The 114,767-nt window shown below is 70.9% G+C and carries 102 protein-coding genes and 2 pseudogenes (1 of these 104 running past the window's edge); 55 read left to right on the top strand and 49 right to left on the bottom strand.

The genetic code is table 11. The annotated features are described in order from the left end of the window. Positions 1-1,505 carry the 5' portion of an MFS transporter gene (locus ACIBEI_RS39910; RefSeq protein WP_398895570.1) on the bottom strand. It extends 115 nt beyond the left edge of the window, so 1,505 of the gene's 1,620 nt are visible here — the first part of the coding sequence; the start codon lies at positions 1,503-1,505; its stop codon lies beyond the left edge, outside the window. A 152-nt stretch (positions 1,506-1,657) separates the two neighbouring features. Here ACIBEI_RS39910 and ACIBEI_RS39905 point away from each other — a divergent pair, with 152 nt between their 5' ends. Then, a complete protein-coding gene (locus tag ACIBEI_RS39905) occupies positions 1,658-2,281 on the top strand; it encodes a helix-turn-helix domain-containing protein (RefSeq protein ID WP_398895569.1) in 624 nt (207 codons plus the stop codon). 113 nt (positions 2,282-2,394) lie between these two features. Continuing rightward, complete coding sequence (locus ACIBEI_RS39900) at positions 2,395-3,261, top strand: class I SAM-dependent methyltransferase (RefSeq protein ID WP_398895567.1); 867 nt, start codon at positions 2,395-2,397, stop codon at positions 3,259-3,261. Positions 3,262-3,290: 29 nt separating this feature from the next. On the opposite strand, the gene ACIBEI_RS39895 is transcribed toward ACIBEI_RS39900, so the two are convergent. Beyond that, positions 3,291-4,094, bottom strand: a complete 804-nt coding sequence (locus ACIBEI_RS39895; protein ID WP_398895566.1) for a peptidyl-tRNA hydrolase — start codon at positions 4,092-4,094, stop codon at positions 3,291-3,293. A gap of 123 nt (positions 4,095-4,217) precedes the next feature. Here ACIBEI_RS39895 and ACIBEI_RS39890 point away from each other — a divergent pair, with 123 nt between their 5' ends. Together ACIBEI_RS39890 and ACIBEI_RS39885 are read left to right on the top strand one after the other, a co-directional pair. Then, a complete protein-coding gene (locus tag ACIBEI_RS39890) occupies positions 4,218-5,213 on the top strand; it encodes an ATP-binding cassette domain-containing protein (protein WP_398895564.1) in 996 nt (331 codons plus the stop codon). Beyond that, a complete protein-coding gene (locus ACIBEI_RS39885; RefSeq protein WP_398895562.1) occupies positions 5,210-5,878 on the top strand; it encodes an ABC transporter in 669 nt (222 codons plus the stop codon). Before ACIBEI_RS39890 ends, ACIBEI_RS39885 begins: the two co-directional genes overlap by 4 nt. Here ACIBEI_RS39885 and ACIBEI_RS39880 read toward each other — a convergent pair whose 3' ends face one another. From ACIBEI_RS39880 to zapE, 8 genes are all read right to left on the bottom strand, one after another. Continuing rightward, on the bottom strand, positions 5,879-6,061 hold the full coding sequence (locus ACIBEI_RS39880) for a hypothetical protein (protein ID WP_398895599.1): 183 nt from the start codon (positions 6,059-6,061) through the stop codon (positions 5,879-5,881). It abuts the gene before it with no gap. Between the two features lie 41 nt (positions 6,062-6,102). Next, the gene (locus tag ACIBEI_RS39875) at positions 6,103-6,963 is read right to left on the bottom strand and encodes an aldo/keto reductase (RefSeq protein WP_398895561.1); all 861 of its coding nucleotides are present in this window, start codon (positions 6,961-6,963) and stop codon (positions 6,103-6,105) included. 205 nt (positions 6,964-7,168) lie between these two features. After that, on the bottom strand, positions 7,169-8,572 hold the full coding sequence (locus ACIBEI_RS39870) for a PhoX family protein (protein WP_398895559.1): 1,404 nt from the start codon (positions 8,570-8,572) through the stop codon (positions 7,169-7,171). A 97-nt stretch (positions 8,573-8,669) separates the two neighbouring features. Beyond that, complete coding sequence (locus ACIBEI_RS39865) at positions 8,670-9,539, bottom strand: slipin family protein (RefSeq protein ID WP_398895558.1); 870 nt, start codon at positions 9,537-9,539, stop codon at positions 8,670-8,672. 170 nt (positions 9,540-9,709) lie between these two features. Then, positions 9,710-11,161, bottom strand: coding sequence for a SulP family inorganic anion transporter (locus ACIBEI_RS39860; RefSeq protein WP_398895557.1), 1,452 nt, complete (start codon positions 11,159-11,161; stop codon positions 9,710-9,712). Positions 11,162-11,211: 50 nt separating this feature from the next. Beyond that, positions 11,212-11,802, bottom strand: a complete 591-nt coding sequence (locus ACIBEI_RS39855) for a carbonic anhydrase (protein ID WP_398895556.1) — start codon at positions 11,800-11,802, stop codon at positions 11,212-11,214. A 154-nt stretch (positions 11,803-11,956) separates the two neighbouring features. After that, on the bottom strand, positions 11,957-12,331 hold the full coding sequence (locus ACIBEI_RS39850; protein WP_398895555.1) for a hypothetical protein: 375 nt from the start codon (positions 12,329-12,331) through the stop codon (positions 11,957-11,959). Between the two features lie 202 nt (positions 12,332-12,533). Further along, complete coding sequence (zapE, locus tag ACIBEI_RS39845; RefSeq protein WP_398895553.1) at positions 12,534-13,682, bottom strand: cell division protein ZapE; 1,149 nt, start codon at positions 13,680-13,682, stop codon at positions 12,534-12,536. Here zapE and ACIBEI_RS39840 point away from each other — a divergent pair. The 4 genes from ACIBEI_RS39840 to msrB all read left to right on the top strand — a co-directional run bounded on the left by ACIBEI_RS39840 (position 13,681) and on the right by msrB (position 17,100). Further along, on the top strand, positions 13,681-14,490 hold the full coding sequence (locus ACIBEI_RS39840) for a pyrimidine reductase family protein (RefSeq protein WP_398895551.1): 810 nt from the start codon (positions 13,681-13,683) through the stop codon (positions 14,488-14,490). The two genes, zapE and ACIBEI_RS39840, sit on opposite strands and share 2 nt — an antisense overlap. 134 nt (positions 14,491-14,624) lie before the next feature. After that, positions 14,625-15,098, top strand: a complete 474-nt coding sequence (locus tag ACIBEI_RS39835; protein ID WP_398895549.1) for an indole-3-glycerol phosphate synthase — start codon at positions 14,625-14,627, stop codon at positions 15,096-15,098. A 168-nt stretch (positions 15,099-15,266) separates the two neighbouring features. After that, positions 15,267-16,655, top strand: coding sequence for a UDP-N-acetylmuramate--L-alanine ligase (murC, locus tag ACIBEI_RS39830; RefSeq protein ID WP_398895548.1), 1,389 nt, complete (start codon positions 15,267-15,269; stop codon positions 16,653-16,655). 28 nt (positions 16,656-16,683) lie between these two features. Beyond that, positions 16,684-17,100 (top strand): peptide-methionine (R)-S-oxide reductase MsrB, encoded by a 417-nt coding sequence (gene msrB / locus ACIBEI_RS39825; RefSeq protein WP_398895546.1) that lies wholly within the window; start codon positions 16,684-16,686, stop codon positions 17,098-17,100. Here msrB and ACIBEI_RS39820 read toward each other — a convergent pair. The 4 genes from ACIBEI_RS39820 to ACIBEI_RS39805 are packed head-to-tail and all read right to left on the bottom strand — an operon-like array spanning position 17,051 to position 20,410. Next, positions 17,051-18,154, bottom strand: coding sequence for an LLM class flavin-dependent oxidoreductase (locus ACIBEI_RS39820; RefSeq protein WP_398895545.1), 1,104 nt, complete (start codon positions 18,152-18,154; stop codon positions 17,051-17,053). The genes msrB and ACIBEI_RS39820 overlap by 50 nt on opposite strands. Next, positions 18,151-18,468: a TIGR04076 family protein gene (locus ACIBEI_RS39815; RefSeq protein ID WP_266494202.1), complete on the bottom strand. Its 318-nt coding sequence runs from the start codon at positions 18,466-18,468 to the stop codon at positions 18,151-18,153. The genes ACIBEI_RS39820 and ACIBEI_RS39815 overlap by 4 nt, the downstream gene beginning before the upstream one ends. A 17-nt stretch (positions 18,469-18,485) precedes the next feature. Further along, on the bottom strand, positions 18,486-20,003 hold the full coding sequence (locus ACIBEI_RS39810; protein WP_398895542.1) for a sodium:solute symporter: 1,518 nt from the start codon (positions 20,001-20,003) through the stop codon (positions 18,486-18,488). After that, the gene (locus ACIBEI_RS39805; RefSeq protein WP_398895541.1) at positions 20,000-20,410 is read right to left on the bottom strand and encodes a DUF3311 domain-containing protein; all 411 of its coding nucleotides are present in this window, start codon (positions 20,408-20,410) and stop codon (positions 20,000-20,002) included. Before ACIBEI_RS39805 ends, ACIBEI_RS39810 begins: the two co-directional genes overlap by 4 nt. 180 nt (positions 20,411-20,590) lie before the next feature. On the opposite strand from ACIBEI_RS39805, the gene ACIBEI_RS39800 reads away from it, so the two are divergent. Together ACIBEI_RS39800 and ACIBEI_RS39795 are read left to right on the top strand one after the other, a co-directional pair. Then, the gene (locus ACIBEI_RS39800) at positions 20,591-21,127 is read left to right on the top strand and encodes a helix-turn-helix domain-containing protein (RefSeq protein WP_266494194.1); all 537 of its coding nucleotides are present in this window, start codon (positions 20,591-20,593) and stop codon (positions 21,125-21,127) included. A gap of 72 nt (positions 21,128-21,199) precedes the next feature. After that, entirely contained in the window at positions 21,200-21,655 is a 456-nt protein-coding gene (locus tag ACIBEI_RS39795) for an RpiB/LacA/LacB family sugar-phosphate isomerase (protein ID WP_398895540.1), read from the top strand. 68 nt (positions 21,656-21,723) lie between these two features. Here the strand turns inward: ACIBEI_RS39795 and ACIBEI_RS39790 are convergent, their stop codons facing one another. The 11 genes from ACIBEI_RS39790 to ACIBEI_RS39740 all read right to left on the bottom strand — a co-directional run bounded on the left by ACIBEI_RS39790 (position 21,724) and on the right by ACIBEI_RS39740 (position 35,205). Beyond that, positions 21,724-22,764 (bottom strand): YbhN family protein, encoded by a 1,041-nt coding sequence (locus ACIBEI_RS39790; RefSeq protein ID WP_398895538.1) that lies wholly within the window; start codon positions 22,762-22,764, stop codon positions 21,724-21,726. A gap of 403 nt (positions 22,765-23,167) precedes the next feature. Next, complete coding sequence (locus ACIBEI_RS39785) at positions 23,168-23,782, bottom strand: GTP-binding protein (RefSeq protein WP_398895536.1); 615 nt, start codon at positions 23,780-23,782, stop codon at positions 23,168-23,170. After that, positions 23,769-24,125 (bottom strand): DUF742 domain-containing protein, encoded by a 357-nt coding sequence (locus tag ACIBEI_RS39780; protein WP_398895534.1) that lies wholly within the window; start codon positions 24,123-24,125, stop codon positions 23,769-23,771. Before ACIBEI_RS39780 ends, ACIBEI_RS39785 begins: the two co-directional genes overlap by 14 nt. A gap of 1 nt (position 24,126) precedes the next feature. Then, positions 24,127-24,555 (bottom strand): roadblock/LC7 domain-containing protein, encoded by a 429-nt coding sequence (locus ACIBEI_RS39775; protein ID WP_269651805.1) that lies wholly within the window; start codon positions 24,553-24,555, stop codon positions 24,127-24,129. Between the two features lie 11 nt (positions 24,556-24,566). Next, positions 24,567-27,020: a nitrate- and nitrite sensing domain-containing protein gene (locus ACIBEI_RS39770; RefSeq protein ID WP_398895532.1), complete on the bottom strand. Its 2,454-nt coding sequence runs from the start codon at positions 27,018-27,020 to the stop codon at positions 24,567-24,569. Positions 27,021-27,346: 326 nt separating this feature from the next. After that, positions 27,347-28,369: a substrate-binding domain-containing protein gene (locus ACIBEI_RS39765; protein ID WP_398895530.1), complete on the bottom strand. Its 1,023-nt coding sequence runs from the start codon at positions 28,367-28,369 to the stop codon at positions 27,347-27,349. Between the two features lie 207 nt (positions 28,370-28,576). Next, the gene (locus tag ACIBEI_RS39760; RefSeq protein ID WP_398895598.1) at positions 28,577-29,539 is read right to left on the bottom strand and encodes an ROK family protein; all 963 of its coding nucleotides are present in this window, start codon (positions 29,537-29,539) and stop codon (positions 28,577-28,579) included. A gap of 92 nt (positions 29,540-29,631) precedes the next feature. Continuing rightward, positions 29,632-31,539, bottom strand: coding sequence for a dipeptide ABC transporter ATP-binding protein (locus tag ACIBEI_RS39755; protein ID WP_398895528.1), 1,908 nt, complete (start codon positions 31,537-31,539; stop codon positions 29,632-29,634). Next, positions 31,536-32,420: an ABC transporter permease gene (locus ACIBEI_RS39750; RefSeq protein WP_190226957.1), complete on the bottom strand. Its 885-nt coding sequence runs from the start codon at positions 32,418-32,420 to the stop codon at positions 31,536-31,538. Before ACIBEI_RS39750 ends, ACIBEI_RS39755 begins: the two co-directional genes overlap by 4 nt. Beyond that, positions 32,417-33,376 (bottom strand): ABC transporter permease, encoded by a 960-nt coding sequence (locus ACIBEI_RS39745; protein ID WP_398895526.1) that lies wholly within the window; start codon positions 33,374-33,376, stop codon positions 32,417-32,419. The genes ACIBEI_RS39750 and ACIBEI_RS39745 overlap by 4 nt, the downstream gene beginning before the upstream one ends. A gap of 35 nt (positions 33,377-33,411) precedes the next feature. Then, entirely contained in the window at positions 33,412-35,205 is a 1,794-nt protein-coding gene (locus ACIBEI_RS39740; protein WP_398895525.1) for a peptide ABC transporter substrate-binding protein, read from the bottom strand. A 241-nt stretch (positions 35,206-35,446) separates the two neighbouring features. Between ACIBEI_RS39740 and ACIBEI_RS39735 the strand changes: the two genes are divergently transcribed. Continuing rightward, positions 35,447-36,652, top strand: coding sequence for an ROK family protein (locus ACIBEI_RS39735; RefSeq protein WP_398895524.1), 1,206 nt, complete (start codon positions 35,447-35,449; stop codon positions 36,650-36,652). A gap of 160 nt (positions 36,653-36,812) precedes the next feature. After that, on the top strand, positions 36,813-38,342 hold the full coding sequence (locus ACIBEI_RS39730) for a M81 family metallopeptidase (RefSeq protein ID WP_398895522.1): 1,530 nt from the start codon (positions 36,813-36,815) through the stop codon (positions 38,340-38,342). Positions 38,343-38,452: 110 nt separating this feature from the next. On the opposite strand, the gene ACIBEI_RS39725 is transcribed toward ACIBEI_RS39730, so the two are convergent. From ACIBEI_RS39725 to ACIBEI_RS39715, 3 genes are all read right to left on the bottom strand, one after another. Continuing rightward, positions 38,453-39,268 (bottom strand): SAM-dependent methyltransferase, encoded by an 816-nt coding sequence (locus ACIBEI_RS39725; RefSeq protein ID WP_398895521.1) that lies wholly within the window; start codon positions 39,266-39,268, stop codon positions 38,453-38,455. Between the two features lie 121 nt (positions 39,269-39,389). Next, on the bottom strand, positions 39,390-39,602 hold the full coding sequence (locus ACIBEI_RS39720) for a DUF397 domain-containing protein (RefSeq protein WP_266507059.1): 213 nt from the start codon (positions 39,600-39,602) through the stop codon (positions 39,390-39,392). A 40-nt stretch (positions 39,603-39,642) separates the two neighbouring features. After that, complete coding sequence (locus tag ACIBEI_RS39715; protein WP_398895519.1) at positions 39,643-40,518, bottom strand: helix-turn-helix domain-containing protein; 876 nt, start codon at positions 40,516-40,518, stop codon at positions 39,643-39,645. A gap of 376 nt (positions 40,519-40,894) precedes the next feature. Between ACIBEI_RS39715 and ACIBEI_RS39710 the strand changes: the two genes are divergently transcribed. The 4 genes from ACIBEI_RS39710 (at position 40,895) to ACIBEI_RS39695 (ending at position 43,485) form a co-directional block, all read left to right on the top strand. Beyond that, the gene (locus ACIBEI_RS39710) at positions 40,895-41,452 is read left to right on the top strand and encodes an ATP-binding protein (protein WP_398895518.1); all 558 of its coding nucleotides are present in this window, start codon (positions 40,895-40,897) and stop codon (positions 41,450-41,452) included. After that, complete coding sequence (locus ACIBEI_RS39705; RefSeq protein ID WP_398895517.1) at positions 41,430-41,909, top strand: hypothetical protein; 480 nt, start codon at positions 41,430-41,432, stop codon at positions 41,907-41,909. The genes ACIBEI_RS39710 and ACIBEI_RS39705 overlap by 23 nt, the downstream gene beginning before the upstream one ends. Before the next feature lie 122 nt (positions 41,910-42,031). Beyond that, positions 42,032-42,799, top strand: a complete 768-nt coding sequence (locus tag ACIBEI_RS39700; RefSeq protein WP_398895515.1) for a hypothetical protein — start codon at positions 42,032-42,034, stop codon at positions 42,797-42,799. Continuing rightward, positions 42,763-43,485 (top strand): DUF1775 domain-containing protein, encoded by a 723-nt coding sequence (locus ACIBEI_RS39695; RefSeq protein WP_398895514.1) that lies wholly within the window; start codon positions 42,763-42,765, stop codon positions 43,483-43,485. The genes ACIBEI_RS39700 and ACIBEI_RS39695 overlap by 37 nt, the downstream gene beginning before the upstream one ends. 172 nt (positions 43,486-43,657) lie before the next feature. On the opposite strand, the gene ACIBEI_RS39690 is transcribed toward ACIBEI_RS39695, so the two are convergent. Both ACIBEI_RS39690 and ACIBEI_RS39685 read right to left on the bottom strand, forming a co-directional pair. After that, on the bottom strand, positions 43,658-44,110 hold the full coding sequence (locus tag ACIBEI_RS39690) for a MarR family winged helix-turn-helix transcriptional regulator (RefSeq protein WP_398895513.1): 453 nt from the start codon (positions 44,108-44,110) through the stop codon (positions 43,658-43,660). 133 nt (positions 44,111-44,243) lie between these two features. Beyond that, positions 44,244-45,305, bottom strand: a complete 1,062-nt coding sequence (locus ACIBEI_RS39685) for a zinc-binding dehydrogenase (RefSeq protein ID WP_398895511.1) — start codon at positions 45,303-45,305, stop codon at positions 44,244-44,246. Positions 45,306-45,446: 141 nt separating this feature from the next. On the opposite strand from ACIBEI_RS39685, the gene ACIBEI_RS39680 reads away from it, so the two are divergent. From ACIBEI_RS39680 to ACIBEI_RS39645, 8 genes are all read left to right on the top strand, one after another. Beyond that, positions 45,447-45,989: a MarR family winged helix-turn-helix transcriptional regulator gene (locus tag ACIBEI_RS39680; RefSeq protein ID WP_398895510.1), complete on the top strand. Its 543-nt coding sequence runs from the start codon at positions 45,447-45,449 to the stop codon at positions 45,987-45,989. Positions 45,990-46,238: 249 nt separating this feature from the next. Then, positions 46,239-46,940, top strand: a complete 702-nt coding sequence (locus ACIBEI_RS39675; protein ID WP_398895597.1) for a response regulator transcription factor — start codon at positions 46,239-46,241, stop codon at positions 46,938-46,940. Positions 46,941-47,384: 444 nt separating this feature from the next. After that, entirely contained in the window at positions 47,385-48,629 is a 1,245-nt protein-coding gene (locus ACIBEI_RS39670; RefSeq protein ID WP_398895508.1) for a cytochrome P450, read from the top strand. A 58-nt stretch (positions 48,630-48,687) separates the two neighbouring features. Further along, positions 48,688-48,885, top strand: a complete 198-nt coding sequence (locus ACIBEI_RS39665; protein ID WP_398895507.1) for a ferredoxin — start codon at positions 48,688-48,690, stop codon at positions 48,883-48,885. After that, on the top strand, positions 48,882-50,102 hold the full coding sequence (locus ACIBEI_RS39660; RefSeq protein WP_398895505.1) for an NAD(P)/FAD-dependent oxidoreductase: 1,221 nt from the start codon (positions 48,882-48,884) through the stop codon (positions 50,100-50,102). Before ACIBEI_RS39665 ends, ACIBEI_RS39660 begins: the two co-directional genes overlap by 4 nt. A 59-nt stretch (positions 50,103-50,161) precedes the next feature. Then, on the top strand, positions 50,162-51,001 hold the full coding sequence (locus tag ACIBEI_RS39655; protein ID WP_398895503.1) for an SDR family oxidoreductase: 840 nt from the start codon (positions 50,162-50,164) through the stop codon (positions 50,999-51,001). 49 nt (positions 51,002-51,050) lie between these two features. Then, positions 51,051-52,880, top strand: a complete 1,830-nt coding sequence (locus ACIBEI_RS39650; RefSeq protein ID WP_398895501.1) for a flavin-containing monooxygenase — start codon at positions 51,051-51,053, stop codon at positions 52,878-52,880. Between the two features lie 84 nt (positions 52,881-52,964). Further along, on the top strand, positions 52,965-54,596 hold the full coding sequence (locus tag ACIBEI_RS39645; RefSeq protein ID WP_398895499.1) for a hypothetical protein: 1,632 nt from the start codon (positions 52,965-52,967) through the stop codon (positions 54,594-54,596). 154 nt (positions 54,597-54,750) lie between these two features. Here the strand turns inward: ACIBEI_RS39645 and ACIBEI_RS39640 are convergent, their stop codons facing one another. Beyond that, on the bottom strand, positions 54,751-55,401 hold the full coding sequence (locus ACIBEI_RS39640; protein ID WP_398895498.1) for a TetR/AcrR family transcriptional regulator: 651 nt from the start codon (positions 55,399-55,401) through the stop codon (positions 54,751-54,753). 277 nt (positions 55,402-55,678) lie between these two features. Here ACIBEI_RS39640 and ACIBEI_RS39635 point away from each other — a divergent pair, with 277 nt between their 5' ends. Then, positions 55,679-57,421, top strand: a complete 1,743-nt coding sequence (locus ACIBEI_RS39635) for an ABC transporter ATP-binding protein (RefSeq protein WP_398895595.1) — start codon at positions 55,679-55,681, stop codon at positions 57,419-57,421. Positions 57,422-57,487: 66 nt separating this feature from the next. Here ACIBEI_RS39635 and ACIBEI_RS39630 read toward each other — a convergent pair whose 3' ends face one another. Then, positions 57,488-58,573: an ABC transporter substrate-binding protein gene (locus ACIBEI_RS39630; protein WP_398895496.1), complete on the bottom strand. Its 1,086-nt coding sequence runs from the start codon at positions 58,571-58,573 to the stop codon at positions 57,488-57,490. A gap of 495 nt (positions 58,574-59,068) precedes the next feature. On the opposite strand from ACIBEI_RS39630, the gene ACIBEI_RS39625 reads away from it, so the two are divergent. Then, a complete protein-coding gene (locus ACIBEI_RS39625) occupies positions 59,069-60,871 on the top strand; it encodes a S8 family peptidase (protein ID WP_398895494.1) in 1,803 nt (600 codons plus the stop codon). Positions 60,872-61,114: 243 nt separating this feature from the next. Then, positions 61,115-61,792: an AIM24 family protein gene (locus tag ACIBEI_RS39620; protein ID WP_269647942.1), complete on the top strand. Its 678-nt coding sequence runs from the start codon at positions 61,115-61,117 to the stop codon at positions 61,790-61,792. 89 nt (positions 61,793-61,881) lie between these two features. Here the strand turns inward: ACIBEI_RS39620 and ACIBEI_RS39615 are convergent, their stop codons facing one another. From ACIBEI_RS39615 to ACIBEI_RS39605, 3 genes are all read right to left on the bottom strand, one after another. Continuing rightward, complete coding sequence (locus ACIBEI_RS39615) at positions 61,882-63,354, bottom strand: hypothetical protein (RefSeq protein WP_398895493.1); 1,473 nt, start codon at positions 63,352-63,354, stop codon at positions 61,882-61,884. A 32-nt stretch (positions 63,355-63,386) separates the two neighbouring features. Then, positions 63,387-63,944: a hypothetical protein gene (locus ACIBEI_RS39610; protein ID WP_398895492.1), complete on the bottom strand. Its 558-nt coding sequence runs from the start codon at positions 63,942-63,944 to the stop codon at positions 63,387-63,389. Between the two features lie 108 nt (positions 63,945-64,052). Next, positions 64,053-65,384 (bottom strand): cytochrome P450, encoded by a 1,332-nt coding sequence (locus ACIBEI_RS39605; protein WP_398895490.1) that lies wholly within the window; start codon positions 65,382-65,384, stop codon positions 64,053-64,055. A 155-nt stretch (positions 65,385-65,539) separates the two neighbouring features. On the opposite strand from ACIBEI_RS39605, the gene ACIBEI_RS39600 reads away from it, so the two are divergent. The 5 genes from ACIBEI_RS39600 to ACIBEI_RS39580 all read left to right on the top strand — a co-directional run bounded on the left by ACIBEI_RS39600 (position 65,540) and on the right by ACIBEI_RS39580 (position 70,845). Beyond that, positions 65,540-66,529 (top strand): ABC transporter substrate-binding protein, encoded by a 990-nt coding sequence (locus ACIBEI_RS39600; RefSeq protein ID WP_398895489.1) that lies wholly within the window; start codon positions 65,540-65,542, stop codon positions 66,527-66,529. 5 nt (positions 66,530-66,534) lie between these two features. Beyond that, positions 66,535-67,323, top strand: a complete 789-nt coding sequence (locus ACIBEI_RS39595; RefSeq protein ID WP_398895488.1) for an ABC transporter permease — start codon at positions 66,535-66,537, stop codon at positions 67,321-67,323. Positions 67,324-67,579: 256 nt separating this feature from the next. Then, positions 67,580-68,371 (top strand): ABC transporter permease, encoded by a 792-nt coding sequence (locus ACIBEI_RS39590; RefSeq protein ID WP_398895486.1) that lies wholly within the window; start codon positions 67,580-67,582, stop codon positions 68,369-68,371. Continuing rightward, a complete protein-coding gene (gene mdlC / locus ACIBEI_RS39585) occupies positions 68,368-70,089 on the top strand; it encodes a benzoylformate decarboxylase (RefSeq protein ID WP_398895484.1) in 1,722 nt (573 codons plus the stop codon). The genes ACIBEI_RS39590 and mdlC overlap by 4 nt, the downstream gene beginning before the upstream one ends. A 9-nt stretch (positions 70,090-70,098) precedes the next feature. Next, positions 70,099-70,845 carry an ABC transporter ATP-binding protein gene (locus tag ACIBEI_RS39580; protein WP_398895483.1) on the top strand — a complete coding sequence of 249 codons (747 nt, stop codon included), beginning with the start codon at positions 70,099-70,101 and terminating at the stop codon, positions 70,843-70,845. 247 nt (positions 70,846-71,092) lie between these two features. Here ACIBEI_RS39580 and ACIBEI_RS39575 read toward each other — a convergent pair whose 3' ends face one another. Continuing rightward, entirely contained in the window at positions 71,093-72,355 is a 1,263-nt protein-coding gene (locus ACIBEI_RS39575; RefSeq protein ID WP_398895482.1) for an endonuclease/exonuclease/phosphatase family protein, read from the bottom strand. A 332-nt stretch (positions 72,356-72,687) separates the two neighbouring features. Here ACIBEI_RS39575 and cyc2 point away from each other — a divergent pair, with 332 nt between their 5' ends. Both cyc2 and ACIBEI_RS39565 read left to right on the top strand, forming a co-directional pair. Next, positions 72,688-74,874 (top strand): germacradienol/geosmin synthase Cyc2, encoded by a 2,187-nt coding sequence (gene cyc2 / locus ACIBEI_RS39570; RefSeq protein WP_398895480.1) that lies wholly within the window; start codon positions 72,688-72,690, stop codon positions 74,872-74,874. A gap of 83 nt (positions 74,875-74,957) precedes the next feature. Continuing rightward, positions 74,958-75,617 carry a PDZ domain-containing protein gene (locus tag ACIBEI_RS39565; RefSeq protein ID WP_398895478.1) on the top strand — a complete coding sequence of 220 codons (660 nt, stop codon included), beginning with the start codon at positions 74,958-74,960 and terminating at the stop codon, positions 75,615-75,617. Between the two features lie 86 nt (positions 75,618-75,703). Here the strand turns inward: ACIBEI_RS39565 and ACIBEI_RS39560 are convergent, their stop codons facing one another. Beyond that, on the bottom strand, positions 75,704-76,456 hold the full coding sequence (locus ACIBEI_RS39560; RefSeq protein ID WP_398895476.1) for a phosphodiesterase: 753 nt from the start codon (positions 76,454-76,456) through the stop codon (positions 75,704-75,706). 131 nt (positions 76,457-76,587) lie between these two features. Here ACIBEI_RS39560 and ACIBEI_RS39555 point away from each other — a divergent pair, with 131 nt between their 5' ends. The 3 genes from ACIBEI_RS39555 (at position 76,588) to ACIBEI_RS39545 (ending at position 79,427) form a co-directional block, all read left to right on the top strand. Continuing rightward, positions 76,588-77,211, top strand: a complete 624-nt coding sequence (locus ACIBEI_RS39555) for a LysE family translocator (RefSeq protein WP_398895475.1) — start codon at positions 76,588-76,590, stop codon at positions 77,209-77,211. 109 nt (positions 77,212-77,320) lie between these two features. Further along, positions 77,321-78,445 (top strand): aminopeptidase P family protein, encoded by a 1,125-nt coding sequence (locus ACIBEI_RS39550; protein WP_398895473.1) that lies wholly within the window; start codon positions 77,321-77,323, stop codon positions 78,443-78,445. A gap of 52 nt (positions 78,446-78,497) precedes the next feature. After that, complete coding sequence (locus tag ACIBEI_RS39545; RefSeq protein WP_398895471.1) at positions 78,498-79,427, top strand: aminoglycoside phosphotransferase family protein; 930 nt, start codon at positions 78,498-78,500, stop codon at positions 79,425-79,427. A gap of 115 nt (positions 79,428-79,542) precedes the next feature. Here the strand turns inward: ACIBEI_RS39545 and treZ are convergent, their stop codons facing one another. Beyond that, entirely contained in the window at positions 79,543-81,288 is a 1,746-nt protein-coding gene (gene treZ / locus ACIBEI_RS39540; protein WP_398895470.1) for a malto-oligosyltrehalose trehalohydrolase, read from the bottom strand. Positions 81,289-81,469: 181 nt separating this feature from the next. On the opposite strand from treZ, the gene ACIBEI_RS39535 reads away from it, so the two are divergent. The 3 genes from ACIBEI_RS39535 (at position 81,470) to ACIBEI_RS39525 (ending at position 84,109) form a co-directional block, all read left to right on the top strand. Then, entirely contained in the window at positions 81,470-82,027 is a 558-nt protein-coding gene (locus ACIBEI_RS39535) for an FHA domain-containing protein (protein WP_398895468.1), read from the top strand. 210 nt (positions 82,028-82,237) lie between these two features. Further along, entirely contained in the window at positions 82,238-83,641 is a 1,404-nt protein-coding gene (locus ACIBEI_RS39530) for a M14 family zinc carboxypeptidase (RefSeq protein ID WP_398895467.1), read from the top strand. A gap of 42 nt (positions 83,642-83,683) precedes the next feature. Continuing rightward, positions 83,684-84,109: an SSI family serine proteinase inhibitor gene (locus ACIBEI_RS39525; RefSeq protein ID WP_398895466.1), complete on the top strand. Its 426-nt coding sequence runs from the start codon at positions 83,684-83,686 to the stop codon at positions 84,107-84,109. A gap of 640 nt (positions 84,110-84,749) precedes the next feature. Here ACIBEI_RS39525 and ACIBEI_RS39520 read toward each other — a convergent pair. The 3 genes from ACIBEI_RS39520 to glgX all read right to left on the bottom strand — a co-directional run bounded on the left by ACIBEI_RS39520 (position 84,750) and on the right by glgX (position 90,864). Then, positions 84,750-86,000, bottom strand: coding sequence for a M14 family zinc carboxypeptidase (locus ACIBEI_RS39520; RefSeq protein WP_398895465.1), 1,251 nt, complete (start codon positions 85,998-86,000; stop codon positions 84,750-84,752). 181 nt (positions 86,001-86,181) lie between these two features. Then, positions 86,182-88,587 (bottom strand): malto-oligosyltrehalose synthase, encoded by a 2,406-nt coding sequence (treY, locus tag ACIBEI_RS39515; RefSeq protein WP_398895463.1) that lies wholly within the window; start codon positions 88,585-88,587, stop codon positions 86,182-86,184. 153 nt (positions 88,588-88,740) lie between these two features. Further along, a complete protein-coding gene (glgX, locus tag ACIBEI_RS39510; protein ID WP_398895461.1) occupies positions 88,741-90,864 on the bottom strand; it encodes a glycogen debranching protein GlgX in 2,124 nt (707 codons plus the stop codon). Positions 90,865-91,043: 179 nt separating this feature from the next. On the opposite strand from glgX, the gene ACIBEI_RS39505 reads away from it, so the two are divergent. From ACIBEI_RS39505 to ACIBEI_RS39490, 4 genes are all read left to right on the top strand, one after another. Continuing rightward, positions 91,044-91,847 (top strand): Tat pathway signal sequence domain protein, encoded by an 804-nt coding sequence (locus ACIBEI_RS39505; protein WP_398895459.1) that lies wholly within the window; start codon positions 91,044-91,046, stop codon positions 91,845-91,847. 93 nt (positions 91,848-91,940) lie between these two features. Continuing rightward, positions 91,941-93,257, top strand: a complete 1,317-nt coding sequence (locus ACIBEI_RS39500) for a copper amine oxidase (RefSeq protein WP_398895457.1) — start codon at positions 91,941-91,943, stop codon at positions 93,255-93,257. A 102-nt stretch (positions 93,258-93,359) separates the two neighbouring features. Beyond that, positions 93,360-94,592, top strand: coding sequence for an SAV2148 family HEPN domain-containing protein (locus ACIBEI_RS39495; RefSeq protein ID WP_398895456.1), 1,233 nt, complete (start codon positions 93,360-93,362; stop codon positions 94,590-94,592). Positions 94,593-94,766: 174 nt separating this feature from the next. Next, on the top strand, positions 94,767-95,510 hold the full coding sequence (locus tag ACIBEI_RS39490) for a 3'-5' exonuclease (protein ID WP_398895455.1): 744 nt from the start codon (positions 94,767-94,769) through the stop codon (positions 95,508-95,510). A gap of 13 nt (positions 95,511-95,523) precedes the next feature. Here ACIBEI_RS39490 and ACIBEI_RS39485 read toward each other — a convergent pair whose 3' ends face one another. After that, positions 95,524-96,510 carry a DMT family transporter gene (locus ACIBEI_RS39485; protein WP_398895453.1) on the bottom strand — a complete coding sequence of 329 codons (987 nt, stop codon included), beginning with the start codon at positions 96,508-96,510 and terminating at the stop codon, positions 95,524-95,526. A 149-nt stretch (positions 96,511-96,659) separates the two neighbouring features. On the opposite strand from ACIBEI_RS39485, the gene ACIBEI_RS39480 reads away from it, so the two are divergent. Beyond that, on the top strand, positions 96,660-97,562 hold the full coding sequence (locus tag ACIBEI_RS39480; protein WP_398895452.1) for a LysR family transcriptional regulator: 903 nt from the start codon (positions 96,660-96,662) through the stop codon (positions 97,560-97,562). A 168-nt stretch (positions 97,563-97,730) separates the two neighbouring features. On the opposite strand, the gene ACIBEI_RS39475 is transcribed toward ACIBEI_RS39480, so the two are convergent. Continuing rightward, positions 97,731-98,582 (bottom strand): phosphotransferase enzyme family protein, encoded by an 852-nt coding sequence (locus ACIBEI_RS39475; protein WP_398895451.1) that lies wholly within the window; start codon positions 98,580-98,582, stop codon positions 97,731-97,733. 235 nt (positions 98,583-98,817) lie between these two features. Here ACIBEI_RS39475 and ACIBEI_RS39470 point away from each other — a divergent pair, with 235 nt between their 5' ends. The 6 genes and pseudogenes from ACIBEI_RS39470 to ACIBEI_RS39445 all read left to right on the top strand — a co-directional run. Then, positions 98,818-99,777, top strand: a complete 960-nt coding sequence (locus ACIBEI_RS39470; protein WP_398895450.1) for a carbohydrate ABC transporter permease — start codon at positions 98,818-98,820, stop codon at positions 99,775-99,777. Further along, positions 99,774-100,607, top strand: coding sequence for a carbohydrate ABC transporter permease (locus ACIBEI_RS39465; RefSeq protein WP_398895449.1), 834 nt, complete (start codon positions 99,774-99,776; stop codon positions 100,605-100,607). Before ACIBEI_RS39470 ends, ACIBEI_RS39465 begins: the two co-directional genes overlap by 4 nt. Positions 100,608-100,612: 5 nt before the next feature. Then, on the top strand, positions 100,613-101,917 hold the full coding sequence (locus ACIBEI_RS39460; protein ID WP_398895448.1) for an ABC transporter substrate-binding protein: 1,305 nt from the start codon (positions 100,613-100,615) through the stop codon (positions 101,915-101,917). 438 nt (positions 101,918-102,355) lie between these two features. Further along, on the top strand, positions 102,356-103,138 hold the full coding sequence (gene erm, locus ACIBEI_RS39455) for an ErmE/ErmH/ErmO/ErmR family 23S rRNA (adenine(2058)-N(6))-methyltransferase (RefSeq protein WP_398895447.1): 783 nt from the start codon (positions 102,356-102,358) through the stop codon (positions 103,136-103,138). Positions 103,139-103,152: 14 nt separating this feature from the next. Further along, the gene (mgt, locus tag ACIBEI_RS39450; RefSeq protein ID WP_398895446.1) at positions 103,153-104,427 is read left to right on the top strand and encodes a macrolide-inactivating glycosyltransferase; all 1,275 of its coding nucleotides are present in this window, start codon (positions 103,153-103,155) and stop codon (positions 104,425-104,427) included. 331 nt (positions 104,428-104,758) lie between these two features. Further along, positions 104,759-105,823: pseudogene (locus tag ACIBEI_RS39445) on the top strand (CDP-alcohol phosphatidyltransferase family protein); the annotation flags it as partial. Here the strand turns inward: ACIBEI_RS39445 and ACIBEI_RS39440 are convergent. After that, a complete protein-coding gene (locus ACIBEI_RS39440) occupies positions 105,745-108,078 on the bottom strand; it encodes an MMPL family transporter (RefSeq protein ID WP_398895444.1) in 2,334 nt (777 codons plus the stop codon). The pseudogene ACIBEI_RS39445 and the gene ACIBEI_RS39440 overlap by 79 nt on opposite strands. 497 nt (positions 108,079-108,575) lie before the next feature. On the opposite strand from ACIBEI_RS39440, the gene ACIBEI_RS39435 reads away from it, so the two are divergent. Next, entirely contained in the window at positions 108,576-109,121 is a 546-nt protein-coding gene (locus ACIBEI_RS39435) for a DUF1697 domain-containing protein (protein ID WP_398895593.1), read from the top strand. Then, positions 109,114-109,497, top strand: a complete 384-nt coding sequence (locus tag ACIBEI_RS39430) for a DUF4440 domain-containing protein (protein ID WP_398895442.1) — start codon at positions 109,114-109,116, stop codon at positions 109,495-109,497. Before ACIBEI_RS39435 ends, ACIBEI_RS39430 begins: the two co-directional genes overlap by 8 nt. Here the strand turns inward: ACIBEI_RS39430 and ACIBEI_RS39425 are convergent. Further along, complete coding sequence (locus tag ACIBEI_RS39425) at positions 109,469-110,368, bottom strand: transglutaminase-like domain-containing protein (RefSeq protein WP_398895440.1); 900 nt, start codon at positions 110,366-110,368, stop codon at positions 109,469-109,471. The two genes, ACIBEI_RS39430 and ACIBEI_RS39425, sit on opposite strands and share 29 nt — an antisense overlap. Positions 110,369-110,432: 64 nt before the next feature. Continuing rightward, positions 110,433-111,302: an aldo/keto reductase gene (locus tag ACIBEI_RS39420; RefSeq protein WP_398895439.1), complete on the bottom strand. Its 870-nt coding sequence runs from the start codon at positions 111,300-111,302 to the stop codon at positions 110,433-110,435. 38 nt (positions 111,303-111,340) lie between these two features. Between ACIBEI_RS39420 and ACIBEI_RS39415 the strand changes: the two genes are divergently transcribed. Together ACIBEI_RS39415 and ACIBEI_RS39410 are read left to right on the top strand one after the other, a co-directional pair. Next, the gene (locus ACIBEI_RS39415; protein WP_398895438.1) at positions 111,341-112,378 is read left to right on the top strand and encodes a ketopantoate reductase family protein; all 1,038 of its coding nucleotides are present in this window, start codon (positions 111,341-111,343) and stop codon (positions 112,376-112,378) included. 100 nt (positions 112,379-112,478) lie between these two features. Further along, a complete protein-coding gene (locus ACIBEI_RS39410; protein ID WP_398895592.1) occupies positions 112,479-113,045 on the top strand; it encodes a TIGR03086 family metal-binding protein in 567 nt (188 codons plus the stop codon). Between the two features lie 101 nt (positions 113,046-113,146). Here ACIBEI_RS39410 and ACIBEI_RS39405 read toward each other — a convergent pair whose 3' ends face one another. From ACIBEI_RS39405 to ACIBEI_RS39395, 3 genes and pseudogenes are all read right to left on the bottom strand, one after another. Further along, positions 113,147-113,647, bottom strand: a complete 501-nt coding sequence (locus ACIBEI_RS39405; protein ID WP_398895436.1) for a hypothetical protein — start codon at positions 113,645-113,647, stop codon at positions 113,147-113,149. A 229-nt stretch (positions 113,648-113,876) separates the two neighbouring features. Continuing rightward, positions 113,877-114,614 (bottom strand): sirohydrochlorin chelatase, encoded by a 738-nt coding sequence (locus tag ACIBEI_RS39400; protein WP_398895434.1) that lies wholly within the window; start codon positions 114,612-114,614, stop codon positions 113,877-113,879. A gap of 6 nt (positions 114,615-114,620) precedes the next feature. Further along, positions 114,621-114,767 (bottom strand): annotated as a pseudogene (locus ACIBEI_RS39395) (ABC transporter permease); the annotation flags it as partial.

Genomic DNA, 114,767 nt, shown 5'->3' with positions numbered 1-114,767 from the left:
GCCCACATGGCGTTCTGCCAGCCGTCGACGAACGACTCCTGGGCGGCGCGGACCAGCGACCGCGCATGGGCGCCGGCCTGGGGCGCGGCGTCGAGCGCGTTGGCGACACCTTCGCGCGCGGTGTCGGCCGGGCCCTCGGGAACACCGGCGAGCCGGGAGTCGATGGCGTCGCGGTAGCCGGCGGACAGAAGCGCTCCGAGCAGGGCGACACCGAGCGCGGTGCCGAACTCGCGGGTGACGTCGTTGAGCGCGGACGCGACGCCTTGGCGCTCCCGGGGGAGGGCACTGGTGATGGCCTCGGTGGAGGGCGTCATCGACAGGCCCATGCCGATGCCCATGGCGAGCATCCCGGGAAGGACGGACGGATAGCCGCCGTCGACGGAGACGACGGCGGCCATGAGCGCCAGACCGGCACCGGCCAGGAGGATGCCGGTGGCCATGGTCGCCCGGGGGCCGACACGCACGGCCAGCCGCGGGGCGAGTCCGGAGGCCGTCATCATCGCCAGGGCCATGGGCATCAGCGCCAGGGTGGACAGCAGCCCCGACCAGCCGAGAACGGCCTGGAAGAACGGGAAGAGGACCACGAAGATGCCCGCCTGGACCCCGAAGACCACCAACAGCGTGATCGAACCCCCGGCCAGGCCGCGCTCACGGAACAGGCGTACGTCCAGAAGCGCGGCATCCCGACGGCGCAGTTCCCAGGTTACGAAGCCGATGGCGGCGATGACCCCGACGGTCAGGCCGGTCAGGGTCGCGGGGGCGGTCCAGCCCCGCTCGGGGCCTTCCTGGAGGACGAGGATGAGCCCGACCACCGCGACGACGGACGTCAGCGCGCCGACCGTGTCGAAGGCGTGCCCGGACCTCTCGCGGGAGTTGGGGACGGACCGCAGCGTCATGGCGAGGGCGACCACGACGAGCGCGATGGGCAGGACGAACAGCCACCGCCAGCTCACCGCGTCGACCAGGGCGGCCGAGAGGAACATGCCCAGGACGCCACCACCGCCGGCCACACCGGTCCACACCCCGATCGCCCGTCCCCGTTCCTCCTTGGGGAACGTCGAGGTGATGACGGCGAGCGTGATCGGCATGATCATCGCCGCGCCCACTCCGCCGAGCAGCCGAGCGGCGAGCATGACCTCGGTCGACGGGGCCAGACCCGCCACCGCACTGGCGACGCCGAACACGGTCAGGCCGGTGAGCAGCATGGGCTTGCGGCCGAAGCGGTCGCCGATCGCGCCCAGCGGCAGCAGGAGTGCGGCCAGGCTCAGCGTGTAGATGTTGATGATCCACAGGACCGTGCTCTGGGAGGCGTCGAAGGCGACGGCGAGGTCGGGCTGGGCGACGTTGAGCCCGGACACCGACGCGATGACGGCCATCAGCGCGACACAGACGGCGATCAGGATCGTGCGACGTTGACGAGCGTCGGGCACGCTCTCGCCGGGGGCTCCGGGCGTGCTTGCGCCGCTCGGGCCGGGGCTCGCTTCGGGAGCCTGGTTCGTACTCATGGATTCCTCGGGATTCTCAAGAGGCATGCGGATATCGGCGCCGGAGCGCCAAGGGGGATGGGTGACAGGGGTGGGCCCAGTCCTCGCGGACTGCGGGGCCGAACAGGAACGACGCTAGGCGCTTCTTGCCACGCTGGCATACGATGTTGCCTATGACGCAAGACAATGGCGAGCTGGACAGCCTGGTACGCAAACGCATCCGCGCCCTCCGTGTGGCCCAGGGCTGGTCCCTGGAGGAGCTGGCCACCCGCGCCCAGGTCAGCCAGTCCACGCTCAGCCGCATCGAGACCGGCCAGCGCCGCCTCGCCCTGGACCAGCTCGTCACCCTGGCCCGTGCCCTGGACACCTCCCTCGACCAGCTGGTCGAGACCGGTACGGACGACGTCATCTCCAACCCGATGATCGACGCGTCCCACGGGCTGATGCGCTGGCCCATCAAGGCGGAGCCCGGCATGACCGTCGTACGGCAGCGCATGACCGACCCGCCGCCCGACAATCCCGCGCGGATGCGCGCCCACCCGGGCCGCGAATGGCTCGTCGTCCTCTCCGGCACCGCGGTCCTGCTCCTGGGCAACCGGCGCCTGCGGATCGAGACCAACCAGGCGGCGGAGTTCACCACGATGCTTCCGCACGCCATCGGTGCCGAGGGCGGACCGTGCGAGATCCTCGGCATCTTCGACCGTGACGCCCGCCGGGGCCACCAGCGCCGCGAGGATGCGGGGAAGGCGAACCGCTCGTCTCAGACACCGTCTCAGCCACCGTCTGCGGCACCGTGACCGTTTGCGCGGCGCGCGCGACCGTTTGCGTGTTCCGCAGCTCAGCCGGTCATCGTCTTGCGCGTTCCGGAAGCCACCAGGCCGGACGCGAACGGCCCGCCTAGCTTGGCCGCATGAACCACGCCTCCCCGCACACAGCGAGCCATGTTCACGAGTACGAGTACGAGTACGAGCACGACGCAGGCGACCACTCGGAGATCCTCGACCTGGACGCGGACGTACTCGCCGAACACATCGCGTCCATCACCGCCTGGTTGCCCGTGGGGGCCGGCCCCCGCCACATCGTGGATCTGGGCTGCGGGACCGGAGCCGGCAGCCTCGCTCTGCTCGATCGCTTTCCCGGGGCGGAGGTGACGGCGGTCGACGTCTCAGCAGCCCATCTGCACCGCCTCCAGGAGAAGGCGGCCGGAGCGGCCGGCCGTCTGCGCGTCGTGCGGGCCGACCTCGACGCGCCGGAGTGGCCCGACCTCGGCACACCGGAGCTGGTCTGGGCATCGGCCTCCATGCACCACATGTCCGACCCCGACCGCACCCTGCGCCAGGTCCACGACCTGCTGGCACCGGGCGGGCTGTTCGCCCTCGTCGAGCTGGCCGGCTTCCCCCGGTTCCTGCCGGCCGACGCCCCGGAAGAGGCCCCCGGCCTTGAGGATCGCTGCCATGCCGCACTCGACCACCACCACGCCGAGCGCGTGCCCCACCGCGGCGCCGACTGGCGAACCAAGCTGACGGAAGCCCGGTTCACGGTTGAGGGCGAACGCACTGTCACGGTCGACATCGGCCCGCCCCACACCGACGCGGTGGGCCGCTACGCGCTCAGCAGTCTGCGCCGCCTGCGCGGCAGCGCCGCATCGGCCCTGACGGCCGAGGACCTGACCGCTCTCGACCGACTCCTCGACACCGACAGTGCGCACAGTGTCCTGCGCCGCACCGACCTCGGCGTGCGCACCGAGCGCGCGGTGTGGGCCGCGCGCCGCACCTGACCCTTACTGTCCGTGGGGACGCGAGTGTTCTAGTCGGCCGACCGGTGCACGTGGTCCGGCCGGAGGGCGTGGACGCGCTCGTACCCCTCGACGGCGACCGTCGTCCCCGGAGCGATCTCCGTGAAACCCGCGTCGCGCACCAACGGCAGTCCGCTCGTGGTGAGTTCGGTCCACCGGGCGGGGGCGGCGGTGCGGACCGTAAGGGGGAAGCCCGCCTCGCGCCAGGCCGTGCGGTCCTCGTCCGACAGCTCCCACCAGGCCAGTTGGGCGCCGTGGCCCGCCTGTGCCATCGACTTGCCGGCCGACATGTCCAGGTCCGGGTTCATCCAGAGCACGGGCGCCGCCGGGTCGGCGTCCCCCGGCGGCTCCGGGTCGTCCAGGTCCGTGCCGGAGACCTGGAGACGTGCCAGGTCCTTGGGCCAGCCGTCGAGCGGGACCGGCGGGAAGACCCGGACCTCGGCCGACTTGCCGGTGACAGTGATGCCGGGCAGCGCCTCGGCCCGCCGCCACTCGGCGCCGCGCGCCCGCCGGACGACCTTGCGGATCCGGGCGTCCTGCCAGTCCCGCATCGCCTGCGCCCACTCCCCGTCACCCAGCGACCGCTCGTCGCCGAGCATCACCAGGACGGCTCGGGCCGCGGTCTCCAGCGCGTCCGTACGCCCCGGCGGTTCGTTCCGCTCGATGCGGACGACCAGGGGCAGCACGTACTGCGGCGCCTCGTCGCGGGCGGTCCGCTCGTGCCGGAAGGGGCTGTCCTTCGGGGTGCCGTCCGGGGAGTCCTGAGGGGTGTCCCCCGCGTCGGCACCGGAGGCGGTCGTCTGGTCGCTGCTCACGCCCTCCAGTCTGCCAGGCGGAAGATCGGTTCCCTTGACCAGTTCTTCCGGCCGGTTCTTCCGGCCGGTTCCTCTGGCCGGTTCCTCTGCGCTCACGCGAACATCCGCGCGAGGATGGGGCGCATGAATCGCGAGTTGCTGCTGGAGGGCGTCGGCCGCCGGTACGGTTTCGGCGGCGCCCCATGGGTGCTGCGCGGCGTCGACCTCACGCTGGCCCCGGGCACCCTGACGCGGATCGAGGGGGCCAACGGCACGGGAAAGTCGACCCTGTTGCGGCTGCTCGCCGGGATCGACGCACCCACCGAGGGCCGTATCACGGGCCGCCCCCGCACCGCGTACGTCCCCGAACGCTTCCCGGCCGCCCTCCCCTTCACCGCGGCCGGCTATCTCATCCACCTCGGCAGCGTCCACGGCCTGTCCCGCGGGGAGGCCGCCGGGGCCGCCGTCGAGTGGCTGGAACGCCTGGGCGCCGCCGAGTACGCCCGTACGCCGATGTCGGAACTCTCCAAGGGCAGCAGCCAGAAGGTCGCGGTCGCCCAGGCCCTGCTCGCCGAACCGGAACTCCTCGTCCTCGACGAGGCCTGGACCGGCCTCGACACGGCCGCCCGTACGGAACTGGAGCGGGCGGTGCTGGAACGCAGGGCCGCGGGCGGCACGGTGGTGTTCGTCGACCACGACCCGCGACGGCTGGCGGGGGCACCGGACGTCACGTACGCGGTCGTGGACGGCAACGTCCGTACGGTCACGGGCAGTTCGATGCCGAGGGAAGAGTCGTACGTGGTGGTCGAGGTCGAGGGGCCGCCGGGCGCCGAGCCGCCCACCGAGGCGACGCGCCTGGCCGTCTCCGTCGAGGAGCCCGGCCCCGGCTCAGGCCCCGGTGCCGGCCGCGTGCCCGGAAGGCTCCGCCTCACGGTTCCCGAGACGCATTCCGACACCCTGCTCAGGACCCTGCTGACGGCCCACCCGCCGTGGCATGTGGTAAGCGTGGGGGAGGGGCCGCCCATGACCCGCGTACAGCCAACAGCCCTTGCCGAAGGGGCTGTTGATGCCGATCCAGGCGCCGGTGCCGGTGCCGGTGCCGGTGCCGGTGCCGAAGTCGACGCCGAGGTCCGCTCATGATCGCGCTCCTCCGCTATCAGGCCGCGCTCCTGCTCCGCTCCCAGCGCTGGCTGCCGCCGGTCATCCTGTACGCGGCCGTTCTGGGGATCGGCGTCCAGACGGGCCAGCCGGTGCTGGACTCGCTCGGTTACGCGGCCGCCGCGGTACTGCCCGTCGCGGCCTGGCTCGTACGCATCTGTGCCACCAACGAGCCGCCCGCCGCCCGGAGTTGTGTGAGTGCGGCGGCCGGGCCCGCGCGGGCGCATCTCGCCTGTCTGCTCGTCGCGTTCGGGGCGGCGGCGCTGCTCGGGGTGGTGGCGACGGTCGTCGTGACCGTGGTCAGCGATCCGGCGAGCACCGACCATCGGACGCCCGTACCCGTCGTACCGGCGGGCGGCGCCGGGCTGCTCGCCGCACTCGCCTGCGCCCTGCTCGGCACGGCCGTCGGAGCGCTCACGACCCGGCCACTGCTGCGGTCGACCGGACGCGCGGTTCCGGCGATGCTGCTCGCGGCGGTGCTGGCGCTGGTGGTGACGGGGTCACCGGCCCGCGTGGCGGTCAGCGACCTGGTGACGGGGTCGCAGGCAGGGGTCGTACCGGCGCCGGTGTTGCCGCTGTTCGCCGCCGGGGCGTTGGCTGTCGCGGCCGTCGCGGTGGCCTGCGCGCTCACCACCCGCCGGGGCTGATCAACCGGAGCAGGCCGTGCGCTGGGCCTCCTGCCACTCGCAGACGGGGCATAGTGTGATGCCCTTGTGCGACTCCGGGTACTCGGTGGGCTTCTGGCAGAGCACGCACTCGGCGACGGCCCCCCGGGGGAAAGGGGGGAGGTCGGTGGGTGATGTGCCGGCCGGTGGGGGCTGGTCGCGCAGTTCCCCGCGCCCCTGAGGGGCGCGGGGTAGGCGGGGGCCTCTCACGCCGCGTCCAGGCGTGCCTGCTCCTCCGCGGACAGCTTCAGTTCCGCGGCGGCGACCGAGTCGCGGATCGTCTCGGGGCGGGAGGAACCCGGGATCGGGATCACCACCGGCGCCTTCGCGAGCATCCAGGCCAGGCAGACCTGCTGGGGGCTCACGCCGTGGGTCCGGGCCACGTCGGCGAACGCGGCGTACCGCGAACCCAGCTCGCCGGCGTTCGAGATGCCGCCCAGCGGACTCCACGGCAGGAACGCGATGCCCAGTTCCGCGCAGAGTTCCAACTCGGGCTCGCTGGAACGGAAGGCGGGCGAGAACTGGTTCTGCACGCTCACCAGCCGGCCGCCGAGGATCTCGTTGGCCAGCCGGATCCGGTCGGGACTGGCGTTGGAGATGCCCGCGAAGCGGATCTTGCCCGCGTCGAGCAGATCGCGGATCGCCCCGACCGACTCCTCGTAGGGGACGCGCGGGTCCGGCCGGTGGAACTGGTAGAGCCCGATGGCCTCCACGCCGAGCCGTTCCAGCGACGCGTCGCAGGCCTTCTTCAGGTACTCCGGCGAGCCGTTCAACGTCCACGAGCCGTCGCCCGGGCGGAGGTGACCGCCCTTCGTGGCGATCAGTACGTCCGAGGTGTCGCCGCTGTACTCGGCCACCGCGCGGGCGATCAGGGACTCGTTGTGACCGACCTCGTCGGCGTCCCGGTGGTAGGCGTCCGCGGTGTCGATCAGCGTCACACCGGCCTCCAGCGCGGCGTGGACGGTCGCGACCGAACGCTGCTCGTCGGGGCGCCCCTCGATGGACATCGGCATACCGCCCAGACCGATCGCTCCGACCTGGACGTCACCGACGGTGCGTGTCTGCATGGAGGTTCCTCCTGGGGATTCGTTCGGTACGCCCCAGCCTCCACCGTGACCTTTTAACCGTCCAACAAGAGAATCCGATCGCTTTGAGCGGTGACGGTGATGAATCCGGAGTCGGAGCCGCCGGGGTGGGACCCGTTGCCCGCGTCCCACCCCACCCCACCCCTCCCCTCGGCCGAGGCTCGGCTCCTGCTCGGCCGGCGCGGAGCTACCTCCGCCAGGGCCCCGTCACCGCGAACGTCGTCCCGGGGGTGTAGCAGTTCACGTACATCGTCCTGCCGTCGGGCGAGAAGGTGACGCCCGCGAACTCGCCCCACTCGGGCTCCTCCGGCGTGCCGATGTTCTGCCGGTTGCGGGCCATCGCGTACACCTCGCCGCGTCGCGTCACGCCGTACACGTGCTGTACGCCCCCGCCGTCCTCGCAGACCATCAGGCCGCCGCTGGGGGCGAGGCAGATGTTGTCGGGGGATTCGCCGGGCAGCTGTACGTCCGTGTCGGGGCCGAAGACGATCACCAGGGTGAGCCGGCGGGCGTCGGGGTCGTACCGCCAGATCTGGCCGAAGTGGTCGGCGGCCGAACCCTCGCTGCTGTGCGCGAAGGACGAGACGAAGTAGACGGACTTCCCGCCCCAGTAGCAGCCCTCCAGCTTCTGGGCGTGGGTGATGCCCTTGGGGCCGAAGTCCTGGAAGCGGATGGCGGTTTGGGCGGCGAGCGGGTCCGGGACGTCCACCCACTCGATACGGTCGAAGCTCGCGCCCGTCTCCTGGATCGAGGAGAGGTCCGGTACACCAGGGACGCGCATAGCCTGGAGCCGGCCGCCCGCGCGGAGCGAACCGCGGCCGCCCTCGGGCTTGTTGGGCAGGAAACGGTAGAAGAGACCGAAGGGCCTCTCGAAGGCGTCCTCGGTCTCGTAGACGATGCCGCGCTTCGGGTCGACGGCGATCGCCTCGTGCTGGAAGCGGCCCATCGCGGTGAGCGGTACCGCGCCCGTGCGGTGCGGATGCGCCGGGTCGACCTCGAAGATGAAGCCGTGGTCCTTGGTGTAGCCGTTCGTGCCGGCCTTGTCCTCGGTCTCCTCGCAGGTGAGCCAGGTGCCCCAAGGGGTGGGCCCGCCCGCGCAGTTGACGGCGGTACCGGCGATCGCGACCCGCTCGTCGAGCACGTTTCCGCGCGAGTCGACCGTCAGCGACGTACAGCCGCCCTTGCCCATCGGGTCGTAGGTGAGGCCCTCGATCGTCGGGACGGGGATGCGGCCGGTGTTGCGGTTCTCGTGGTTGCGGACCAGGTGGACGACCGGGCCGTGTCTGTCGCCGGAGCCGGAGCCGGACCGCCCGGCGAACGCGGCCATGCCATCGTGGTTGCTCGGCACCCGGCCCTCGCCGGAGCGCAGTTGGTCGCCCTCGCGGGAGAGCACCCGGTAGCGGAAACCTTCGGGCAGGTCCAGCAGACCGTCCGGGTCGGGGATCAGGGGGCCGTATCCGGTGTGGCCCAACGCGGTGGCCGTGCCGGTGAAGAGCTCCGACATGGCTCCCGTGAACGCGATGCCCACTCCCAGGGCACCGGAGCGGGCGAGCACCTCGCGTCGTGTCGCGGGCGTGCGGGAAACAGACATGGGAACAAACCTTCCTGTTGGCGGACAGGAGAAAGTGACCCGCCTGTGTGTATCACGCAGCACCGGACACGTGAACCACGCGCGTAGCGTGGCGTTCTCACGCAGCGTCAGATGACCCGGATGGCGGGGGAGTTGGGCCCTGGCCCTCAGCTCGTTCGTCAGGTGCCGACGCCACCCGCGGAACGTCCGTCCCGTGCGCCTCGTTCGGCTGCTGTGCCCGCTCCAGGAACCGCAACAGCTCCACCGGGAAGGGCAGCACCAGCGTCGAGTTCTTCTCTGCGGCGACCGCCACCACGGTCTGCAGCAGCCGGAGTTGGAGCGCGGCGGGCTGCTCGGACATCACTCCGGCGGCCTCCGCCAGTTTCTTCGACGCCTGGAGTTCCGCGTCGGCGTTGATGATCCGCGCCCGGCGCTCACGGTCGGCCTCGGCCTGCCGGGCCATCGACCGTTTCATCGTCTCCGGCAGCGACACGTCCTTGATCTCGACGCGGTCGATGGACACGCCCCAGTCCACGGCCGGGCTGTCGATCATCAGCTCCAGGCCCTGGTTGAGCTTCTCGCGGTTCGACAGGAGGTCGTCGAGGTCGCTCTTGCCGATGATCGAGCGCAGTGACGTCTGCGCCATCTGCGAGACCGCGAAGCGGTAGTCCTCGACCCGGATGATCGCGTGCGCCGCGTCGACCACCTTGAAGTAGACCACCGCGTCCACGCGAACCGTGACGTTGTCCCGGGTGATGCCCTCCTGCGCGGGCACGGGCATCGTCACGATCTGCATGTTCACCTTGTGCAGCCGGTCGACCGCGGGGACCACCATCGTGAACCCCGGAGTGCGCGGCTCTCCGCGCAGCCGCCCGAGCCGGAGGACCACTCCGCGTTCGTACTGCTTGACGATCCGTGCCGCCGCCGCGACGTACACGACCCCGGCGGACGCGACCGTCACCGCCGCGACCAGGAGTTCTTCGACCATGACGACCCCTGCCCTCCGCGCCTCTGCCGATCGAGTCGCCGCTTATGTGGCTAATTCAACGATACGCCCGAGTTCCGGAAGCGGAACGGCCCGGGGCTCTGTCGAGCCCCGGGCCGTTCCTGCCTGCTCATGGAGGGTCTACCTCACGGAGGGTTTACTTCACGGAGGGTCTACGGCGTGGTGACCTTCACCGGCTCCGTGCCCGTCGCGCTGTGCCGCTCGGCCCAGGTCTCCAGGGCCGTCCGGCACGCGTGGTCCAGGTGGTGCAGCCCCGACAGGTCCAGCTCGACCGGCCGGTCCTGGGGCAGTGCCTCCAGGTTGTCGAGGATCTTCGGCAGCCGCAGGAAGGTGGCGTTGCCCGACAGGTAGGCCTGCACAGGGCCCGCTCCCTTGTCGATGACCTCCAGCTTGAGGTGCGAGGCTTCCCAGGCCGTCTTGGCGACCGCGAGGGCGAGCCCGATCAGGACACCCTCGAACATGCTGATCGCGACGATCGACACGGCCGTGACGATCAGGATCAGCGCCTCGCCCCGGTGCTCGCGCCACAGCGACACGATCCCGCGCAGCGGAATCAGCTTCCAGCCCGCGTGCACCAGGATGCCCGCGAGGGCCGGCAGCGGGATGTAGGCGAGCACGGCGGGCAGCAGCGCCGCGAACAGCAGCAGCCACACTCCGTGCATGACCCGGGACGCCTTCGTCCGCGCGCCCGCCTGCACGTTCGCCGCGCTGCGCACGATCACCGCGGTCATCGGCAGCGCGCCGAGCAGCCCGCAGACCGTGTTGCCCGCGCCCTGCGCCATCAGTTCCTTGTCGTACTCGGTACGCGGTCCGTCGTGCAGCCGGTCCACGGCGGCGGCGCTGAACAGCGACTCCGCCGAGGCGATCAGCACGAAGGCCACCACCGTGCCGAGCACGCCGAGACTCGCCAGCTCGCCGACGGTCTCGAAGCCCGGCAGCTGGATCGAGCCGAGCAGGCCCTTCACCTCGACGGTCGCCACGGGCAGGCCGAACGCCGGCGTCACGAGCGTGGCCAGCGCGACCGCGGCGAGCGCCCCCGGCACCGTACGCACCTTCTTCGGCAGGTGCTTCCACAGCACCAGCACGGCGACGGTGCCGGCCCCGAGTGCGATCGAGGCCAGTGCCTCGGCGGACCCGGCGGAGTCGGCGACCAGTCCCGGCAGTCCGGCCAGCTTGCCCAGACCCGAGGCGGGTGCCTGTGCGCCCGCCACCGAGTAGAGCTGCCCGGCGATCAGGACGAGCCCGATGCCGGCCAGCATGCCCTCGACGACGGCCACCGAGATGGCCCGGAAGTAGCGCCCCAACTTCAGGGCGCCCATGGCGAGTTGGATGAGACCCGTGGCCAGCACGATGACTCCGAGCACGGGCAGTCCGTACTCCTGCACCGCCTCGAAGACCAGCACGGTCAGACCCGCGGCCGGGCCCGAGACCTGCAGGCTGCTGCCGGGCAGCATGCCGGTGACGAGGCCGCCCACGATGCCGGTGACCAGGCCGAGTTCGGCGGGCACGCCCGACGCCACCGCCACGCCCACGCACAACGGCAGGGCGACGAGGAAGACGACGAGCGAGGCGGCGAAGTCCTGCCGCAGATGAGGGAACTTCATTCGGTTGCTTGTACTCGTTCGGTTGCCTGTGGGGGTGCCCATCGCGTTGCTCACAGCTCCTCGAAGGCGTCGGCGTGCACGTCGTGCGCCAGCACGGAGCCGGTGTGCACCTCGTAGAACCAGCCGTGCAGCCGGAGTTGACCACTCGTCAGACGCCGTGCCACGCACGGGTAGGAGCGCAGTCGCAGCAGCTGGGTGAGTATGTGGCTCTGCACGGCCTCGGCAACGGCCGGATCCTCGACGGCGCCTTCGGGCCGGGGAGTGGAGTGCGCGAGCCAGTCGCGTACGGCGGGTACGGCGGTCAGGTCGTCGCCGCGCACCAGCGCGCCGACGGCACCGCAGTGGGAGTGGCCGCAGACGACGATGTCCGCGACGCCGAGCACCTCCACGGCGTACTCGATGGTGGCCGCCTCGCTGGTGGGCTGCGAGGAGGTGTGCGGGGGGACGATGTTGCCCGCCGTGCGCAGTTCGAAGAGTTCACCGGGCCGGGCTCCGGTGATCAGGGCCGGGACGACCCGGGAGTCGGAGCAGGTGATGAACAGGACCTGCGGGGACTGGCCTTCGGCGAGACGGGCGAACTCCTCCGGGCGGTCCGCGGACTGCTTGCGGAAGGAGCGTGCGTGATCGATGAGGGGCTGCATGTGTCAGTTCCTCCTGGCGCGCCAGAGGGCGCGTCGGTGTACAAAACGGAGCGCATGCGGGTACGGCGACATGACCCCACGTCGACGCGCTCGGCGGACGTGGCGTGTGAGGGTGGGTCAGGTCGGAGTCGCTTCGTGCCCGGTGGGGGTCGGGTCAGCAGCGGAACACTTGAAGTGCCGCCGCGGAATGGGCTGTCGACGATCTCGTCGTGCGGTGGTGCGCCGCGGGAGCGGCGATGTGCGACGGGTCGTCGTGATAGGTCGCGGGGTCCTTGCAGAGCAGTGGACGCGCGGGTGACTGGGGGACGTGGTCCGCGACGCGGATCCGGTCACGGGTCCGCAGGGGACCCGTCGGGCTGCCCGGGTGCAGGCCCTCGCCACAGGTGACGAACTCGGCCTTGCTCTTGGGGCCCGTGACAGGTGTCGCGTGCGCGGAAGCGAACGCCGAAGCAGGCGCGGAGAGTTGCAGGGCGAGCAGGACGGCGGCGAGAACGGTGAACAGGGTCCGGGCCGTCGTACCTCGTAGCATGCGCCCCCTCTCGGCCGACTTCGGGTCAGGTGCTCTCACGTCAACATGAACGTTAACGGGTGAAGTTGTTTGCAGGGTTAACTTAACGTTTCACCCTGAAGAGAGCCTGAAGTGGGCCGAAGAGCATCGGAAGCAGGCCGGAAACCGGCTGATGAACGGCGGTTGGGGCGGTGGTTCGGGCGACGGTTCGGACGGCCCTTCGCTAGGCCCTTCGCGTCCCGACGAGGTCCTTCGCGTCCCGTGCCAGCGCCGTGAGCCGGGAGATCGCGCGGAAGTACTTCTTGCGGTAGCCGCCGTTCAGCATCTCCTCGCTGAACAGCCGGTCGAAGGGCATCCCCGAGGCGAGCACCGGCACCTCACGGTCGTACAGCCGGTCGGCGAGGACGACGAGCCGCAGCGCGGTCGACTGGTCCGGGACCGGCTGGACGTCCGTGAGACAGACCGCCGTGACCCCGTCGGTCAGCGCGCCGTACCGGCTGGGGTGGACCCGGGCCAGGTGGTCGAGCAGATGCGGGAAGTCGTCGAGCGAGGCGCCCGGCGTGGCGTACGCGGCCTTGGTGACCTGCTCGTCGGAGTACGGGGCCGGGGCCTCGGGCAGCCCGCGGTGGCGGTAGTCCTCGCCGTCGATGCGCAGTGACCGGAAGTGCGCCGACAGGCCCTGGATCTCGCGCAGGAAGTCGACCGACGCGAACCGGCCCTCGCCGAGCTTGCCCGGCAGCGTGTTGGAGGTGGCGGCGAGCGCCACACCCGCCTCGACCAGCCGGGCGAGCAGGCTGGACACGAGGACGGTGTCGCCGGGGTCGTCCAGCTCGAACTCGTCGATGCAGAGCAGCCGGTGACCGCTCAGCGTCTGCACGGTCTGCTGGAAGCCGAGGGCGCCGACCAGGTTCGTCAGCTCCACGAACGTGCCGAAGGCCTTGAGGGAGGGCTCGGCGGGGGTCGCGTGCCAGAGGGAGGCGAGGAGGTGTGTCTTGCCGACGCCGTAACCGCCGTCGAGGTAGACCCCGCGGGGGCCGGCCGGGGCCTTCGCGGCCTTCTTCCCGAAGCCGAGGAAGCCCCGCTTGCCGGAGCCGGCGGCCTGCGCTCCGCCGAGCCCCGCCGCGAAGGCGTCCAGCACGTGGACTGCCTCGGTCTGGCTGGGCTGGTTCGGGTCCGGAATGTACGTATCGAAGCGGACCGAGTCGAACCGGGGCGGCGGCACCATCTCGGCGACCAGCCGATCCGCGGGAACACGCGGCTCACGGGCGCAGAGGGACGACGGGGCCGCGTCGGCTATGGAACCGAGACCGGAGGCGCTGGTGGAGGTTGACACGGTTCCCCACTCTACGGGCCGTGCCAGACTGCAGGACATGCGACGCCTGTTCCCTGTGACCGACGAGACAGCAGCCCGGGACTCGGGTGGGGGCCCTGGTACGGAGGGGGCGGACCACGAGTGGGCACTGGAGGAGCTGGCGGCGGCGTACGCCTATCCGTCCGGCTGCGGTCCCGCGGGGCCGCAGCCGTGGCTGCGGGCCAACATGGTGTCCACGCTCGACGGGGCCGCCCAGCACGACGGGCGTTCGCAGCCCATTTCCAGCGCCGCCGACATGCGGATCTTCGGTACGTTGCGGGCGCTCGCGGACGCTGTGGTGGTCGGTGCGGAAACGGTACGCCAGGAGGGTTACCGTCCGGCACGCGCGCGGGAGGACTTCGCCGCGCTCCGCGAGGCGGCGGGGCAGGGCCCGGCCCCGGCGATCGCGGTGGTCAGCGCGAGCCTGGACCTGGACTTCTCGCTGCCGCTCTTCACCTCGCCCCTGGTCCCCACGCTCGTGCTCACGGGCGCCGCGGCCGCCCCCGACCGGGTCGCCGCCGCCGAGAAGGCCGGCGCACAGGTCGTGATCGCCGGGGACGGCATGGGCGTGGACCCCGCCCGGGCCGTACGCGCGCTCGCCGACCGGGGCCTGTACCGGCTCCTGACCGAGGGCGGGCCCCGGCTGCTCGGCCAGCTGGTCGCGGCCGGGGTACTCGACGAGCTCTGTCTGACGGTGTCCCCGATGCTCACGGCGGGCGACGCCCAACGCATCGCCGGCGGCCCTCCGGTGGCCGTGCCGAGGCGCTTCGAGCTGACCTCTCTGCTGGAGGAGGCCGGGTTCCTGTTCAGCCGTTACCGTCGGACCTGACCAAATAGACGGAATCATCCGTTCCGTTTGGCTTTCGCTGGGCACACTAAATCTCGCAGTCCCCGTGCGGTTACGGGGCAGGATGGTTTCCGCAGGGGCCTACGGACGGCCCACGGATGAGAAGGGCGCCTGTCGTGTTCACAAGCGTACTGATGATCGAGAAGGCCCTGACGTCCGCGGACGTGGAGTTCGTCACCAGCTTGCACGGTGACGAGGACGTCGCCTTCCATGTGCTGCTCCAGCCCCGCGGCGACCAGGCCGACCGGTTGCTGCGGGCCATCGACGACGTGGCGCTCGGCGAGCTGGACGAAGCGGCCCGCGAGAACGAGACGCCCGAGGGCGAGGAGGCCGTCGGCCAGGGGCAGAAGGCCCTGGAGGTGTCGCTGGTGGCCTTGCGGGCGGCGGGGAGCGCGGCGGAGGGGCGGCTGATCGAGGATCATCCGCTGGATGCGCTGAAGGTGCTTGTCGACGAGATCGACGCGGACGAGGTCATCGTGCTGACCGATCCTCATTACGTGGAGGAGTTCTTCCACCGGGACTGGGCCTCGCGGGCTCGGCACAAGGTGGGGGTGCCGGTGTTGAAGCTGTTCTCGCACAGCAAGTCGTGAGTGGGGCTGTGGGGGGCTGAGTTTCGGCTGCGGCTGCGGCTGCGGCTGCGGGTGCGGGTGCGTGGGGGCTGGTCGCGCAGTTCCCCGCGCCCCTGAGGGGGCGCGGGGTGCCGCAGCTAATAGGCTGGGCGCGCTCACCGTCCCACCCGAGTCCTGGGAGTAACACGTATGGCACCCGGTCTTCCCACCGCCATGGACCGACCGCACTTCATCGGCATCGGCGGTGCCGGGATGTCGGGGATCGCGAAGATCCTCGCGCAGCGCGGGGCGAAGGTCGCGGGCAGTGACGCGAAGGAGTCCGCGACCGCGGAGGCCCTGCGCGCGCTGGGGGCGACGGTGCACATCGGCCACGCGGCCGGACACCTCGCCGACGACGCGACCTGCGTGGTGGTCTCCTCCGCGATCCGCGCCGACAACCCGGAGCTGGCCCGCGCCGCCGAGCTGGGCATCCCGGTCGTCCACCGCTCGGACGCCCTCGCCCGCCTGATGGACGGCCTGCGGCCGATCGCGGTCGCGGGCACCCACGGCAAGACGACCACGACGTCGATGCTGGCGGTGTCCCTGTCGACCCTGGGCCTGAACCCGTCGTACGCGATCGGCGGCGACCTCGACGCCCCCGGCTCCAACGCCCTGCACGGCGAGGGCGAGATCTTCGTCGCCGAGGCCGACGAGTCGGACCGCAGCTTCCATAAGTACGCGCCCGAGGTGGCGATCGTGCTGAACGTGGAGCTGGACCACCACGCCAACTACGCGTCGATGGACGAGATCTACGAGTCCTTCGAGACGTTCGCGGACAAGATCGTGCCCGGCGGCACCCTGGTGATCACCGCGGACCACGAGGGCGCGCGCGAACTGACCCGGCGGCTGTCGGACGACGTCAAGGTGGTGACGTACGGCGATTCCGAGGACGCGGACGTACGTGTGCTGTCCGTGGTCGCCCAGGGCCTGAAGAGCGAGGTGACCGTCGAGCTGGACGGCTCGCCGCTCACCTTCACGGTCTCGGTCCCCGGCCGTCACTACGCGCACAACGCGGTGGCGGCGCTGGCGGCGGGCGCGGCCCTTGGCATCCCGGCGGCGGAGCTGGCCCCGGCCATCGCCTCGTACACGGGTGTGAAGCGGCGGCTCCAGCTGAAGGGCGAGGCGGCGGGCGTGCAGGTCATCGACTCGTACGCGCACCACCCGACGGAGATGACCGCGGACCTGGAGGCGATGCGGGCCGCTGCCGGCGACGCGCGCATCCTGGTCGTCTTCCAGCCGCACCTGTTCTCCCGCACCCAGGAGCTGGGCAAGGAGATGGGCGATTCCCTTTCCCTGGCGGACGCCTCGGTCGTGCTGGACATCTACCCGGCCCGCGAGGACCCGATCCCGGGTGTGACGAGCGAGCTGATCATCGAGGCGGCCCGGGCGGCGGGCGCGGACGTGACGCCGGCTAAGGACAAGGCGGACGTGCCCGCGCTGGTGGCGGGAATGGCGAAGCCCGGTGATCTCGTTCTCACCATGGGCGCGGGTGACGTGACGGACCTCGGACCCGAGATCCTGACCCGCCTGTCGAAGTAGCCGTACCTGTAGTGAGGGGTTGAGCTTCATGTCGTACGACATCGAAAAGCCGGACGAGCAGTGGCGCGCGGAGCTGAACCCGGCGGAATACGCGGTCCTGCGCCAGGCAGGCACGGAGCCGGCGTTCACCGGCGAGTACACCGACACCAAGACGAAGGGCGTGTACTCCTGCCGCGCCTGCGGCGCCGAACTCTTCACCTCCACCGAGAAGTTCGAGTCGCACTGCGGCTGGCCGTCCTTCTACGATCCGAAGGACTCCGACGCGGTCGAACTGATCGCCGACCGGTCGCACGGGATGGTGCGTACGGAGGTGCGGTGCGCCCGGTGCGGGTCGCACCTTGGGCACGTGTTCGAGGGGGAGGGCTATCCGACTCCGACGGACCAGCGGTACTGCATCAACAGTGTTTCGCTGCGGCTGACGCCTGAGGCGGGTGGAGCGGCGTAGCGTCGTTGCGGAGCTCGGGTTCGGGTTCGGGTTCGGGTTCGGTGTCGAGCAGCGGGAGCACCCGGGTTCCGAGCAGGTCGACGCCGCGGTCGTCGTTCAGGCCGTGCGGGGTGCCGAACTCCACCCTGCTCGCCCCGGCGTCGATCAGTCGCTGAGCCTGGGCCGCGATCTGTTCGGGGGTGCCGGAGAAGGCGAAGAGGTCGAGCAGGTCGTCGGGGATGAGCGCGCCCGCTTCGGACGCCCTGCCGCGGGCGAGGAGGTCCTTCACGCGGGCCAGCAGGTCCCCGGGCACGTCGATGGTGGGGTCGAGTTCGGCCACCACGGCCAGGTACATGGCGACTTCCGTGCGTGCCCTGCTCCGGGCGAGCGGTCCGTCCTCGTCGACCACGGTCACCGCCCCCACCACGATGCCGGGCTGCCCGGCCCCGGCAGAGTGGTCCGCGCTGTCGGGGTCGCTCACGCCCGCGGAGATGCGGCCGCGCATCACCTCCACCATCGCGGGATTCGCCGTTCCACCGATCTTGACCTCCTGGGCGATCCGGCCGGCCAGTGCTGCCGTCCGGGCTCCCCAGGTGCCGATCAGCAGGGGAATCCGCGGGCGAAAGGTCTCGTATGCCAGGCGCGTTCCCGGGGTGAGCTGGAACACCTCCCCCTGGAAGCCGTCCGGTGAGCCCGACAGCAGCGTCCGGATCAGTCCGGCGGCGTCCCGCAGATGGGCCAGCGGCCGTGGCTGGCTGAGGCCCACGTCCCCGAGCCAGGAGCCCCGGGCCAGTCCCAGGTACGCCCGGCCGGACGAGGCCAGGTCCAGTGCCGCGACCTGCCCCGCTATCTCGTACGGGTGCTGCGAGTAGGGATTCCAGCACGCGGCGCCGATGCGTACCCGGTGAGTGGCCCGCGCCATCTCCAGGAGGGGGAAGATCGGCGGCTGGTACATGAGATCCCCGAAGACCGACAGTACGTCGAAGCCGTACTCCTCGGCCTTCGAGGCGAGGCGGGCGTAGTCCGCAGGGCGCTTGTCGCTCTGGAACCCCAGCCCGATCTCGGTCCTGGTCACGTCAGATCCTCTGTGTTGAGACTGCACCGGCCCGTGCGGTCGATGCGCATGATCAGCCTTTCCTCGGGATCCGGGCAGCAGACCAGGGTGTCTCGCTCCAGCCAGTCGCTCTCGGGCAGCGCCCGCTGCTTGGCGGGCAGCAGGGGCAGTACCGCCTGGAGGGCGTAGAGGCAGAAGTGCCGTCCCTCGGGGATCCGCAGCTCCGCGCTGTTGACCAGGTCGAAGTAGTCGCCGACCGACATCCCGCAGACCGACCGGCCCTCGATGCGGTCCACGGTGACTCTCAGGTCGTAGAGCTCGGTCAGGTCCTTCATGGGCTTTCCTTCCTTCCCTAGTGGGCGGGCCGTACGACTTCGGCGGCGGGGGCGGCCGTCGGGGCCGTGAGGTCCAGGCCCACCGCGGTGGCCTGGGCCTTGGGCGCGGGCGTGAGTGCGCTCACCAGCACCAGCACCGCCGCGTTGATCGCCATGGCGATCAGACCGGGTTCCCATGTGGGCAGTTGCTCGGCCCAGAAGTCCTTGGCGAACGGTGCGAGCAGGGCGACGAACCCGGCGATGATGCCCAGCAGTACTCCCGCGGCCGACGTCCTGCGCCATACGAAGGCGAAGAAGACGCCCGGCGCCAGCATGCCGATCGCCGAGTAGGCGTAGAGCAGGATGTCCACCAGTGATTTGCTCTGCCCGAGCGTCAGCCATACCGCTACCGCGGCGAACACGGTCATGGACACGCGGCAGACCCACAGTGTGGTGCGGTCGGACAGATCCGGCCTGGCCAGTCCGACGACATTGCGGGCGAACAGCGATCCGCTGGTGAGGAGAAGGACGGATCCGGGTGCCAGGGCGAGCAGGAAGCCCGTACCCGCGACGAGGCCTATCACCCAGCTCGGGTACTCGTCGGAGACGAACTGCAGCAGCGCCGCGTTGAGGTTGCCGCCTTCCGGTTTCGTGCCGGCCACGAGGGCCGCGAAGCCCAGCAGGATGATGAAGAAGTAGGCGAGCGAGTACAGCGGCTGCCAGATCGCGTTGCGTCGGATCGCGCTGCCCGAGGCCGCCGAGTAGGACACCTGGAAGAGGTGCGGGAACACCCAGTTGCCCAGCGCCACGTTGAGTGCCGAGGTCATCAGCCACACGGTCGTCGTCGGGGACTCCGGATCGATCCCGGGGAAGCTTCCGATACCCGGATGCTGTTGTTCGGCGAGGCGGAAGATGTCGAGGAACGACGACGCTCCGACCTTGCCCGCCACGGTGACGGTCAGCAGCACCATGACGACGACCATGAGGACGTCCTTGACGCCGGCCGAGAAGGCGGCCGACCGCAGCCCCGCCAGGAACACGAAGGCCAGCATCAGCAGGGCACCGACCACGACGGCGACGTCCGGGGAGACCGCGCTTCCGATCGTCAGCCGCACGATCAGACTGAGGCTGACGAGCTGGATCTGTACGTACACGATGAGCGCCGCGATGCCCACCAGGGCCGTCACCGCGCCCAGCCAGGGGGCGTCGAAACGGGCGGTGAAGAAGTCCGCCTGGGTGATCAGCCCGTGCTTGCGGCCTGCCCTCCAGATCTTCGGCATCAGCCAGTAGCCGATGGCGTAGCTGAGGGAGACGGAGGTGAAGGCGAGGTAGGCCGGGGCCCCCAGCGCCCAGGCGTAGCCGGAGATGCCCAGGACGGCGAAGGTGGTGTAGATCTCTCCGGCGTTCATGAACCAGAACAGCACGACGCCGAAGCGGCGGCCGCCGACCGCCCAGTTGGACACGGTCGCAGCGGAGGCGGTGCCCGAGCGTCGCCCGAAGCCGATGGCACCGAGGGTGGTGCCCAGAACGATGACGATGGCGATGAGCAGGGTCATGACCGGTCACCGCCGGGCTTGTCGGCGCCGGGTTGCCCGGCCTCGGCGGTGCCCATGGCCTCGGCGGTGCCCATGGCCTCGGCGGTGCCCATGGCCTCGGCGGTGCCTCTGGCCTCGGCGGTGCCTCTGGCCTCGGCGGTGGCTGCGGTGGCTGCGATGAAAACGGCCTCCTCCGACGCCACCCCCGCCCGCTCGTCGAGGAGGTAGACGACGCCGATGACAGCCGAGGCGACCAGCACTCCGGCCATCTGCCACACCATGGGGAACGGGATGTCGAGCGGGGCGGCGCTCACCTCGTTGACCAGGGGAACAAAAGCGACCTGCCAGACGAAGGGCAGGATGAGGAGCCAGTAGTAGGGGCGGGATCTGCCGCTGGACCGTTGTCCGCGGGGCCGCGTCGATGCCATGGTCTCTCCCAGAGTTGGGGCACAGCCGGGGACATCACTACGATGTGCAGTACGAGTGCACAAGGTGCTGCGACCATAGGGTGGCTTGAAATGACCGTCAAGGCTGGTGCGGCGAATTTACCTGCCCGATGCGTTCGGCGGCGTGCTCGGTTTGTGCAGTGAGGTCGTACAAGGAGGATCATGATCGGGAGCCAGCTGCGTATGCTTCGGACGAAGCAGGGCCTGAGCCTGCGCGCGCTCGCCGCCGAGACGGGGCTGTCACCGACCCTGCTGAGCCAGGTGGAACGTGGCGTGACCGAACCCAGCCTGTCCACCCTGCGCCGGCTCGCCGCCGTGTTCGGGGAATCCGTGGCGTCCTTGTTCGACGACGCCACCGCGCCCGCCGTCTGGGTGAGCCGACCGGGCGAACGCACCATACTCAGCGGCCCACGCGGGCTGGTCGGCTACGAGCGTCTGACCCCGGGCAACGGGCAGCTGGAGGTGCTGCGCGCGGTACTGCCACCCGGCGCCGCCACCAGCGCGGAGCCCTGGGCGCACCCGTCCGTCGAGTGCGCCTTCGTCGTCGCGGGGGCGCTGACCGTGGAGATCACCGGACAGGTTCACCAGGTTGCCGCCGGGGAGTCGATCACCTTCGACTCCCGGCAGCCGCACCGCTATCTGAACGCGTCGCCCGATCCGGTCGAGTACATCGTCTCGATCAACCCTCCCTCTCCATGAGCGCCCTCATCGGCCGGGCGCGGGGCAACGGCGGCACCGCGTCGGCCCCATCCGCTGAGTAGGCTCGGCGGTATGCGGATCTCCGTCTCCTCAGACATGGACGAACCCGTGGCCCGAGCCCTGCTCGAAGAGTTGCGCGCGCGTGGTCACGAGGTGCTGGCGTACGGGGCGTTGAGCCCCGGGGACGATCCGCAGTGGGCGGTGTGCTCGGAGGCGGCGGCTCGGGAGGTCGCCGCCGGGGCGGCCGATCAGGCGGTCGTGTGCTGCTGGACCGGCACGGGGGCGTCGATCGCCGCGAACAAGGTGCCGGGGGTGCGGGCCGCGCTGTGCACGGACGCGTACACGGCTCAGGGCGCACGGCAGTGGAACGACGCCAATGTGCTGGCGCTCAGTCTGCGGCTGACGTCCGAGCCGCTGCTCAAGGAGATCCTCGACGCCTGGTTCGCCGCGGAGGCCAGCGAGGACGCCGAGGACCGGGGGAACGTGGCCCACATCGGGCGGCTGGACCTCGGCAACACCGTTCCGTAGCTGCTGTCCGTGTCCGTGCCCGTGTCCGGTGTCCGGTGTCCGGTGCCGGTGCCCGGTCTGGGCGTGGCTCACAGCACCTTCCGGTGTACCAGGATCGACAGGACCAGCGCGCCCGGCAGCAGGGGTACCCAGACCGTCAGGACGCGATAGCCGATGACGCTCGCCGTGGCGATGCCGATCGGTGCGCCGAACGCGACCATCGTGAACACCAGGGCCGCGTCGACCGGCCCGATGCCACCGGGCGCGGGTACGGCTCCGACCGCCGTACTGGCCAGGAGCAGTGCGAGGATCACCTGCGCCCAGGACAGCGGGAGCCCGAGCGAGAACCCGACCGTGGCGATCACGCTGCCCTGGAGCAGCGGCGTCGCGGCCGAACCGCCCCAGAGGGCGAGGATCCGGGCCGGCCGGGTGTGCAGCACCCGGACGTCGGTCAGGGCGGTGCGTACGCAGTCGAGGGCCGGGCGGCGCAGCGGACGCACGGTGGTCACGAGCAGGGCGGCCGTGCCGAACCCGAGGGTCACCGCTCCGGCGACCAGGAGCATCGTCCGTTCGTCCGGGACGAGTTCACCGAGGTGCAGCAACTCCGGGAAGGCCACCATGAAGACCAGCAGCACCAGCGTCTTCGCGATCGGCTTGACCAGCGAGTACAGGGCGAGCGAGGCGGTGGCCCTGGCGAGGGGGATGCCGCGGCCCTGAAGGAAGCGCAGGGTGACGGCGTGGGCGCCGATGCTCGCCGGGAGTACGTGGTTCGCGGTACCCGCGGCGACCTGGGAGGCGAGCAGCAGTCCCGGCGGCAGCCGGTCCGGTATGGCGCCCTGCCGCACACACGCGGCGGCCACCCATCCCAGGCAGGTGAACAGGGCCGCGGCCAGTAGCCACCAGGGGTCGGCGGAGGCCAGCCGGGCGGCGCCGTCACGGACGGCACGCCAGTCGAGTACCGCCCACGCCCCGATGAGGAGGAGCGGGAGCAGGCTCAGCGTCCAGCGGGTCAGGCGCGCGGCGGCGGAGAAGCGGGAGCGGGAGCCGGAGAGCGAGGGTGAGGGCGAAGGGGACGGGGTGGGCGTGGGGAGCGCCCGGGGGACGGTGGTGTCGAGCGGCAGCAGGGACACGGCGCACGTCGTCCTTCCGCGTCACGCCCGCGCGGGGAGCGGGGCGGACGGATACAGGGCAAGGCAGGAGGGGACGACCGAAACGTGCCCGCTCGGTGTGACGTCATGGTGTCCGGGAGCCGAAGGAGCGCGGGCGGGCGGGCGACGCGGGCCACCGTGCACGGAGTGAAGGCCGTACGGAGTGCGGCCGCGCGGAGTGCGTGCCGAGGGGTGACCTGCGGGGGTGCGGCCCGGTCACTGGTCCCGGCGCTCGTCCGTTCCCGCCGTGACGGCCTGGTGGCCGCGGCGGACGTGTACGCGCATCACGCGCTCCGCGCCGGCGTCGCGGGGCATTGGCATTCCTGATGGGTCATCAGGCCGGGCGGGGCGGCGCCCGGCCCCCGGTCGATCCCACCGAGGGCGCTCACACCCGCCCGCTCGGCCGTCCGCTTCCGTTGCTCTGTGCCGACGTGGCTATCAACTGGTCTATCAGCGCTATCAGTACGTCCCGGCACGACTCCCGGTCGCGGGCGTCGCAGAGGAGTACGTGGGTGTGTTCCGGGAGGGCCAGGGCGTCCCGGATCTCCTCGGCGGCGTACGGATGCTCGCCGTGGAAGCCGTTGACGCCCACGACGAACGGGATGTCGCGCCGCTCGAAGAAGTCGATGGCGGCGAAACTGGACTCAGGGCGGCGGACGTCGACGAGGACGACGGCCCCCAGGGCACCGATGGCCAGGTCGTTCCACATGAACCAGAACCGCTGCTGCCCCGGCGTGCCGAAGAGATACAGCACGAGTTCCTGGCTGAGCGTGATCCGGCCGAAGTCCAGGGCCACCGTCGTGGCGTGCTTCTCCGGGATGCCGTTGAGGTCGTCGATGCCCAGGCCGGCCGAGGTCAGCGGTTCCTCGGTGCGCAGCGGCACGATCTCGCTGACCGCGCCGACCATGGTGGTCTTGCCGACGCCGAATCCCCCGGCGATCAGGATCTTGACCGTGTCGGGTGCTGAGGTCCCCTGGATGACGGGGTCAGAGCCGGCCAAGGCCGTCCCTCACTTTCTGCAGCAGGTCCATGTCCGAGGTTCGGGAGATCTGGCGTGGGGCGTGGGCGACGATCCGGCCCGCCTCCAGCAGGTCGCAGAGCATGATGCACACCACGCTGACCGGCAGGTCGAGCTGGGCGGCGAGCTCCGCGACCACGACCGGCTTGGCGCACAGCCGCAGGATCCGCGCATGCTCGGGCTGCAGCCGCGCGGCCCGGTCGGGTGGCGGGTCCACCGTGGTGACCGACGTGATGAGGGTGAAGTCGGTGCGGCTGGGCCTGGTGCGGCCGCCGGTCAGCGTGAACGGCCGCACCAGACGGCCGCTCGCGTCGCCTCCGTTCACTTCACTCGCCGTTGTCGATGACGGCGACGCCCGCCCGCGGTGCCGCGCTGAGGTGCTCGCCGATCTTCTTCACCAGCATGTTCATCTGGTACGCGACCACGCCGACGTCCGCACCCTGGCTGGTGAGCACGGCCAGATGGGCGCCCGGCCCGGCCGTACTGAGTATCAGGTAACTGTTGGCCATCTCGATCAGCGCCTGCCTCACCGGACCGCCGCGGAAGTCCATGCTGACGCCCTTGCTGAGGCTCATCAGACCGGACGCGGTCGCCGCAAGACGCTCGGCGTCATCCCGTAGGAACCCCGTGGACCTGCTGACGACCAGTCCGTCCTCGGAGAGCACGACGGCGTGGTTCACCTCGGCGACCCGGTCCACCAGTCCGGTGAGCAGCTGGTCGAGCTGGCTGTGCGTGGCGGGGATGGGGCGTGTCATTTCTCTGTCCTTCATGAGCGGTCTGCGGGCGGAGTCGAGGTGACGGATGCGCCTTCGGGTGCTGGTTCTTCCCCTTGGTCGTACGCCGTATCCGTGTCGTTGTCACGCGCCTGGAGCGTTCCGCGCTGGAAACCGGAGAGGGAGGAGGCCGCGCGCTCCGCGGTGAAGTCCTCGAAGGGGTCGTCGGCCTCGGCGGACGCGACGGGCGGCGCGTCCTCCCGCAGCTCGGCGGCCAGGCTGGTCTGCGGCACCCGGCGCGGCAGCGGGGCGATGCCGCCGGACCCAGCCGCGGCCGAACCGGAGCGGACCGCACCGGCGGCGACCCGTGTCTCCGCCGTCTGCGGTGTCCGCGCCCGGGCGACGGGCTGCGCCTCCCGCGAGCGCTCATGGGTCTGCCGCTCCGCCGGACTCTTCGCGGCGACGCCCACCGGCTCCGCGACCGGCTCACCGGCCGGTTCCCCGCCCTGCTCCCGGGCGGCCGGCAGTACCCCGTCGGTGCTCTCCACGTCCGCGGAGGGTGATTCGAATTCGAGGGGCTCGCGCACCACGATCTCGTGCGGGATCAGCACGATCGCGGTGGTGCCCCCGTACGGCGAGGACCGAAGTGTGACCGTGATGCCGTGCCGGGTGGCCAGCCGGGCGATCACGAACATGCCGAGCCGCAGGTCGTCGGCGAGCGCCACCACGTCGAACTGCGGCGGCACCGCCAACTGGGTGTTGAACGAGGCGTAGTCCTCCTCGGACATGCCGAGACCGCGGTCCTCGATCTCGACGGCCAGCCCCTTGGCGACCATCCCGGCCCGCACGCCGACCGGGCTGGGCGCGGGGGAGTACGCGGTCGCGTTGTCGATGAGTTCGGCCAGCAGGTGGATGACGTCCGCCACCGCCGGCGGGGTCAGGAACACCTCCTCGTCGGTGTTCACCTCCACCCGCTGGTACTCGGCGACCTCACCGACGGCGCTGCGCAGGATGTCGATCAGCGCCACCGGTTCGGTCCAGCTGCGCCGCGGCTGCTCACCGCTGATGATGACGAGGTTCTCCTCGTAGCGGCGCAACTGGCTGGCGGTGGAGTCGAGTTCGTACAGGCCCTTGAGGATGTCCGGGTCCTGGTGGCGGCGCTCCAACGCGTCCAGCTTGGTGAGCTGGAGGTTGACCAGGTTCTGGCTCTGCCGGGCGATGCCCAGGATGACCTTCTGGAAGCCGCGCCTGGTGTCGGCGAGTTCCACCGCCGTGTGGACCGCCGTGCGCTGCGCGGCGTTGAACGCCTGGGCCACCTGCCCGAGTTCGTCCCGGCCGTAGTCCAGCGGGGGCGTGGCCGACTCCACGTCGACCTTCTCGCCGCGGTTGAGACGTGCCACCACGTCGGGCAGCCGCTCCTCGGCCAGGCTGAGGGTGGCGATACGCAGTCCGCGCAGCCGCCGGGAGAGGGAGCGGGTGATCCGCCAGGACATCAGGACGCACACCAGCAGGGCGACGAAGCCGCCGGTGCTCAGCGCGGCCGCCTTGATCAGCAGTTCATCGGCCCTGTCGTCACTGCGTTCGAGCAGCGCCGCCGTCTCCTGGCGGATCAGGGCGGTGTACTGGTCGCCGAGCTTGTCGAACGCGGGGCTCCACTGCTTCTGCGCGTCCGGCAGGGTGATCTTCCGGCCGTCGGTGAGGCCCTTCGCCCGGGCCGCGACGACCTGGTCCTCGACGCCCTCCAGGGCCTTCCACTCCGGGCCCTGGAGGATCCGCTCGGTCTGCGCCTTCACCGAGCCGCGCAGCGAGGGCACCAGCTGGTCCTCGACGAGCCAGCGCTTCGTGTTGACCAGCTGGACGTAGTGGTTCCACGCGTTCTCGTCGAGCTTCCCGGACGGCCAGGCCAGGTGCAGCTGGGCGTCCTCCTGGGAGACCAGCTCGGCCGAGTGCTCCAGGGCGACGAGCGGGCCTGCCTGCGAGGTGAGTTCGCCGTCGTCGACCTGGGAGAGCTCCTGGAAGGCGTGGATCTGGTCGTCGATGATCGAGGTGTACTGGTCCAGCGCCTGGTCGGGAGTGATGTCGGTGGGGTTGTCCACCTGGCCCCGGTAGTACTCCAGGCTGCCCACCGACGCGATGACCGAGTACATCCGGTCGCTGATCCGCTCGGGGGCCTTCTGGATCGCGTCGGACTGGCCGACGAGTGTCGCGACCGCCTTGTCGGTACGGGCCCGTTGCTCGTCCAGGGCGGTACGGGAGCTGTTGGGCGAGGCCAGCAGCACGGCCGACAGACTGCGTTCCCGCTGCAACGCGAGCGTCGCCTCGGTGCCCATGGCCCCGGTCGACTTGCTGAGCTCCGTCTGGTCCCGCAGCCGCAGACCCTCCGAGAACATCTGGATCGTCGTCACGCCCCACATGGCGGCGAGGGTGACGCTGGGAACCAGAGCCAGCAGGATCAGTGAGAGACGTATGGAGCCGAGACGGCGGCGGGAGCCTGTCCGTGGAGACATCGTCGTCCTAGAGCGATCAGCGGTGAGCGGAAGGGGTGTTGGCGGAAGTCGGGTGGTCAGCAGGGGTGAGAGAGGGGACGAGGGCGGCGGGTGGCCGCGTGTCCGGAACAGCACAGGGGATGCGCAGGATGCTATCCGTACAAGTGACCGTACGCACGGTGAGTACCCCAAACCTTGGCGACGCTGTTACCTGACGACGCGGGACCGGCCGGTCCCGCACACCCGGATCAGCCGGTCCCGCATGGCGGATCAGCCGGCCCCGCCCGGCGGTTCGACTGGTCCGGCACCGCGGGCGGCGCCGTTCGGCCGGTCGGCCGCGGGGTGTTTCACCGCGTTCCGTTGGCCGCGAACTTCGAGACCGCGGCGACGTTCTGCTTGGTGACGAACGCCGGTCCGGTGAGTACGGGCTCCTCGCCACCGCCGCTGAAGTTGCCATTCGTCTTGTACAGCCAGAACGCGTCCACGGCGAGGTAGCCCTGCAGATAGGGCTGTTGGTCCACGGCGAACTGCACGTCCCCGCTCCGCACGGCCTTCACCAGGTCCTTGTTGAGGTCGAAGGTGGCGACCTTGGCCTTGCTGCCCGCCTCCTTCACCGACTTCACCGCCGCGAGCGCGAACTCCGCGCCGTTCATGACGACTTCGTCGATGGTCCGGTCCTGCCGCAGGGCGGCCGCGACGGAGTCGGTCACCGCGTCCATGTCGGTGCCGTCCACGTAGTGCATCTCGGTCCGGCCGGCGAACGTCTTCTTCACTCCGGCGCAGCGGGCCTCCACGGCGACGTTGCCCCGCTCGTGGATGACGCACAGGGCGTGCTTGGCGCGCAGGGAGTCCAGCTTGTCGCCGACCGCCTGGCCCGCGACGCTCTCGTCCTGGCCGAAGTACTCCAGCAGGCCACCGGACTTCCAGGCGTCGATACCGGAGTTGAGGCCGACCACGGGGATGCCCGCCGCTCTGGCCGCGGCGACCGCGCTCTTCATCGCCTCCGGCTTGGCCAGGGTCACCGCTATGCCGTCGACCCGGTCGGCGATCGCGTCGCGCACCAGGTCGGCCTGGCCCTTGGAGTCGGGGTTGCTCTCGTACGTCAGGGCGATGCCGTCCTTGGCGGCGGCCGCCTGTGCGCCCTTCTTCACCAGCTCCCAGAAGGCGTCGTTGGGGGCGCCGTGGGTGATCAGGGCGACCTTGATCCCGCCGGCGTTCGACTTGCCCGCCGCGTCGGCGTCCGAGTCGGCGTCCGAGCCTCCGGAACCGGAGCAGCCGGACGCGAGCAGACAGACGGCCGCGACGGCGGCGGCCAGAGCGGTACCGCGCGCGGATCCTGAGGGGAAGGGACCTGAGGGAGTCGTGTTCATGGCGGGTATGGCACCTCGCTGTGCGGCCGGGCAAGCGGATGGAGAGCGTGAAGCCGGTGTGACCGTCGGCGGATCTTGTGTGCCGACTGTCGGACTTTTGCTGGCCGGAGCCAATCGTGTGTGACGCCTGGTAGTCAAGTGAGCGCCCAGATGGCCGGAGTTGTCTTCTTTGATCTTGAGGTGGAGTGAGAGTGGAGTGAGAAGCGGTCAACCACTCCGGAAAGTCGCCGACTTGGCGCCTTCGGCGCGGTGCTGGTGTGGAGCGAGGGGTTCCCGGGATTCCGTACGGGCGCGGGAGGCGGCCCCGACCGCCACGGCGGCGCTGCCGAGCCCGGCCCGTACGACCCGGAGCGGGTGGCCGCTGACGGGGGGTTCGGCGGTGAGCGCGGCCCGGATCGACGGCTCCAGGAGTGCCCAGGCGCCGCTGACCCCGCCGCCGATCACGAAGGTCGTGACGTCCAGCATGCCCGCGGTGATCAGGATCGCGCGGGCGACCGCGGCGCCGGCGGCCTCGTACACGGCGAGCGCGTCCGGGTCGCCGCGCCCCGCAGCCTCGGCGACGGCGCGGGCGCTGCGGTCGAGGCCGGTCCGTTCGCCGTACCGGGCGGTGATGGACCGGCCGGAGGCCAGGGTCTCCAGATGGCCGCGGCCGCCGCAGGTGCACGGGAGGTCCCCGAAGCCCGGGATGTGGCCCGCCTCGCCCGCCGCGCCGTGCGGCCCCTCGTACAGCGCGCCGTCCAGCCACAGCGCGCCGCCGACACCCGTGCCGAGCGTCATGCCGAGGACGTGCCGCTCGCCCGCGACCGAGCCCCGGGCGACCTCGCCGCGCAGGAACGCGTTGACGTCGTTGTCGAGGAAGACCGGAACGCCGAGCGCGGCCTCCATGGTCGCCGTCACCTCGAAGCCGGCCCAGGCGTGGAAGGAGTCGCTGGCCACGAGGACGCGTCCGGCGCGGGCGTCGACCAGACCCGCCGCGCCCACCCCGACGGCGAGCAGCCGGGCCGGTACGCGCGCCAGGAGCAGGCCCAGGGCGTCGAGCGCGGCGCCGACCATCGCCGTGCCGCCCTCCGCCGCCGGGGTGGGCACCTCGTGGCTGTCCACGACGGCGAGTTCGGGCGTGCAGAGCACGACCTGCGTGGTCGTGCCGCCGATGTCGACACCGGCGAACACCTCGGAGGCGGAGACCCGGGAGGAGGCGGGGACGGGAGCGGGGACGGGAGCGGGGACGGGAGCGGGGACGGTCGGACGCGGCTGGGGTGCGGTCACGCCCCGCCCTCCGTTCCGGCGGCGAGCGCGGCCTGTCGTTCGGTACGGCGCACGCGTTGGAGCACCGGGTCGGGTACGGGCACGGCGGCGATGAGCCGACGGGTGTAGTCCGTCTCCGGGTGGGTGAGGGTGGTCGCGGTGGCGCCCTCCTCCTCGACCCGGCCCGCCCGCATGACGACGACCCGCCGCGCGAACTGCTGGACGACCGCGAGGTCGTGCGAGACGAACAGGCAGGCGAAGCCCAGCTCGTCCTGGAGCTCGGCGATCACGTCGAGGACGGTCTGCTGCACGCTGACGTCGAGCGCGCTGGTCGGCTCGTCGGCGACCAGCAGCCGGGGGTCGAGGACCAGCGCCCGGGCGAGACTCACCCGCTGCCGTTGCCCGCCGGACAGCTCCCGCGGCCCGCGGCCCGCCAACTCCCTGGGCAGCCGCACGCGTTCGAGCACCTCCGCGACCCGCTCCCGGCGCTCGGCCGCCGACATCCCCCGGCGGTGCACCCGCAACGGCTCGGCGACGCACTCCGCCACACTCATCCGTGCGTCCAGCGAGGCCACCGGGTCCTGCAACACCACGCCGATGCCGGCGAGCAGGGCCCGGCGCGCACGCCCCCTGGCCCGTCGGAGATCGGCACCGAACAGCGACACCGAGCCGACGGAGGGCGCCACCAGCCCGAGCGCGACCCGGGCCGCCGTCGACTTGCCGGACCCGGACTCCCCGACGAGCCCGACGGTTTCCCCGGGCCGAACGGTCAGCGATACGTCGTGCAGTGCCTGCACGGCCCGAGGCCCACGCCCGAACCGTACGGAGACGCCGTGCAGTTGGACGACTGGGGGTCCGGTGGGGTCGTCGGGCTTGGTTGCGGGTTCCGGGCTGCCGCGATGGGACGTGCTGCCTGAGGGGAGGGGCGCCGCGCCGCCGCCGACTGCCTTGCCGTCGGCCGCGGCGACGCGTCGGATGTCGGTGAGCGGCTGCTCGGCCCCGCTGCCGCGTACGGCGCTGGCCGGCTCCCGCGCCGAGTCGGTCCCGGGTTCGGCGGAGGTCGGTTGTGGTGCGCCCGCACCGCCCACCCCCGCGACAGCCAACCGCGGCACAGCCGCCAGCAGCCGCTTCGTGTAGTCGTGCGTCGGCCGGAGCAGGACCTCCTCCACCGGGCCGGTCTCCACGATCTCGCCGTCCAGCATCACCGCGACCCGGTCCGCGAAGTCCGCGACGACGCCCATGTTGTGGGTGACGAGCAGGACGCCGGTGCCGGAGTCCGCCGCGAGTGCCCGGAGCAGGTCGAGGATCTCGGCCTGGACGGTGACGTCGAGCGCGGTGGTCGGCTCGTCGGCGATCAGGAGGCTCGGGGAGTTCGCGATCGCCATGGCGATGACGACCCGCTGCCGCTGTCCGCCGGAGAGTTGGAAGGGGTAGGAGGACGCTCGCTTCTCCGGATCCGGGATTCCTACCCGGCGCAGCAGTCCGACCGCCTCTCCGGCGGCTTCGCGTGCGGAGAGCGGCCGATGGTTCCGTACGACTTCCGCGATCTGTGTCCCGATCCGGGTGAGCGGATCGAGAGCGGTCGCGGGCTCCTGGAAGACCATCGACACCGTGCGCCCCCGCAAACCCATGAGATCGGTCTCGGCGGCGCCGACGACGTCCGTGCCGTCGACAGAGGCCCGGCCCGACGCCCGCGCGTTCCCCGGCAGCAACCCCATCGCGGCGAGCGCGACCGTCGACTTGCCGGACCCGGACTCGCCGACGAGCGCCAGCGTCTCCCCGGGCCGCACGTGCAGCGACACCCCGCGCACGGCGGGCACGTCACCCGTCTCCGTGGAGAAGGTCACCCCGAGGTCCTCGACCTCCAGGATGCCGCCCCTACGGCCCACACCGCTCATGTCGCTCGTACCCGTCGTCGTCCTCATGCCCGCCCCTTCACGTCGAACGCGTCCCGCAGCCCGTCCCCGACGGCGTTGAACGCGCACACGACGAGGATGATCGCGAGGCCCGGCGGCACGATGAGCCACCAGCGCCCGGAGTACGCGGCCGTCAGCCCGGCCGACAGCATTCCGCCCCAGTCGGTCGACGGCGGCTGGACACCGAGTCCGAGATACGAGACGTACGCGACGAGCAGGATCGCGTCGGCGACCTGGAACGTCGCCGCGACCACGATCGTCGAGACCGAGTTCGGCAGGATGTGGCGGAAGATCGCCCGGCCGTGCGTCCCGCCGATCGCGCGGAGCGTCAGCACATAGTCGCGGCTCTTCAGGGTGAGCGTCTCCGCCCGTACGAGCCGGGACGGGACGAGCCAGGACACGAACCCCAGGATGAGGATCAGCCCGAGGGAGTCCGGGGTCGTGATCGCCGAGACGACGAGCAGGATGAAGAGCGCCGGGATGGCGATCCCGGCGTCCACGACCCGCATCATGACCGCGTCGACCCAGCCGCCCGCGTACCCGGCGACCGCGCCCCACAGCGTCCCGATGACCGTCGCGAGGAGCCCGGCCGCGAGACCGACGAGCAGCGACACCTTCCCGCCGAACATCAGCCGCCCCAGCTCGTCGTGCCCGACCGCGTCGGTGCCGAGCCAGTGCGCGCCGCTCGGCGCGAGGTTCACCTGGGTGAGGTCGGTGTGGGTCTGGTCGGTCGAGTACACCAACGGGCCCACGAAGCAGAACAGCAGGAAGAGGACGACCACCAACAGCCCTGCCACCGCGAGCCTGTTGCGTGCGAACCGCCGCACGGAGAGGCGGTATCCGGTGGCCAACTCCCGCGTGGCCGCCTCGGTCTGGAGTACGGCACTCATGTACGGCCCGCCTTCACACGAGGGTCGATGATCCGCTGGACGACGTCGGCGAGCAGCGTGCCGACGACGGTCGCGACGGAGATGACGAGCACACAGCCGAGCAGCACCGGATAGTCCGAGGACTGTGCCGCGCTCCAGAACAGCAGCCCCATTCCCGGGTAGTTGAAGAGCTGCTCGACGACGAGCGCACCGCCGAAGAGCACGGGCACGTAGTAGCCGAGCATCGCGACGACGGGCGTGAGGGAGTTGCGGAAGACGTGCCGCCACAGGATCGCGCGCGGCCGCGAACCGCCGGCCCGCGCGGTCCGTACGTAGTCCTCCTGGAGGTTCTCCAACGTCGCCGCCCGCATGTACCGGCTGAACACGGCGACCATCGACGCGGCCCCCGCGACCACCGGCAGCACCAGGGCGCCCGGCTGTGCGAACACGTCCGCGAGCGTCTCGCCCTGCGGTGCCTGCGAGGGGAACCAGTTCAGCCACTGCGTGAACACGAGCACGAGCACAAGTCCCAGGAAGTACACGGGAGTCGCGTACGCCACGAAGCTCAGCGTGGTGACGACGTAGTCCACCGGCTTGTTGCGCCGCACGGCCTGCCACATGCCGAGCGGGATCGCCAGCAGCAGCCCGACGAGCGCGGACAGCACGGTCAGGACGAGCGTCTTGGGCAGCCGCTGCTCGATGAGCTGGAAGACCCCCTCGTTGAGCGTGTACGAGGTGCCGAGGTCGCCCTGGACCAGCGTGCGCAGGTAGTAGAGGTACTGGACGGGGAGCGAACGGTCCAGGCCCTGCTCGTGGTTGAAGGCCGCGATCTGCTGGGCCGTCGCCTGCGGGCCGAGGATCCCACGTGCGGGACCCCCGGGCAGCGCGTGCAGCAGGCAGAAGACCACGACCGTGACGATGAGGATCACCACGAGGGCCTGGAGGACCCGTCGGGTCAAGTAAGCGAAGGTATCCATGAGTTGGGTCCCAGGACCTCAGCCGGTCCAGGTCCTCACTTGGTCCACTTCCACTGCGCCGGGTGGAAGTTGGCGAGCGAGTCCTGGGAGAAGCCGCCGAGGCCGTTCTTGACGACGGAGATCTGGTAGTCCGGCGCCGGGAGCCAGATGACCGGCAGGTCCTTCGCGAGGGCCGCGCTGTAGTCCTGGACCTCCTGCGACGAACTGGACGTCGTGGACGCGGTGATCAGCTTGTCGACGTCGGGGTTCGAGTAGTTGCCGAAGTTCGAGCCGCCCTTGGTCTGGAAGAGCGAGTCGCCGGTCGGGAAGGCGTTGAAGTACCAGCTGCCCGCGGTGCCGAAGAACGACAGCTGCCACTTGCAGATCGGCTGGCCGGAGGTGCACTGCGGGGTCTGCGAGAGCACCGAGTTGACGGGCGCGGTCTTGATCGAGAACTTGATGCCGGTCTTCTCCAGCGAGGACTGGATCGAGCTCATCATGTTGTCGGTCACGGCCGAGCCGGACTGCGACAGCACCTGCATCTCGAACTTCGTTCCCTCGGTGACGCCTTCACCGCACTGCGCGTCCCCGGTCCCCGGGTCCGTACAGACCATGACCCCGTCCTTCTCCTGCCAACCATGGCTCGTCAGCAGGGACTTGGCCGCCGACGTCGAGAACGGGTACGGGTTGTCCTTCTGCACCTGCGAGACGAAGTCGGACGCCTGCGCCTGCGGGACCGGGCCGTAGCCGGGCACGGCCGTGCCGTTGAAGATGACCTTCGCCAGGCTCGTCTGGTCGATCGACCGCTGAACCGCCTGACGCGCGTACAGCTGCTTGAACACAGCGCCCATGGCAGGGTTGTTGAAGTTGTACGGCATGTACGTGATCGCCCAGCCGGACCACGGCTTGACCGTGTAGCCCTGCGCCGTGAACCGGTCCTTCTGGTCGAGGTCGGTCGCCTCGATGTAGCCGTAGTCGACGCTCCCGGAGCGCAGCGCGTTCTTCTCGGCGTCCGCCGTCGTGAAGGGGAGCAGGTTCACCGTCGCGATGTTCGCCTTCTCACCGCCGTCGTACTTCTTGTTGGCGGCGAGTACGACCTTGCCGGACGTGGCGAACGACTTGACCGCGTACGGGCCGCTGATGGTCTTCCACAGCGTGTCCTTGTCGTAGCGGGAGATGTTCTTCGCGGCCGAGTTCAGATACGTCCAGACTTTTTTCGCGCCGGCGGCGGTCCGGTCGGCGTCCGACACCTGCGCGGACGCGTCGGTCCTGTCCCACACGTGCTGCGGAAGCGGAGTGATCTCGCTGAACTGGTTGGCCAGCATCCACTGGGAGTTGTAGGCCTTGTCGAAGGTGATCGTGAAGTGACGGTCGTCGACGGTCTTGAACGAGGTCCAGTTGTCCGGTGCCTTGCCCGGGTTGTAGCCCGCCCACTCCGCCTTGTTCGCCTTGATGAGGTTGAACCAGAACTCGACGTCGCGCGAGGTGACCGGCTTGCCGTCGCTCCAACTGCGGTCGCCCAGCGTGAACTTGACGCTCTTGCCGTCGGCCGCGAAGTCGGCGGCCGTGGCGATGGACGCCTTCTTGTTCCAGGCGATCTTGCCGGTGGAACCGTCGTAGGCGACGAGCCGCTCCCACAGACTGTCGGCGATGGACCGGTTGTTGGTGTTGAGGTGCGCGGCCGTACCGATCGGCAGGATCCAGTTCGGCGTGAAGTTCGCGGGCAGCGCGTAGTCGATGGAGTCGGGGGACGCGGACGACGTGTCGTTCGTCCCGGAGCAACCCGCGAGCAGCAGTGTGCCCGCCGAGACGACGGCACAGGCGACGAGCGTCGTGCGAGCAGGGGACATGGCTCTCCTCAGGTGAACAGGGCTCAGGGTGCGCGAGGGCCGGACGCGGGGCCGGAGTTGAACGGCGGCGCTCGGCGGAGCCAGTCAACGACCGGAAGGTTCGAAGAAACAGGCGGCCCGCTGTAAAAAGTCTGTTACTGCTGTTCTGGAAAAAGTCGTGCGAGGGGCATACGGGCATACGCTCGTCGCCTCGACCTCCGGATTTCCCCGGCTTTCCCCAACCCTGGGAGTTACTTCGTCCATGTCTGAAAAAAGTGCGGGACACCGGAGGGGCGTCACGGGCGTCTCCTCGCTGGCCGAGCGCGTCCTCGAACTCCTCGCCTCCGGGCAGGCCTCGACCCGCACGGAACTCGCCGGTCTGCTCGGTGCCGCACCCTCGACGATCTCGCTCACGGTCGGCCAGCTGGTGGCGCATGGGCTGGTCGCCGAACAGGGCACGCGCTCCTCGACCGGCGGGCGCCCGCGCAAGGTGCTGCGCCTCGGCGGGAGCGAGGGGTTCGCTGTCGCGGCCGACCTCGGCGGACGGCACGCCCGCGTCGGGGTCGTCCTGCCCGGCGGCGGGTACACCGAGGTCTCCACCGTGCCCTTCGCGACGGCGGAGGGGCCCGAGACCGCGCTGCCCGCACTCGCCGAGACCCTGGAGACCCTCGCCGGGCGACGCGGCCGGGAACTCCTGCGCGGCGTCGGCCTCTGCCTCCCGGGCCCGGTCGACGTCGTACAGGGAGTCGTCACCCTCCCCTCGCGCATGCCCGGCTGGAACCGTTTCCCCGTCCGGGACTGGCTGGAGGAGCGGTTCGGCGTACCGGCCGCGATCGAGAACGACGCCAATTGCATGGCCGTGGGCGAGCACAGCGTCCAGCCCGCCGAGCGCCGCCAGTCGATCATGGTGAAGATGGGCTCGGCGATCGGCGCGGGGGTCATCGCCGACGGGAAGCTGTACCGCGGCGCGACCGGTGCCGCCGGCGAGATCACCCACGTACGGGTCGAGGCGGGCCACGACATCCCGTGCTCCTGCGGCAACACCGGCTGCCTGGAGACCGTCGCCTCGGGCGCCGCGCTCGTCCGGATCCTGCGCGAGCGCGGCCTGGACGTCGCGTCCATCGAGGACGTCGTACGCCTCGCCTCCGACGCCGACCCGGAGGCCACCCGCGCCGTCCGCCAGGCCGGCCGCTACCTCGGCATGGTCCTGTCCGCGAACGTCAACTTCTTCAACCCCGACGCCGTGTACCTCGGCGGCCTCCTCTCGACGCTCGAACCGTTCGTCGCCGCCGTCCGCAGCCAGCTGTACGAGGGATGCCACCCGCTGGTGACCAAGCACCTGGTGATCGAGCGGGCCGGCCTCGGTGCCGACGCGGGACTCGTCGGCGCGGGCCAGTTCGCCCTCCAACGGGCCCTGGCGAACGCCCTCCAGGCCGTCACCGGCGCCGTTGCGCCCGCCCATCACTGACCACCGACACCCACCCCCGTGCGAGTCGCTGACCCCCACCCCCGTGTGAGTCGCTCAACCCACCACCGCGCGAGCCACTGGCGACATCCACAACCGCGCGAGCCCCTGACGACACCCACAACCGCGCGAGCCACTCACGACAACCACCGTGCGAGGAGCCATGCCACAACCGCGTACCCCCGTCGCCCGTCCCGTGATCGCGATCGCCGGGCTCGGCATCGAGTCGTCGACGTTCTCGCCGGCCCGGACCGGGGCCCCCGCCTTCCACCCGCAGCGCGGCACGGACGTCCTGACGCGCTATCAGTTCCTCGCGCCCGGAACGCCGTTGAGGGATGCCGCCGAGTGGCGCGGCGCCCTGGTCGGCAAGGCGCTGCCCGGCGGTACGGTGACGGCGGCTGCGTACTCCGCACTCTCCGACGAACTCATCGCGAGACTCGGCGAGTTGGGGCACATCGATGGCCTCTGGTTCGACATCCACGGGGCCATGACGGTCGAGGGCCTCGACGACGCCGAGGCGGCCCTGCTCGCCCGCGTCCGGGAGACGGTCGGCCCGGACGTGATCGTGTCCACCTCCATGGACCTGCACGGCAACGTCTCGCGCGAACTCGCCCACCTGAGCGACCTGATCACCTGTTACCGCATGGCCCCGCACGAGGACGCCATGGACACGAAGGAGCGGGCGGCCCGCAACCTCGTGGACCTCCTGACGACCGGCGCGCCCCGCCCGGTCAAGGCCTGGATCCCGGTGCCCGTGCTGCTGGCGGGCGAACAGACCTCGACCCGTATCGAACCCGCGAAGAGCGTGTACGCGGCCGTCGACGAGGTGGAGGCCACGGAGGGCGTCACGGACGCCGCGATCTGGGTCGGCTACGCCTGGGCGGACGAGCCGCGCAACCGCGCGGCGGTCGCGGTCACGGGCCCGTCGCGGGACGCCGTCACGGCGGGCGCCGAACGCCTGGCGCGCGGCTTCTGGGAGGCCCGGCACGACTTCGCCTTCGTCGCCCCGACGGGCACGCTGGACGACTGCCTGGACGAGGCCCTGGCCGCCACCGAGGAGAACCGGCCCTACTTCATCAGCGACACCGGCGACAACCCGACGGCGGGCGGCGCGGGCGACGTCACCTGGGGGCTCGAACGGGTGCTGTCCAGGCCCGAGTTCAAGGCCCCGTCAGGACCGACGGTCGTCTACGCCTCGCTCCCCGGCCCCGCCGCCGTGCAGACGGCGGTCCGGGCGGGCGTCGGAGCGACCGTCACCGTCACGGCGGGCGCGGAGGTCGACGACCGCCACGCAGGCCCGCTCACCATGACCGGCACGGTCCACGCCATCCGCCACGGCGACCCGCACGCACAGGTGGAGGTGGTGCTGCGCGTCGGCAGTGTGCACGTGATCCTCACCGCGCTGCGCAAGCCCTACCACCACGAACACGACTTCACCGACCTGGAGTTGTCACCCCGCGAGGCCGACATCGTCCTCGTCAAGATCGGCTACCTGGAACCCGAACTCTTCACCATGGCCGCCGACTGGAAGATGGCCCTCACCCCGGGCGGAGTCGACCAGCACCTCCTCCGCCTGGACCACCACCGAATCCACCGCCCGATGTTCCCCTTCGACGGGGAGATGCCGGACCCGGACCTGACGGCCCGGATCATCCCCCCGTCGACCGAACCTCTGGGCACGCCGAACGAGTAACCCGCGCCCCGTCAGGGGCGCGGGGAACTGCGCGACAAGCCCCCACCGGGCCGCAGGGGCATCACAACCCCAGCGGCCCGCAGGCACATCACCTGGCACCCAGCGGAGCGTTACGGCTTACGGGCCACCGCTCCGTACATAGCGATGTCCTCGTCCCGGATCCCCTCACCACTCGTGGCGTCCGGGTGCCACTTGTGCACCTGCACGATGCCGGGTTCGACGAGTTCGAGGCCCTCGAAGAACTCGTCGGCCTCATCGATCGTGCGCAACCGCATGGGCATGTTGCGCGCCGCGTACTCGCGCGCGACCCGCCCCACGTCCTCGGGTGCGAACTCGGCGGTGCCGATGGACATCGCGAGGTAGCTCCCGGAGGGGAGGGGCTCCAGGAGGCGGCGCACGATGCCGACCGCGTCGTCCTCGTCCAGGACGAAGTGGACGATCGCGATCACGGTCAGCGCGACCGGCTTGTCCAGGTCGAGCGTCTCGCGGAACTCGGGGGAGTCGAGCACGGCCTCCGGGTGCTGGAAGTCGGCCTCGATGTACGCCGTCTTCCCCTCGGGCGTGCTGGCCAGCAGCCCCTGGGAGAGGGTGAGGACGATCGGGTCGTTGTCGACGTAGACGACCCGTGACTCGGGCGCCACCGACTGGGCGATCTCGTGGAGGTTCGGGGACGTGGGGATGCCGGTTCCGATGTCCAGGAACTGGCGAATCCCCGCCTCCTTCGCCAGCCACGCCACCGCGCGGTTCATCCAGTCGCGGTTGGCCTTCATGTGGATCGGCAGGGCGGGCCACTCCGACGCCATGGCGTCGCCCGCCTCCTTGTCGGCCGGGTAGTAGTCCTTACCGCCGAGGATGTAGTCGTAGATGCGCGCCGAGTGGGCGTTCTCGGTGTCGATGCGGTCGGCCGGCCATCCGTTTTCGGGCAAAGCCGCCCCTCCTGTCAAGTCGTCGGGTTCGAAGTCAACGCTCAGGGAAATCAAGGGTGTTGATCAAAGCAGGAGTGTTCAGGAAACCAGGGAAGTCTGTGCGCGGGAACAAGGGGGTGCCTCAGAGCAGGAAGTCGGCGACACCCGCCTTCACACCCGACAGGAAACTCGTCATCTCGCGGGGCGTGAAGACCAGCGCGGGGCCGTCGGGATCGGTCGACTGGCGCAGCGCGACCCGGCCGTCGCCGAGCTTCTTCGCCTCGACGCAGGCGCCGCCCGCGTCGTCGCTCCACGGCTTGTACCAGCCGCGTGTGCCGAGTTCCCGGGAGGGCATGCCGTTGTGTATGTGTCCGTCGCGTATGTGGTGGTGCACGTCAGAGCTCCTTGCGAATCGCACCGAGGAGAGCCTCGGTCTTTCTGGCGGGCGTCGCCTGCGCGCCCAGCCGGTCCAGAGCCTCGCGATAGACCAGGACGTCGTCGTCCTTGTCCAGATAGACAGCGCCCACCAGACCGTTCAGGTAGACGATGTCCGGCAGTTCGCGTGCCCGGAACCGGAAGAGATGGAAAGCCCCCGCCCGCATCGCCGGATGCGGCCCGTTCTTGAACGGCATGATCTGCAATGTCACTTGGGGTAGCGAGTTGACAGCGATCAGATGGTCGATCTGGGCGCGCATCACCTCGGATCCGCCGACCGGCCAGCGCAGCACGGTCTCGTCCATCACGATCCACACGCGCGGCGGCGAGGGCCGGGTCAGCAGCTCCTGGCGCCGCATCCGGAGCGCGACCCTGCGCTCCGTGGCCTCGGTCGCGGCGTGCGGATTCCCGGCACCCAGCAGGGCGCGGGCGTACTCCTCGGTCTGCAGCAGACCGTGCACGAACTGGGGCTCGTACGCGCGGATCTGCAGCGCCGCCTGTTCCAGGCTCAGATAGGCCGCGAACCAGTCCGGCAGCACGTCACGGTAGGTGTGCCACCAGCCGCGCTTGTTCGCCTCGCGGACCGATTTCAGGAAGGTGTCGATCTCCTGCTGGTCGGTCACGCCGTACACCTGGAGCAGTTTCTCGGCGTCCGGGAGCCTCAGCCGGGCCACCTTCGCCGCTTCCATCCGGCGGATCGTGGAGTGGCTGACCCCGATCGCCGCACCCGCCTGCTCGAACGTCAGTCCGGCACGGGTGCGCAGCTCCTCCAGTTGCCTGCCGAGGATCATGCGCAGGACGGAGGGCGCGCCGCCCCAGTCGGTTTCCGCGGTCACGCCTTACCCCCTCACAGCGGGTTCGAGGTCGCAGTCTGTCACGATCATCCGTTCGACGGGGGAAGCATGCACCGTGCGAATTGCAATTTTCAACTTGTCGGTTGCGAGGTGTTGATGGCAGGTGTCACAGTGGGGCGTACCGTCCTGGTCCGGTGAACGGCGAGACGACGCAGCCAAGTTGGGGGAGAACGGGCTGCGATTCGTCACCGTGCGCAACGGGTTGTACGCGCCTCGCGGCGGAACCGGATCAAGCGGTACCGGCACTGGCGCGACCCCCGGTGCGAAGGCAGACGAAAGGCGAACGGCGATGGCTCCGCCCTCCCTCCCCAAGCCATTGGGCCGACTGCCCGCGAGCGAACACCCCCACAGAGCGGGCGTGTTCGGACTCTCCCCGACCCCCGCCTCGGTCGGTGTGGCCCGCAGGAACGTGCGCGAACTGCTGAGCGAATGGGGCACGAGCCCCGAAACTTGCGACAACGCTGTCCTGGTGACCTCCGAGCTGGTCACCAACGCGCTCACACACACGGCGAGCGAGTGGATCGTCTGCAGACTGCGCACCGCGGGCGGGCGGCTCCACATTGAGATCGAGGACCAGAACCGCGGCCTGACGCTCCCCGCACAGCGCAGTGCGGGACCCGACGACCAGGGCGGCCGCGGACTGATGCTCGTCGGCATGGTCAGCAGCGACTGGGGCGTCAGGGACAGCGCGAACGGTTCCGGACGCGTCGTCTGGGCCGTCCTGCCCTCCCAGCCGGTGCCGTCACCGCCGGCGTCCTCCCCGCCGGTGGCGTTGCGGTCGGTGCCGCCGCAGCCGACATCGTCGGAGTCACGAGAACCCGCCTCCACCGGACGCGCGCCCACCACGCACCTCACCCGGCCCAACCCCCACTCGGCCGAAGGACATCTGCCTCATGGAACTGCAGCACGCCCCTGAACCGCGGCCTCGCACGTACGGCTCGCGGCTGCGCCCCTCCGCCACTTTCCCGTCCGGGGATCCCGGCCGCCTGGTCATCCCCGCCCAGCTGCGCGCCGGGCTGGGCTGCGACGCCGTGACCACGTCCCGGGGACACGGCGAACGCATCATGAACTCCCTGCCCCGCGTGGGCTGTGTCTTCGCCGACGACTTCGAGGGCGAGGAGCGCTGGTGGTGGATCGTTCCCTCCGGGTCCCACATCGGCGTCAGCTGGCCGTCCACCACGACGTACACCATCGGCGCGCACCTGGCCGACCCGTCCTGGACACGGGCCCGCCGCGGCCCCTGGGCAGACCGGCCCCGACTGATCCACAGCCCCGCGGGAGGCTCGCCCTACACCCCGCCGATACCCCTGTACTTCCTCACCTGCCGCCTCGCGGGCAGCGTCCCGAGCTGGTCCCTGGGCGCGGCGGACTGAACCGCTCCCGCCAGCCCGAGTGCCAGTGAGTTCCTCCTCGTGCCACCCCGGGTGAACGGCCCCCTCACCTCTGACGTAGACGTATGCGACAAGGTGAACGCGGCGGAGGATGATGGGCGACCGTGCCAGGTGACCATGTGACGCAGTGCGACGGCCGGGGCCAGAGCTCCCGGCCGAGTCGCGCGGGCGCCCGGGTCCGCGCCGGGACGTTCGCACTCGTCGGCAGTGTGCTCGCCGCCGTCGGCCATCACGCGGTCGAGGGCGGGCAGGTGCCGTGGCGGCTCGTGACCGCCTTCGCCGTCGCGCAGTTCGCCGTCGTACGGCCCATCGCCCGCCGCCGCCCCGGACTGCTCGCGGTCGTCGGATGCACCCTGGCGGCACAGGCCGCGATGCATCTCGCGCTCACGGCGGTCGGCGGCCACCGCGCCGGCACGGGACACATGGCCCACGCCGGGCACGACGCCATGACGACGGGCGCCGGCGGACAACCCTGGCGGCACGCCTCCGAAACGGCCATGACGACCGCGCACGTCGTCGCCGCCCTCGTCGTCGCCTGGCTGCTCCACCGGGCCGACACCGCGGTCACGGCGGCCCTGGCCACCGGCCGTACGCTGCGCGCCGCCGCGGCGGCGGTCATGGCCCGGTTCCTGCCGGGCGCGGCCGTCGCCACAGTCCACCGGCCGCCGCCCGTACCGCTCGCCCGCTCCTTCGAACTCCCGGCAGGAGCACGGACCCAGACCCTGGAACACGCGCTGGTGCGCCGGGGACCCCCGGGACGGACACCCGTCCCCGTCGTCCCCCTCACCCGGGCCCGGCCTCGGCCCGCCCGGTTCCACCAGCAAGGAGTTCCACCATGTCCCTGTCCATCAACGGGCGTCGTGTCGCACTGACCGGCGCCGCCGCGCTCACGGCCGTCCTCGCGCTGGCCGGTCCCGCATCGGCGCACACGGAGGTCGAGGCCGACAAGGCGCAGGCCCTCGCCGAGAACGTCACCCTCACGGTCGTCTGCGAGGCGGAGTCCGCCTCCGCGGGCTTCCGCGAGGTGCGCGTCGTGCTGCCCGAGGGGATCGCACCGGCCGACGTCACGCTTGTCGAGGCCCCCAAGGGCTGGCAGTTGAAGACCACCGACGACGGTTACGTGGTGGGCGGCACCCCTCTCAAGACCGGCGTCGACGCCGAGTACAAGGTGAAGATCCGCCAGCTCCCGGACGCCAAGGAAGTGGCGTTCAAGACCATCGACACCTACAGCGACGGGGAGGTCTCGCGCTGGATCGAGCTGCCCAAGGGCGGTGAGGAGCCCGAACAGCCCGCCCCGCTCCTGAAGTTGAAGGCGGCCGCACCGGGCGCGAAGCCGATCGCTCCCAGCCCGACCGCGAGCCCGACGCCCAGCCCGACCCCGTCGGTCACCGCGACGCCTTCCGAGTCGGAGGCCACGGCGGCCGCGGCCGACACGAAGAAGGACGACGACGGATCCTCCACGGGTCTCGTCGTCGGCGGAGTCGTCGCCGCGCTGCTGGTCCTGGGTGCCGGAGCGTGGTGGCTGACCAGGCGCCGCGCCTCCGCCGCCGGGAACTGACCCCCACCCGGCCCGTGGGACCGCACGGACCCACGGGCCGGATGAGCACGCGCACGGCGAGAAGGCGGTACCGCCGGTGCCCGGCCCGTCCTCCGAGCGCACGACGGGGCACGCCCCGGTCGACATCGAGGCGTACGGGGAAAGAGGCGTACGGGAAAAAGGGGGCCCGCGGTCAGGGGCGGGGCCAGGGACGCTCGTCGAGGTTCTCGATGTCCGTGTTGAACCGCTTGAGGTACGCGGCGAAGGTCGCGACCTCCTCGGGGTCCCAGTCGGCCATCACCTTCTCCAGCCCCTGGATGGCCTCCGCGCGATGCGTGTCGAGGCGGTGCTCACCCTCCTCGGTGATGCGGAACTTGCGGGCCATGCCCCCGTCGGGATCCGGAATGCGCTCGACGAGACCGCCGCGCAGCATCGCGGCGGTCTGCCGGTTGAGCGTGGAGGCGTCGAGACCGAAGGCGTCGCTGAGCTGCCCGATGGACATCGGGCCCTCCATGCGGATCCGGCTCAGCAGGATGTAGGCGCTGCGCTCCAGACGGCCGCCGGTCCGGGCCCGGGGCGAGTTCAGATAGAGGTGCCGCCCGAGCAGCATCGCCTCGAACTCGATCAAGTGCGTGGGCTTGTCCATGCCGCCGGTCCTTCCCCAGATCTCGACTCGCGCCCCGAAACCTGAGCCTGGGCCTGATGTCAGGGCAGGAGCCATGACATCAAATATGCACCACGCACCTAATGTGTACGATGCATACCCCCGGGTCCGCCGCTCAGACCTGGTCGTCGAAGGCGTCCTGGCCGTCGAAGGTGACGACGATCTTCTCGGCGGCGCCGGGTGTGAGGGCCAGCCCGAAGGCGTGCTCGACATCGGTGAAGGGCACCCGGTGGCTGATGAGCCGGGCGAAACGCTCGTGGTGCTCGACGAGCTCCGGGGTGACCTCGAAGATCTCGGTGGGGTACCCCTGGGAGGCGATGAGGGTGAGTTCGCTGCGGAGCATGCCGCCGAGATCGATGGCGTCGGACTTCTTCTGGACGGCGACCATGACGAGCTTGGCGCCCCATCTGGCGTTGTCGACGGTGGCCTGGAAGACGGCGGGGGCGCCGGCCGCGTCGATGTAGATGTCGGTGCCCGGGCGGGGCTGGCCCAGGGCGTTGGCGGCCTGGCCGTGCAGATCCGTGAGGACGGCGGTGAGGTCGTCGGTGGCCGAGTTGACGACCGCGTCGGCGCCGACGGCGAGCGCGGTCTCCAGTCGCTCGGGGAGGACGTCGACGACCACGACGTGCTGGACGCCGCGGAGCTTCAGCCAGATCGTGGCGCCCAGACCGATGGGCCCGGCGCCGAAGACGACCACCTTGTCGGTCGGCCCGGCCTCGGAACGGTTGACGCAGTGACGGGCGACGGCCATGGGCTCGTTCAGGGCGGCGACGTCGAAGGGCACGGTGTCGGGGAAGACGCTGAGGTTGGCGCCCGGTTCGGCGTTCTCGATGAGCAGGTACTCGCTCATGGCGCCGTGTGCCCCGCCGCAGCCGATGATGCCGGAGGGCACGCCCTGCGGGTTGACGACGACACGATCGCCCACCTTCAGACCGGTGACCTCGGCGCCGGTCTCCACGATCTCTCCGGCGGGTTCGTGGCCCAGGGGGAGCGGCACCATGGAGCCGCCGGGGCCCATGGGGGTGCCGCCGAGGTGCAGGAAGAACGTGTCGGTGCCGCAGATGCCGCAGGCGCGGATCCTGAGCAGGGCGTCCTTGGGGCCGGGGACGGGGCGCTCGACCTCGACGACCTCGATCTCGCCGACGGGGCCGGTGTGGACGGACTTCATGGTGGCCATGGTGGTGCTCTCTTCCTCGGTGGTGCGGTGGCTCGCACCCGGACGGCGACTTACTTGAGTTAGTCAAGCACATATGACTTACTTGAGTAAAGCAATCTAATCTGAATTTACTTGAGTCAGGCAAGTAGCTAAAGTGGGTGCATGCCCACGCCGACACCCGCACACGACCCCGACCCCCTGTCCCGAGCGGCGCCCGCCCCCGGCTCCACAGAGGTGGTCGAGATCGAGCGAGCCCTGAACCGCATCGTCTATCTGACCGGTCGGGTGAGGCAGCACGACCGCCTCATGGCCCTGGCCGGGGTGTCGCTGGACCGGGCGGCGGTGGCGCTGCTGCGGCAGATCGCCGAATCCGAGCCCATGCGCCCCGGCGAGCTGGCGGCGCGGCTGGCGGTGGAGGCGTCGCACGTCACCCGGCAGGTGCAGCAGCTGGAGAAGGGGGGTTACGTGACCCGGGTCCCGGATCCGGACGACCGCCGCGCCCAGCGCATCGAACTCACCCCTGTCGGCCAGGAGGCGATCGACCGTATCCGCATCGCGAGTTGCCGGGGCATGGAGCTCGCGCTGTCCCACTGGTCGCCGGAGGAACTGCGGCAACTCTCCACGCTGTTCCACCGGATGGTCGACGACTTCCTGCACACCGAGGTCACGCTTGAGGGCGAGGAGTCCTCGCCGCGCCAGGCCTGACCGGGGTGGTCGGGTCCGGTCGACGGTGTGGTCGGCGCGCGCCCTCGTCGCCGGAGTCCCGGGGTGCGAGGGTTTCCTCCGGTGCCGTTCGGCGCGACCGCCGTTCGTGCGCGACGCGTGAGCCCGGCACGAGGTGGTGTCGCCGCCGCCCGCCTCCTACTCAAAAACGAGGTGCATGCGATGGACGGGACGGACGGGACGGACGGGGTGGACCGGGTGCTCGGAATGGACGGCGTCGGCGTCGGCGGGGTGCGCGGGAGCGGCGCGGAGGTGCCCGCGCCCGCACGTGGGAACGGGCAGCACGTCCTGGTCGTCGTCCACGACTCCGCGATCGCCGAACTGCTCACGACCACGCTGGAGTTGGCGGACTACCGGGTGACCGCCGCCCGCACCGGCGCCCAGGGCATGGCGCGGCTCGCCGAGAACCGTTTCGACCTCGTCGTCATGGATGTCTCGGTCCCGGACATCGAGGAGCTGGGTGAGGGACGCCGCTTCCGTCCGGCCGACCGGCCTCCGGTACTTTTCCTCGCGGAGTACGAGAAGTTGAGCCTCCTCGTCCCCGAACTCGGCCTGGGTGAATCGGACTACGTCACCGTGCCGTTCCGGATCTCCGAAGTCCTCACCAGGGCCCACGTGTTACTGCGCGGCCGAGGTTCGGTGCGCCAGGGGCCGTGCTATGGCGACCTCGTCCTCGACGACGCCACCTGTCAGGCCCGGCGCGGCCGACGGGCCCTCGACCTCACCCCGGCGGAGTACCGGTTGCTGCGTCATCTGCTCGTCAACGCCGAGCGGGTGCTGTCGAAGGAACAGATCTGCCGGCATGTCTGGGGCGAGACCCGGGCCGGCAACGCGATCGAGAAACTCGTCTCCCGCCTCCGCCACAAGGTGGACCAGGAGCAGCCCCCGCTGATCCACACACGCCGGGGTTTCGGCTACCGACTCGGACGCTGAACCCGGCTCGGGCCCGTCCCCGGCGTCTCGCGTCCCCGGCGCCCCGCGCCTCCCGAATCTCGCGGGCCCCCGGCTCCCCGCGCCCGGAGCCCTTCGACTCCCGGCGCCCTGCGCCTCCCGAATCCCGTGGGCCCTCGGCTCCCCACACCTCCAAATCTCCAACTCCCTTACTCCCACACCCTTTTAGCCCTCCAGCTCGGCGGCCGTGCGTCTCCCGTACCGGCCGCTTCGTCGTGTCCGCGAGGCGCGGTCGAGGCGTGAGGTGGCGCGAAAGTGTGCCCAGGTGGCCGACCTCCTACGGGTCCAATCTGTGATCTGGGTCACGTCAGCTTAATGTCAGGCAACTGGCCGGAATCCGTCAGTCCGCTCCGCTTGCATGAGGTCTCAGAGGTCGCCAACCCTTCCCCGTTCTCCGCCCCGGCGGAGCCCCCACCGAGGAGTCAGATGGCCGAGACACTGGCCGGAGCCGCGTCCGACGCAGCCGAGGCGATGCCCGAGTTCCCGATGCCGAGGGCGGAAGGCTGTCCGTTCGCCCCGCCGCCGGCCGTGGAGGAGCTGCGCGAGCAGAACCCGATCAGCAAGGTCAGGATCTGGGACGGCAGTACGCCCTGGATGATCACCGGGCACGCCCTGCAGAGGGCCCTGCTGACCGACCCCCGGGTCAGCGCCAACGACAAGAGCCCCGGCAGCTTCCCGTTCGTGACGGAGTACCGGCAGCAGATCGCCAAGTACACCCCGGAGCTGATCGTCAACACGGACGCCCCCGAGCACACCCGGCTGCGCCGGATGGTCAACGGGCCGTTCATCATCAAGCGGATCGAGGCCATGCGGGCCCCGATCCAGAAGATCGTCGACGGTCTGATCGACGACATGCTGGCCGGGCCGAACCCTGCCGACCTCCTGACGGCGCTCGCGCTGCCCGTGCCCTCGCTGGTGATCAGCGAACTGCTCGGAGTGCCGTACGCGGACCACGAGTTCTTCCAGGAGAACAGCAGCCTCGCCCTCGACCGTGCAGCCGCGCCCGAGGACTCGCGGGCGGCGAGCACCGCGCTCTCCGCCTACCTCGACGACCTGCTCGGCAAGAAGCTCGCCGACCCCGGTGACGACGTGCTGTCCGAGATGGCGGGGCGCGTCGAGGCCGGCGAGATGAGCCGGAGCGAGGCCGTCCACATGGGCGTGGCGATGCTCATCGCCGGCCACGAGACCACCGCGACGATGATCAGCCTCGGCACGCTGGTCCTGCTGGAGAACCCGGAGCAACTCGCCCTGGTGCGCGACTCCGAGGACCCCAAGGTCGTCGCCGGCGCGGTGGAGGAGCTGCTGCGCTATCTGAGCATCGTCCAGGTCGGTCTGCGCCGCGTCGCCACCGAGGACATCGAGATCGGCGGGCAGGTCATCCGCGCGGGCGACGGCCTGATCATGGATCTGCACGCCGCCAACTGGGACCCGGAGACGTTCCCGGACGCCGGCCAGGTGGACGTCACCCGGCCCGCGCGCCAGCACAACGCGTTCGGCTACGGCCCCCACCAGTGCCTGGGCCAGTCCCTCGCCCGCCTGGAGCTCCAGGTCGTCTACGGCACCCTCTACCGGCGCGTCCCCACGCTGCGCCTGGCGGCCCGCGTCGAGGACCTCGAGTTCGACCACGACGGCACCACGTACGGCGTCGCCTCCCTGCCCGTCACCTGGTGACCGGCCCGCACCGTTGAACGCAGTGGGTGAACGTACCGAAGGAGCAAGGAAGAAGACCATGCGTGTGGAACTGGACGAACCGAAATGTGTGGCGTCGGGTCAGTGTGTGATGGCCTCCCCGGAGGTCTTCGACCAGCGTGACGACGACGGAGTGGCGATCCTCCTGGAGGAGCAGCCCGCCGACGAACTCCTGGACGGGGTGCGCGAGGCCGTGGCGATCTGCCCGGCGGCGGCGATCCGGCTGGTCGACCAGTGAGGCGGATTCTCGTCGTGGGTGCCTCGGCGGCCGGACTCTCGGCCGCCGAGACGCTGCGCCGGGAGGGGTACGACGGCACGCTCACCCTGATCGGTGACGAGCCGCACCCGCCGTACGACCGGCCGCCGTTGTCCAAGCAGATCCTGGCGTCCGAGTGGGAGCACGACCGGCTGACGCTGCGCTCGACCGGCGAACTCGACGCCCTGAAGCTGGACTTGAGACTCGGCAGCGCGGCCACGAGCCTCGACCTCGACGGGCGTGAGGTACTGCTCGCGGACGGGTCGCGGATCGCGTACGACGGACTGGTCGTGGCCACCGGGGTGCGTCCACGACGGCTGCCCGGTGACGGGCACGCGCATGTGCTGCGCACCCTGGACGACGCGCTCGCGCTGCGGGACCGGCTGGGGGAGGGGCGGCGGCTCGTGGTCGTCGGCGCCGGGTTCCTGGGTGCCGAGGCCGCCGCCGTGGCCCGGGGCCTGGGCGCCGAGGTCACCCTCCTGGAACCGGCTCCCGTGCCGCTCGGCCACGCCGTCGGCGACGAGGTCGGGCGGGTGCTGTCGGCCGCCCACCTGGAGCAGGGGGTGGACCTGCGCACCGGGGTCACCGTCCGCGAGGTGACCGAGGGCGGCGTGCGGCTGGCCGACGGTGAACTGGTCGCGGGCGACGAGGTGTTGGTCGCCGTCGGCTCGCTGCCGAACACCGAGTGGCTGGCGGACAGCGGCCTCACGGTGGGCGACGGCCTGGTCTGCGACGAGTACTGCGAGGCGGTCCGCGAGTCCCCCGGGCCGACGAAGTCCCCTGGGACGACTACCGGGAGCGTGTACGCGGCCGGTGACGTCGCCCGCTGGCACAACCCGCTGTTCGGGGCGTCGATGCGCATCGAGCACCGTACGAACGCCGCCGAGCAGGGCATGGCCGCCGCCCGGAACCTGCTGCACCCGCAGGCGCGCAAACCGTTCGCGCCGGTGCCCTACTTCTGGTCGGACCAGTACGGCATGAAGGTCCAGGCGTTCGGTTATCTGCGCGGCCACGACGAAGTCGCCGTGGTGGAAGGGGACTTGGCCGAGCGCCGGTTCCTGGTCGCCTACCGCAGGGGTGACCATCTGGCCGGGGTTCTCGCGGTCGGTATGCCGCCCAAGGCGATCCGCGGCTGGCGGCAGGCCGTCGCCGTGCGCTCCACATGGCGTGACGCCGTGCCGGCCACGGGCGTGTTGTAGCCCCTCGCGCGCAACCGGGCGCCGGGACAGGGCAGTTCAAACGATCAGGGAGGTTGTTCATGGTCGACCGTCCGAACGAGGAGCGTCGTGACGTGGTCGTGGTCACGGGGGCGGGAGGGATGGGCGTCGCGGTCGCGCGCCGGCTGGGCAACGGGCGGAACGTGCTCCTTGCCGACGCGTCCAGCCAGGGGCTCGACCGGGCCGTCACCTCGCTCACCGACGAGGGCTACGCGGTGCGGGGCATGGTGACCGACGTGTCCGACCGCGGGGCCGTGCACAAGCTCGCGGAGGCGGCGGCCGCCGAGGGCCGGGTGGCCGCGATCGTGCACACCGCGGGAGTCTCGCCCGCGACCGGGCCGGCGAGGACGATCGTCGACGTCAACCTGCTCGGCACCGCGCATGTCATCGACGCGTTCGAGACCGTCGCCACCCGCGGTACGGCCCTGGTGGTGATCTCCAGCATGGCCGGTCATGTCGCGTCCCTGAGTCGCGAGGAGGAGGCCGCCCTCGCGACGACCGCCACCGAGGACCTCCTGGGCCTCGACATCGTCACCGCGATCGGTGACGACGCGCAGACCGCGTACATCGTGACCAAGCGGGCCAACCACCTGCGGGTGCAGGCCGCCGCGCTCGCCTGGAACCTGCGGGGCGCCCGGATCAACAGCGTCAGTCCTGGCGTCATCGCCACCGCGATGTCCCGGGCGGAGGCCGCGTCGCCGTCCGGGGCGCACATGATGGACATGCTGGACGCGAGCGGATCGGGCCGCGTCGGGACGCCCGGGGAGATCGCCGACGCCGTGGCGTTCCTGACCGGCCCCGAATCGTCGTACATCACCGGGACCGACCTGCTCGTCGACGGCGGACAGGCCGCCTGGCTCCGCCTCCACTTCCGCCCGTAGCGGCGACCGGCGGCGACCGCACGCCCCCTCAACAACAGAAGGGACACGCATGACCACCCCCCACACCCCGTCCGCCGCGCCCGAATTCGACCCGGAGGAGCTCGGGTTCGACCCGGAGGCCCTGCGCGCTCGCTACCGGGCCGAGCGCGACCGGCGGATCCGCCCCGACGGCAACGCCCAATACCACCGCGTCGCCGGTGAGTTCGGCTACTACGCCGACGATCCGTACGTGGAGGAGCCGGAGTTCACCAGAGAACCGCTCACCGACCGGGTGGAAGTGGTCGTCGTAGGCGGCGGGTTCGGCGGTCTGCTGGCGGGAGCGCGTCTGCGGCAGGCGGGGGTGCGGGGCATCCGGGTCATCGAGCAGGCCGGGGACTTCGGCGGGACCTGGTACTGGAACCGGTACCCGGGAATCCACTGCGACATCGAGTCGTACGTCTACCTGCCGCTCCTCGAAGAGATCGGCTACGTCCCCGAGTGGAAGTACGCGCCCGGCGAGGAGATCCGGCAGCACGCGCGGGCCATCGGGCGGCACTTCGGCCTGTACGAGGACGCCTGCTTCCGGACCCGGGCGACCGAACTCCGGTGGGACGACACCGACTTGGAGTGGATCGTCACCACCGACCGCGGCGACCGCATCCGGGCCCGCTACGTGGTGGTCTCCAGCGGCACGCTCAGCCAGGCGAAGCTCCCCGGCATCCCCGGCATCGAGAACTTCAAGGGCCACACCTTCCACACCAGCCGCTGGGACTACGCGTACACCGGGGGCGACGCGAACGGAAACCTGCACCGGCTCGCCGACAAGCACGTGGCCGTGATCGGCACCGGAGCGACCGCCATCCAGGTCGTACCGCACCTCGGCCGCGACGCCGAGCGCCTGTACGTGTTCCAGCGCACCCCCTCCTCGGTCGACGTACGCGGCCAGCGCCCCACGGACCCCGGGTGGGCCGAGTCGCTCGAACCGGGCTGGCAGCGGCGCCGCAGGGAGAACTTCCTCAGGACCGTCACCGGGACCCACGCGGACGAGGACCTGGTGAACGACGGCTGGACCAGCAGCGCCCGGCTGCTGCAGAACCTCATCCCGACCAACAACTACGCGGACCTCCCGCCCGAGGAACGCGACCGCCTCAACGAACTCGCCGACTTCCAGAAGATGAACGAGATCCGCGACCGCGTGCACACCCTCGTCGAGGACCCCTCCACGGCCGAGGCGCTCAAGCCCTGGTACCGCTACATGTGCAAGCGGCCCACGTTCAGCGACCACTACCTGGACACGTTCAACCGGCCCAACGTGACGCTCGTCGACACGGCCGACCACGGGGGCGTCGAGCGCATCACCGAGGACGCCGTTGTGGTCGGCGGCGCCGAGTACGAGGTCGACTGCGTCATCTTCGCCACCGGCTTCGAGGTGGGCGTCTCGGGCATCCTCTCCGGCCAACTCCCCGTGTACGGAAGGGAGGGCGCCACTCTGCCCGGGGCCTGGATGCAGAGCGGCCCCAGGACACTCCACGGCTTCTACAGCCACGGCTTCCCGAACCTCTTCCAGCTCGGCCCGCTGCAGAACGCCAGCGCCGTGAACTACGTCCACATCCTCGACGAACAGGCCGGCCATGTCGCCGAGGTGGTCGCCGAGGCACGGGATCGCCGGGCCCGGTACGTGGAGCCGTCCCCCGAGGCCCAGGACGCCTGGGTGGCGACGATCCGTCAGAAGGCAGCAGACCTCTACAAGTTCCAGGCCGAGTGCACCCCCGGCTACTACAACAACGAGGGCAGGCCCAGGAAGCGCAGCGAGTCGTACGGCGACGGACCCGTCGCGTTCCACGAACTGCTCAGGCGCTGGCGGGTGGACGGCGGCATGAACGACGTCATCGTCGAGTGATCGGCCCGGGGCGCCCGGCCACGGGGGTGTGGGCGCCCCGACCGTACGAGTGACCATCACCGAACCCAGGGACGGGGAACGACGATGCGGCCCAGCCGATTCGACGACACCGGCAACACGCCTTCCACAAGCGGTCGTTGGGACCTGCACAGACTCAACCCCCCGAACCGCCTGTGGGGTTCGAACGGCGTCACCTTCGGACCCGACGGACGGCTGTACGTGGCACAGTTCCTCGCCGGACAGATCAGCGCCGTCGACACGGCCACGGGGGACGTCGACGTGGTGGTGCCGCTGGACGGTCCGGTGCAGGCGCCCGACGACCTCGCCTTCGGGGCGGACGGTTCCATGTACATCGCCGACCTGACACCGGGGCGGGTCTGGCGGCGCAGCCCCCAGGGCGCGTACAGCCTCGTCTCCGACCAGGTGCAGGTGCCCAACGGCATCACCTGTGTCGGAGACCGGCTCTTCGTCAACGAGATGAAGATGAACGGCCGCCTGCTGGAGCTGTTCCCGGACGGCGGCGACCCGGTCGTGCTGACCGACGGGCTGGCCCTCGGCAACGCGATGCAGCTCGGCCCGGACGGCTGTCTGTACTACCCGCACATGATCGGCAACCAGGTCTGGCGGATCCCGCCGGACGGCGGCACGCCCGAACTGTTCGCCGAGGAGGTGGACGACCCGGTCGCGGTCCGGTTCGACAAGGGCGGCGTCCTCGTCGTCCTGTCGCGGGGCCCCGCCGGCATCGTGACCCGCATCGATCTCGCCACCGGCACGCGGTCGGTGGTCGTCAGCGGCGTCCTCGGGCTGGACAACGCGGCCTTCGACGCGGAGAACCGCATGTTCGTCTCCAGCTTCGGCAGCGGCGGCGTCACGGAGATGCGCGAGGACGGCCGCACCCGGGAGATCGTTCCCCGAGGACTCAGCGGCCCCTTCGGGGTGACGGTCGACCTCCGGGGCACGGTGTTCGCGGCGGACCACTACCGCCTGGCGGGCCCCGGCGACTCCGGGGAGCACGACTCCAGCGGCGTGATCACCCACGAACTGCAGCCCTTCGTCCACGGCATCACCGCGGACGACGGACTTCTCCACTTCGCCTCCGAGTACGGCGACGTCCGTACGTACGATCCCGTGCGCAGGACCACGCGCGTACGGGTGCAAGGACTGAAGGAGCCCACCGGCATCGAGCGCGCGCCCGACGGAGCCCTCGTCGTGGCCGAGTCGGGCGCCGGCCGCGTCGTACGGATCGACGGGCGGATCGACGGGACGGACACCGTCACCGTGCTCGCGGAGGGGCTCCGGCACCCCGTCGACATCGCCTTCGACACCGAGGGGCGCTGCTACGTCAGCGACGACGAACTCGGGGCCGTGCTCCGGATCGACGACGACGGCGAGACGGTGACCGTCGCGGACGGTCTCGGCGCGCCCCAGGGGCTGGCCGTCCGCGGGGACGAACTGTTCACGGTGGACGTCGAACACCGGTGTCTGCGGGCGTTGTCCCTCACGACGGGGGAGACCCGGATCGACGCCGAGGACCTCGCGGTCGGTCTGCCCCCGGGGATCACCCGCACCGAACCCGCGCTGTTCGCCGCGGGCATGCCCGGCTCACCGCGCCCGTTCGCGGGCCTCGCCGTGTCCCCGGACGGTTCCCTCCTCCTCTCCGCGAACGGCGAGGGAAGCATCCTGCACCTGTCGGCCCGCGCGCCTTCGGAGGGTTGAGGGCCCGGCGCCCCTCGTTGAGGGGCCGGGGCCCCTTTAGGGGCGCGGGGAACTGCGCGCCCAGCCACGACGAACCCGCACCCGAAGCACTGCACATGAGCCCCGCACACGAAGACGAACCCGGCACACGAACCCCCGCACCCCAGCGGAGCGCCTACGTGCCGGAGATACCGCCCAGGCAGAACCGCCAGACCTCCTCGGAGGTGACCGGCTCGGAGTGACCGTCGGTAGACGCACCGTGGGCCTGGGCGGCGAACATGACGGTCTGCAGGACGAGCGCGGCCTGGCGGCGGGGCCGCCCGGCCGCGATGGCGCCCGCGTCGGCGGCCCGCTCGATGAGTTCCGCGAACACCGTGAGCAGCGGCCGGTGGGCGGCCGCCACCTGCGAGGGGTGCTTCACCAGCAGCTGCAGGGCGAAGCCGCCGAACAGCTGCCGCGGTACGTCGGGGCCCGGCCGCGCCCGCTCGTAGAGCATCTCCACGGCCAGGCGCAGCGCCCGGAGCGGATCGCTCTTCGCCGCGGCGGATTCCCTTATCTCGTTCGCCGACCTGGCGAGCGTGTCCTCGAACAGGGCGAGCAGCAACTCGTGCTTCCCTTCGAAGTACTGGTAGAAGCTGCGCAGCGACTGCTTCGAACGGTTGACGACCTCCTGGACGGTGAAGTCCGTCGTGCCCTTCTCGGCGATGAGCGCGTAGGCCGAGTCCAGAAACCTCTGTACGCGTTCCTCCGCGCGCAGCTTCGCGGCCCGGGTGGATCGCTCGACGGCACGCCGGCGCCACGCCGGTTGTTCGGGGGCAGCGGTCATTCGTCGAACGTTACTCGACGGGTCCGTTCGAATACCGCCGGTCGAAATCCCCTACGACGCTGTCAGTGGCATCGGCGATACTTCCATCGATCCCCCTTGCTCCGGACGAGGCCCCGGACCGGACTCCGAACCGGACCGTGGACGGGACTCCGGCCGAGAGCGGGAGGGGAGCCGACCGAGGGGGAGCACCGTGCCGCAGTCCGACCAGTCCGACCAGTCCGACCAGTCCGACCAGTCCGACCCGACCGACTCACCGTCCACGCCGCCGTGGCGGCTCCTGCTCGGGTACGTACGCCCGTACCGCTGGACACTGCTGCTCGGGGCCGTGCTGTCGCTGCTGACCGGCGCCGCTGGGCTCGCGCTTCCGCTGGTCGCCCGGGCTCTCATCGACGACCTGGGACATGACCGGGCGATCACCGGCGCACTGCTGGCCATGTCGGCGCTGGTGGTCGCCAACGCGGCGATCGGGGCGCTGGGCGGGTACGTGCTGCGGTACACCGCCGAGTCCGTCGTGCTCGGCGCGCGGCGGGGCCTGGTGTCGCATCTGCTGCGGCTGCGCATATCCGCCGTCGACCGCAGCGAGCCCGGCGATCTGATGGCTCGGATCACCTCCGACACCACACTGCTCAGGGAGGTCACCACCGACTCACTGGTCGGCCTCGGCACGGGCGGGCTTACCCTGGTGGCCACGCTCGCGATGATGGGGTTCGTCGACCCGGTGCTGACGGGCGTCACCCTGGGCGTGGTCCTGGCCGCGGGCACGGTGATCGGCGTGATCGTGCCGCGGATCAACCGCGCCAGCAAGCGCGCGCAGGACGCGGTCGGAGCGATGGGCGCCTCGCTGGAGCGGACCCTCGGCGCGCTCCGGACCATCAAGGCGTCCGGCGCCGAGCACCGCGAGGAGCGGGCCGTGCACGCGGCCGCCGAGGAGTCGTGGCGCCAGAGCGTACGGGCCGCCAAGTGGTCGGCGCTGGCGGGGAACACGGCCGGCCTCTCGATGCAGGTCGCCTTCATCACCGTCCTCGCCGTGGGCGGCGCACGGGTCGCGACCGAGGCCATCGACATCGGCACCCTCGTCGCGTTCCTGCTGTTCGTCTTCTACTTGATGGCGCCGATCCAGCAGGTCGTCGGAGCCGTCGCCCAGTACCAGACCGGCTCGGCCGCCCTGGCCCGGATCGAGGAGGCCAGGCTGCTGCCCGCCGAACCGGCCGCCGAGCCCTCGCCGCTGCCCCGGCCCGGCGCCGAACCGGCCTCGATCGCCTTCGAGGACGTCCGCTTCCGCTACGACGACGACCTGCCGTACGTGCACCACGGCGTGACCTTCGCCGTCCCGCCGCGCGGCATGACCGCCTTCGTCGGACCGTCCGGCGCCGGGAAGACCACGGTGTTCTCGCTCATCGAGCGGTTCTACGACCCGGAGCAGGGGACCATCGCGCTGGACGGCCGCGACCTCACCGACTGGGAGGTCTCCGCGCTCCGGTCCGCCATCGGCTATGTGGAACAGGACGCGCCCGTCCTGTCCGGCAGCCTCCGCGACAACATCCTGCTCGGCAATCCCGACGCCGACGACGGCGAGGTGCTCCGCGCGCTGAAGACCACCCGCCTCGACTCCCTCGTGGACCGGCTGCCGAAGGGGCTCGACACCCTCGTCGGCCACCGCGGCACCAAGCTCTCCGGCGGTGAGCGCCAGCGCGTCGCCATCGCCCGCGCCCTGCTCAGGCGGCCCCGGCTGCTGCTGCTCGACGAGGCCACCAGCCAGCTCGACGCGGTCAACGAGGCGGCGCTGCGCGACACCGTCGCCGATGTCGCCCGCACCACCACGGTCCTGGTCGTCGCCCACCGGCTGTCCACGGTGACCATGGCCGACCGGATCGTCGTCATGGACGCGGGGCGGGTACGGGCGGTCGGCACCCATCGCGAACTCGTGGCCAGAGACCCGCTGTACGCCGAACTCGCCGCCACGCAGTTCCTCGCGGCCACGGACGACGGACTGACGGTGCCCGAGTCCGTCGACAGCTGACCCCGGCGACCGGGCCTGATGGCGGCTGAGCCCGGCGGCAGTTGAGTACCGCCCGTGGAGCGGCGGTTACGAGGTAACGGGCTCCGACTGCCGTAGTGCCGCCGCCAGTTGCTCGATGCGCGGCGCGTACCCGGCGTGGCTGTACCGCTCCTCGACGGCCCACGGGAAGGTCCGGTCCGCCCGTACGGCCGGCAGCCTGGCCCAGGTCGGCTTGGTCTTCTTCAGGTCGGCCGGCTGGAGGTTGCCCTCGCGGTCGTCGACGAGGATCAGGTCGGCCTCGTACATGTCGGCGTTCTCCCAGCTGAGTTCCTGCCAGAAGCCGCCCGCGCCCGTCTTCGAGGGCGTCACGAACCCGACACCGAGCGACTCGTAGTAGCGCAGATCCGTGAAGGCGTCCGGGGCGGCGACGTACAGGATGTCGGCCGAGGCGGAGACCACCATGACCTTCAGGCCGCCACGGCCCTTCGCGCGGGCCTCTCCGGCCGCCCGGCGCAAGGTGGCCGAGGCCGACTTGAAGCGCTCCTCCGCGGAGGTGACCGGGTCGGCCGTCAGGTCCGCGCCGAGTGATTTCGCGAGGTCGGCGAAGCGGCCGATCACATGGGTGAGCGAGCTCTTCGCGGTGAGGATGCCGACGTTGGGGGCGAGCGACTCGATCTTCTCGGCCGACTCCTCGGGGACGTACCAGAGCGCCGGCGGGTCGGTCATCTGGGCGATCAGCAGGTCGGGCCGCAGCCCGGCGTACCGCTCGACGTTGAACTGCGGGTAGGTGTTGCCGAGGATCGTCACCTTGTCCACGTCGATGCCGCCGGCCCGGGGGTCGGGCTCGCCGTTCTTCAGTTTCGTCGGGCCGAAGACGCCCGTGCACTCGATGCCGAGGTCGTGCAGCGCGGCGGCCGCGCCGACGAAGGCGACCAGGCGCTTCGGCGTCCGGTCGGCCTTGGCCGTCGTGCCACGGTCGTCCTTGAAACGCCATGTTCCCCCGCCGGCGGACGAGTTGGCGGCGCCGCTGCCGTCGCTGTCCTTGTCTACGTCGCTGCCGCACGCCGTGAGCAGACCGCCCAGGCCGAGGGCTCCCGCCGCGGCGAGGACCCCGCGACGCGAGAGCGCGCGGGCGGGCACGGGCGCAGGGGCGGCGGGGCGCGGGGCGTGCATGGGCGACTCCTTCGGCGGGCGGAAGACCGGGGAAGCGTTCGGCGGGAGACCGGGAATCGGGAGACCGGGAAACGGGAGACCAAGGAAGAGAAAGGTAAGGCTAGCCTAACTTTTCGCCCGGCGGCAGCCCCTCCCGCCCCGTCCGCGTCCCTTGCCGACGAGACAGGACTGAACGTCCGGAAAGGGTGCTTTCTCGCCAACTGGGCGGTCCCCATAGGGGGTTCTCGGCCATGGATCGAGGGTTTTCCCCGTATCCGCGGGATAAAGGCTCCGCCTATTGTTCGAGCACAGCCGAACCACAGGTAACCCCTGACTGGAGGCTCGCGCACGGCCGGCCCAGTCCGACAGGGCATGGCGCCTTCTCGATTGCACCCCCCGCCGCTTCGACGACGAAGCGAATCGAACCGCTGCTCCGCACCGCACGGCACCGCATGCACCGCATCGCATCGCATCGCTGTTTCGCGCTGCCCGGAGCCGGCCACGAAAGGCACTCACTTGCGTACTCCCCGACCCGCGAGACGGAAGCTGATATCCGTCGCCGCGATCTCCGCGACACTCCTGGCCGGGACCGCCACGTCCCTCGCGCTGGCCGGTCCCGCCACCGCCAAGGTCCCCGCCGAGCAGACCGCGAAGTCCGCCGCCGCTGCCGTGTCCGCCCCCGCCGAGCGACTGATCGTCGGCTACAAGTCGGGCGCCACCGAGGCCAAGTCGAACAAGGCCGCCTCCGCCGACGCCGAGGCCAAGGGCAAGGAGGCCGGCGAGAGCCTGGACTTCCAGCGCCGCCTCGGCACCGGCGCCGCGCTGGTCGACCTCGGCGAGCAGCTGAGCAAGGCCGATGTCGCCGACGTCGTCGCCGAGTACCAGGCCGACCCGCAGGTCGCGTACGTCGTGCCGGACCGCCTCAACAAGCCGCAGGCCGACCCGAACGACACCGAGTACAGCAAGCAGTGGGACCTCTTCGAGACCACCGCGGGCATGCGCGTGCCCGGCGCCTGGGACACCGCGACCGGCAGCGGCGTGACCGTCGCCGTCATCGACACCGGCTACGTCACCCACTCCGACCTCGCCGCCAACATCGTCGCGGGCTACGACTTCATCTCCGACACCGCGGTCTCGGTGGACGGCAACGGCCGCGACAGCAACCCGGCCGACCCGGGCGACTGGTACTCCGCCGGCGAGTGCGAGCAGACCACGGGCCAGCCCTCCTCCTGGCACGGCACCCATGTCGCGGGCACCATCGCCGCCGCCACCAACAACAGCAAGGGCGTCGCGGGCATCGCGTACAACGCGAAGATCTCCCCGCTGCGCGTCCTCGGCAAGTGCGGCGGCTACGACTCCGACATCATCGACGCCATCACCTGGGCGTCCGGCGGTACGGTCTCCGGCGTCCCGGCCAACGCCAACGTCGCCAAGGTCATCAACATGAGCCTGGGCGGCGGCGGTGCCTGCACCACGGCCACCCAGACCGCGATCAACAACGCGGTGGGCCGGGGCACCACGGTCGTCGTCGCGGCGGGCAACAGCAACGCCAACGCGGCCAACTACTCGCCGGCCAGCTGCAGCAACGTGATCTCGGTCGCCGCGCTCAACCGCTCGGGCGCCAAGGCCAGTTACTCCAACTACGGCTCGGTCGTCGACATCGCGGCACCCGGTGGCCAGACCAGCACCGGCACCGCCAACGGCATCCTGTCCACGCTGAACTCCGGTACGCAGGGCCCGGGTTCGGAGTCGTACGCCTACTACCAGGGCACCAGCATGGCCGCCCCGCACATCGCGGGTCTCGCCGCGCTCGCCAAGTCGGCGAACTCCGCGCTGACCCCGGCCCAGATCGAGTCCGCGATCAAGACCAACTCGCGTGCTCTGCCCGGTGCTTGCTCGGGCGGCTGTGGCGCGGGTCTCGCGGACGCGGCCAAGACGGTGCAGGCGGTGAGCGGGTCGGGAGGCTCCACGGGGGGCACCACCTTCACCAGCGGCACGGCCGTCTCCATTCCGGACGCCGGCTCGGCCGTGGAGTCCTCGATCGCCGTCAGCGGCCGCACCGGCAACGCGCCCTCGGCCCTCCAGGTCGGCGTCGACATCACCCACACCTACCGCGGTGACCTGGTGATCGACCTGGTCGCCCCGGACGGTACGGCGTACCGGCTGAAGTCCTCGGGCTCGGACTCGGCCGACAACGTCAACACGACCTACACCGTGGACGCGTCCAGCGAGGCCGCCAACGGCACCTGGAAGCTGCGCGTGCAGGACGTGGCCTCGGCGGACACCGGCACGATCAACAGCTGGAAGCTGACCTTCTGAGCTTCTGACCGTCGAGCGGCCGTCGGGCGACTGTTGAACCAGGCGGACGGCGGCTGATCGACGACTGATCGACGACTGACGAACCACCCCCCACAGGGTGGGGCCGAAAGGCCCCCGCAGGGGCGGCCGACGCGAGCGGGCGTCGGCCGCCCCGCCTTTCGTTCCGCGGACGTATACCTTCGTCGCCGCCTTTCATCCCGCCGCTGGATGGTGGAACCCGCGCCTCCGGGACAGGATGCCCGCATGAAGGGTGACCTGTTTTCCAGCGAGTACATGGTGCAGCCGGCCACTGCGGCGGGCATGAGCGTCGAGAACGCCAAGTCGATCAAGTACGCCGTCAACGGCGAGATGCTCGCCCGGCAGGGCGCGATGATCGCCTATCGAGGCAGTCTGCAGTTCGAGCGCAAGGGCCAGGGCGTCGGCGGCATGCTCAAACGGGCCGTCACGGGCGAGGGGCTGGCGCTCATGGCGGTGCGCGGGCAGGGGGAGGCCTGGTTCGCGCACGAGGCGCAGAACTGCTTCATCGTCGACATCGACCCCGGTGACGTCTTCACCGTCAACGGCCGCAACGTACTGTGCTTCGACGCCTCACTGAAGTACGAGATCAAGACGGTCAAGGGCGCGGGCATCACCGGTGGCGGGCTGTTCAACAGCGTCTTCACCGGACACGGCAGGCTCGGTCTCGTCTGCGAGGGCAACCCGCTGGTCATCCCCGTCTCGCCGCAGTGGCCTGTGTACGTCGACACGGACGCGATCGTCGGCTGGACGGCCAACCTCCAGACCTCACTGCACCGTTCGCAGTCCATCGGCTCCATGATCCGCGGCGGCTCGGGCGAGGCCGTGCAGTTGATGCTCCAGGGCGAGGGATACGTCGTCGTACGGCCGAGCGAGGCGACACCGCAGAAGGTCCAACAGCACTGATACGGGCCCTTGTCGGGCCGGTTCACGGCTGTTGGACCTTCCGGTGGTGCCGGGTGTCCGCCCGTCTCCTTCGCGATCCGCCGACGGGTCTACGTCGTGGCCCGTCGGCGGCGCCACAGCACCGCGGCGGTGCCGGTGGCGAGCAGCGCCGCGGTGCCGGCCGCGGCGGGCAGGAGCACGTCGGTGCCGGTCGAGGCGAGCGACCCGTCGCCGGTGGTGTCGAGCGAGCCGCCACCGGTCGTGGTCTGCGCGCCGCCACCGGTCGTGCCACCCACGCTGTTTCCGTCGGCGCTCGGACCGTCGACGGGAACCGTGGTCCCGGAGTCGGTCGGATCGGCGTCCGGTCCCGAGTCGCTGGGCGACGGCTCGGGCGTTCCGTCCGAGGGGCTGGGCGAGGCCGGGTCCGAGGGCGAGGGCGATCCCGGGTCGGACGGTGACGGCGACTCGGAGGGCGACGGCGGCACCGGCGCCCGGAACACGGTGAGCGAGGCCTCGGACGGGCTCGCGACGAACACCGAGTCGCCGCCCGGCGTCACCGCGACGGACGAGCTGCCCAACTGGCCGTTGACGCCCGGCAGTTCGGCGCCCATGCCGAGGTCCTTGAGCGTCGCCGTGTCGTACACCGCGAGCTGCCCCACGCCGTCCCCCTCCTCCGGCGGGTTGCCCCAGTCCTGCCACACCGCGAACGCCCGGTCGGAGCGCGGGTCCACGGCGACGTCCGCGATGGTGTCGCCGGGCTTCGCGTCGAAGGAGGCGGCCAGTTTGCCGGTGGCGATGTCGTACGCCTCCAGCACGGTGCCGCGCCCCGCCCAGAGCACTCCGCGCTCGGTGTCCCACTCCAGGAAGGACACCGCGGCACCGGCGGCCAGCGGGATCTCCTTGCCGTCCGGCGTGAAGTCGGCCGAACTCACCCTGCGCAGCACGCTGTTGGTGTTGTCGGTGACCCAGATCTGCCCGGCGGCGGTGTCCACGGCGAGCGGACCACCGGCGGCCGGCAGGGTCAGCGAGCGCTCCACGGTCACCGACGTCTCGCCGACGGCGACCTCCTCCAGTTTCGTCCCGCGGACGACCACGACCGTGCCGGCTTTGGCACCGGCCTTGGCCTGCGTGATCGTCGTGCCGGTGAGCCAGCCTCCGCGCCCCGCCGGGTCCCCGTCCTTCACGGCGGCGATCCCGCGCAGCCCGACCAGGTAGTGCACCCCGTCGCCCGGCAGCGGCCCGACGAGTCGTTTGCCCGGAAGCTGGGCGGGCGCGCCCGTGCTGCCGGGCGAGGTCTTCACCCAGTTCAGAACGTTCCCGGAGGCCGGGTCGACGACATAGACCCCGGCCAGGCTGCCGCCCGTCGTCCCGGCGACGGTGTCGGACCCGACGTACAGCTTCCCCGACTCGGGGTGCACCAGCAGGTCGAGTGGTTTGCCGACGGTCGTGAGGCGGGCCGTCTGCTCGTACCCGTCCGTGGTCGGCGGGTCGTCGGCGCCGACGGCGGGCGTGCTGACGACGACGGCGGTCAGGACCACCGCCGTGATGCCCACGAGGGCGCCCGCCGCCCGGGGGCGGAGCACATCGCTCCGCCCCCGGGTTCTGAGAGGCGCGGTCACGAGAAGGTGACCGGGATGTAGACGTCGTACGAGCGGTTGCCGCTGCCGGTGTGGTCGGCGCGCGTCACGATGGCGCAGTCGACGTCCGTGCCGCAGACCTGGCCGGTGGCGATGTTCGGGTTCACGTGCACGCTGGCGTTGAAGGAACCGCCGGAGCCGTAGGTGGAGCTGTTCGCGACCGTGCCGCCGCCGAAGTTCGACACCCAGTGCGAGGCGCCCGTCGTGCCGGACTGGTCCGCGCCGCCCAGGCAGGGGGTCGGCCGGGAGGTGTACGTCGACGGGTCGCCGGGCACGACGCCCTCGGGGATGACGCACAGGCCGACATAGACGCCCTGGATGGTGTTGTAACCGCTGCCGGAGACGGTGATGTTCTGTCCGGCGGCCGACAGGGCGTCGGGGGCCGTCAGTGACAGGTTGTACGTCGTTCCGCTCACCGTCACGGACCGCGTGGCGGTGGCTGCCGAGGCGGAGGTGGCGAGCCCGACCGTCAGCGCGGCGGCGGTGGCACCGACGGCGGCGATTCGGGTGGCGCGGGCGAACACGGCGGATCTCATGGGCAGTTGGCCTTTCGGAGGCGAAAACCACTTAGGTAAGGCAAACCTAAGTTGCAGGTCAATGGATCGTCAACCCGTACCTCAGGGAGCCCAGCCGAACCGGCCGGCTCAGGCCACGTGCAGCGGCAGCGACTTCAGGCCGTTGATGAAGTTGGAGACGAGCCGCCGGGGAGGCCCGGCGACGCGCGGCGGCCCGGGCAGGGCGCGCAGCGCCTCCTCGTACAGCACCCGCAGCTGCAGCCGGGCGAAGTGCGCGCCCAGGCAGACATGCGGTCCGTCCCCGAAGGAGACGTGCGGATTCGGCGTACGCGCCAGGTCCAGCCGGTGCGGCTCGGCGAACACCCGCTCGTCGTGGTTGGCGGAGGCGTGGAAGACCACCACCTTGTCCCCGGCGCGGACCGGTGTCCCGGCCAGTTCGGTGTCCCGCACGGCCGTGCGGCGGAAGGTGAGCACCGGCGGGTGCCACCGCAGGAGTTCGTCGACGGCCGACTCCAAGTCGACGACACCGGCGCGCAGTTGGGCGTACGCCTCCGGATGCCCGGCCAGCGCCAGCAGCCCGCCGGGAGCCGCGCCGCGTACCGTGTCGTTGCCCGCGACCGTCAGCAGGAAGAAGAACATCTCCAGTTCCGCGGTGGCGAGTTCACCGTCGGCGGCGAGCACGGTCATGACGTCGTCACCGGGATGCCGCCGCTTGTGGCCGGCCAGCTCACGGGCGTACGCGAACATGTCCCGCAGTGCCGCCGGTGAGCGCGGGTTGACCGGCTTGCCCACGGCGTCGAGCACGGGCGGGCCCGCCTCGTCCGGGTCCTGGTAGCCGATGACCCGCTGGGTCCAGTGCAGCAGCAGCCCGCGGTCGCTCTCCGGCACACCGAGCAGATCCGCCAGGTTGAGCAGGGCGTAGTCGTCGGTGACATCGGTGACGAGGTCGCAGGTGCCGTCGTTCTTACGTGCGGTCGCCACCGCTTGCTCGAAGAGCGAACGGGCCCGGGCCCGGGCGACCGACGCGAAGTGGTCGACGCGGCGCGGGGTGAACGCCCGGCTGACGAGCCGCCTCAACCTCCCGTGCTCCGGCGGATCCTGATTGAGCATCATCCGCCGGATGAACGGCAGGTCGTCCGGATCCGGATCCCGGATCTGGGTCGCCCCGAGATACGAGGAGTACGTCTCCGAGTCCTTCAGGACCCGCACCACATCGGCGTGCCGGGTGACCGCCCAGAAGCCGGGCCCGGCCGGCCAGCCGAGCACCTCGTGCTCCTGCTGCCAGGCCACCGGATGGTGGTCGCGCAGGACGCGGTAGGCGGCGTGGGGGACACCGGCGGCGTACTGCCGGGGGTCGAAGACGTCGGGGACGGCGTCCGGGCCGGAGCCGGGGCCGGAGTCGGGGTCGGCGCCTGGGCCGGGTTCCCCGGCAGGTGGCGTGGGCGTCGCTCGTGAGGTCACGCCACCACGGTGGACCGGGCGCGGCGGGGCGGCAAGGGCGTGCGCGAGGGCTCGCGCGACCCGCTGCGCGAATGTGCTTTCGCATCTTTTCAAGGGCCGCGGGAACGGCGCATAAGTGTGTGGTGATCACGTCAAGTGGAGGGCATCATGCGCGCATGCTGACGCGCCGAGCCGGTATCCGTACGGGAAAACCGACCGTCGCCGCGATCGCCCTGGTGATGACTCTGGCGGCCTGCGGCGGCGACTCCGACGACTCCGATTCCAGTAACGCCGGGAGCAACGGGCTGGAGCGGTCGAGCATCACCGTCGCAGCCCTCCCACTGGCCGACGACGCACCCCTCTACATCGCGCAGGGCCGGGGCCTGTTCAAGAAGGAGGGCCTGGACGTGCGCATCCAGCCCGTCCAGCAGAGCATCCAGGCACTGCCCGCCCTGTCGAAGGGGCAGGTCGACGTCATCGCGAGCGCGAACTACGTCACCTTCCTCCAGGCCCACGAGAAGGGCACCCTCGACCTCCGCATCCTCGCCGAGGGAGCGCGGGTCGCGCCGCACATGATGGACGTCCTCGTGCCCCAGGACTCGGACATCAGGAGCGTCGCAGACCTCAAGGGCAAGAAGGTCGCCGTCAACATCCTCAACAACATCCAGTCACTGACCCTGAACGCGATCCTCGACCAACAGGGCGCCGGCCGCCCCGAGTACCGGCAGATCGCCTTCCCGCAGATGGGACCCGCCCTGGAGAAGGGACAGGTCGACGCCGTCCACGCGGCCGAGCCCTTCAACAGCGCCATCCAGAACGACCTGAACGCCCGCGTCCTCGTCGACGGCGGCTCCGCCCCCGTGGAGTCCATACCGATCAGCGGTTACGTCACGACCCGCGGCTACGCCTCCGAGAACCCGAAGACCGCGGCGGCCTTCAAGCGGGCCATCGCGGCGGCCGCGGAGATCGCCACACAGGACCAGAGCGCCGTACGCGAGGAGTTGCCCAAGTACGCCAAGGTGACCGCGGACCAGGCCGAGTCGATCCGCCTGCCGGCCTACCCGGCGACCACAGACGTCACCCAGCTGCGCCGCCTCACCGAACTCATGGAGAAACAGGGCCTGTTGAAGAAGGCGATCGATCCGGGAACGTTGCTCGTCAAGTGAGTCACGTGAGTCGAGCGGGGAGACGTCGTCAGGATCTGCTGCTCGGTGCGCTCGGCGTGCTGCTCGCCTTCGGCGTGTGCGAGGCGGTCGGCCGGGCCGGGCTGGTACGCCGCAGCTATCTGCCGCCCGCCTCCGAAGTCCTGGCGCGGGCGGTGGAGTTGGCGGGCGATCGGGTCTTCCTGGACGGGGTCGGAGCCACGGTCCGGGCCTGGGCCCTCGGCCTCGGCCTCGCCTGCGCGATCGCCGTACCGCTGGGGCTGCTGCTCGGCAGCGTGCCCGTGGTCGACGAAGCCGTGCGCGCGATCGTCGAGTTCCTGCGGCCCATGCCGTCCGTCGCGCTGATCCCTCTCGTGTCCCTGCTGCTGGGCTCCGGTACGGAGACGAAGGTCGCCCTGATCACGTACGCCTCCGTCTGGCCCATCCTCTTCAACACCGTCTACGGACTCGGTGAGACCGATCCCCTGGCCAAGGACACGCTGCGTGCCTTCGGCTTCGGGCGTCTCTCGGTACTCCTGCGGGTCGAACTCCCCGCCACCGCGCCCTTCATCGCCGCCGGCCTCCGCATCTCCGCCGCCGTCGCCCTGGTCCTCGCCGTCGCCACCGAGATCCTCGCCGGTTTCGGGGAGGGCCTCGGCATCTTCATCGCCCAGTCCGGCCTGTCGACGGACGGCACGCGGGACGTACTGGCGGGGGTGGTGTGGGCCGGGGCCCTGGGGCTTGTCATCAACAGCGTGCTGGTGTGGGGAGAGCGGAGGTTGTTCCCTTGGACGCCGGAGCATCGGGGGACGCGGTGAGGTGGGTGCGGGGTTTGCTTTTCGCCCCCGCCGCCCCTACCCATTCCCGTCACTTACTCGGGGGCTCCGCCCCCGAACCCCCAAAAGACTGCGCAGTTCCCCGCGCCCCTAGGTCTTTAGGGGCGCGGGGAACTGCGCGATCAGCCACGGCCGGACCCGCACCCGAAATCGCACCCACGGGGTCTGGGGCGGAGCCCCAGTGGACGGGAATGGGTAGGGGCGGCGGGGGCGAGATCCAGGACGGTGAGGTTGGTCGATGAGGGGCGGTAAGGCGGCGCGCAGCGCACTGCTCCGGTGGGGCGTGCTCGCCGTGGCCATCGGCGGGTGGCAACTCGCCACCCGCACCCACACCAGCGTCTACTTCCCGCCACCCTCGGAAATCGCCCGCCACACCCACGACCTGTGGTTCTCGGGCCCGCCCACCCACGCCTTCCTCACCCCGGAGGCCACCGAGAACATCCTCCCCAGCCTCGCCCGCATGACCACAGGCTTCGCCCTGGCCGCAGCCGCGGGAATCGCCCTGGGCACAGCCCTGGGCCGCTCCCACCGCGCCTACGCCCTCTGCAACCCGGTCCTCCAGTTCGCCCGAGCCATCCCACCCCCGGCCCTGGTCCCCGTCTTCGTCGTGATCTTCGACTTCGGCACCCAGATGCAACTCGCGTCGATCGTCTTCAGCGCCATCTGGCCCGTACTGATCAACACGGCGGAGGGCGCCCGCAACACCGACCCCCTCCGCATCGACGTGGCAGCCGTACTACGCCTCACCACGGCAGAACGACTCTGGCTCCTGTTCCTGCCCTCGGCCCTGCCCCGCATCTTCGCGGGCCTGCGCCTGAGCCTCTCGCTCTCCCTCATCCTGATGGTCTTCTCGGAGCTGCTGCCCGGTACGGCGAACGGCATCGGCTTCACACTCACCGACGCCCAGTCGCGCTCCGACCTGCTCACCGTGTGGGCCGCGCTGGTGCTGCTCGGCGCACTCGGATACGTACTCAACACCGGCCTGTTGGCGGTCGAGAAGCGACTGCTGGGCAAAGGGAGGCCTGCATGACGCCGAAGCCGAAGCCGAAGCCGAAGCCGAAGCCGAAGCCGATGCCGAAGCCGAAGCCGAAGCCGGAGCGGGGGGCGAAGCCGGACGCGGGACCGGGCCGTGCGGCGGAGAACGTCACCGTCCTGGAAGCGGTCATCCGGCTATGCCGGGACACCGGCATGACCACCGTCTTCGGCAACCCGGGCTCCACGGAACTGCGTATGTTCCGCGACTGGCCCGAAGACTTCACCTATGTGTTGGGACTACAGGAATCCGTGGCCGTGGGCATGGCGGCAGGACACGCACTGGGCACAGGCCGCGCGGCTCTCGTCAGCCTCCACTCGGCGGGCGGAGTGGGCCACGCCCTGGGCGCCGTCTTCAACGCGTACCGCGACCGCGTGCCCCTCGTGGTCCTGGCCGGCCAGCAGTCGCGCGCCCTGACCCAGCTGAGGCCGTTCCTCGGAGCCGACGACCCCGTACAGTTCCCGCGCCCGTACGTGAAGTCGAGCCGTCAGCCGGACCGCGCGGCCGACGTACCCGCCGTGCTCGCCGAGGCCCACCGCCTCGCCATGTCGCATCCGCGCGGCCCCGTCTTCGTGTCCGTCCCCGAGGACGACTGGGACCGGCCGGCCGCGCACGTCGAACCGCGCACGCTGCACGGCACGTTCACCGCCGACACGAGCGCCCTGTCCGCCCTGGCGACACGCCTGGACACCTGCGAGCGACCCGCGCTGGTCGTCGGTCCCGGAGTCGACGACGAGCAGGCGACCGCCGAGGTCCGCGTCCTCGCCGAACGCACCCGCGCCGCCGTATGGATCAGCCCGATGTCCGGCCGCTCCGGTTTCCCCGAGTCGCATCCGCTCTTCCAGGGGTTCCTGCCGCCGGCGGCCGACCGGCTGGCGGCCTGCCTGGAGGCGTACGACGTGGTGGTGGCCCTGGGCGCGCCCCTGTTCACGTACCACTTCTACACGGAGAGCCCGCCGCTGCCCGCGCGTACCGAGCTCTTCCACCTCGACTGCGACCCGGGGCAGGCGGCCTGGCTGCCGACGGGAACGAGCATCGTCACGACGCTGAAGCCGGCCGTCGGCCAACTAGCCGCGCTGGTGCGGGAGTCGGACCGCAAGCCACCGCCCTCCCGCCCGGCACCCCTCCCCGCCCGCGCCCCCGGCGACGGCCCGATCACGCCGGAACTCGTACTCGACCTGCTCCAGGAGCGGCTGCCCCGCGACCGTGTCCTCGTGGAGGAGACACCCAGCCATCGCGAAGCGCTCCACGCGCGCGTGCGCATCGAATCGGCGGGCGGGTTCCTCACCACCGGCAGCGGGGCGCTCGGCTGGGGGCTGCCGCTCGCCGTGGGGCGCGCGCTGGCCGACCGGCGGCGGGTGGTGTGCCTTGTCGGCGACGGCTCGGCGATGTACTCCGTACAGGCCCTGTGGACCGCCGCGCGCCACCGGGTGCCCGTCACGTACGTCCTCCTCGACAACGGCGGATACGCCGCCGTACGCGCACTCGGCCGCCGCATCGACATCGCACACGTGCCCGGCACGGACATCGGAGGCATCGATTTCTCCCGGGTCGCGACGGGCTTCGGCTGCCCGGCGGCGTACGTGGAGGAGTCCGCCGGCCTCCCCGCCGCACTCGACCGTGCGCTGACCGGCCACGGTGACGAGGACGGGCCCTTCCTGCTCCATGTCCGGGTCGACGACGGCGCGTTCGACTCCGACTCCAGGGACAGGTGACCGCCCCGCATGCTCCGTCTCGACTCGCTCGGCCAGCGGTACGGCGACCATCCCGTCCTGCACGACATCACGCTCACCGTCCCCGACGGCCAACTCCTGTGTGTCGTCGGGCCGTCCGGGTGCGGCAAGTCGACGCTGCTCCGCACCATCGCGGGGCTGCGGCCCGCGCGGGAGGGAACCGTCAGCGTCGACGGGGAGCCCGTCACCGGTGTGCCCGAGCGGCTCGCCGTCGTCTTCCAGGACTACGGGCGGTCGCTCTTCCCCTGGTTGTCCGTCCGGGAGAACGTCGCCCTCCCCCTGCGACGGCGGGGGCTCGGTCGGGCCGAGCGGCGGGACGAGGCCGAGCGGATGCTGGAACGGGTGGGGCTCCCCGGTGCGGGTCGCCGTCATCCCTGGCAGCTCTCCGGAGGTATGCAGCAGCGTGTCGCGATCGCCCGCGCCCTGGTCTGCCGCCCCTCCCTCCTCCTCATGGACGAGCCCTTCGGCTCCCTCGACGCCCAGACCCGCGAGGACCTCGAGGACCTCCTCCTCGAAGTCCACCAGGCCGAGGGGCCGACGATCGTGTTCGTCACGCACGACATCGACGAGAGCGTGTACGTCGGAGACCGCGTGGTCGTCCTGTCCTCCGGCCCCGGTTCCCGGATCGTCCTCGACCTCCCGGTCACCTTGCCCGGCAAGCGCGACCAGATCGCGACGCGGGGGTTGCCGGAGTTCGTGGCGTTGCGGGCGGAGGTGGGGAGGGCGGTACGGGGCTGAAGGGGGGCGGGCTTTTTCCTCGCCCCCGCCGCCCCTACCCGTCCCATCCTTCTGGGGCTCCGCCCCAGGCCCCGTGGGGTGCGTTGTCGGGGTGCGGGCCGGTGGGGGCTTGTCGCGCAGTTCCCCGCGCCCCTGAAGACCGACCTAGGGGCGCGGGGAACTGCGCAATCTTTTGGGGGTTCGGGGGCGGAGCCCCTGAGTCAGGGACGGGAATGGGTAGGGGCGGCGGGGGCGAAAAAAGACCCGGTCAACCCAGCCGTACGTCCTGCCAGACCATCCGGTGGTCCGACGTCGGGACCACCGTCCCGTTGCCGACCAGACGGTAGAGCGGATCGTCGGACGTGGGCCAGAAGACACCGTTGCCGACCGCCGTCAGACCACGCGACGGAATGACATGGTCGACCCGGAGGTTCCCGGGCGCGGTGTCACCGAAGTCCGCCGTGTCATACGCGGGCTTCCCGACATGCGAGGCATTCGCACCCCCTTGGAGACGGGAGGCCTCCACGCCACCACGAGAGGCGGGCGGCACGCCGGGCAACCGCACGGCCGAGTGGTCCAGCAACTGCCGCACCGCGTTGTCGTAGCTGTCCCCGTCGAACGGATCGGCGTTCAGATCACCCGCGATCACGAAACGGGCCCCGGCCCGCAGACCGCCCCGTACACCCCGGTCGTCGTACAGGTACGCCCCACGCCGCCGCCCCCCGATGTAGTCCGCCCACAGCCGGATCTCGTCGTGGTTGCGCCGCCCGTTGCGGTCCTCGGCCCCGTCGAAGGTGGGCGGAGTCGGATGCGAGACGAGGAAGTGCACGGTGGAGGAGGAACCGTGGCCGAGCCGGATCGGCAGGTCCCAGTGGCTCTTGGAGGACAGCCGCAGGATCGCCGTGGCCTCCGCGCTGTAGTAGCCCTCCGGCATGACGTTGCCCGGCATGTCCTTCCACAGGAAGTGCTGGAAGGTACGGGCCGCCCGGACGTCGATCGGATACTTGGAGAGGACGGCCATGCCGTACTGGCCGGGGAACCAGCCGTACCCGAAGGCGTCCTGCCCGTACGCGTCGGAACCCGGCGTGGTGACGGCGCCGTTCTTGCCGTCGAGGTCCACCCCGGAGGCGACACCGGTGTTGACGGGCGCGGTGAAGCGGTACGGGAAACGCACCGGCTTCGCGCCGTTCTGGCCCACGGCGAGGTAGTTGCGGAGGAACAGCCGGACCGCGGTGCCGTCCTCGTCGTAGTCGAACTCGTTGATCAGCAGAACGTCCGGGTCGACCCGCTGGATGGTCTCGGCGACGTTGCGGGCCTGCTGGTTGTCCGGCGTGGACAGGTCCGTGACGAGGGCGCCCTGAGTGCCGCGGTTCAGCGAGGCGTTGAAGGTGGCGAAGCGGACGGCGCGTCGGTGCGAGTTCGCGTTGGCGGAGGCGTCGAACGCCGTCGTGCCGGCCAGGGCGGCTCCGGTGAGACCGGCGAGCGCGGCACGGCGCGAGAACGACGGGCGGTGCGGTCTGGGGTGGTTCATCGGTACTCCGGGGGAGGGAGGAGAGACGAGGAGGGCACGTGAACTCCCGTAGTCTGCGCGCGTAGACGCGGGTGGCACAAGGGTCTGCCGGGGACTCACGGACGGCGGTGAAGCGGGGCTTTCGGACGGCCGACGCCCTGGTGTACGCACGTCGTACGGGTTCATCGCACGTGCTCCGGTGCCGGCCCGCAGGGCATTGCACCGGGCGCTCGCAGGGCGCAGGACAGCACACCTTTCCCCGAACCGCCTCCCGACACTCATCCGTTCACGCGATGGTGCGATCATGTGCCGCCGTACGGATGCCCGTGGGAGGCCGCGGGTAGGGCCGGGCCATGACGCAGCCGTTCGAACTCCCGCACTTCTACATGCCGTATCCCGCGCGGCTGAACCCGCATCTCGACGAGGCGCGCGCCCATTCGAGCGAGTGGGCGCGCGGTATGGGCATGCTGGAGGGCTCCGGTATCTGGGAGCAGGCCGACCTCGACGCGCACGACTACGGCCTGTTGTGCGCGTACACGCATCCGGAGTGCGACGGGCCGGCCCTCTCGCTCATCACCGACTGGTACGTGTGGGTCTTCTTCTTCGACGACCACTTCCTGGAGACGTTCAAGCGCAGCCAGGACCGCTCCGGCGGCAAGGAGTACCTGGACCGGCTCCCGCTCTTCATGCCGCTCGACCTGTCGACACCTGTGCCGGAGCCGCGCAATCCCGTCGAGGCCGGACTCGCCGACCTGTGGGCGCGCACGGTTCCCTCGATGTCCCTGGGCTGGCGCAAGCGGTTCGCCGAGTCCACCGAGCATCTGCTCAACGAGTCGATGTGGGAGCTGTCCAACATCAACGAGGGGCGGATCGCCAACCCCGTCGAGTACATCGAGATGCGCCGCAAGGTCGGCGGCGCCCCCTGGTCGGCGGGGCTCGTGGAGTTCGCGACGGCCGAGATCCCCGAACCCGTCGCCGGAACCCGGCCGTTGCGCGTGCTCATGGAGACGTTCTCCGACGCCGTGCACCTGCGCAACGACCTCTTCTCGTACCAGCGGGAGGTCGAGGACGAGGGCGAGTTGAGCAACGGCGTGCTCGTCCTGGAGACCTTCTTCGGCTGCACCACCCAGCAGGCCGCCGACACCGTGAACGACATCCTCACCTCGCGGCTGCACCAGTTCGAGCACACGGCGCTCACCGAAGTGCCCGCGCTGGCCCTGGACAAGGGCCTCACACCGGACGAGGTCCGGGCGATCGGCGCGTACGCACAGGGACTGCAGGACTGGCAGTCGGGCGGCCACGAGTGGCATCTGCGGTCGAGCCGCTACATGAACGAGGGGGCTCTCGCGACCTCACCGCTGACCGGCCTCACGGGCCCGGGCACCTCCGCCGCCGACGTGGGGGCGCTGCTCGCCGCCGCCGGTGACGAGCGGCTGCGCGCGTACACCCATGTCCCGTACCAGAAGGTGGGACCGTCCCAACTCCCCGACTTCCACATGCCGTTCCAGGTCCGGCTGAACGCCGATCTGGACGGGGCGCGACAGCGCATCATTCCGTGGTCGCACAGCATGGGCATCCTGTCGGAGGGCGTCTGGGACGAGGACAAGCTCGTCGCGTACGACCTGCCGCTGTGCTCGGCCGGCCTCGATCCCGACGGTACGCCGGAGGCGCTGGACCTCAGCGCGCAGTGGCTCGTGTGGGGGACGTACGGCGACGACTACTACCCGATGGTGTTCGGGCACCGGCGTGACGTGGCCGCGGCGAAGCTGTGCACCGATCGGCTCTCCGCCTGTATGCCCCTCGCGGGCGAGGAGATCCCGCCCCCGGCCAACGCGATGGAGCGGGCCCTCGCCGACCTGTGGCGGCGTACGACGGTCACGATGCCCCTGGAGGCGCGCCGCACCTTCCGGGCCTCGGTGGACGTGATGACCGAGAGCTGGGTGTGGGAGCTGTCCAACCAGTTGCAGAACCGCATCCCCGACCCCGTCGACTATCTGGAGATGCGCCGCGCCACCTTCGGCTCCGACCTCACCAAGAGCCTGTGCCGCCTGGGCCACGGCCCGGCGGTGCCTCCCGAGGTCTACCGCAGCGGTCCGGTCCGTTCGCTGGAGAACGCCGCGATCGACTACGGGATGCTCATCAACGACGTCTTCTCGTACCAGAAGGAGATCGAGTACGAGGGAGAGGTGCACAACGCGATCCTCGTCGTGCAGAACTTCTTCGGCTGCGACTACCCGACGGGACTCGGCGTCGTCCATGACCTGATGACCCAGCGCATGAAGCAGTTCCAGCATGTCGCCGCCAACGAGTTCCCTCTCCTCTACGGGGACTTCCAGCTCTCCGACGAGGCCCGTCAGATCATGGAGGGCTATGTCGTCGAGCTGCAGAACTGGATGGCCGGCATCCTGAAGTGGCACTACGACTGCCGTCGTTACGGGGCCGCCGACCTGGCCCGCCGCGCCCACGGCTTCGTACCGGGACAGCTCCCGGGCCTGCCGATCGCCGCCAGTCGGCAGAGGGCGTCGATCGGGGCTCTCTGACGGGGCCGCCGCCGCGCATCACCCGTTCGAGGATCGTGGCGTGCCGGTGCGGAGGGTAGGGCTCTGGCCGGAGGCGATCACCAATGGAACAGACCGCGTTGCGTCCCAAGCCGATGCCGGGCCGGGAACCGGGAGGCGACCGTCCGCCCGGCCCGGCCCGCCGCCCGCACGCCGCACGCCGGCGCGGGCGACGGCTCATGACCCTGTTGTTCAGCCTGTTCGTCGGGGCGGTCCTCGTGCTGTCGGGGATCGGCCTCGGCACCGTGGGCGCCACGGTGATCGGCATGAGCAAGCTGGCCGACCTGCGGAGGGAGGCGGGCGAAGCGGGCGGTGCGCCGGGGGCGTCCGGCCCGGCGCAAGGGCAGGCGGAGGGCCCGGCGCATGGGCCGGGAGGCTCCAAGTCGGCCCCAGGCACCGGGAGTTCCGCCTCGCCGAAGAATGCGTCCCGGGATCCGGGGAACGGTTCACCCGAAGAGCGGCTCACCCTCGGCGTGGAGGCCGTCGACTCCTCCAAGGGCCCCGGCGCGCTCCTCGTAGGCGTGCACGTCCCCGGCCCCGGCTACACCGCTGGTCTCGTACGGGGTGACGTCCTGCTCGCCTTCGGCCGGACCCGTGTCGACTCGGCCGCCGACCTCGCGCGGGCCGTCGCCGCCGCACGCCCCGGCACCGCGGTCACGCTCACGCTGCGGCACGCGAGCGGCGGCTACCAACAGCTGTCGGTGACCCCCGGCGTCGTCACCTGACGTGACCCGCCGTCACAGGGTCACGCCGACCCGCCGTCACACGGTCACGCCGGACCCGCCGTCACACGGTCACGCCGGACCCGCCGTCACACGGCCACCCTGAAGTGGCTCGTCAGCCGGCCCTCGTCGTCCAGCACATGAAAGGCGAACCCGGGAGGCGCCTCCCGGTCCGCCGCCCCCTCGCCCTCCCACGGCAGCCGCAGCGTCCAGGTCACTCCGGGCCCGACGACCAGCGGCCGCCCGCCGAACGCCGTGGCCGCGGGCGTGTGGGCGTGCCCGGTGATGATCCCGGCGACCGCACTCCTGCGCTCCAGCAGTGCGGCCAGCGCCGACGGCCGGCGCAACTGATAGGCGTCCGGCAGCGGATGGTGCAGCGCCACCGGCGGATGGTGGAAGGCGAGCAGCGCGGGCAGCCCGTCGAGTCCGTCGAGCGTCTCCTCGATCCAGGCGTACGTCTCCTCGTCCAGCTCGCCCTCGTCGCTGCCCGGCACGCTGGAGTCGCACATCAGGACGGCCGCGTCGTCGAAGACCCGCACGCTGTTGACCGGCCCGTCGCCCGCCGGTTCGCCGAGCAGCGCCTTGCGGTAGGGCGCGCGGCTGTCGTGGTTGCCTGGACACGTCAGTACGGGGAAGGGGGCGCCGCGGTCGCGCAGCCCCAGGACGCGCGCGGCCTCCTCGTACTCGGCCTCCGTCCCGTGGTCCGCGATGTCCCCAGTGACCAGTAGGGCGTCCACCGGGCCCGGCAGCTCCCACAGCCGGTCCCGCACCCGCTCGGCGCGCTCCGTCGCCCGCCCGGTCCCGTCGAGATGAAGGTCGCTGATGTGTGCGAGCACGAGCATGGTGGATTCCGCCTCCCCTGGATGGCCATCTAATGGCTTGGGTTCATCCAAGCATTAGAGCTAATGGTTGGGCAACCGAGGATCGTTAAATGTCTTGGCCGCGCCCCCTCCACCGGGCCACGATGGGCCCCATGCTGAGCACCCTCCTCGCCTTCCTCGGCGCCTGCACCTTGATCGCCGCCTCGCCCGGGCCGAGCACGGTGCTGATCATCAGGCAGTCCCTGCAGAGCAGGCGTTCCGGATTCCTGACGGTGCTGGGCAACGAGACCGGCGTCTTCGTGTGGGGAGTCGTCGCCGCGTGCGGCCTCACCGCACTGCTCGCCGCCTCCGAAATGGCGTACGACGTGATGCGCGTCGTGGGCGCTGTCGTGCTGGTCGTCTTCGGCGTACAGATGCTGTGGCAGGCGCGGCGCGCCAAGCGGGCGGCGGACGACGGCCTGGGCGACGGCGGTGGGAAGAGCGGCTGGGCCTCCTACCGGACCGGGCTGCTGATCAACCTCGCCAACCCCAAGGCGGCGATCTTCGCGATGTCCTTCCTCCCGCAGTTCGTGCCGGAGGGCGCCCCGCACCTGCCCACCATGGTCGGGCTCGCCGCCCTCTGGGCGGTCTACGAGATCGGCTACTACAGCCTGTACGTCTGGTTCGTCGGCCGGATGAAGACCGTGCTGTCCCGGGCCGGAGTACGGCGCAGGCTGGAACAGGTCTCCGGAGGAGTGCTGCTGCTCCTCGGCGCCCGCCTCGCCCTGGAGGGCTGATGCCGTCACGGCAGGACGCTGTCGCGAAAGTAGTGGTGACCGGCTCGCGCCGCCCCCGCTGTCCGGGCAGGATGCTGCCCGTAGCCCCTTTTGAACCACGGAGGCCCGGATGACCGGCACGCCCGCGCCCTTCACCGCCGACGACTACCAGGCACGGATGGAGCGCGCCGCACGGGCCGCCGCCGACGCGGGGCTCGCCGGGGTGCTGGTCGCGCCAGGACCCGACCTCGTCTGGCTCACCGGCTACGCGCCGCCCGCGGCCACCGAGCGGCTCACCCTGCTGGTGCTCGTCGCCGGACAGGACCCCGTACTCGTCGTGCCCACCCTGGAGGCCCCGGACGCCGAGAAGGCGGCGGGCGCGCCCGCGCTGACCCTGCGCGACTGGACCGACGGCAAGGACCCGTACGCGACGACGGCCCCGCTCCTCGACGCCGCGGGCAGCTTCGGCGTCAGCGACAACGCCTGGGCGCTGCACCTGCTCGGCCTCCAGAAGGCGCTGCCCGGCACCTCGTACGTCTCCCTCACCGAAGGGCTGCCGATGCTCCGGGCCGTCAAGGACGCGGCGGAACTGGAACGGCTGGCGGCTGCGGGAGAGGCCGCGGACGCGACGTACGAGGAGATCCTCAAGGTCTCCTTCGCCGGCCGCCGCGAGTCGGAGGTCGCCGGTGATCTCGCCGACCTGCTGCGGCGGTTCGGGCACTCACAGGTGGACTTCACGGTCGTCGGGTCGGGACCGAACGGCGCCAACCCGCACCACGAGGCGGGCGAACGCGTCATCGAGAACGGCGACACGGTCGTCCTCGACTTCGGCGGGCTGAAGCACGGCTACGGCTCCGACACCTCCCGCACCGTGCACGTCGGCGAGCCGAGCGCCGAGGAGCGGCGGGTCCACGACGTCGTCCGCGAGGCCCAGGAGGCGGCGTTCCGGGCCGTACGGCCGGGCATAGCCTGCCAGGACGTCGACCGGGTCGCCCGCGCGCACATCACCGAGGCCGGTTACGGCGACCGCTTCATCCATCGCACCGGGCACGGCATCGGCGTCACCACCCATGAACCGCCCTACATGATCGAGGGCGAGGAGCAGCCGCTCGTGCCCGGGATGTGCTTCTCCGTAGAGCCCGGAATCTATCTGCCGGGCCGTTTCGGAGTACGCATAGAGGACATCGTGACGGTCACCGAGGACGGCGGACGCCGCCTCAACAACACCTCCCGGGAGATGGCCGTCGTGCACTGACCACCCCTCAGGAGACCCCGGACCCCGGACCCGAACGGCAGACGGCGCGACCATGACCCAGGCAGCGACACCCACCGCGGACACCGTGCGACGCCTCGTCCGCTCCCTCCTCCCGGACGGCGGCGGACCCGAGATCCGGCCCGTCGCCGAGGGCGGCGAGCACTCCACCTGGTTCGTGGGCGCACGCCATGTGCTGCGCCTCGCCCCGGACCGCGAGGCCTCGCTGCGCCGACGGCGCGAACTGCGACTGCGCGACCTGGTGCGCCCCCACATCGGCGTCTCGGTGCCGGTGAGCATCGCGCACGGCGAGTGGGCGAGCGGCCTGACGTACACGCTCGACACGCTGATCCCGGGCGGCTCCGGCGAGCGGCAGGACGTCTCCGCCGTGGGCGAGGCCGATCTGGCGGGACTGCTCACGGGGCTGCGGGAGGTGCCGGTGCGCCAGGCCGAGGCGCTCGGTGTGCCCAGGGCCGCGCCCCGGTCCCTCGAAGTGCTCCGGACCGCCGCCGAGCGCGCCGCCGAACAACTGGGTGCCGCCGACGAGTTCGACCCCGCCCGGCTCCAGCAGCTGACCGCGCCCGCGGCCGGCCAGCTCGCCGCGCAGCCCGGCGCCGCCTTCCTCGTCCACCACAACCTCAAGGGCGAGCACCTCGTGGTCAGCGCCGACGGTCGCGTACGCGGCGTGCTCGACTGGACCGACGCGGTGGTCGGCGACCCGGCCGAGGACATCGCGGGCCTCGCCCTCGCAGTCGGCGCGCCCGCCGCCGTCCGCGCGGCCACCCTCGCCGGCTACGGCGCCCGCCCCTGTCTGCGCGGCCTGTGGCTCGCCCGCTGCGACACCCTCACGCGCCTCGCCGACCACCTCCGCAGTCACGACAACGACCCCTTGCCGCTTCTCCGCTCCCAACTGCGACGCTCCTGGGAGGCGATCCTGCTGGAACGGGTCACGGAACTGCGGGACGAGACGGACGAGACGCTCTAGGGGCAGCCCGAAAGGTGGGCCGAGGGCGGCGCGCGTAAACGCTTGCGCAAGCGTTTACGCGCGCCCGGCGCCGGGCGACATCATCCCCGCCGGCACCCCGCCCGCCACACCCTCGTCACCCCTGCAGCAGCACCACACACGACTCGCCCGGCAGGCTGAGCACCCCGTCCGCGCCCGGAACCTCCACCGGCTCCCATGCCGCCAGTACGCGCGCGGGACGGGTGCCGAGGGGGATCTCCGCGGGGTCCTTGCCGAGGTTCACGGCCACCCGGACGTCACCGCGGCGGAAGGCGAGCCAGCGGGTGCGCTCGTCGTAGGCGACCTTGACGTCCGCGAGGTCGGGGTCGGAGAGGTCCGGCTGGGTGTGCCGCAGGGCGATGAGTTCGCGGTACCAGTCGAGCACGCGCGCGTGGAGCCCGTTCTCCGGTTCGGACCAGTCCAGGCAGGAGCGGTCACGGGTGGCGGGGTCCTGCGGGTCCGGGACGTCCTCCTCGGCCCACCCGTGCGCCGCGAACTCCCGCCGCCTGCCCCGGCGTACGGCCTCCGCCAGCTCGGGATCCGTGTGGTCAGTGAAGAACTGCCAGGGCGTGCCCGCCGCCCACTCCTCGCCCATGAACAGCATCGGCGTGAACGGTCCGGTCAGCGTCAGCGCGGCCGCGCAGGCCAGCAGGCCGGGGGAGAGAGAGGCCGAGAGCCGGTCGCCCTGGGCGCGGTTGCCGATCTGGTCGTGCGTCTGCGCGTACCCCAGGAGGCGGTGTGCGGAGACCTTCGTGAGGTCCAGCGGGCGGCCGTGCCGGCGACCGCGGAAACTCGAGTACGTACCGTCGTGGAAGAAGCCGGCCGTCAGCGTCTTCGCGACCGACGCGAGCGGGGACCGGCCGAAGTCCGCGTAGTAGCCCTGCGCCTCACCGGTCAGCGCGGTGTGCAGCGCGTGGTGGAAGTCGTCGTTCCACTGCGCGTGCAGCCCGAGCCCGTTCTCCTTGCGGGGCGTGATGATCCGTGGGTCCGCCAGATCCGACTCGGCGATGAGGAACAGCGGACGGCCCTGCTCCCCGGCGAACGCGTCCACGGCGGCCGACAGTTCCTCCAGGAAGTGACACGCGCGCGTGTCGCGCAGCGCGTGCACGGCGTCCAGCCGCAGCCCGTCGAACCGGTAGTCGCGCAGCCAGGCCAGCGCGCTGCCGAGCAGGAACGCCCGCACCTCGTCCGAGCCGGGCGCGTCCAGGTTCACGGCGGCGCCCCAGGGCGTGTGGTGCGTCTCCGTGAAGTACGGTCCGAAGGCCGGCAGGTAGTTGCCGGACGGCCCCAGGTGGTTGTGCACGACGTCCAGGACGACACCGAGCCCCAGCTCGTGTGCCCGGTCGACAAAGCGCTTCAGCGCCTCGGGGCCGCCGTACGGCTCGTGCACGGCCCACAGCGACACCCCCTCGTACCCCCAGCCGTGCCGCCCCGGGAACGGGCACAGCGGCATCAACTCGACGTGCGTCACGCCCAGTTCCACCAGATGCCCGAGTCGCTCGGCGGCCGCGTCCAGGGTTCCCTCGCGCGTGTACGTGCCCACGTGCAGCTCGTACAGCACGGCGCCCGGCAGCCCGCGCCCCGCCCACTCCGTACGCCACGCGTACCGCTCGTGGTCGACGACCGCGCTCAGCCCGTCGGGCCCGTCCGGCTGCCTGCGCGAGCGCGGATCGGGCAGTACGGGGCCGTCGTCGACCGCGAACCCGTACCGCGTGCCGTCCTGCGCCTCGGCCTCTCCCGTCCACCACCCCACGCGCTCCGGATCGGGCTCCAGCGCGCGCGTGGTGTCCGCGCAGTGGAGCGTCATGCGGTCGGCCTGTGGTGCCCACACCTCGAACTGCACGGACGGTTCTCCCTCGTCTGCTCACCGTGACGTCGCCGGTCCCATGGTGCGTCAAACGAGATCAATTCACCTTTGAATCCTCCGGATCGAACGACATGAAAGGACTGGATCCGACGTAGGTGCTCCTCTGAAGTGCTGTGTTTTCTGGACACTCCGGCCGCGCTGCCAGACAATCGGCTCCGTGACGTCGTCCTCCGAGTTCCACACCTATCCCGCTCCCGCGCGGTTGTCGGACGCCGAGCGCGACCGGGCGCTGAGGGTGCTGCGGGAGGGCGTCGCCCTGGGAAGGCTCTCGCACGACACGTTCGTACTGCGGATGGAACTCGCCTTCGCCGCCCGCACCTTGGACGAACTTGCCGCGCTCACCGCCGACCTGCGGACGGAGAGCCGTTGGTCGCGGGTGCTCTTCGGCGCGGTCGAGGCGGTCTCCGGCTTCACCGTGCGGCTGCGCAGGGCGTGGCAGGCCGAGAAGCTTCCCAAGCTGCTGCTGCCCCGGCCGGAGAACCGGTACCCGCTGCGTATCGGCCGCGACCCGGCCAGCGGTCTGCGGCTCAGCCACGAGACGGTGTCCCGGGTGCACGCCGAACTCACCCGCCAGGGCGGTATGTGGGTGCTGCGGGATCTGGGCTCGACCAATGGCACGTCCGTGAACGGGCGGCGGGTGATCGGGGCCGCCGTCGTCCAGGTCGGGGACCAGGTCAGTTTTGGGCGGATGGCGTTTCGGCTCGCCGCGGACTGACGCTTCGCTGTGCGGGAGGGTGGTCCTGCAGCTGCGGGTTCGTCGGCTGCGGGTTCGTTGTGGCTGGTCGCGCAGTTCCCCGCGCCCCTGAAGGGCGCGGAGTTGAAGCCTCCACCGGGTCGCCCCGACTGATGTGAACGTTTCGGCCGTGTCGTGGTGTTGACGTAACTCCACAGTCGTGACTCACTGTGCGTACGCCATGCACACCAAGTGAACCGATGGCTCTTCACAGCGGAGGTCAAGACGCTGTCGCCACTCCTCCGTTACCTGTCCGTCGACGAGCTTGGTCTGCGGGCGGCCGCGCTCGTCGACCGCCGCCCACGGGACGCCCGGCTCCGCCAAGTGGGCACGTCACGGGCCGGACTGCCCCTGTTGCTGCTGTCCGTCGGGCACGGCAGCCGCCAGGCCCTGATCGTCGCGGGACCCCACGCCAACGAGCCGGTCGGCGGCGCCACCGCGCTGCGGCTGGCCGAACGGGCCCTCGCCGACCCCCGGTTGTGCGACGGCGCCGACGTGACCTGGAACCTGCTGCTGTGCCTCGACCCCGACGGCGCCCGCCGCAACGAGGGCTGGCTGTCGGGCCCGTACACCCTCGGCCACTACTTCCGGCACTTCTTCCGCCCCGGCTTCCTCGAACAGCCCGAGTGGCTGCCCGACGGCGCGGCGGCGGCAGCCCTGCCGGAGACCCGCGCCCTGCTCACCCTCCAGGACGAACTGCGGCCCTTCTTCCAGTGCTCCCTGCACGGCGTCGACGTGGGCGGCGGCTTCGTCGAGCTGACCCGCGACCTGCCCGGACTCGCGCCGCGCCTCGCGCACATCGCGGGGCGCCTGGGCATCCCGCTGGAACTCGGGTCGTACGACACGCTGTACTGGCCGACCCTCGGGCCCGCGGTCTACCGGATCCCGCCACCGCGGCGCGGCGACCTGGCCGCGGCCATCACGGAGGCGGCAGTTGAGTCCACCTGGTTCCACCCGCATCCGTACGGCACGGTGACCGCCGTCGTCGAGGCGCCCATGTGGGGTGTGGCGGCCGTGGGGGACGCCTCGGCGCCCGCGGACACCGACGGGGCCCTGCGGACCGTCAGCCGCACGCTGCGGCGCGACACGGCCCTTCTGGAGGCCCTGCTGGCCCGTATCCGCCCCTCCCTGGACACGGCTCCGGACGCGGACCGTCTCCTCGCACCGGTCGACGACTACTTACTGGTCTGCCCCGGCCTCGCCGACTCCTGGGACCCCGACACCCGTCCGGTCACCGACGCGGACGGCGGCGCGCGCCCGCTGCCGCCGCTCGACACGGCCCGGCTGACCGCGCTGCGCATCTCCGGGCGGCGGATAGCGCTGCGTACGGCGGGGCTGCTGCGCCAGTTGGTGACCGCCGCCGGGCAGGACCCGTCCGGCGCGACGGCGGACCTCGACCGGCTCATCGACGAGTGGTGCGCGGACTACCACGACGGCCACGGGGCTCGCTGGATCCCGGTGGCGCGGCAGGTCGAGTACCACGCGCGCGTGGTACTCGCCGCGTTCGACCTGGCGCGGCACCGGGCACCCGTCCCGCCGGCCGGCGCGAGTCCGCTCGGTACGCCCCCGAGGAGGGCCGAAGTGCCGTTCGAGTGAGTCGGGGTGGGCCTCGGGGCCCGGTGTGCCGATGCACAGGCAATGACGAACACTCACAAAGCGACGGCGGCGGTACGCGCCTGTCTGCTGACCGCCTGCGCCCTCCTCGTGGCGGGTTCGGTACCGGCCCGGGCCGCGGCGCCCCCGGAGTCGCTCGCGGGCAACTGGCTCTACGTCACCGTCACCCGCGGCGACGCCCACTCCAGCGACACGCGCGGCACGCTGCTGCTGTGCGACCCGCCCCAGGGCCACGCGCACGCGGTACGTGCCTGCGAGGAACTTCGCGCCGCGGGCGGCGACATCGGCCGCATCCCGCCCAAGGAGATCTACTGCCCGATGATCTACGCCCCGGTCACCACCTCCGCGCGCGGCGAGTGGGGCGGCCGCGCGGTCACCTACAAGGAGACGCACTCCAACTCCTGTGTGATGGCGGCGCGGACGGGATCGGTGTTCGCCCTGTCGGACTGAACGCCGATCACAGCGAACCGCCGGGCACGCGCGCGAGCCGACCGCACGGCCCGCGCGCGTGCCCCGTACGGAAGAGCCCTGCGCGCACGTGCCGCGAACAAGAGCCCCGCGTGTGCCGCAGGGCAGGGCGCAGGCGCGCCGCTGGAAGAGATCCACGCGCGCGAGCCGACTGTCAGGCACATGCGCGTGCCGCAGGGAGAGGCCCGCGCACGCGTGTCGCAGGAAGAAGCCCACGCACGCGTGTCGTGCGGCACGGCCCGCGCGTGCCGCTGGAAGCAAGCTACGCGCGCACCCGCCTCAGAAAACGGCCCCACGCGCGCGAGTCGACCGTCAGGCACGTGCGCCTGCGGCAAGAAGGGCCCTACGTGCGCGTGCCGCAGGAAGAGGCCCACGCACGCGTGCCGCACGACACGGCCCGCGCGTGCCGCTGGAAGCAAGCCACGCGCGCGCCCGCCTCAGAAAGTGGCCCCCCACGCGCGCGAGCCGACCGTCAGCACGTGCGCGTGCCGCAAGAAGAGTCCTACGTGCGCGTGCCGCAGGAAAGGCCCACGCGCGCGTGCCGCACGGCACGGCCCACGCCTGCCGCTGGAAGCGAGCCACGTGCGCCCGCCTCAGAAAATGGCCCCCACGCGCGCGTGCCTCAAGCCGCCCGGTCCCGGGCGTGCCGGGCCGCTGCCACCACCGTGCGGCTCTGGTGTTCGACCTGGTGTTCCAGCGGCACCCAGCGCGCCCGGAAGCGTTCCGCGAACGCCTCGCTCCAGGACGCGACCAGGTGCTCCAGAGGGGGCGCGGCGCGGTCGTCGGCCTCCTGGAGGACCCGTAGGAGCATCGCCGCGGCCCGCAGGGGGAGCCGTCGGCCGAACGCGTCCACGCTGCCCACGTACGCCATCGTCGAGTCCGCGGGCGGCGTCCGTGCCCAGTCGCCCGCCAGCCCCGGAACCAGCTCCAGCGCCCACTTGGCGGCACGCAGCAGCGGGCCGTCCGGACCGGGAAGGCGCGGCAGCACCTCGGCGAGGACGCTCTCGACCTGGACCGCGTCCTGGAGGAGGCGGCGCGCCAGACGTCGCATGGCCGCCGCCGGGGCGGGATGCGGCGCGGGATCGTCGACCAGGTCGCTCGCCCACATCGGCACCTCGACGACCGCGGTCAGACCGCCGTACCGGTGGGCGTGGTACCAGGTGCTGTGCCGGGCGTCGTCCGGCATGCTCGGATACGCCAGGTCCGAACCCGGGGCGGGCATCACGTGCACGCCCGGCCCGGACGCGGGCCAGCCGGCGGCGTCCGAGGCGCCCGTCTCCACCGGGATGTTCAGCTCCGCCGCGGACTTGGCGAACGGTTCGGCGAGACCCGGGATGTCCTTGGTCAACTGCACCCAGCTGCCGCCGAGATCCGTTCCGTGGAGGGTCACCTGGAGGTAGGGGCGCAGTTCGTCGATGACCCGGGTCAGGGCCCGCGTCTCGGGCGGCAGCCGGTCGGGCGGCAGCACGGACGGCGACCACTCGGGCTGCTCCGGCCCCGCCGGGCGGAAGAAGCCGAGGTGGTAGTCGAGCAGGGTGCGCGGCGCCGGCGTCACATGGAGGCTGGCGCCGTCCGGGTCCGCGCAGAGCAGGAAGTGCCAGGAGGTGTCGGCCCGCAACTCCCGGTCGCGCAGCACCCGTTCGGTCAGCGACAGGAGGGTGGAGCCGCCCGTGGGCTCGTTGGCGTGGGCGCCCGCGACGACCAGCACCGAGCGCGCGGCGTGGCCGACCGAGAGGAGGTGCAGCGGCCGGCCGGCGCGCGAGGAACCGACCTGTCTGAGCGCACACAGGCCCGGCCGGTGGGCCGCCAACGCCCGGGCCGAGCAAACGATTTCGGTCACACTGGGGTAGCGCAGCTCCGGCAGGAGACTCACCCCCGACTAGGTCCGCCCGGCGTCGCAATCCGCAGTACTCCACGGACCGGATGAACTGTCAAGGATGTGAAGGGGCGCCACCAGGGAGCGCCCAGCAGCATTTACCGGTAGCCGGGGGGCATTTCACCCCCGGACGGCGGGCGCGGCCCGTGCCCTCCGCCGGGCGCCGCCGGTCGGCCGCTCACCCGGCGCCGACGCCCGAGTCGTCGCCGACCCGCTCCAGCAGCACCACGGGCAACGGTCCGAAAAGCTCCTCCACGCGCGCGTGCCCCGTGAACTCCCGCCCCGGAGCGAGCAGGTCCGCCCACCGCCCCGCGGGCAACGCCAGTACCGTGTCGCGCCAGCCGCCCGCCTCCTCCAGGCGCAGCGACAGCCGGGTGACGGCCGCGACCACCTCCCCGGAGCGCACGAACGCCACACAGTGCGCGGCGCCAGGACCCTCCGCGGGAAGCGGCGTGTACGTCGCCGACTCGCCGAAGACGGCGGGCCGCCGCCGGCGCAGCCGCAGCGCGCCCACGGTGAGCGCGGCCTTCTCGGCGGACAGACCGTCCGGGGCGGCCGGCGGGAAGGCCGCGGGCCGCCGGTTGTCCGGGTCCACCAGCGCCCGGTACTCGACCTCCGTGCCCTGGTAGAGATCCGGCACCCCCGGCATCGTCAGATGGACCAGCGCGGCCCCCAGGACGTTCGCGCGCACATGCGGTTCGACGGAGTTCCTGAACCCGGCCACCAGCTGCCCGGGCGTCCCGCACGGCCCCGCCTTGAGGAACTCCGCCACGGCGGCCTCGTACGCGGGATCCTGCTCGGTCCACGAGGTGCCGAGGCCCGCCTCGCGGACGTGCTTCAGGAGCGCGCCCTGGAGCCGCTCCCCGGCCGCGGGGCCGAGCCCGACCGCGGTCTGCCACGCGGCCCAGGCCACCTGCGGATCCGGCGCGCCCACCCCTTCGGCCGCCGTCCACCCGGTCACCTCGGCCAGCAGGTCGGCCCAGCGCTCCGGCAGCTGCGTGAGGACCGAGATCGCCGCCCGTACGTCGGCGCTGCGCTTCGTGTCGTGCGTGGACAGGACGGTGCCGGTGGCGGGCCAGTCGCGCTGCACGCGCGCGCAGTACGCGTGGAAGTCCGCCGGAGACACGGCCGGGGACCCCGGTTCGCCGCCCACCTCGGTCGCCGACAGCAGCGGAACGTACCGGTAGAACGCGGTGTCCTCCACGGACTTGGCCCGCAGCGCCGACGAGGTCTGCGCGAACCGCGCCCGGAACGCCTCGTACTCGGGTCCCTCACCGGCCCGGCCGAGCACCAGATCCCGTACGACATCGACCGCCCGGGCCTCCTCGGGCACCTGGAAGGCCTGGCGTGCCTCGTCCGCGGCCTCCTCGGTGACGACCGACGCGGCGTCACCGGAGGTGTACGGCCGGTAGACCTCCATGCGGACGAGGAGCTCCCGCAGCGCGGTGCGCAGGGCCCAGGGGGCACGGTCGCGCAGCGCGGGGTCGGCCGAGGTGCGGCACAGGCGGTCCGCCTCGCGCGTCAGCCGGGCGACCTCGGCGGCCAGCTCGTGATGGACCACCTTGTACGCGGCCCGCCGCACGGTCGCCTCCCAGACGCCCCCACGGTCGGCCTGGGGGGCCGCGAACCGCCGGTACTGGCCGAGGAGTTCCCCCGCGCCCGCCGGGTCCGTGAAAAGGCCGTCCACGTGCCGCAGCGCGTCGTAACCCGTGGTGCCCGCGACCGGCCAGGCGGCGGGCAGCGGCTCGCCGTCCGCGAGGATCTTCTCGACGACCGTCCAGCGCCCGCCCGTCGCCTCGTTCAGACGGCGGAGGTACGCGTCGGGGTCGGCGAGGCCGTCCGGGTGGTCGATCCGCAGCCCGTCGACCACACCCTCGTCCAGCAGCTGAAGGATCTTCCCGTGCGTGGCCGCGAACACCTCCGGGTCCTCCACGCGCACCCCGATGAGCTCCGAGATGCTGAAGAACCGCCGGTAGTTGAGCTCGGTACGGGCCAGCCGCCACCACCCCAGCCGGTACCACTGCGCGTCCAGCAGCCGGGGCAGCGGCAGCTTCTCCGTGCCCGCCCGCAGCGGGAACACGTGGTCGTAGTAGCGCAGGACGTCCCCGTCGACCTCCAGGGCCCCGCTCTCCGCGCCGAGCGGCTGCCCCAGCACCGGCAGCAGCACCCGCCCGTCCTGGGCCCGCCAGTCGATGTCGAACCAGCGCGCGTACGGCGAGTCGGGGCCCTCGCGCAGCACCTCCCACAGGGCGTGGTTGTGGCGCGGGGCCATCGCCATGTGGTTCGGCACGATGTCCACCACGAGCCCCAGACCGTGCTCCCGCGCGGTGCGCGACAGTGACCGCAGCCCCGTCTCGCCGCCCAGTTCGTCGCGCACGCGCGCGTGGTCCACGACGTCGTAGCCGTGCCCCGAACCCGGAACCGACTCCAGGACCGGCGACAGGTGCAGATGCGAGACGCCGAGCGAGGCCAGATACGGGACGGCCGCCTCGGCCGCCCCGAAGGGGAACTCCGGTTGCAGCTGGAGCCGGTAGGTGGCGGTCGGCGCGACGGGGGCCACCGGCTCGGGACGCTCAGGTGTCATGGGAACCTACGTACCCGCCCGGGGGCCTTTCGTGTCATCGGACACGCGCATGCTCCGCGGGGAGCGCCGTTTGAAGCAGCGGGTTCGCTGTGGCTGGTCGCGCAGTTCCCCGCGCCCCTGAAGGGCGCGAGGTACCGCCGCCTGCCGATCCGTCTAGGCCGGTCGCTGCAGCACCATCATGCTTCGGTCGACCAGTGACAGGCGGTCGCCCGCCTGGACCTTCGCTCCTGTGCCCCGTTCCAGGCCGGTCGGCCGCGCCGTGTCGACGACGACCTGCCACTGGCGTCCGTGGTTGACCGGTACCACGAACTCCAGGGTCTTCGGAGAGGCGTTGAACATCAGCAGGAACGAGTCGTCGCTGATGCGCTCACCGCGCGGCCCCGGCTCCGAGATCGCGTTGCCGTTGAGGAACACGGACAGGGCCCGCGCCTGTGTGGAGTCCCAGTCGCGCTGGGTCATCTCCTCGCCCTCGGGGGTGAACCAGGCGATGTCCGACAGGTCGTCATGGGTGCCCTCCACGGGCCGGCCGTGGAAGAAGCGGCGCCGCCGGAACACCGGATGGTCGCGGCGCAGCCACACCATCGCGCGCGTGAACTCCAGCAGCCCGGCATCGCCCTCGCCCTCGGCGTTCTCCGGCCACGGCACCCAGGACAGCTCGTTGTCCTGGCAGTACGCGTTGTTGTTGCCGCTCTGCGTGCGCGCGAACTCGTCGCCGTGGCTCAGCATCGGCACGCCCTGGGAGAGCAACAGTGTCGCGGTGAAGTTGCGCATCTGACGCGCCCGGAGCTCCAGGACCTCCGGGTCGTCCGTGTCGCCCTCGGCGCCGCAGTTCCACGACCGGTTGTGGCTCTCGCCGTCGCGGTTGTCCTCGCCGTTCGCGTCGTTGCGCTTCTCGTTGTACGACACCAGGTCGTGCAGCGTGAACCCGTCGTGGCAGGTGACGAAGTTGATGGACGCCAGCGGGCGCCGCCCGTCGTCCTGGTAGAGGTCCGAGGAGCCCGTGAGCCGGGACGCGAACTCGGCGAGCGTCTGCGGCTCGCCGCGCCACATGTCCCGTACGGTGTCGCGGTACTTTCCGTTCCACTCGGTCCACAGGGGCGGGAAGTTGCCCACCTGGTAGCCGCCCTCGCCGACGTCCCAGGGCTCGGCGATCAGCTTCACCTGGGAGACCACGGGGTCCTGCTGCACGAGGTCGAAGAACGACGACAGCCGGTCCACCTCGTGGAACTGCCGGGCCAGGGTCGCCGCCAGGTCGAAGCGGAACCCGTCGACGTGCATCTCGGTGACCCAGTAGCGCAGCGAGTCCATGATCAGCTGGAGCACGTGCGGGGAGCGCATGAGCAGCGAGTTGCCCGTCCCCGTGGTGTCCATGTAATAGCGGGGATCGTCGGTCAGCCGGTAGTACGAGGCGTTGTCGAGCCCCTTGAAGGACAGCGTCGGCCCCAGGTGGTTGCCCTCGGCGGTGTGGTTGTAGACCACGTCGAGGATGACCTCGATACCGGCCTCGTGCAGCGCCCGCACCGCCGACTTGAACTCCAGGACCTGCTGTCCGCGGTCGCCCCAGGAGGCGTACGCGTTGTGCGGGGCGAAGAAGCCGATGGTGTTGTAGCCCCAGTAGTTGTTGAGGCCCATGTCGACCAGACGGTGGTCGTTCACGAACTGGTGAACGGGCATCAGTTCCAGTGCCGTGACGCCCAGTTCGGTCAGGTGTTCGATGATGGCGGGGTGGGCGAGGGCCGCGTACGTGCCGCGCAGCTCGTCCGGCAGCCCCGGGTGCCGCATCGTCAGGCCCTTCACATGGGCCTCGTACAGGAGCGTGTGGTGGTACTCGGTGCGCGGGCGCCGGTCGTCGCCCCAGTCGAAGTACGGGTTGACCACCACGGAACTCATCGTGTGGGGCGCCGAGTCCAGGTCGTTGCGCTTTCCCGGCGACCCGAAGTGGTAGCCGTACACCTCCTCGCCCCATTCGATGCCGCCGCTTATGGCCTTCGCGTAGGGGTCGAGCAGCAGCTTCGCGGAGTTGCAGCGCTGCCCCCGCTCCGGCGCGTACGGACCGTGCACACGGAAGCCGTACCGCTGGCCCGGCATGATGCCGGGCAGGTACGCGTGCCGTACGAACGCGTCGGTCTCGCGCAGCTCTATCGCCGTCTCCGAGCCGTCGTCGTGCAGCAGACACAGCTCGATCCGGTCGGCGGCCTCCGAGAAGACCGCGAAGTTGGTGCCGGCGCCGTCGTACGTGGCACCGAGTGGGTACGCCTGTCCAGGCCAGACCTGCATGGATGCAACTCTTCCAGTTGTGCGGCGTCGCCGGGGGCGACTCCCGCCCGAGTCTCCCCGAAAGTGATGGAACCACCTATGACTTACGTCCCTCTTACCGATCGACCAGTGCATACGCGGTATGCCGAACCAGTGGGACTCGAGCGACTCCTAGAGACACAGGGGGAGTAGGGGGAAATGTGCGCACGATAGTGCACCGCCATCTGGGCAAGGTGGTGGCGGGTACGGCCATCGCGGTCGCCGGGACCGCCGTGATGATCGGGATCACCCTGCCGGGCTCGGCCGGCGCCGACGACTCCGACGGCAAGGCGGGCCAGACCTCCCAGCAGGCCGGCCGGCAGCAGGGCCAGGGTGCCGTGGCTCCCGGCGTCGTCGAGCAGGCTCCGGCGGAGGGCGACACCGGCGAGGGGCGCGACCCACTCACCGAGGACGAGACCGAGCGTGTCGAGAAGCTCGCCCTGGACCAGCAGCTGCGCCGCACCGGCGAGAACGTCGAGGGCGAGAACGGTCCGCAGTCGATCGCCGTCGACCTCGCCGATCCCAAGCCGAGCGAACTGGACGACCCGGACGCGCCGCGCCGCGCCGACGTGTCGTTCTACGACTACAAGAGCGACAAGCTCGTCACCAAGACCGTCAACCTCGACACCGGCAAGGTCGAGGCAACCGACACCCAGCAGGGCGTTCAGCCGCCGCTCAGCCGCACCGAGAACATCGAGGCCGCGCAGCTCCTGATCGCCGACCCGCTCGGCGCCGGCCTGAAGGCCGACTTCAAGGACGCCACGGACAAGGAACTGACCACTCCTGACCAGCTGTTGCTCAGCAGCATGGTGTACCGGGCGAACCCGGGCACGCCCGCGGCTCTCGCCGACTGCGGCAAGCACCGCTGCCTGACGCTCTTCGTGAAGGCCAAGAACGGTCCCTGGATCGACAGCCGTGACCTGGTGATCGATCTGAGCGCCCGGAAGGTCACCAAGGTCGGCTGACCGCCCCTTGCCGTTCACCGGCAGCGGTTCAGAGACCTTCGTGCGTTTTTCCCATTTCCCACTTTCCTGCTTGTGCAAGGGAGTCACCTTTTCATGCGCGTGAACAGCATCACCCGCGCCCGCGGACGGACGGTGGCGGGCCTCTCGGTGGCCGCCCTGACCGTCGGCGCCGCCACGGCCGCGGGGCCGGCCGTCGCCCAGCCCAAGGCCGCCCCCGCGGCGGCCGCCACCTGCAGCGCGGCCTACAAGATCGAGCAGAAACTCTCCACCGGCACCACCTGGACGATGTGCTGGCGCTACGAGAGCGAGGCCGGGCTGGTCCTGGAGAACATCTCGTACCAGCCCAAGGGGGAAGCCCGCCCCATACGCGTCCTGACAAGTGCGAAGCTCGCCCAGATACACGTGCCCTACGACGACGGCTCGGTCGAGTACGACGACCTCACGGGCTTCGGCTTCGGAACGGGCCTGAAGGACATGGCCCCCGGGGAGTGCCCCGGCGGCACGATCAAGACGGTCAAGGTCCCGGGCGCGGACCCGGCGCACCCGAACGTCAAGGGCCTGTGCACCACGACCCGTTCGCGCGGCCACGCCTACCGCATGCAGGGCGACACGGCGAACAAGGTCTTCCAGCAGCAGGGCAAGGACCTGCTCGTCTACACCGTCAACCAGGTCGGCTGGTACGAGTACATGACCGAGTGGCGTTTCTCGGACGACGGCACGATCAACATGAACGTCGGCGCCACCGGCAGCCTCTCGCCCGGTGACTACGACGCCGGTGACGGCCGCGGCTGGCCGATCGGCAAGGGCGCCAAGGCGTACGCCACCAGCCACAGCCACAACGTCTTCTGGCGGCTCAACTTCGGCCTCGACGGCAACTCCAAGAACAAGGTCGAGCAGTACGACTCCGTGGTCAGCCCGCCCGCCGCGGGCGGCGCGGCCCCGAGGAACAAGACCACCCGCACGCCGGTCAACAAGGAACTCGCGGGCGACGCCAAGAACATGCGCTGGTGGCGCGTGGTCAGCACCACCGGCAAGAACAAGGACGAACACGCCCGTTCGTACGAGTTCGTCCCGGGAGCCACCTCCAAGTACCCGGGCCGCAGCTTCACCAAGCACGACGTCTATTTCACCCAGTACAAGAAGTGCGAGCAGTTCGCCAGCAACAACCTGCCCAACTGCGGTACCGGAGCTGGTAAGTCCGTCGACAAGTGGGTCAACGGAGAGACCATCACGAACCCCGTGGCCTGGGTGAACATCGGCTTCCACCACGTCGCCCGGGACGAGGACCAGCAGCCCATGCCGGTCCACTGGCAGGGCTTCTCCATCGCCCCGCGCGATGTCACCGCTATGAATCCGCTCACTCCGCCGGAGCTGGCCGATCAGAACGGCAGGCCGGACAACGGTAGTTGAGAAACGACCTGTCCATCCGGCTGCACCGCCGGCCGCTCCCGGAGTACCCTTCCTTGATCGTTGGCTGGGGGAGTGCTCGGGGGAGCGGAAGGCGGTGCGCGGGTGGGGTCCGGAGGGCTGGAGTTGCCCCCTGGTGACGGCGGTCACGAGGGGAGCTCCACGGATGCCCCACCGGGCGCGGTGTCCCTGGCGCGACCGATGGAAATCGGAGCGGAGCTGGACTGGAGCGCCGACGCCTGGCGCGAGGTGCGTACGCGCGCCCAGCGGGCCGGCCGGGCCTATATCTGGCTGAATCTCGTCGAACAGCGGCTGCGCGCGGTCGTGGCCGCTGTTCTGCGCCCGATCTACGAACCCGTCCACGGCGAGGACGACTGGGTGGTCGCCGCCGCCGGCCCCGCGGGGCAGGAGTGGGTGCAGCGCGCCGTCGCCGTACGCGAAGTCAGCCGCCGCAAGGGCTACTTGCTCGACCCCGCCGACGACAACGTCCTGAGCTTCCTCACGTTGCCCCAGCTGCGCGAGCTGATGGTGCAGCACTGGCCGTGCTTCGAGCCGTACTTCGACGAGCGCCGGGACGTCGAACTCGCCCTGGACGAACTGGAAGTCACCCGCAACGTCGTCTCGCGCAACAGGGCGCTGTCCGAGGCCGTCCTCGCCCAGGCCGAGCGCGCCTCCGCGAAGCTCCTGGAGATACTCGGCGCGGGCAGCGACGTACCGTCCGCGCGGCGGCTCCCCGTCGACGCGGTCGAGAACCTGGTCGGCGACCGGTACGCGGACGTCGTGGGTGTGCACTCGGACCGGGTGCGGCTGATGCGGCAGTTCCCCGCCGAGGACATCTTCGGCGGAGCGCGCCGCCTGGACGCCATCGGCATCGGCCTCAACCTCCTCGTGCAGAACTTCTCCGGACGGCGGCTCGTCAGGCTGGCCGAGTCCGGCTGCCGGGTGCGGCTGCTGTTCCTGAACCCGGCCTCCAGCGCGGTCAAGCGCCGTGAGCGTGAACTCGGCATCAAGCGGGGCGAGTTGAGCCGCTCGGTCGAGATGAACATCCTGCACATGCGCCGGGTCAGAGCCCGGCTGCGCGATCCCGGCGCCTTCGAGATCCAGGTCTACGACGAGACGCCCCGCTTCACCGCGTACCTCGTCGACGGGGACGGCTCGGACGGCATAGCGGTCGTGCAGTCGTATCTGCGGCGGACGCGCGGAATGGAGGCGCCGGTGCTCGTGCTGCGCGGCGGGGGGCGGGTGTTGAAGCCGGACGAGGTCGGCGAAGAAGGGCTTTTCGGGACGTATCGCGAGGAGTTCGAGGTGGCTTGGGCCGATTCACGGCCTGTGTCCTGACGGCTCCCGTCACGGGCTTGTGTCCGGCTTCGCGGCCGGCCCGTCGGCAGGGCTGAAGGCGGGCCTGGTGGCTGGGCCTGATAGGCGTCAAGCGGAATGCGGTCGTCGGATTGTCAGTGGCCCATGGGATCGTGGAGGTCATTGGGGGATCGCACCACGAAGAAGGGGGCCGGCATGGGTTGGCACGGGGAATTGCTGGTCGGCTTCGACCTGGAGACGACCGGGACGGATCCGCGCGAGGCGCGCATCGTCACCGGGGCCGTGATCGAGGTCAGGGGGACAGAGCCGGTCGGGCACCGCGAATGGCTCGCCGACCCGGGAGTGGAGATCCCGGCGGACGCGGTGGCGGTGCACGGGATCAGCAACGAAAGGGCGACGGCCGACGGCAGGCCCGCCGACCAGGTGGCTGACGCGATCGCCTCGGTCCTCGTCTCGTACTGGCAGTCGGGCGTCCCGGTCGTGGCGTACAACGCGGCCTTCGACCTGACCCTGCTCTCCGCCGAACTGCGGCGGTACGGACTGCCGTCACTGCGCGACCGGCTCGGCGGAGTCGATCCCGCCCCGGTCATCGACCCGTACACGATCGACCGCTCCGTGGACCGCTACCGCAGAGGCAAGCGGAATCTCGAAGCGGTCTGCGTGGAGTACGGAATCGCGCTCGACTCCGCCCACGACGCCTCGGCGGACGCCCTGGCGGCGGCCCGTCTCGCCGGCGCGATAGCCGCCCGCCATCCCAAGGTCGCGGCCCTCGGCCCGGCGGAGCTGCACCGCCGACAGATCGAGTGGTACGCGGAATGGGCGGCCGACTTCCAGAGCTTCCTGCGCCGCAAGGGGGACGCGACGGCGGTGGTGGACGGGGTGTGGCCGCTGCGGGACCTGGCGGACGCGGGGCAACGCTCCGCGGGGAGCGGACGTTGACGGGGGTTGTTCGTCACCTGCGGGTTGGTTGTGGCTTGTCGCGCAGTTCCCCGCGCCCCTGAACGATGCGGGTCTCCGAAGGGGCCGACGCCGTCGACGGCGGCCGAGCCCCCTCGGAGGTGGCGGCGCGGTGGGCGCGTTCGATGGACTGCCCCCAGTACGTTCCGGCGACCATCATCGCCGCGCCGAGACCCGTGAGCGGCGTGAAGTGGTCGCCGGCCAGGGTGATTCCCACGGCTGCGGCCCAGATCGGTTCGGTGCCGAGGAGGAGGCTGGCGCGGCTCGCAGAGGTGCGCTGGACGGCCCAGGTCTGCGCGAGGAAGGCGAACACGCTGCAGAACAGGGCGAGATAGAGCAGCTGGGCCCAGCCCGCGACGCCGATGTGGGCGAGCGTGGACAGTTCGCCGGACGCGGGCAGCAGGAACAGCGCCGAGCCGACGAGGGTCTGCACGGTGGTCAGTCGCAGCGGGCGGATCGCACGGTTCACGGTGAGCCGGCCGACGAGTGCCACATGCACGGCCCGGATCAGCGCGGCGGCGAGCATCAGCAGATCGCCGAGGCGGGGCGCGTGGAAGCCGTTGCCCGACATGAGCAGGCCGACGGCCAGCAGGCACACACCGGCGGCCGCGTAGAAGGGCAGCGGGAGGCCGCCGCGGTGGCCCGAGCGGTCGAGGAGGGGCGTGATCACGATGGTCAGGCTGATGATCAGCCCCGCGTTCGCGGCACTCGTGTGGGCGACACCGTATGTCTCCACCACCAGGACGGCCGCCTGGGTGACCCCCAGAGGCACGCCGATCCGGATCTCGTCGCGGGTCCATCCGGCGGACTTCCGGTCGGTGGCGACCAGACCGAGACAGGCGAGCGCGGACAGGGCGTAGCGAGCGAACAGCACGACCAGGACAGGCAGGACGGCGGTGGCGGTCTGGGCGGACAGATAGCTGGAACCCCAGACGAGGGCGACAAGGAGGAGTACCGCATCGGTACGGCGGGCATCGGGCACGCGCTCACCCTGCACCGTCCACGTCCCTGTAGCCCAGAGCCAACTTCTTAAACGATCCTTTAGCATCCCTACATCGGGAGCCATCGGGAATCATTCGAGAACGACGCGATCCCTTGGACGAGGACTGGGACTAGGACTGAGACGAGGACATGGACGAACGGCAGCTGAGGATCCTGCGTGAGCTGGGCGAACTCGGCAGCGTCACCGCGGTCGCCGAGGCGCTGCTCGTGACGCCCTCGGCGATCTCCCAGCAACTGCGGCTGCTCCAGCGCGCGATCCCCGTCCCGCTCACCGAGCGCCAGGGGCGGCGGCTGGCGCTCACCGACGCCGGGCAGGCGCTGGCCGGGGCGGCGATCGAGGTGGAGACGGCACTGGAGCGGGCCCGGCACACCGTCGCGGAGTTCGTCGACCGGCCGGACGGCGAGGTGTCGGTGGCGGCCTTCCACAGTGCGGCCTCGGCGTTCTTCCCGCTGCTGCTCCAGGCGCTCGCCGCGCCCGGCGGGCCACAGCTGTCCCTCGCCGACGCGGATGTCTCACAGGACGACTTCCCACCACTGACCAGGGAGTACGACCTCGTGCTCGCCCACCGCCTCGAACACACCCCGGGCTGGCCGCGCACGGTCACGGCCACCACCCTCCTGCGCGAACCACTCGACGTGGCGATGCCCGCCGACCACCCGCTGTCCGTCAAACGGCGGCTCACCCCCCGCGATGTGGCCGACCAGCCCTGGATCACGGCACACGACGGCTTCCCGATCGTGGCGACCGTCGACGCCATCGCCACCGCCGCGGGCCGTCGACTCCGTCTCGCGCACCGCATCAACGAGTTCGCGGTGGCCGCCGAGGCCGTCGCCGCCGGCGGGGGCCTCGCCCTGATGCCCCGCTGGACGATGCGCCCGCACCCCGCGCTGGTGCTCAAGCCGCTCAGCGGCGTCCAGGCCCGGCGGCACATCGACGCGCTCCACCGCCCCGAACGCACGGCCCGGAAAGCCGTACGGACGGTGCTCGCCGAACTGCACAGGGCGGCCGGGACGATCCGCGACCGCGGCTGACCCCCTTTTTTTTTGCGGCTCGGTTCGCCTCCGGGACGCTACAGCCGGTGTCGGGAGCACGACCGTGCTCGACCCTCCTCCGTCGGGCCTCCGCGCGCTCGTACTCCCGACACCGGCGCGCCCCCTCGGCTCACTCGCCCTGAAGAGGAGCAGCCCAAGAGCGCGGTCTCAGAAGGGATACCAGCGAACCGTTTCGTCGCCGTCCCGCAGTGATGCCACCCGGCGCTCGAACTCGGCCAGTGCCTTCGGATTGCTCGGTGCGTGCTGGGAGACCCAGGCGCAGCTCGCCGTCTCGCGGGCGCCGCGCAGCACTCCGCAGCCGTCCCACTCGCGTACGTCCCAGCCGTACGTCCGGGTGAACGCGTCGTACGCCTCGGCGGGCAGCCCGTACCGGTCGCGGGACAGCGCCATGACCACGAGGTCGTGTTCGCGCAGGTCGGTGGAGAAGGTCTCCAGGTCGACCAGGACAGGCCCGTCGGGGCCGATGTGGACGTTGCGGGGCAGCGCGTCGCCGTGGATCGGGCCCGGCGGCAGCTGCGGGACGAGCGCGGCGGCGGCCGTGGCGAAGCCGTCGCGCCGGTCCCGCAGGAACGCGGCGTCCGCCGGGTCGATCGCGTCGCCCGCGAGCCGCAACCACCGCTCGACCCCGCCCAGCAGCTCGCGACGCGGCAGCGTGAAAGCGGGGGAGGGCAGGGCGTGGACCAGGCGCAGCAGCTCGGCGAGATCGCCGGGTTCGGCGGGACGTACGGGAGCGGGCAGCCGGTGCCACACCGTCACCGGGTGACCGGCCACGGACCGCGCCTCCGACTCGGCCGCCCGCACCGCGGGAACGCCCGCCTCGGCGAGCCAGACGGCGATGGCCAGTTCCCGCCGCGCCCGGCCGAGCAGCTCGGCGTCGCGACCCACCTTGACCACCAGGTCCCCGGCGGCGAACACGGCGTTCTCGCCCAGCGCGAGCAGCTCCGCGCCCCGGTCGAACCCCGCCTCGGCGAGCACGCCCCGCGCCTGTGCCTCGTCCATCACTCGCCTCCCGTGGAGCCCTTGGTTCTCGTCCGGTTCTCGTCCGGTTGACTTCCGGTTGTCGTCGCGTCGGCGGTCGAGATCACGCCATACGCCGCCCAGTGTCGCATTCGCACTGGTGGGAGCCCTCGGGAGGGTGTGTGCGCTGTCTTGACGGCGTGTCAGTACGTCAGCACGATGACGGGGGCCGCCGGGACGGCCAGACCCGTACGAGCCGCCCAGAGGAGCTGATTCCGTGACATCGGCGACCGTGAGGAAGCGGTCAGTGAAACGGTCGGCGAGGGGTGCGCCGGGCGGCGGCGGAGGTGGCCGCACGGGTGATCGTCTCGTCGACCACGGCGCCTGGTTCCTGGTGCTGCCCGCGCTGATCCCGATCCTGGTGCTCAGCGTCGGACCGCTCCTCTACGGCATCGCGCTGGCCTTCACCGACTCCCAGTCGGGCCGCACCGAGCCAACCCAGTGGATCGGCACCCTCAACTTCCAGGACCTGCTGCACGACACCCTGTTCTGGGACTCGTTCCGGATCGGTCTGTTGTGGGCGGTGGGGGTCACGGTCCCGCAGTTCCTCCTCGCCCTCGGCCTCGCCCTGCTGCTCAACGAGAACCTCCGCTTCCGCTGGCTGGCACGGTCGCTCGCGATCATCCCGTGGGCGATGCCCGAGGTGGTGGTCGGCATCATGTGGCGGCTCGTCTACAACCCGGACGCGGGCATCCTCAACGAGACGATCCGCGACCTGGGCCTGGGCGATGGCCGCGACTGGCTGTCGGGCCTCGCGACCGCCCTGCCCGCGGTGATCGTGGTCGGCGTCTGGGCGGGCATGCCCCAGACGACGGTCGCCCTCCTCGCCGGACTGCAGAACACACCGCGCGAACTGCACGAGGCGGCCGCGATGGACGGCGCGGGCGCCTGGCGCCGCTTCCGCACGGTGACCTGGCCCGCTCTCAAACCGGTCGCGCTCGCCATCACCGCGCTCAACTTCATCTGGAACTTCAATTCCTTCGCCCTGGTGTACGTCCTCACCAACGGCGGTCCCGGCGGCCGCACCCGGCTGCCGATGCTGTTCGCGTACGAAGAGGCCTTCCGCTACGGGCAGTTCGGGTACGCGGCGGCGATGGGGTGTGTGATGGTCGCGGTGATCTCGGTGATCCTCGCCCTCCATCTGGTCGGTCGGCTGAGAGGAGGCGAGGACGCGTGAGGACTCGGAAATCGGCGCGCGCGGGCCAGTACCTGGCACTCCTCGCCTATCTCGTCTTTCTCGCCTTCCCGTTCCTCTGGCTGATCTCCACCGCCTTCAAACCGCCGCGCGAGCTGGGGAGTCTGCATCCGACCTGGATCCCCGAGGATCCAACGCTCGCCAACTTCCGGCAGGCCTTCGACGAACAGCCGCTGCTGGACGCCGCGTTGAACTCGCTGATCGCGGCGGTCGGCGCGGCGGTGATCGCCGTACTGATCGCGACCCCGATGGCGTACGTCATGGCCCGGCACCGCACACGGCTCGCGAAGGCGGCGACCGGGTGGGTCGTGGTCAGCCAGGCGTTCCCGTTCGTGCTGGTGATCATCCCGCTGTTCCTGGTCCTGAAGAACCTGCGGCTGATCAACTCCGTAGCGGGTCTGATCATGGTGTACGTGGTGTGGGCGCTGCCGTTCGCGCTGTGGATGCTCGTGGGGTACGTACGGGCCGTGCCGACCGAGTTGGAGGAGGCCGCGGCCGTGGACGGAGCCGGCAGGCTGCGGACGCTGGTCTCGATCACCGCGCCGCTGCTCGCGCCGGGGATCGTGGCCACCGCGCTGTTCGCGTTCATCAGCGCGTGGAACGAGTTCTTCTTTGCGCTGGTGCTGCTCAAGACCCCGGAGAAACAGACCCTTCCGGTCGTGCTGACGCACTTCATCGGCGCGGAGGGCGTGGCGGACCTCGGGCCCCTCGCGGCCGCCGCGTTCCTGGCGACCCTGCCCTCGCTGGTCGTCTTCGCGGTCATCCAGAAACGGATCACGGGCGGGATGCTCGCCGGGGCGGTGAAGAGCTGATGGGGATGAAGCAGACGAAACGGCTCGTCGCGATGGTGGTGGCGCTGCTGCTTGTGGGCAGTGCGGCCTGCACTGGCGGCGACGGTGACGACGGCGGTTCGCGGGACGGCAGGGTCACCCTCCGCTTCCAGTCCCTCGCCTGGCAGGAGGAGTCCGTCGACGTCAACAAGGAGCTGGTGGAGGAGTGGAACGCCACCCATCCGGACGTCAAGGTCGAGTACGTACAAGGGACTTGGGAGAGCGTCCACGACCAGTTGCTCACCTCCTTCGAGGGCGGTGAGGCGCCGGACATCATCCATGACGCCTCGGACGACCTCGCGGACTTCGCGTACGGCGGGTATCTCGCGGATCTGCGTGACCTGCTGCCGGGGCGGCTCAAGTCCGATATTCCGCAGCGGAGTTGGGAGACCGTGACCTTCGGGGACGGGGTCTACGGTGTGCCGTTCCTCCAGGAGCCGCGTGTTCTGATCGCCAACGCCAAGTGGCTGCGGGAGTCGGGCGTACGGATTCCCACGCCTGAGAAGCCGTGGAGCTGGGACGAGTTCAGGGCGATCACCGATGAACTCGGGGGTGAGGAGGGGAAATATGGTGTGGCCTGGCCGCTGAAAGAGCCCGTGTCGGCCACGCTCAACCTGTCGCTTTCGACCGGTGGTCAGTTGTTCCACCGGGGTGCGGACGGCAAGGTGCGGATCCGGTTCGGGGCGGGTGACGAGGTGGTGCCCCGGACCATTCACGACCAGGTCAACACCGATGGCAGTGCGTCGAGTTCGACGCTCGGCAGTGGTGGGTCCGACACGCTGCCCGGCTTCTTCGGCGGCAAGTACGCGATGGTTCCGCTCGGGTTCTCCTACCGGCAGCAGATCGTGCAGCAGGCGCCGAAGGGCTTCGACTGGCAGGTGCTGCCCGCGCCTGCCGGTGCGGATGGGCTCACTCAGGGGGTGAGTCCGCAGACGCTGTCCGTCGCGCAGGACAGTCCGCACAAGAAGGAGGCCGCCGCGTTCATCGACTTCCTGCTCCAGCCCCCGAACATGGTGCGGCTCGCGCTCGGTGACTGGATGCTGCCGACCGGGACGGCGGCCCTCCGGGATCCGGCGCTGCGGGTGGAGGAGGACGGCTGGGCGATCGGGGCGGGGCTTGCGCGGTATCTGCGGTCGGCGCCGGCTCAGGCCGTGCGGGGGTATCCGGAGTGGAAGGACAAGGTGGCGACGCCTGCGTTTCAGGAGTACTACAGCGGGGCTATTGGGCTTGGGGAGTTGCGTGAGCGGTTGGTGGGGGACGGGAATCTTGTGCTCGCGCGGTATCAGAGGTGACGGTTCGCTGCCGCGGGCCTTGGGGATGCGGGTGGTTCGTTGGGTGCCGGCCGGTGGGGGCTGGTCGCGCAGTTCCCCGCGCCTCTAAAAGAATGCGCAGTTCCCCGCGCCCCTAAAGATTGCGCCGGGGCGAAAATCGGTTGGCTGGGGTCGGTCCGGGCGGCTAGCGTGTCGGGGGTGGGTATCAATGCGATTTTTTCTTCCGGTTTTGGCCGGGGCTGTGCGTACTCCATTCGGATGCGTCGCGCCCCCGGTGCCCTGACCGGACCGGGGAGCTGCGCTCGCTGACGGCAATCGCCGCAGGGGCGCCCCCTCTCACGTACGCCTCGAAGCAGGTGCGCGGCTGACGCGTGCCCGCCTGTGCGCGTCCTTTTCTTCCCTTCCGGTCGGGGCCTTCGTCTGCCCGTTTTCGTCCACGGAAGACAAGGACCGCAGGCCATGGCCCGCCCCACCCACGTTTCGCGCGCGCTCTCGCAGAACTTCCTCGCCGACCGCGCCACCGCAGACCGCTTCGCCCGGCTCGCCGTACCGAGGCCGCAGTACCCGCCTCTGGTACTCGAAGTGGGCGCGGGCAAAGGCGCGTTGACCGAGGTGCTCGCGCCCCGCTGCCGGGAGCTGCTCGCCTACGAGATCGACCCACGGCTCGTGCCCGCCCTACGCGACCGTTTCTCCGGGACCCCTCAAGTGCGGGTGATCGGCGGCGACTTCCTCGCCGCGCGGCCACCGGGCGGCCCCTTCTCCGTCGCCGGGAACGTGCCTTTCTCGCGTACCGCGGACGTCGTCGACTGGTGCCTGCACGCCCCCGGCCTGGTGGACGCCACGCTCCTCACCCAGCTCGAATACGCCCGCAAACGCACCGGGGACTACGGGAGTTGGACCCTGCTCACCGTCCGCACCTGGCCGCGCTTCGAGTGGCGGTTCCTCGGGCGGGTCACCAGGGCGAGGTTCCGGCCCGTGCCCCGGGTCGACGCCGGAATCGTACGTATCGAGCGACGCCGTACCCCGCTGCTCGACCGGGCCTCGTACGACGACTGGCGGCACCTGGTCGAGCTGGGCTTCTCGGGGGTGGGCGGCTCGCTGCACGCCTCGTTGCGCCGGGCCCGTCCGAGGCGCCGGGTGGATGCCGCGTTCAGGGCCGCGCGTCTCGATCCTCGTGCGCTCGTCGGGGAGGTGCCGCCCGAGCAGTGGCTGCGGCTCCACGACGTACTGGCGTCGCGGTGAGTCGCGTACGAGAGATGGCCGCAATTGAGTTGTACGAGACGTCTCGTCTCGTTTATGGTCGGCTCATGACCACCCCACGCCCCGCCCATATCGCCATGTTCTCCATCGCCGCCCACGGGCACGTGAACCCGAGCCTTGAGGTGATCCGGGAGCTCGTCGCCCGCGGGCACCGGGTCACGTACGCGATTCCGCCCGCCTTCGCCGAGAAGGTCGCGGAGACGGGTGCCGAGCCGAAGCTCTGGAATTCGACGCTGCCGTCCCCCGACGACGACCCCTCGGCATGGGGGACCACGCTGCTGGACAACGTGGAGCCCTTCCTTGCCGACGCGATCCAGGCGCTTCCGCAGCTCATCGAGGCGTACGAGGGTGGCGAGGGTGACGAGCCGGACCTCGTGCTGCACGACATCACCTCGTACCCGGCCTGTGTCCTCGCGCACCGCTGGGGCGTCCCGGCCGTCTCGCTCTCGCCGAACCTCGTCGCCTGGGAGGGGTATGAGGAGGAGGTCGCCGAGCCCATGTGGGCGGAGCCGAAGCAGACCGAGCGGGGCAGGGCGTACTACGCGCGCTTCCAGGCGTGGCTGGACGAGAACGGGGTCGCCCAGGACCCCGACTCGTTCGGCGGCTACCCTGCCCGCTCCATCGTCCTGATCCCGAAGGCCCTCCAGCCGAACGCCGACCGGGTCGACGAGTTGGTGTACACCTTCGTCGGCGCCTGTCAGGGCGACCGTGCCGCCCAAGGGGAGTGGCGGCGGCCCGCCGACGCCGAGCGGGTCCTCCTCGTGTCCCTGGGCTCCTCGTTCACCAAGCAGCCCGCGTTCTACCGCGAGTGCGTCGAGGCGTTCGGTGATCTGCCCGGCTGGCACATGGTGCTGCAGGTCGGCAAGCACGTCGATCCCGCCGAACTCGGCGAGATCCCGGGGAACGTCGAAGTGCGGGACTGGGTACCGCAGTTGGCGATCCTCAAGCAGGCCGACGCCTTCATCACGCACGCGGGAGCCGGCGGCAGCCAGGAAGGACTGGCCACCGCCACGCCGATGGTCTGCGTGCCCCAGGCCGTCGACCAGTTCGGCAACGCCGACATGCTTCAGGCGCTCGGCGTCGCCCGGCACCTGCCGATGGAGGAGGCGACGGCCGAGACCCTGCGCGAGGCCGTGCTCACCCTCACCGGCGACCCGGACGTCGCGCGACGGCTCAAGGAGATCCAGGCGGGAATGGCGTCCGAGGGAGGCACGGCACGCGCGGCGGATCTGATCGAGGCGGAAATCCCCAAGAGTGCCAAGGGCGCATGACCGAAGCTTTACCGAGTCCCGAAGGGGTGTGATCGCGTTACCGTCAGCGAAATCGAGTGACCGTCCGCGAACCGGCGTGACCGTCCGCGAACTCGGAATTCCCACGGGTCACGGTTGTACGCCAACGGTGAAGCCATGGCGCCCGTTGGATAACGGGACGGTCATTCGGTAACGCTCGGATAACGCCGCATCTGCCCGATCAGGGCATCGACCGGGTTATGGGGTTGGACGGCTACCCCCTGGCAAAGGTTGCACAGGTCTCTTCTTGTTCCTTGTATGAACACCTTCCTAGCTTGAGGTGAACTCACTACGAACGCTGGGAAGTTGATCAATGCGCCGAGACATACCGCCCCTCGCCGAGGTGCGTCGCATCACCGAGAAGAAGCGTGACGCGTGGTGGACCGTGCTGCTCGTCGATCCGGTGGCCACGCCGTTGGTGAGGCTCACCGCGATGCGTACGAGGATCACGCCGAACCAGATCACCTGGGGGGCGTTCCTGCTCGGCCTGGTCTCGGCGGCCTGCTTCGCCTTCGGCGACTGGCGGTGGCTGATCGCCGGCGCCCTCGTCTACCACCTGAGCTTCATCCTCGACTGCATGGACGGGAAGGTGGCCCGGCTGACCGGCCAGGGCTCCGTCTTCGGGGCCTGGCTGGACTTCGTCTTCGACCGCATCCGGGTGGCGGTGTGCGGGATCGCGCTGATGGCCGGGCAGTACGACCGCACCGGCGACACGATCTACATCTGGCTGGCCCTCGCGGTCGTCGGCCTCGACACGCTGCGGTACATCAACTCCCTGGAGATCTTCAAGATCCGCTACAACATGCGCAAGCAGATCAAGGCGCGGGTACGGGAAGCCCGCCGCGCGGAGAACTCCGCCGAGGTCGCCTTCATGGAAGACCTGTTGCGCAACAACCCCTCGGCGGACATCGAACACGACATCCGCAAGACGTCGACCCTGTCCGGAGCAGTCTCCGAACCGGGCTCCGAACTGGGCGCCGGGCCGAACTCCGAGCCGGGCTCCGAAGCAGGCTCCGAAGCGATAGCCGAACCGCGCTCCGAACCGGGTTCGGAAGAAGCCACCGACGTTCCCCAGAAGCCCCAGGGCCAGGTCATCGACCTCCAGCAGGAGTTCCGCCACCGCTTCCCGGTCTATCTCCGGATGCGGTCCTTCCTCCTGCGCCACCGGATTCGTACGCACCTGGTGAGCGGTATCGAATTCCAGATGGGCGTCTTCATCGTCGGCCCGCTCCTCGACGCGGTCATCGAGGCGACCCTGGTCTCCGGCGCCCTGCTTCTCGTCTTCGAACTCGCCATCATCTACAAGCTGTTGCTCTCCACCCGCGACTTCACCCGCACCATCGACTCCTTCGAGCGGGACGAGGTGGCCGCGGCCTCGGGGGACTCGTCGTGGCTGAGGTCCGGCAGGCGGTTCAGCCACTTCGGGAAGTACCAGTTGCGTTCGCCGAGGAGGGCCATGACCGCAGGGAGCAGTACACCGCGGATGATCGTCGCGTCGATGAGGACCGCTGCCGCGAGGCCCACGCCCATCTGCTTCATGGACTGCATGGACAGCGTGCCGAAGATCGCGAAGACGGCGACCATGATGACGGCGGCACTGGTGATGACACCGGCCGTCGTGACCACCCCGTGCTGGATGGCGTCCCGGGTCGTCAGCCCCCGCATCCGCGCTTCACGGATACGCGAGACGACGAACACGTGGTAGTCCATCGACAGCCCGAAGAGGATCACGAAGAGGAACAGCGGCAACCAGGTGACGATGGCGCCCACGCCCTCCGCGCCCACCAGGGACGCGCCCCAGCCGTGCTGGAAGACGGCGACCAGGATGCCGTAGGCCGCCCCCACCGAGAGGAGGTTGAGGACGATCGAGGTGATCGCGATCGTCAGCGAGCGGAACGACAGGAGCATCAGCAGGAAGGCGAAGACCACGACGAACGCGAACACCGGCGCCACCGCGCTGACGAGCTGGTCGTTGAAGTCCTTCGAACCCGCCACCTGACCGGTCACCGGCGCCTCGACGCCGTCGACCTTGCCGAACGTCGCCGGACGGACCTCGTCGCGGATGATCTCCAGGCTCTTCTCGGCCTTGTCGAGGTTCGATCCGCCCACCAGCGGTACGTACACGAAGGCGATGTTCTCCGCATCGTGCACCTGGACCTCGACCGGACCGCGCGAGGCACCCGAACTGACCGCCTGCTCACGGAAGTCGGCGATCGCGGACTTCACCTCGGCGGAGTTGATGTCGGCGGCCTTGACGACCACCTCGGCCGGGTCGGAACCACCCGGGAAGGCCTCGTTCACCCGCTCGTACGTCGCCACGATCGGCAGCGAGTCGCCGAACTCCTGGTCCAGTGTGAGGTTCTGGGTCTTCATGCCGAGTGCAGGGGCCGCGATGGCCAGCAGCGCACCGGCCGCGACGACCAGTGAGATCGCCGGCTTGGCCAGCACCACCCGCAGGACGCTCGTCCAGAACCGGCTTCCATTGTCGCCCGAACGGCCGTTGCTCGAACGGCCGTTGCCCGAAGTGCCGTTGCCGGAACCGCCGTTGCTCTTGCGCCGCTTGTCCGGGTGCAGGAACGGGATGCGCCCCTTCTCGACCCGCGTACCGAGCAGTGAGAGGACCGCGGGCAGCACCGTCACCGAGCCGACCATGGCGACCGCCACGACCATCAGAGAGGCCAGACCCATCGCCTTGAAGGTGGCGATTCCGGTGAACAGCATGCCTGCCATCGCCACGCACACCGTGACACCGGAGACGATGATGGCGCGACCGCTGGTCGCCGCGGCGATCCGCAGCGCGGTCTCGGGGTCCCGGCCCGCCGCGCGCTCCTCGCGCTCACGCCGCAGATAGAACAGGCAGTAGTCGACGCCGACCGCCAGGCCCACGAGCAGCATCACGGAGCTCGATGTGTCGTCCATCGGCTGGATGTGGCTGACGAGCATCATCAGGCCCATCGTGGCCACGATCGCGGTGATCGCGAGCAGGACCGGCACCAGGGCCGCCACCAGCGCGCCGAACGCGACCAGCAGGATGCCGAGGGCCACGGGGACGGCGGAGTACTCGGCCTGCTTGAAGTCGTTGCCGAACGCGTCGTCGAACGTCTTGTTCATGCTGGCGCCGCCGATCTCCTCGATCAGCACCGACCCATGATCCTTCTGCACCCCCTCGACGGCCTTCAGCACGGGCTCCACCCGTTCGCCGGCCGTCTCCGCCTCGCCGCGCATGTCGAACTGCACGAGGGCGCTGCGGCCGTCCTTGGAGATCGTGTCCGTGTCGTACGGCGAGGTCACGTCGGTCACCTTGCCGGTGCCCTCGACCGCCTTCATCACGGCGTCGACGGCGGCGCGGAACTCGGTGCTCGTCGCCTTGACGCCCGCGTCCCTGCCCTGGACGAGCACGGTCTCCCCGGCCGGCTCGTCGATCCCCGCTTCCTCCGCGATGGCCGCGGCCCGGCCGGTCTCGCCGCTGAGCTGGTCGCTGTCCTTGAGTTCGACCGTGCCCGCCGCAGAGCCGAGCCCCATCGCCAGGACGACGAACAGCAGCCAGATCCCGACGGCCGCCCAGCGGTGCCGGGCACTCCAGCCGCCGGCCCGGGCAGCTATGCCCCGTACCCGCGTGTCTCTGTTACCCATGACGGGCTTGCCCCCTCGTCCTCGGTGCCGGCCCCCTGCCCGCACCTTCTGTTTCGAAGGTATGGGGCGGATAAGAACCTCTCGTCGTGCTCCCCGGTGAGGTGCGGGGGGCTCGAGTCCTCCCCTCGGACCCCGTGACCTCAGCACTGAGGAGGATGAAAGCCCCTTACATGTAAAGCGGCACCTCGGGGATCGTGATCAGGGTGTCCGGTCTGTGCCTGGTCGTTCCTCGGCCTGTGCCCGTCCTGTCCCCGTCCTGTCCTCGGTCCGTCCCTCCGCCGGGTCCGATCTGCCGGGGAAGATCCTCTTTGGTGTTACGAAAGCTTGTTGAACAAGTCACAGCTGTGTGCGGGGGTTGAACTGAGCGCGCCCATCGGCCAGGGTTCTGAGCCGACCGGCCGGTAACTTCAGGTGTCCGGCCGCCCGGAAACCGCGGCCGTCGTGCCCACCCCCACGGGGCACGGCGGCCGCTTTATGGTGTGCGGATGACTCTGGGCATGACGACGTACGCGGCACTGCTGCGCGGGATCAACGTGGGCGGCAGCAGGAAGGTGCCGATGGCCGAGCTGCGCACCCTCATGGAGGGCCTCGGGTACGACGGCGTCCGTACGTATCTCCAGAGCGGGAACGCCGTCTTCTCCAGCGACCACGGCGACGAGGACACACTCGCCGCGGAGCTGTCGGGGGCGATGGAGAAGCGCTTCGGCTTCACCGTCGACGTCCTGGTGCGGGACCACGCCTATCTGCGGGCCGTCCTCGACGCCTGTCCGTTCCCGGCCGCCGACCTTGAGGCCAAGCAACTGCACGCCACCTACTTCTCCGAGCCGGTCGACGCCGAGCGCTTCGCGTCCATCGACCAACAGGCCTTCCTGCCCGAGGAGTTCCGCCTCGGCGACCGAGTCCTCTACCTGTACGCGCCCGACGGCCTCGGCCGCTCCAAGCTGGCGGAGAGCCTGTCGAAGCCCCGGATGACGAAGGGCATCATCGCCACCTCCCGGAACTGGAACACCGTCACCAAACTCGCGGAGCTGACCAGTGGCTGACCACGGCCCCGCCGTCGAGGCGGCCATCGAGGGCGAACTGCGCCTCCTCGACCCGGAGATCCGCCGCTCACCCGAACTCCTCGGCGCGCTGCTGCACCCCGACTTCCACGAGTTCGGCGTCTCCGGGCGGCACTGGGACCGGGCCTCGACCATCGACGCACTGGTCGGGGCGAAGGAGCCGGGCACCGGCCCGGGCATCACCTCCCGGGTGACCGGCGTCGAGCTGGCCCCCGACCTGGTCCACCTCACCTTCGACACGGAGTACAACGGCCGTCACGCGCACCGCAGTTCGCTGTGGCGGCGTACGGGGGAGGAGTGGCTGCTGTACTTCCACCAGGGAACGCCGTTCAGCCCCGAAGGCCCTCGGGAAGCCTGACCTGCCGGACACCGAGGTAGGTCGTGTGCGAGGTGATCTCCGCCGGGACGGTGAGGCGGGGGTCCGCGCACAGCCGCCGGATCTCCTCGGGCGACACGGCCTCCGTGGCCGTCGCCGCGGCCACCACGTCGAGCAGCGCGAGATCGTCCCCGTTCACCTCCGGCTCGTCCTTCGCCGCGAGCCCCCACGCGTCCCACGGCAGCACCTCGACCCCGCCGAGGGCCGCGAGATCCCGTACGACGTTGCAGCGCACGAACCACAGGCCTTGCAGGGTGCCCGTGGGGAGGGGGATCCCGAAGGCGTCGGGATCCGCGTCGCCCGCCCGGCACGACTGCCAGGCGGCTCCGGCGACGAGGAACCGGTCCCGCGGGACGTCCAGCGGATCGAAGGGCACGTCGTGCGCCCCGTCGGCCACCTGGGCGTCCGCGAGCCGCCAACTGCCGTCCGGCAGACGGTATTCGGTGACCCAGTGGTCCCCGTGGGTCACCGGGGAGGAGCCGTCCTCGAAGTACGTGGCGAAGCCGCACCGGACGCGTGCGGCGATGCCCGTCGCCCTCAGGAACGCGCACATCAGCAGCGCGAAGTCCCGGCACGTACCGGCGAACCGCTCGCCCAGCTCCCGGTGTTCGATGAGCGGCGCCTGCGAACGCTCGCGCAGGATCCGCAGGATCTCGCTCACGTACCGGGCCTCGGCGTCCTCGTGACGGCGCTCCTCGGGAATCGCATACCCGAAGTGTCCGCCCTCCTCCCGGTGGATTATCAAGTTCCGTACGAGGGCCGCGAGTTCGCGCGGGTCGGCGGGCAGATCGGCCGGTACGGGTCCGGGGTCGCTGTACGGGCTCTGCTTGAGGTGGAAGTCGTAGGAGTCCATGCCCCGGAGCCTGGAGTCTGCCCCAGGGGCAAGGTCAAGCGCGGCGGGGCGAGGTCGGGCGAGGTCAACCGATGGCGTCGAGGCGGGACATGTCCTCCTCGCCGAGCCGTACGGCGACGGCGTCGAGGTTCTCCTCCAGATGCGCGAGGGAGCCCGTGCCGGGGGTCGGGCAGAGCATGGGTGAGCGGTGCAGCAGCCAGGCCAGGGCGATCCGCCCGGGCGACACTCCGTGCGCGGCGGCGATGTCCGCGGACACCCTGTGTGCGGCGGCGCCGTCCGCGCACGCCCGGTCCGTGGTCAACGAGCCGTTGCCCAGCGGGAACCAGGGCAGGAAGGCGATGCCGTGCGCCTCGCACAGCTTCAGCAGCGGCTCCGAGGCGCGGTCGGTGAGGTTGTACCGGTTCTGCACGGACGCGATGTCCGTCAACTCCCGTGCGGCGTCGAGCTGTTCGGCCGTCACCGAGTCGAGCCCGATGTGCCGGATCTTGCCCTCCCTGCGCAACTCGTCGAGCGCGCCCAGCTGTTCGGCCAGCGGTACGTCCGGGTCCAGCCGGTGCAACTGGTACAGGTCGATCGTGTCGAGTCGCAGCCGCCGCAGACTCGCCTCGCACATCGCCCGCAGCCGCTCGGGCCGCCCCTCGATGTGCCAGGCGTCCGGGCCGGTGCGTACGACACCGCCCTTCGTGGCGATCACCAGGCCGTCCGGATACGGGTACAGCGCCTCGGCGACGAGCTCCTCGGCGATCGACGGGCCGTAGTTGTCCGCCGTGTCGATCAGCGTGACCCCGCGCTCGACTGCCTGCCGCAGAACGGCCACCGAGTCCCCGGCCTCACCACGCGGCCCCCAGTAGCCGGGACCCGTCAACTGGGCGGTGCCGTAACCGAGTCGGCGGACGGGCAGCTGTCCGGCGAGCTCGAAGATTTCCGGAATCATTGATGGAGCGTACACACGCCTGTGGCAGGGTCGGACACATGCGCTACATCATCATCGGAGCAGGGGCTGTGGGCGGGGCCATCGGCGGTCGCCTCGCCGAGTCGGGACACGACGTTGTGCTGGTCGCCCGGGGCGCGCAGTACGAGGCGCTGCGCGAGCGGGGGCTGCGCCTGGTGACGCCCGACGGGCCGCACACCCATCGGCCGCCCGTCGTCGACGGGCCGCACGCGCTCGGCGAACTGGGCGCCGACGACGTGCTCGTACTCGCCGTCAAGACGCAGGACAGCGAGGCGGCGCTGGAGGCGTGGGGGCCTGTGCCCGTGGCGGGCGGTGGCACGGCGGCCGAGCGGCTGCCGTTGGTCTGCGCGCAGAACGGCGTGGAGAGCCAGCGGCTCGCACTGCGCCGATTCCGGCGGGTGTACGGGGTGTGCGTGTGGCTGCCCGCGACGTTCGTCGAGCCGGGGGTCGTGTCCGCCGCCGGAACGCCGCTCACCGGGATCCTGCATCTCGGGCGCTATCCGCACGGCACGGACGAGACGGTACGGAGCATCGCCGCCGACCTGTCCGCGTCCCGCTTCGAGGCGCCGGTCGTGGCCGATGTGGCGCGCTGGCAGTACGCCAAGCTCCTGGGCAACCTCGCCAACTCGATCGAGGCGGTCAGCGGCGTGCTCACCAGCGAGGAGGGCATCGCGCTCTACGGCCGCGTGCGTGCCGAGGGCGAGGCCGTGCTCGCGGCGGCGGGCATCCCGTACGCCTCCGAGGAGGAGCAGAAGGAGGCTCGCGCCGACAAGATCCGCTTCGAGCCCTTCGACGGGTCCGAGCGGGGCGCGGGGTCGTCGTGGCAGTCGCTGAACCGTGGCACGGGGACGATCGAGGCGGACTATCTCAACGGCGAGATCGTGCTGCTGGGTCGGCTGCACGGCGTACCGACGCCACTCAACGACCTGCTGCGACGGCTCGCCAACGACTTCGCTCGCGAGCGACGGGCGGCCGGCTCCATGCCGGTGGACGAGCTCGTACGGCTGGCCGGTGACGCTGTCGCGTTTGTTCAAGAGGGTGCGGGGCCGCGTCCCTAGCGTGGGACGCATGGACAAGAACGCGAACACGAAGGCGGGCAAGAGCCCGGATCAGGAGAGCGCGAACGCGCCGTACACGCTGGAGAGCCTGTACCCGTCCATGGTCGAATGCGCCGCCGAGGCCGCCCGTGTCGCGCGCGGGGTCACCGCGGAGCAGCTCGCCGGGACGACCCACTGCGCGGGCTGGGACGTCCGGACTCTGGTCAACCACTGGGTGCTCTACACCTCTCACGGCCTGGAGCACCGGGCGCTGCGCAAGCCGCTGCCCGAGTCGCTGACCGACCGGGACTTCGCCGCCGAGCCCGGCTGGGCCTCGGCGTACGCCGCCCAGCTGGACCGGGCGGTCGCCGTGTGGGCGGATCCGGTGGTGTGGGAGGGAGAGGTGGACCTGGGCATGGGATCCGTGGCTGCTCCCGAGCTGGCCTCGATGATCGTGAAGGAGACGGCGGTGCACGGCTGGGACGTCGCTACGGCGACCGGCCAGGAGTACCGCATCTCCGACGCGGCGGCCCACATCATCCTGGACGTCGTCGTCACCCACGGCGACCTCTACCGCCAGTACGACGGCTTCGCTCCTGCGGTCCCGGTGCCATCCGATTCCCCCACCTTCACCCAAGCCATCGCCTTGAGCGGCCGCGACCCGCGTCTGTCCCGGGCGGCCTCGTGAACGAACCCTTTTTCCCGCCCCCGCCGCGATGGGCCGTTCGACGACGCCGCGTAGCTGGGGGGCAGTAGTCACCGAGGTGGCGTCGTCTGCCGGGCCGTAGTTCAGGCGGCAACCAGTGAGGCGTGCATCCGGCTGACGGCACGCAGGACCTCGTCCCGGTTCTTCGCTCGCTTGATCCATGCCGGAAGGCGGGACACCAAGGTCATCTTCTGTCCGGTGTCGTACCAGGGCGCTCGTTCTCGCAGCGACGCTTGGACGAAACGGCGGATCAGGTCGAGGTGCTCGAGGTTGTACGCCCACAACCACCCATGTCGGCTCTCAACCTGGAGCCACAGCGGCATACCGAAGTATGGATCCGTCGCGGGTTGAGCTGTGCCGCGGGAGAGAGCGACAAGGCGGCCGCTCCACACTCGTGACAGTCCGCAGCCACGGCAGACCAGACGGCGCGGCTTGAACAGGATCCGACCTCCGGGATCGGAGTCTTCAGGCGCTGGAACGACCCGAGCAGCCTTCGCGCAACTGGGACAGCGCACAATGTTCGAGCCGATGAAGTCGTACTCGGAGCTGCGCGGATCCCGGAACCGACCGGAGAGCAAGGCCATGCGCCGAGTATGCAACTGCCCAGCAGATCAGCGCATCCCGATTCGACTGCTCAGGCTCGCCGGCACCCTGCCACGCCCGCGCCAGAACGGTAGGACAAGCTCAGGGGCGCGGGGAACTGCGCGCCCAGCCACGTCCGACCCGCACCTGACAACACACCCCACGGGGTCTGGGGCGGAGCCCCAGAAGGATGGGACGGGTAGGGGCGGCGGGGGCGAGGGAAAGCCCAGGTCAGGCGCCGATCGCCGTCAAGGCCGGGGTCCGGGCCATGTCGTAGCGCTGCAGGAGTACGCGGGCCACCTCCGGGGACGCGCCGAGGACGTCGGCCAGGACGTCCGCCTCGGTTGCGCCACGGGCGATCCGGTCCGGGAGGAAGCCGGGGGCCAGGACGTACGGGGCGACGACCACGCGCTCGCACCCGAGGGCGCGCAACTCCCGTACCGCATCCTCCGTACGAGGCAACGACGCGGAGGCGAACGCAGGTCGCACGGCGCACCAACCGGTCCGCCGCCACTCCCGCGCGATTTCTGCGATCACTGCGATCGCCTCCGGGTCCGTGGACCCCGCCGAGGCCAGTACGACTCCGGTCGAGGACTTGTCGGCGGGGGACAACCCCGCCTCGTACAACCGCCGTTCGAGCGCGGCGGTCAACAGTGGCGACGGGCCGAGCACCTCGGCCTGCCGGATCCTCAGCCGCGCCGGAGCCTCGCTCAGCACCGCCGGGATGTCCGACTTCGCATGGAAGGCCCGGGTCAGGAGGAGGGGGAGCGCCACTACGTCGCGTACGCCCTCCGCCGCCAGTGACTCCAACACCCCTGAGACGGAGGGGATGTTGAAGTCCAGGAAGCCGGTCTCCACGCGCACGCCCGGCCGCAGGTCCCGTACGCGTCGTACCAGGGCGTGCACGGTCGCGGCATGGCGCGGGTCGCGGCTGCCGTGGGCGATGACGAGAAGTACCGGTCGGGACATGGGAGTTCAGCTCTTCACGAGGAGACCGCGGCTGCGCAGTACCCACCGCTCCAGCGGACTGAAGATGAGCAGGTCGATGGCGATTCCGACGATCAGGATGAGGAGGATGGCGAGGAAGACCATGGACATGCTGTTGGCGGTGCGGCCGTTTTC

Source organism: Streptomyces sp. NPDC050988 (genome assembly GCF_044456225.1).
In the GTDB taxonomy this organism is placed as follows: domain Bacteria; phylum Actinomycetota; class Actinomycetes; order Streptomycetales; family Streptomycetaceae; genus Streptomyces.
This window is presented reverse-complemented; position numbering and strand designations above follow the sequence as displayed.

Coding starts and splice junctions, on each gene's coding strand:
- ACIBEI_RS39440 (WP_398895444.1), bottom strand. CDS start 108,078: ATGGGTAACAGAGACACGCGGGTACGGGGCATAGCTGCCCGGGCCGGC.
- ACIBEI_RS39855 (WP_398895556.1), bottom strand. CDS start 11,802: ATGCAGCCCCTCATCGATCACGCACGCTCCTTCCGCAAGCAGTCCGCG.
- ACIBEI_RS39475 (WP_398895451.1), bottom strand. CDS start 98,582: ATGGACGAGGCACAGGCGCGGGGCGTGCTCGCCGAGGCGGGGTTCGAC.
- ACIBEI_RS39695 (WP_398895514.1), top strand. CDS start 42,763: ATGTCCCTGTCCATCAACGGGCGTCGTGTCGCACTGACCGGCGCCGCC.
- ACIBEI_RS39800 (WP_266494194.1), top strand. CDS start 20,591: ATGATCGGGAGCCAGCTGCGTATGCTTCGGACGAAGCAGGGCCTGAGC.
- ACIBEI_RS39490 (WP_398895455.1), top strand. CDS start 94,767: ATGGGTTGGCACGGGGAATTGCTGGTCGGCTTCGACCTGGAGACGACC.
- murC (WP_398895548.1), top strand. CDS start 15,267: ATGGCACCCGGTCTTCCCACCGCCATGGACCGACCGCACTTCATCGGC.
- ACIBEI_RS39670 (WP_398895508.1), top strand. CDS start 47,385: ATGGCCGAGACACTGGCCGGAGCCGCGTCCGACGCAGCCGAGGCGATG.
- ACIBEI_RS39900 (WP_398895567.1), top strand. CDS start 2,395: ATGAACCACGCCTCCCCGCACACAGCGAGCCATGTTCACGAGTACGAG.
- ACIBEI_RS39640 (WP_398895498.1), bottom strand. CDS start 55,401: ATGACCGCTGCCCCCGAACAACCGGCGTGGCGCCGGCGTGCCGTCGAG.
- ACIBEI_RS39460 (WP_398895448.1), top strand. CDS start 100,613: ATGAAGCAGACGAAACGGCTCGTCGCGATGGTGGTGGCGCTGCTGCTT.
- ACIBEI_RS39875 (WP_398895561.1), bottom strand. CDS start 6,963: ATGCAGACACGCACCGTCGGTGACGTCCAGGTCGGAGCGATCGGTCTG.
- ACIBEI_RS39745 (WP_398895526.1), bottom strand. CDS start 33,376: ATGGATACCTTCGCTTACTTGACCCGACGGGTCCTCCAGGCCCTCGTG.
- ACIBEI_RS39435 (WP_398895593.1), top strand. CDS start 108,576: ATGACGACGTACGCGGCACTGCTGCGCGGGATCAACGTGGGCGGCAGC.
- ACIBEI_RS39415 (WP_398895438.1), top strand. CDS start 111,341: ATGCGCTACATCATCATCGGAGCAGGGGCTGTGGGCGGGGCCATCGGC.
- treY (WP_398895463.1), bottom strand. CDS start 88,587: ATGACACCTGAGCGTCCCGAGCCGGTGGCCCCCGTCGCGCCGACCGCC.
- cyc2 (WP_398895480.1), top strand. CDS start 72,688: ATGACGCAGCCGTTCGAACTCCCGCACTTCTACATGCCGTATCCCGCG.
- ACIBEI_RS39690 (WP_398895513.1), bottom strand. CDS start 44,110: ATGGACAAGCCCACGCACTTGATCGAGTTCGAGGCGATGCTGCTCGGG.
- ACIBEI_RS39405 (WP_398895436.1), bottom strand. CDS start 113,647: ATGGCCTTGCTCTCCGGTCGGTTCCGGGATCCGCGCAGCTCCGAGTAC.
- erm (WP_398895447.1), top strand. CDS start 102,356: ATGGCCCGCCCCACCCACGTTTCGCGCGCGCTCTCGCAGAACTTCCTC.
- ACIBEI_RS39550 (WP_398895473.1), top strand. CDS start 77,321: ATGACCGGCACGCCCGCGCCCTTCACCGCCGACGACTACCAGGCACGG.
- ACIBEI_RS39805 (WP_398895541.1), bottom strand. CDS start 20,410: ATGGCATCGACGCGGCCCCGCGGACAACGGTCCAGCGGCAGATCCCGC.
- ACIBEI_RS39600 (WP_398895489.1), top strand. CDS start 65,540: ATGCTGACGCGCCGAGCCGGTATCCGTACGGGAAAACCGACCGTCGCC.
- ACIBEI_RS39840 (WP_398895551.1), top strand. CDS start 13,681: ATGCGACGCCTGTTCCCTGTGACCGACGAGACAGCAGCCCGGGACTCG.
- ACIBEI_RS39400 (WP_398895434.1), bottom strand. CDS start 114,614: ATGTCCCGACCGGTACTTCTCGTCATCGCCCACGGCAGCCGCGACCCG.
- ACIBEI_RS39665 (WP_398895507.1), top strand. CDS start 48,688: ATGCGTGTGGAACTGGACGAACCGAAATGTGTGGCGTCGGGTCAGTGT.
- ACIBEI_RS39555 (WP_398895475.1), top strand. CDS start 76,588: ATGCTGAGCACCCTCCTCGCCTTCCTCGGCGCCTGCACCTTGATCGCC.
- ACIBEI_RS39890 (WP_398895564.1), top strand. CDS start 4,218: ATGAATCGCGAGTTGCTGCTGGAGGGCGTCGGCCGCCGGTACGGTTTC.
- mdlC (WP_398895484.1), top strand. CDS start 68,368: ATGACGCCGAAGCCGAAGCCGAAGCCGAAGCCGAAGCCGAAGCCGATG.
- ACIBEI_RS39610 (WP_398895492.1), bottom strand. CDS start 63,944: ATGAGATCCGCCGTGTTCGCCCGCGCCACCCGAATCGCCGCCGTCGGT.
- ACIBEI_RS39545 (WP_398895471.1), top strand. CDS start 78,498: ATGACCCAGGCAGCGACACCCACCGCGGACACCGTGCGACGCCTCGTC.
- ACIBEI_RS39655 (WP_398895503.1), top strand. CDS start 50,162: ATGGTCGACCGTCCGAACGAGGAGCGTCGTGACGTGGTCGTGGTCACG.
- ACIBEI_RS39645 (WP_398895499.1), top strand. CDS start 52,965: ATGCGGCCCAGCCGATTCGACGACACCGGCAACACGCCTTCCACAAGC.
- ACIBEI_RS39410 (WP_398895592.1), top strand. CDS start 112,479: ATGGTCGAATGCGCCGCCGAGGCCGCCCGTGTCGCGCGCGGGGTCACC.
- ACIBEI_RS39425 (WP_398895440.1), bottom strand. CDS start 110,368: ATGGACTCCTACGACTTCCACCTCAAGCAGAGCCCGTACAGCGACCCC.
- ACIBEI_RS39740 (WP_398895525.1), bottom strand. CDS start 35,205: ATGTCCCCTGCTCGCACGACGCTCGTCGCCTGTGCCGTCGTCTCGGCG.
- ACIBEI_RS39580 (WP_398895483.1), top strand. CDS start 70,099: ATGCTCCGTCTCGACTCGCTCGGCCAGCGGTACGGCGACCATCCCGTC.
- ACIBEI_RS39730 (WP_398895522.1), top strand. CDS start 36,813: ATGCCACAACCGCGTACCCCCGTCGCCCGTCCCGTGATCGCGATCGCC.
- ACIBEI_RS39650 (WP_398895501.1), top strand. CDS start 51,051: ATGACCACCCCCCACACCCCGTCCGCCGCGCCCGAATTCGACCCGGAG.
- ACIBEI_RS39705 (WP_398895517.1), top strand. CDS start 41,430: ATGGAACTGCAGCACGCCCCTGAACCGCGGCCTCGCACGTACGGCTCG.
- ACIBEI_RS39630 (WP_398895496.1), bottom strand. CDS start 58,573: ATGCACGCCCCGCGCCCCGCCGCCCCTGCGCCCGTGCCCGCCCGCGCG.
- ACIBEI_RS39765 (WP_398895530.1), bottom strand. CDS start 28,369: ATGAACACGACTCCCTCAGGTCCCTTCCCCTCAGGATCCGCGCGCGGT.
- ACIBEI_RS39590 (WP_398895486.1), top strand. CDS start 67,580: ATGAGGGGCGGTAAGGCGGCGCGCAGCGCACTGCTCCGGTGGGGCGTG.
- ACIBEI_RS39810 (WP_398895542.1), bottom strand. CDS start 20,003: ATGACCCTGCTCATCGCCATCGTCATCGTTCTGGGCACCACCCTCGGT.
- ACIBEI_RS39775 (WP_269651805.1), bottom strand. CDS start 24,555: ATGACACGCCCCATCCCCGCCACGCACAGCCAGCTCGACCAGCTGCTC.
- ACIBEI_RS39620 (WP_269647942.1), top strand. CDS start 61,115: ATGAAGGGTGACCTGTTTTCCAGCGAGTACATGGTGCAGCCGGCCACT.
- ACIBEI_RS39885 (WP_398895562.1), top strand. CDS start 5,210: ATGATCGCGCTCCTCCGCTATCAGGCCGCGCTCCTGCTCCGCTCCCAG.
- ACIBEI_RS39865 (WP_398895558.1), bottom strand. CDS start 9,539: ATGGTCGAAGAACTCCTGGTCGCGGCGGTGACGGTCGCGTCCGCCGGG.
- ACIBEI_RS39755 (WP_398895528.1), bottom strand. CDS start 31,539: ATGAGGACGACGACGGGTACGAGCGACATGAGCGGTGTGGGCCGTAGG.
- ACIBEI_RS39420 (WP_398895439.1), bottom strand. CDS start 111,302: ATGATTCCGGAAATCTTCGAGCTCGCCGGACAGCTGCCCGTCCGCCGA.
- ACIBEI_RS39525 (WP_398895466.1), top strand. CDS start 83,684: ATGACGAACACTCACAAAGCGACGGCGGCGGTACGCGCCTGTCTGCTG.
- ACIBEI_RS39685 (WP_398895511.1), bottom strand. CDS start 45,305: ATGGCCACCATGAAGTCCGTCCACACCGGCCCCGTCGGCGAGATCGAG.
- ACIBEI_RS39850 (WP_398895555.1), bottom strand. CDS start 12,331: ATGCTACGAGGTACGACGGCCCGGACCCTGTTCACCGTTCTCGCCGCC.
- ACIBEI_RS39500 (WP_398895457.1), top strand. CDS start 91,941: ATGCGCGTGAACAGCATCACCCGCGCCCGCGGACGGACGGTGGCGGGC.
- zapE (WP_398895553.1), bottom strand. CDS start 13,682: ATGTCCTGCAGTCTGGCACGGCCCGTAGAGTGGGGAACCGTGTCAACC.
- ACIBEI_RS39480 (WP_398895452.1), top strand. CDS start 96,660: ATGGACGAACGGCAGCTGAGGATCCTGCGTGAGCTGGGCGAACTCGGC.
- ACIBEI_RS39575 (WP_398895482.1), bottom strand. CDS start 72,355: ATGAACCACCCCAGACCGCACCGCCCGTCGTTCTCGCGCCGTGCCGCG.
- ACIBEI_RS39770 (WP_398895532.1), bottom strand. CDS start 27,020: ATGTCTCCACGGACAGGCTCCCGCCGCCGTCTCGGCTCCATACGTCTC.
- glgX (WP_398895461.1), bottom strand. CDS start 90,864: ATGCAGGTCTGGCCTGGACAGGCGTACCCACTCGGTGCCACGTACGAC.
- ACIBEI_RS39680 (WP_398895510.1), top strand. CDS start 45,447: ATGCCCACGCCGACACCCGCACACGACCCCGACCCCCTGTCCCGAGCG.
- ACIBEI_RS39720 (WP_266507059.1), bottom strand. CDS start 39,602: ATGCCCTCCCGGGAACTCGGCACACGCGGCTGGTACAAGCCGTGGAGC.
- ACIBEI_RS39905 (WP_398895569.1), top strand. CDS start 1,658: ATGACGCAAGACAATGGCGAGCTGGACAGCCTGGTACGCAAACGCATC.
- ACIBEI_RS39795 (WP_398895540.1), top strand. CDS start 21,200: ATGCGGATCTCCGTCTCCTCAGACATGGACGAACCCGTGGCCCGAGCC.
- ACIBEI_RS39560 (WP_398895476.1), bottom strand. CDS start 76,456: ATGCTCGTGCTCGCACACATCAGCGACCTTCATCTCGACGGGACCGGG.
- ACIBEI_RS39750 (WP_190226957.1), bottom strand. CDS start 32,420: ATGAGTGCCGTACTCCAGACCGAGGCGGCCACGCGGGAGTTGGCCACC.
- mgt (WP_398895446.1), top strand. CDS start 103,153: ATGGCCGCAATTGAGTTGTACGAGACGTCTCGTCTCGTTTATGGTCGG.
- ACIBEI_RS39860 (WP_398895557.1), bottom strand. CDS start 11,161: ATGAAGTTCCCTCATCTGCGGCAGGACTTCGCCGCCTCGCTCGTCGTC.
- msrB (WP_398895546.1), top strand. CDS start 16,684: ATGTCGTACGACATCGAAAAGCCGGACGAGCAGTGGCGCGCGGAGCTG.
- ACIBEI_RS39815 (WP_266494202.1), bottom strand. CDS start 18,468: ATGAAGGACCTGACCGAGCTCTACGACCTGAGAGTCACCGTGGACCGC.
- ACIBEI_RS39735 (WP_398895524.1), top strand. CDS start 35,447: ATGTCTGAAAAAAGTGCGGGACACCGGAGGGGCGTCACGGGCGTCTCC.
- ACIBEI_RS39565 (WP_398895478.1), top strand. CDS start 74,958: ATGGAACAGACCGCGTTGCGTCCCAAGCCGATGCCGGGCCGGGAACCG.
- ACIBEI_RS39870 (WP_398895559.1), bottom strand. CDS start 8,572: ATGTCTGTTTCCCGCACGCCCGCGACACGACGCGAGGTGCTCGCCCGC.